Source organism: Streptomyces sp. NPDC052114, assembly GCF_040680155.1.
In the GTDB taxonomy this organism is placed as follows: domain Bacteria; phylum Actinomycetota; class Actinomycetes; order Streptomycetales; family Streptomycetaceae; genus Streptomyces.
The window spans coordinates 111067-223094 of the sequence record NZ_JBFAWC010000006.1 but is presented as its reverse complement, the minus strand read 5'-3'; the positions used below and the strand labels follow the sequence as shown (position 1 = coordinate 223094).

General features: G+C 70.8%; 99 protein-coding genes and 7 pseudogenes (2 of these 106 only partly in view). 51 read left to right on the top strand and 55 right to left on the bottom strand.

Translation table 11 applies throughout. The features are described from left to right. A pseudogene (locus AB0L89_RS15655) lies at positions 1-344 on the top strand (IS5 family transposase); it begins 531 nt to the left of the window's first position. 51 nt (positions 345-395) lie between these two features. On the opposite strand, the gene AB0L89_RS15650 reads toward AB0L89_RS15655, so the two are convergent. The 4 genes and pseudogenes from AB0L89_RS15650 to AB0L89_RS15635 form a co-directional block, all read right to left on the bottom strand. Next, positions 396-1109: an alpha/beta hydrolase gene (locus tag AB0L89_RS15650; RefSeq protein WP_365140446.1), complete on the bottom strand. Its 714-nt coding sequence runs from the start codon at positions 1107-1109 to the stop codon at positions 396-398. 101 nt (positions 1110-1210) lie between these two features. Continuing rightward, positions 1211-1495: pseudogene (locus AB0L89_RS15645) on the bottom strand (transposase); the annotation flags it as partial. A gap of 97 nt (positions 1496-1592) precedes the next feature. Continuing rightward, a pseudogene (locus tag AB0L89_RS15640) lies at positions 1593-1745 on the bottom strand (IS1380 family transposase); the annotation flags it as partial. A gap of 119 nt (positions 1746-1864) precedes the next feature. Then, a complete protein-coding gene (locus AB0L89_RS15635; RefSeq protein ID WP_365140442.1) occupies positions 1865-2422 on the bottom strand; it encodes an NIPSNAP family protein in 558 nt (185 codons plus the stop codon). 106 nt (positions 2423-2528) lie between these two features. Between AB0L89_RS15635 and AB0L89_RS15630 the strand changes: the two genes are divergently transcribed. After that, the gene (locus AB0L89_RS15630) at positions 2529-3458 is read left to right on the top strand and encodes a YafY family protein (protein WP_365140439.1); all 930 of its coding nucleotides are present in this window, start codon (positions 2529-2531) and stop codon (positions 3456-3458) included. Between the two features lie 819 nt (positions 3459-4277). Here AB0L89_RS15630 and AB0L89_RS15625 read toward each other — a convergent pair. Together AB0L89_RS15625 and AB0L89_RS15620 are read right to left on the bottom strand one after the other, a co-directional pair. Further along, positions 4278-5159 carry an alpha/beta hydrolase gene (locus tag AB0L89_RS15625; protein ID WP_365140436.1) on the bottom strand — a complete coding sequence of 294 codons (882 nt, stop codon included), beginning with the start codon at positions 5157-5159 and terminating at the stop codon, positions 4278-4280. Between the two features lie 136 nt (positions 5160-5295). Then, positions 5296-5874, bottom strand: a complete 579-nt coding sequence (locus AB0L89_RS15620) for a helix-turn-helix domain-containing protein (RefSeq protein ID WP_365140433.1) — start codon at positions 5872-5874, stop codon at positions 5296-5298. 431 nt (positions 5875-6305) lie between these two features. Here AB0L89_RS15620 and AB0L89_RS15615 point away from each other — a divergent pair, with 431 nt between their 5' ends. Next, on the top strand, positions 6306-7265 hold the full coding sequence (locus tag AB0L89_RS15615; RefSeq protein WP_365140430.1) for an ISL3 family transposase: 960 nt from the start codon (positions 6306-6308) through the stop codon (positions 7263-7265). 763 nt (positions 7266-8028) lie between these two features. Here AB0L89_RS15615 and AB0L89_RS15610 read toward each other — a convergent pair. After that, a complete protein-coding gene (locus tag AB0L89_RS15610) occupies positions 8029-8625 on the bottom strand; it encodes a TetR family transcriptional regulator (protein WP_365140427.1) in 597 nt (198 codons plus the stop codon). A 93-nt stretch (positions 8626-8718) separates the two neighbouring features. On the opposite strand from AB0L89_RS15610, the gene AB0L89_RS15605 reads away from it, so the two are divergent. Both AB0L89_RS15605 and AB0L89_RS15600 read left to right on the top strand, forming a co-directional pair. Continuing rightward, a complete protein-coding gene (locus tag AB0L89_RS15605; RefSeq protein ID WP_365140424.1) occupies positions 8719-9762 on the top strand; it encodes an NAD(P)-dependent alcohol dehydrogenase in 1044 nt (347 codons plus the stop codon). Between the two features lie 213 nt (positions 9763-9975). Beyond that, positions 9976-10342: pseudogene (locus AB0L89_RS15600) on the top strand (GNAT family N-acetyltransferase); the annotation flags it as partial. A gap of 63 nt (positions 10343-10405) precedes the next feature. Here the strand turns inward: AB0L89_RS15600 and AB0L89_RS15595 are convergent. The 4 genes from AB0L89_RS15595 to AB0L89_RS15580 form a co-directional block, all read right to left on the bottom strand. Then, entirely contained in the window at positions 10406-11269 is an 864-nt protein-coding gene (locus AB0L89_RS15595; protein ID WP_365140421.1) for a class I SAM-dependent methyltransferase, read from the bottom strand. A 140-nt stretch (positions 11270-11409) separates the two neighbouring features. After that, a complete protein-coding gene (locus tag AB0L89_RS15590; RefSeq protein ID WP_365140418.1) occupies positions 11410-11886 on the bottom strand; it encodes a hypothetical protein in 477 nt (158 codons plus the stop codon). A gap of 399 nt (positions 11887-12285) precedes the next feature. Then, a complete protein-coding gene (locus AB0L89_RS15585; protein ID WP_365140415.1) occupies positions 12286-12606 on the bottom strand; it encodes a hypothetical protein in 321 nt (106 codons plus the stop codon). Positions 12607-12678: 72 nt separating this feature from the next. Next, positions 12679-13098, bottom strand: a complete 420-nt coding sequence (locus AB0L89_RS15580; RefSeq protein WP_365140412.1) for a TOBE domain-containing protein — start codon at positions 13096-13098, stop codon at positions 12679-12681. 629 nt (positions 13099-13727) lie between these two features. Here AB0L89_RS15580 and AB0L89_RS15575 point away from each other — a divergent pair. Continuing rightward, positions 13728-14627, top strand: coding sequence for a GNAT family N-acetyltransferase (locus tag AB0L89_RS15575; RefSeq protein ID WP_365140409.1), 900 nt, complete (start codon positions 13728-13730; stop codon positions 14625-14627). A 177-nt stretch (positions 14628-14804) separates the two neighbouring features. On the opposite strand, the pseudogene AB0L89_RS15570 reads toward AB0L89_RS15575, so the two are convergent. Beyond that, positions 14805-15109: pseudogene (locus AB0L89_RS15570) on the bottom strand (hypothetical protein). A gap of 635 nt (positions 15110-15744) precedes the next feature. Here AB0L89_RS15570 and AB0L89_RS15565 point away from each other — a divergent pair. Then, positions 15745-16167, top strand: coding sequence for an HAD family hydrolase (locus AB0L89_RS15565; RefSeq protein WP_365140406.1), 423 nt, complete (start codon positions 15745-15747; stop codon positions 16165-16167). A 526-nt stretch (positions 16168-16693) separates the two neighbouring features. Here the strand turns inward: AB0L89_RS15565 and AB0L89_RS15560 are convergent. The 4 genes from AB0L89_RS15560 to AB0L89_RS15545 all read right to left on the bottom strand — a co-directional run bounded on the left by AB0L89_RS15560 (position 16694) and on the right by AB0L89_RS15545 (position 20724). Further along, positions 16694-17860: a low temperature requirement protein A gene (locus AB0L89_RS15560; RefSeq protein ID WP_365140403.1), complete on the bottom strand. Its 1167-nt coding sequence runs from the start codon at positions 17858-17860 to the stop codon at positions 16694-16696. A 126-nt stretch (positions 17861-17986) separates the two neighbouring features. Then, on the bottom strand, positions 17987-18919 hold the full coding sequence (locus AB0L89_RS15555; RefSeq protein ID WP_365140400.1) for an alpha/beta hydrolase: 933 nt from the start codon (positions 18917-18919) through the stop codon (positions 17987-17989). 63 nt (positions 18920-18982) lie between these two features. Continuing rightward, on the bottom strand, positions 18983-19915 hold the full coding sequence (locus AB0L89_RS15550) for an alpha/beta hydrolase (RefSeq protein ID WP_365140397.1): 933 nt from the start codon (positions 19913-19915) through the stop codon (positions 18983-18985). A gap of 38 nt (positions 19916-19953) precedes the next feature. Then, positions 19954-20724 carry an SDR family oxidoreductase gene (locus AB0L89_RS15545; RefSeq protein WP_365140394.1) on the bottom strand — a complete coding sequence of 257 codons (771 nt, stop codon included), beginning with the start codon at positions 20722-20724 and terminating at the stop codon, positions 19954-19956. A 246-nt stretch (positions 20725-20970) separates the two neighbouring features. On the opposite strand from AB0L89_RS15545, the gene AB0L89_RS15540 reads away from it, so the two are divergent. Both AB0L89_RS15540 and AB0L89_RS15535 read left to right on the top strand, forming a co-directional pair. Continuing rightward, on the top strand, positions 20971-21879 hold the full coding sequence (locus AB0L89_RS15540) for a helix-turn-helix transcriptional regulator (RefSeq protein WP_365140391.1): 909 nt from the start codon (positions 20971-20973) through the stop codon (positions 21877-21879). Between the two features lie 35 nt (positions 21880-21914). Next, a pseudogene (locus AB0L89_RS15535) lies at positions 21915-22806 on the top strand (helix-turn-helix domain-containing protein). A gap of 339 nt (positions 22807-23145) precedes the next feature. On the opposite strand, the gene AB0L89_RS15530 reads toward AB0L89_RS15535, so the two are convergent. The 5 genes from AB0L89_RS15530 to AB0L89_RS15510 all read right to left on the bottom strand — a co-directional run bounded on the left by AB0L89_RS15530 (position 23146) and on the right by AB0L89_RS15510 (position 26392). Further along, positions 23146-23808 (bottom strand): nitroreductase, encoded by a 663-nt coding sequence (locus AB0L89_RS15530; RefSeq protein ID WP_365140388.1) that lies wholly within the window; start codon positions 23806-23808, stop codon positions 23146-23148. Positions 23809-24012: 204 nt separating this feature from the next. Next, positions 24013-24624 (bottom strand): flavin reductase family protein, encoded by a 612-nt coding sequence (locus tag AB0L89_RS15525; RefSeq protein ID WP_365140385.1) that lies wholly within the window; start codon positions 24622-24624, stop codon positions 24013-24015. 3 nt (positions 24625-24627) lie between these two features. Next, positions 24628-24855, bottom strand: a complete 228-nt coding sequence (locus AB0L89_RS15520) for an MbtH family protein (protein ID WP_365140382.1) — start codon at positions 24853-24855, stop codon at positions 24628-24630. Positions 24856-24905: 50 nt separating this feature from the next. After that, a complete protein-coding gene (locus tag AB0L89_RS15515; protein ID WP_365140379.1) occupies positions 24906-25625 on the bottom strand; it encodes a tryptophan 2,3-dioxygenase family protein in 720 nt (239 codons plus the stop codon). A 2-nt stretch (positions 25626-25627) separates the two neighbouring features. Beyond that, positions 25628-26392 carry an alpha/beta fold hydrolase gene (locus AB0L89_RS15510; RefSeq protein WP_365140376.1) on the bottom strand — a complete coding sequence of 255 codons (765 nt, stop codon included), beginning with the start codon at positions 26390-26392 and terminating at the stop codon, positions 25628-25630. A 214-nt stretch (positions 26393-26606) separates the two neighbouring features. Between AB0L89_RS15510 and AB0L89_RS15505 the strand changes: the two genes are divergently transcribed. The 3 genes from AB0L89_RS15505 (at position 26607) to AB0L89_RS15495 (ending at position 29439) form a co-directional block, all read left to right on the top strand. Then, complete coding sequence (locus tag AB0L89_RS15505) at positions 26607-27803, top strand: cytochrome P450 (protein WP_365140373.1); 1197 nt, start codon at positions 26607-26609, stop codon at positions 27801-27803. A 61-nt stretch (positions 27804-27864) separates the two neighbouring features. Then, positions 27865-28071, top strand: coding sequence for a ferredoxin (locus tag AB0L89_RS15500; protein WP_365140370.1), 207 nt, complete (start codon positions 27865-27867; stop codon positions 28069-28071). A 63-nt stretch (positions 28072-28134) separates the two neighbouring features. After that, positions 28135-29439 (top strand): cation:proton antiporter, encoded by a 1305-nt coding sequence (locus AB0L89_RS15495; protein ID WP_365140367.1) that lies wholly within the window; start codon positions 28135-28137, stop codon positions 29437-29439. A 15-nt stretch (positions 29440-29454) separates the two neighbouring features. On the opposite strand, the gene AB0L89_RS15490 is transcribed toward AB0L89_RS15495, so the two are convergent. Then, positions 29455-30342: a sigma-70 family RNA polymerase sigma factor gene (locus AB0L89_RS15490; RefSeq protein WP_365140364.1), complete on the bottom strand. Its 888-nt coding sequence runs from the start codon at positions 30340-30342 to the stop codon at positions 29455-29457. A 129-nt stretch (positions 30343-30471) separates the two neighbouring features. Here AB0L89_RS15490 and AB0L89_RS15485 point away from each other — a divergent pair, with 129 nt between their 5' ends. Next, positions 30472-32064 (top strand): MFS transporter, encoded by a 1593-nt coding sequence (locus AB0L89_RS15485; RefSeq protein WP_365140361.1) that lies wholly within the window; start codon positions 30472-30474, stop codon positions 32062-32064. 227 nt (positions 32065-32291) lie between these two features. Then, positions 32292-32786, top strand: coding sequence for a winged helix-turn-helix domain-containing protein (locus AB0L89_RS15480; RefSeq protein WP_365140358.1), 495 nt, complete (start codon positions 32292-32294; stop codon positions 32784-32786). A gap of 111 nt (positions 32787-32897) precedes the next feature. Here AB0L89_RS15480 and AB0L89_RS15475 read toward each other — a convergent pair whose 3' ends face one another. Continuing rightward, positions 32898-33449: a YceI family protein gene (locus AB0L89_RS15475; RefSeq protein WP_365140355.1), complete on the bottom strand. Its 552-nt coding sequence runs from the start codon at positions 33447-33449 to the stop codon at positions 32898-32900. An 86-nt stretch (positions 33450-33535) separates the two neighbouring features. Here AB0L89_RS15475 and AB0L89_RS15470 point away from each other — a divergent pair, with 86 nt between their 5' ends. From AB0L89_RS15470 to AB0L89_RS15435, 8 genes are all read left to right on the top strand, one after another. After that, positions 33536-34420, top strand: coding sequence for a sigma-70 family RNA polymerase sigma factor (locus AB0L89_RS15470; protein ID WP_365140352.1), 885 nt, complete (start codon positions 33536-33538; stop codon positions 34418-34420). A gap of 147 nt (positions 34421-34567) precedes the next feature. Continuing rightward, positions 34568-36160, top strand: coding sequence for a tryptophan halogenase family protein (locus tag AB0L89_RS15465; protein WP_365140349.1), 1593 nt, complete (start codon positions 34568-34570; stop codon positions 36158-36160). Between the two features lie 25 nt (positions 36161-36185). Next, positions 36186-36791 carry a flavin reductase family protein gene (locus AB0L89_RS15460; protein ID WP_365140346.1) on the top strand — a complete coding sequence of 202 codons (606 nt, stop codon included), beginning with the start codon at positions 36186-36188 and terminating at the stop codon, positions 36789-36791. Continuing rightward, entirely contained in the window at positions 36788-37858 is a 1071-nt protein-coding gene (locus AB0L89_RS15455; protein WP_365140343.1) for an LLM class flavin-dependent oxidoreductase, read from the top strand. The genes AB0L89_RS15460 and AB0L89_RS15455 overlap by 4 nt, the downstream gene beginning before the upstream one ends. Next, positions 37855-39621 (top strand): non-ribosomal peptide synthetase, encoded by a 1767-nt coding sequence (locus AB0L89_RS15450; protein ID WP_365140340.1) that lies wholly within the window; start codon positions 37855-37857, stop codon positions 39619-39621. The genes AB0L89_RS15455 and AB0L89_RS15450 overlap by 4 nt, the downstream gene beginning before the upstream one ends. A 53-nt stretch (positions 39622-39674) precedes the next feature. Beyond that, positions 39675-40874, top strand: a complete 1200-nt coding sequence (locus tag AB0L89_RS15445; RefSeq protein WP_365140337.1) for a cytochrome P450 — start codon at positions 39675-39677, stop codon at positions 40872-40874. 39 nt (positions 40875-40913) lie between these two features. Then, the gene (locus tag AB0L89_RS15440) at positions 40914-42257 is read left to right on the top strand and encodes an NAD(P)/FAD-dependent oxidoreductase (protein ID WP_365140334.1); all 1344 of its coding nucleotides are present in this window, start codon (positions 40914-40916) and stop codon (positions 42255-42257) included. Positions 42258-42312: 55 nt separating this feature from the next. After that, positions 42313-42639, top strand: a complete 327-nt coding sequence (locus AB0L89_RS15435) for an antibiotic biosynthesis monooxygenase (protein WP_365140331.1) — start codon at positions 42313-42315, stop codon at positions 42637-42639. Positions 42640-42651: 12 nt separating this feature from the next. Here the strand turns inward: AB0L89_RS15435 and AB0L89_RS15430 are convergent, their stop codons facing one another. The 4 genes from AB0L89_RS15430 to AB0L89_RS15415 all read right to left on the bottom strand — a co-directional run bounded on the left by AB0L89_RS15430 (position 42652) and on the right by AB0L89_RS15415 (position 46551). Next, positions 42652-43677: an isocitrate/isopropylmalate dehydrogenase family protein gene (locus tag AB0L89_RS15430; protein WP_365140328.1), complete on the bottom strand. Its 1026-nt coding sequence runs from the start codon at positions 43675-43677 to the stop codon at positions 42652-42654. 119 nt (positions 43678-43796) lie between these two features. After that, positions 43797-45074, bottom strand: coding sequence for an MFS transporter (locus AB0L89_RS15425; protein ID WP_365140325.1), 1278 nt, complete (start codon positions 45072-45074; stop codon positions 43797-43799). Continuing rightward, positions 45071-45610, bottom strand: coding sequence for a helix-turn-helix domain-containing protein (locus AB0L89_RS15420; protein WP_365140322.1), 540 nt, complete (start codon positions 45608-45610; stop codon positions 45071-45073). Before AB0L89_RS15420 ends, AB0L89_RS15425 begins: the two co-directional genes overlap by 4 nt. 89 nt (positions 45611-45699) lie before the next feature. Then, positions 45700-46551 (bottom strand): YihY/virulence factor BrkB family protein, encoded by an 852-nt coding sequence (locus AB0L89_RS15415; protein WP_365140319.1) that lies wholly within the window; start codon positions 46549-46551, stop codon positions 45700-45702. A 921-nt stretch (positions 46552-47472) separates the two neighbouring features. On the opposite strand from AB0L89_RS15415, the gene AB0L89_RS15410 reads away from it, so the two are divergent. Next, positions 47473-48033: a GNAT family N-acetyltransferase gene (locus AB0L89_RS15410; protein ID WP_365140316.1), complete on the top strand. Its 561-nt coding sequence runs from the start codon at positions 47473-47475 to the stop codon at positions 48031-48033. 281 nt (positions 48034-48314) lie between these two features. After that, positions 48315-48977 (top strand): DUF4232 domain-containing protein, encoded by a 663-nt coding sequence (locus tag AB0L89_RS15405; protein WP_365140313.1) that lies wholly within the window; start codon positions 48315-48317, stop codon positions 48975-48977. Positions 48978-49010: 33 nt separating this feature from the next. On the opposite strand, the gene AB0L89_RS15400 is transcribed toward AB0L89_RS15405, so the two are convergent. The 4 genes from AB0L89_RS15400 to AB0L89_RS15385 form a co-directional block, all read right to left on the bottom strand. Continuing rightward, complete coding sequence (locus AB0L89_RS15400; RefSeq protein WP_365140310.1) at positions 49011-49400, bottom strand: signal peptidase I; 390 nt, start codon at positions 49398-49400, stop codon at positions 49011-49013. 113 nt (positions 49401-49513) lie between these two features. Beyond that, positions 49514-50788, bottom strand: coding sequence for an APC family permease (locus AB0L89_RS15395; RefSeq protein ID WP_365140307.1), 1275 nt, complete (start codon positions 50786-50788; stop codon positions 49514-49516). A gap of 168 nt (positions 50789-50956) precedes the next feature. After that, the gene (locus AB0L89_RS15390) at positions 50957-51148 is read right to left on the bottom strand and encodes a CsbD family protein (RefSeq protein WP_365140304.1); all 192 of its coding nucleotides are present in this window, start codon (positions 51146-51148) and stop codon (positions 50957-50959) included. A 90-nt stretch (positions 51149-51238) separates the two neighbouring features. Continuing rightward, entirely contained in the window at positions 51239-51466 is a 228-nt protein-coding gene (locus tag AB0L89_RS15385; RefSeq protein WP_365140301.1) for a DUF5133 domain-containing protein, read from the bottom strand. 219 nt (positions 51467-51685) lie between these two features. Here AB0L89_RS15385 and AB0L89_RS15380 point away from each other — a divergent pair, with 219 nt between their 5' ends. Continuing rightward, positions 51686-51934, top strand: a complete 249-nt coding sequence (locus tag AB0L89_RS15380) for a hypothetical protein (protein WP_365140298.1) — start codon at positions 51686-51688, stop codon at positions 51932-51934. Between the two features lie 79 nt (positions 51935-52013). Here the strand turns inward: AB0L89_RS15380 and AB0L89_RS15375 are convergent, their stop codons facing one another. Further along, a complete protein-coding gene (locus AB0L89_RS15375; RefSeq protein ID WP_365140295.1) occupies positions 52014-53039 on the bottom strand; it encodes a mechanosensitive ion channel family protein in 1026 nt (341 codons plus the stop codon). A 542-nt stretch (positions 53040-53581) separates the two neighbouring features. On the opposite strand from AB0L89_RS15375, the gene AB0L89_RS15370 reads away from it, so the two are divergent. From AB0L89_RS15370 to AB0L89_RS15360, 3 genes are all read left to right on the top strand, one after another. Next, entirely contained in the window at positions 53582-54865 is a 1284-nt protein-coding gene (locus tag AB0L89_RS15370; RefSeq protein ID WP_365140292.1) for a bifunctional folylpolyglutamate synthase/dihydrofolate synthase, read from the top strand. A 222-nt stretch (positions 54866-55087) separates the two neighbouring features. Next, a complete protein-coding gene (locus AB0L89_RS15365) occupies positions 55088-55462 on the top strand; it encodes a hypothetical protein (protein ID WP_365140289.1) in 375 nt (124 codons plus the stop codon). Between the two features lie 185 nt (positions 55463-55647). Then, positions 55648-56013 (top strand): metalloregulator ArsR/SmtB family transcription factor, encoded by a 366-nt coding sequence (locus AB0L89_RS15360; RefSeq protein WP_365141050.1) that lies wholly within the window; start codon positions 55648-55650, stop codon positions 56011-56013. A 126-nt stretch (positions 56014-56139) separates the two neighbouring features. Here AB0L89_RS15360 and AB0L89_RS15355 read toward each other — a convergent pair whose 3' ends face one another. Both AB0L89_RS15355 and AB0L89_RS15350 read right to left on the bottom strand, forming a co-directional pair. Continuing rightward, complete coding sequence (locus AB0L89_RS15355) at positions 56140-57069, bottom strand: endo-beta-N-acetylglucosaminidase H (protein ID WP_365140286.1); 930 nt, start codon at positions 57067-57069, stop codon at positions 56140-56142. Between the two features lie 115 nt (positions 57070-57184). Next, the gene (locus tag AB0L89_RS15350) at positions 57185-58705 is read right to left on the bottom strand and encodes an FAD-dependent monooxygenase (protein ID WP_365140283.1); all 1521 of its coding nucleotides are present in this window, start codon (positions 58703-58705) and stop codon (positions 57185-57187) included. 63 nt (positions 58706-58768) lie between these two features. Between AB0L89_RS15350 and AB0L89_RS15345 the strand changes: the two genes are divergently transcribed. Together AB0L89_RS15345 and AB0L89_RS15340 are read left to right on the top strand one after the other, a co-directional pair. After that, the gene (locus AB0L89_RS15345) at positions 58769-59392 is read left to right on the top strand and encodes a TetR/AcrR family transcriptional regulator C-terminal domain-containing protein (RefSeq protein ID WP_365140280.1); all 624 of its coding nucleotides are present in this window, start codon (positions 58769-58771) and stop codon (positions 59390-59392) included. Between the two features lie 284 nt (positions 59393-59676). Then, on the top strand, positions 59677-60477 hold the full coding sequence (locus AB0L89_RS15340) for an SAM-dependent methyltransferase (protein WP_365140277.1): 801 nt from the start codon (positions 59677-59679) through the stop codon (positions 60475-60477). Positions 60478-60509: 32 nt separating this feature from the next. Here AB0L89_RS15340 and AB0L89_RS15335 read toward each other — a convergent pair whose 3' ends face one another. Then, entirely contained in the window at positions 60510-61625 is a 1116-nt protein-coding gene (locus AB0L89_RS15335) for an FAD-dependent monooxygenase (protein ID WP_365140274.1), read from the bottom strand. A gap of 85 nt (positions 61626-61710) precedes the next feature. Between AB0L89_RS15335 and AB0L89_RS15330 the strand changes: the two genes are divergently transcribed. Continuing rightward, the gene (locus tag AB0L89_RS15330; RefSeq protein ID WP_365140271.1) at positions 61711-62391 is read left to right on the top strand and encodes a TetR/AcrR family transcriptional regulator C-terminal domain-containing protein; all 681 of its coding nucleotides are present in this window, start codon (positions 61711-61713) and stop codon (positions 62389-62391) included. 357 nt (positions 62392-62748) lie between these two features. Further along, the gene (locus tag AB0L89_RS15325) at positions 62749-64059 is read left to right on the top strand and encodes an aspartyl protease family protein (RefSeq protein ID WP_365140268.1); all 1311 of its coding nucleotides are present in this window, start codon (positions 62749-62751) and stop codon (positions 64057-64059) included. A 50-nt stretch (positions 64060-64109) separates the two neighbouring features. Here AB0L89_RS15325 and AB0L89_RS15320 read toward each other — a convergent pair whose 3' ends face one another. The 3 genes from AB0L89_RS15320 to AB0L89_RS15310 are packed head-to-tail and all read right to left on the bottom strand — an operon-like array spanning position 64110 to position 66002. Beyond that, positions 64110-64517 (bottom strand): arsenate reductase ArsC, encoded by a 408-nt coding sequence (locus AB0L89_RS15320; protein ID WP_365140265.1) that lies wholly within the window; start codon positions 64515-64517, stop codon positions 64110-64112. After that, a complete protein-coding gene (arsB, locus tag AB0L89_RS15315) occupies positions 64510-65619 on the bottom strand; it encodes an ACR3 family arsenite efflux transporter (RefSeq protein WP_365140262.1) in 1110 nt (369 codons plus the stop codon). Before arsB ends, AB0L89_RS15320 begins: the two co-directional genes overlap by 8 nt. After that, complete coding sequence (locus tag AB0L89_RS15310) at positions 65616-66002, bottom strand: metalloregulator ArsR/SmtB family transcription factor (RefSeq protein ID WP_365140259.1); 387 nt, start codon at positions 66000-66002, stop codon at positions 65616-65618. The genes arsB and AB0L89_RS15310 overlap by 4 nt, the downstream gene beginning before the upstream one ends. Positions 66003-66174: 172 nt before the next feature. Here AB0L89_RS15310 and arsM point away from each other — a divergent pair, with 172 nt between their 5' ends. From arsM to AB0L89_RS15290, 4 genes are all read left to right on the top strand, one after another. Then, a complete protein-coding gene (gene arsM / locus AB0L89_RS15305) occupies positions 66175-67014 on the top strand; it encodes an arsenite methyltransferase (protein WP_365140256.1) in 840 nt (279 codons plus the stop codon). Positions 67015-67352: 338 nt separating this feature from the next. Beyond that, the gene (locus AB0L89_RS15300) at positions 67353-68294 is read left to right on the top strand and encodes a hypothetical protein (protein ID WP_365140253.1); all 942 of its coding nucleotides are present in this window, start codon (positions 67353-67355) and stop codon (positions 68292-68294) included. 23 nt (positions 68295-68317) lie between these two features. Continuing rightward, positions 68318-68668 carry a hypothetical protein gene (locus AB0L89_RS15295; RefSeq protein WP_365140250.1) on the top strand — a complete coding sequence of 117 codons (351 nt, stop codon included), beginning with the start codon at positions 68318-68320 and terminating at the stop codon, positions 68666-68668. 307 nt (positions 68669-68975) lie between these two features. Continuing rightward, complete coding sequence (locus AB0L89_RS15290) at positions 68976-71198, top strand: hypothetical protein (RefSeq protein ID WP_365140247.1); 2223 nt, start codon at positions 68976-68978, stop codon at positions 71196-71198. Between the two features lie 353 nt (positions 71199-71551). Here AB0L89_RS15290 and AB0L89_RS15285 read toward each other — a convergent pair whose 3' ends face one another. After that, the gene (locus AB0L89_RS15285) at positions 71552-71695 is read right to left on the bottom strand and encodes a hypothetical protein (RefSeq protein WP_365140244.1); all 144 of its coding nucleotides are present in this window, start codon (positions 71693-71695) and stop codon (positions 71552-71554) included. Positions 71696-71880: 185 nt separating this feature from the next. Between AB0L89_RS15285 and AB0L89_RS15280 the strand changes: the two genes are divergently transcribed. From AB0L89_RS15280 to AB0L89_RS15265, 4 genes are all read left to right on the top strand, one after another. Next, entirely contained in the window at positions 71881-75111 is a 3231-nt protein-coding gene (locus AB0L89_RS15280) for a lantibiotic dehydratase (RefSeq protein ID WP_365140241.1), read from the top strand. Further along, positions 75108-76415, top strand: a complete 1308-nt coding sequence (locus tag AB0L89_RS15275) for a lanthionine synthetase C family protein (protein ID WP_365140238.1) — start codon at positions 75108-75110, stop codon at positions 76413-76415. The genes AB0L89_RS15280 and AB0L89_RS15275 overlap by 4 nt, the downstream gene beginning before the upstream one ends. An 88-nt stretch (positions 76416-76503) precedes the next feature. Then, positions 76504-76869, top strand: a complete 366-nt coding sequence (locus tag AB0L89_RS15270) for an ANTAR domain-containing protein (RefSeq protein ID WP_365140235.1) — start codon at positions 76504-76506, stop codon at positions 76867-76869. A gap of 282 nt (positions 76870-77151) precedes the next feature. After that, positions 77152-77982: a YhjD/YihY/BrkB family envelope integrity protein gene (locus AB0L89_RS15265; RefSeq protein WP_365140232.1), complete on the top strand. Its 831-nt coding sequence runs from the start codon at positions 77152-77154 to the stop codon at positions 77980-77982. 20 nt (positions 77983-78002) lie between these two features. Here AB0L89_RS15265 and AB0L89_RS15260 read toward each other — a convergent pair whose 3' ends face one another. Next, entirely contained in the window at positions 78003-79421 is a 1419-nt protein-coding gene (locus AB0L89_RS15260; protein ID WP_365140229.1) for a DUF2252 domain-containing protein, read from the bottom strand. A 146-nt stretch (positions 79422-79567) separates the two neighbouring features. On the opposite strand from AB0L89_RS15260, the gene AB0L89_RS15255 reads away from it, so the two are divergent. Continuing rightward, a complete protein-coding gene (locus AB0L89_RS15255; RefSeq protein WP_365140225.1) occupies positions 79568-80935 on the top strand; it encodes a diacylglycerol kinase family protein in 1368 nt (455 codons plus the stop codon). Here the strand turns inward: AB0L89_RS15255 and AB0L89_RS15250 are convergent. Further along, on the bottom strand, positions 80917-81378 hold the full coding sequence (locus AB0L89_RS15250) for a hypothetical protein (protein WP_365140222.1): 462 nt from the start codon (positions 81376-81378) through the stop codon (positions 80917-80919). The genes AB0L89_RS15255 and AB0L89_RS15250 overlap by 19 nt on opposite strands. 139 nt (positions 81379-81517) lie before the next feature. Between AB0L89_RS15250 and AB0L89_RS15245 the strand changes: the two genes are divergently transcribed. Then, positions 81518-81763 carry a hypothetical protein gene (locus AB0L89_RS15245; RefSeq protein WP_365140219.1) on the top strand — a complete coding sequence of 82 codons (246 nt, stop codon included), beginning with the start codon at positions 81518-81520 and terminating at the stop codon, positions 81761-81763. Positions 81764-81893: 130 nt separating this feature from the next. Further along, positions 81894-82364 (top strand): LuxR C-terminal-related transcriptional regulator, encoded by a 471-nt coding sequence (locus AB0L89_RS15240; RefSeq protein WP_365140216.1) that lies wholly within the window; start codon positions 81894-81896, stop codon positions 82362-82364. Between the two features lie 106 nt (positions 82365-82470). On the opposite strand, the gene AB0L89_RS15235 is transcribed toward AB0L89_RS15240, so the two are convergent. The 3 genes from AB0L89_RS15235 to AB0L89_RS15225 all read right to left on the bottom strand — a co-directional run bounded on the left by AB0L89_RS15235 (position 82471) and on the right by AB0L89_RS15225 (position 86057). Continuing rightward, positions 82471-84756: a LuxR C-terminal-related transcriptional regulator gene (locus AB0L89_RS15235; protein ID WP_365140213.1), complete on the bottom strand. Its 2286-nt coding sequence runs from the start codon at positions 84754-84756 to the stop codon at positions 82471-82473. A gap of 261 nt (positions 84757-85017) precedes the next feature. Then, positions 85018-85503, bottom strand: coding sequence for a DUF1269 domain-containing protein (locus tag AB0L89_RS15230; protein WP_365140210.1), 486 nt, complete (start codon positions 85501-85503; stop codon positions 85018-85020). Continuing rightward, the gene (locus AB0L89_RS15225; RefSeq protein WP_365140207.1) at positions 85503-86057 is read right to left on the bottom strand and encodes a DUF1269 domain-containing protein; all 555 of its coding nucleotides are present in this window, start codon (positions 86055-86057) and stop codon (positions 85503-85505) included. Before AB0L89_RS15225 ends, AB0L89_RS15230 begins: the two co-directional genes overlap by 1 nt. A 136-nt stretch (positions 86058-86193) precedes the next feature. On the opposite strand from AB0L89_RS15225, the gene AB0L89_RS15220 reads away from it, so the two are divergent. From AB0L89_RS15220 to AB0L89_RS15210, 3 genes are read left to right on the top strand one after another with little or no spacing between them, the layout of a single operon-like run. Beyond that, a complete protein-coding gene (locus AB0L89_RS15220) occupies positions 86194-87618 on the top strand; it encodes a hypothetical protein (protein WP_365140203.1) in 1425 nt (474 codons plus the stop codon). Between the two features lie 31 nt (positions 87619-87649). Further along, a complete protein-coding gene (locus AB0L89_RS15215; RefSeq protein ID WP_365140200.1) occupies positions 87650-90352 on the top strand; it encodes a glucosidase in 2703 nt (900 codons plus the stop codon). Further along, a complete protein-coding gene (locus tag AB0L89_RS15210; protein WP_365140197.1) occupies positions 90349-91833 on the top strand; it encodes an alpha-amylase in 1485 nt (494 codons plus the stop codon). The genes AB0L89_RS15215 and AB0L89_RS15210 overlap by 4 nt, the downstream gene beginning before the upstream one ends. Positions 91834-91885: 52 nt before the next feature. On the opposite strand, the gene sulP is transcribed toward AB0L89_RS15210, so the two are convergent. The 4 genes from sulP to AB0L89_RS15190 are packed head-to-tail and all read right to left on the bottom strand — an operon-like array spanning position 91886 to position 97783. Then, positions 91886-93613 carry a sulfate permease gene (gene sulP, locus AB0L89_RS15205; RefSeq protein WP_365140194.1) on the bottom strand — a complete coding sequence of 576 codons (1728 nt, stop codon included), beginning with the start codon at positions 93611-93613 and terminating at the stop codon, positions 91886-91888. Between the two features lie 7 nt (positions 93614-93620). Beyond that, entirely contained in the window at positions 93621-96356 is a 2736-nt protein-coding gene (locus AB0L89_RS15200; RefSeq protein WP_365140191.1) for an HAD-IC family P-type ATPase, read from the bottom strand. Beyond that, a complete protein-coding gene (locus AB0L89_RS15195; protein ID WP_365140188.1) occupies positions 96353-97351 on the bottom strand; it encodes a PPK2 family polyphosphate kinase in 999 nt (332 codons plus the stop codon). Before AB0L89_RS15195 ends, AB0L89_RS15200 begins: the two co-directional genes overlap by 4 nt. 12 nt (positions 97352-97363) lie before the next feature. Next, positions 97364-97783 (bottom strand): hypothetical protein, encoded by a 420-nt coding sequence (locus AB0L89_RS15190; protein ID WP_365140185.1) that lies wholly within the window; start codon positions 97781-97783, stop codon positions 97364-97366. 385 nt (positions 97784-98168) lie between these two features. On the opposite strand from AB0L89_RS15190, the gene AB0L89_RS15185 reads away from it, so the two are divergent. Beyond that, positions 98169-99581 (top strand): MFS transporter, encoded by a 1413-nt coding sequence (locus AB0L89_RS15185; protein WP_365140182.1) that lies wholly within the window; start codon positions 98169-98171, stop codon positions 99579-99581. 26 nt (positions 99582-99607) lie between these two features. Here the strand turns inward: AB0L89_RS15185 and AB0L89_RS15180 are convergent, their stop codons facing one another. The 6 genes from AB0L89_RS15180 to AB0L89_RS15155 all read right to left on the bottom strand — a co-directional run bounded on the left by AB0L89_RS15180 (position 99608) and on the right by AB0L89_RS15155 (position 104481). Continuing rightward, positions 99608-100078 carry an RDD family protein gene (locus AB0L89_RS15180; RefSeq protein WP_365140179.1) on the bottom strand — a complete coding sequence of 157 codons (471 nt, stop codon included), beginning with the start codon at positions 100076-100078 and terminating at the stop codon, positions 99608-99610. After that, on the bottom strand, positions 100078-100557 hold the full coding sequence (locus AB0L89_RS15175) for a hypothetical protein (RefSeq protein ID WP_365140176.1): 480 nt from the start codon (positions 100555-100557) through the stop codon (positions 100078-100080). The genes AB0L89_RS15180 and AB0L89_RS15175 overlap by 1 nt, the downstream gene beginning before the upstream one ends. Before the next feature lie 73 nt (positions 100558-100630). Then, complete coding sequence (locus AB0L89_RS15170; RefSeq protein ID WP_365141047.1) at positions 100631-101671, bottom strand: NAD(P)-dependent alcohol dehydrogenase; 1041 nt, start codon at positions 101669-101671, stop codon at positions 100631-100633. Between the two features lie 88 nt (positions 101672-101759). Beyond that, positions 101760-102581: an SDR family NAD(P)-dependent oxidoreductase gene (locus AB0L89_RS15165; RefSeq protein ID WP_365140173.1), complete on the bottom strand. Its 822-nt coding sequence runs from the start codon at positions 102579-102581 to the stop codon at positions 101760-101762. Positions 102582-102595: 14 nt separating this feature from the next. Continuing rightward, on the bottom strand, positions 102596-103273 hold the full coding sequence (locus AB0L89_RS15160) for a TetR family transcriptional regulator (protein ID WP_365140170.1): 678 nt from the start codon (positions 103271-103273) through the stop codon (positions 102596-102598). A 158-nt stretch (positions 103274-103431) separates the two neighbouring features. Then, on the bottom strand, positions 103432-104481 hold the full coding sequence (locus AB0L89_RS15155; protein WP_365140167.1) for a hypothetical protein: 1050 nt from the start codon (positions 104479-104481) through the stop codon (positions 103432-103434). A gap of 217 nt (positions 104482-104698) precedes the next feature. Here AB0L89_RS15155 and AB0L89_RS15150 point away from each other — a divergent pair, with 217 nt between their 5' ends. Beyond that, positions 104699-108316 (top strand): hypothetical protein, encoded by a 3618-nt coding sequence (locus tag AB0L89_RS15150; RefSeq protein ID WP_365140164.1) that lies wholly within the window; start codon positions 104699-104701, stop codon positions 108314-108316. Between the two features lie 21 nt (positions 108317-108337). Here the strand turns inward: AB0L89_RS15150 and AB0L89_RS15145 are convergent, their stop codons facing one another. Then, positions 108338-109045 carry a DUF1326 domain-containing protein gene (locus AB0L89_RS15145; protein ID WP_365140161.1) on the bottom strand — a complete coding sequence of 236 codons (708 nt, stop codon included), beginning with the start codon at positions 109043-109045 and terminating at the stop codon, positions 108338-108340. 219 nt (positions 109046-109264) lie between these two features. Between AB0L89_RS15145 and AB0L89_RS15140 the strand changes: the two genes are divergently transcribed. The 3 genes and pseudogenes from AB0L89_RS15140 to AB0L89_RS15130 all read left to right on the top strand — a co-directional run. Further along, entirely contained in the window at positions 109265-110248 is a 984-nt protein-coding gene (locus AB0L89_RS15140) for an AraC family transcriptional regulator (RefSeq protein WP_365140158.1), read from the top strand. A gap of 173 nt (positions 110249-110421) precedes the next feature. Beyond that, positions 110422-110988: pseudogene (locus AB0L89_RS15135) on the top strand (dioxygenase); the annotation flags it as partial. A gap of 77 nt (positions 110989-111065) precedes the next feature. Then, a protein-coding gene (locus tag AB0L89_RS15130; RefSeq protein ID WP_365140155.1) for a hypothetical protein crosses the window boundary here: on the top strand, positions 111066-112028 show its 5' portion. It continues 552 nt past the right edge of the window; the window shows 963 of its 1515 coding nt (coding positions 1-963); its start codon is at positions 111066-111068; its stop codon lies off the right edge, out of view.

Below are 112028 nucleotides of genomic sequence, written 5' to 3'. Positions count from 1 at the left end.
AGGTCCGTGTGCCTCGCATCGGGCCAGGCCGGCCGCGCGTCCGTCCTGATCGGGGGCGTGCTGATAAGGCGTACGCCTCCCGCAAGAACCGCGGTTGCCTTCGTCGCCGGGGGATCCGCTGCACCATCCCGGACAAGGTCGACCGGGCGCGCCACCGCAAGCAGCGCGGCTCGCGCGGCGACCGGCCGCCGAAGTTCGACTCAGTCGACCAACGTGAGCGCCACGCGGTCGAGTGTGGGATCAACCGCCTCAAGAGGTACCGTTCCGTCGCCACGCGATACGACAAGCTAGCGGTCCGCTACGAGGCGGCCGTCCTCATAGCGGCCGCCAGCGAATGGCCGTGACCAGCACACATCAAGTGCGTCCAAAACCAGCCCGCAGGCATGGAGGTGCTCTCACTCCGCGGCGGCATTGAGGAGAATCTGCGCCAGCTCGCGCGGCTGGGAGAACATCGGCCAATGGCCGGTGTCCATCTTGACCAGCCGCCAGCGCTTGCTGGTCAGCAGCTCGGCCACATCTTCGTCGGGCTCGGCGTCGTCGGGCTCGGCCCCCGGCATCACGCACAGGATGTATGTCGCCGGAAGTTCAGCGAGCGGCCCTGCCAGCACAGCGGGCTCGGTCAGCGTTGCACCTGGGTGAGGCGTCGAGCCGCGCACAAGGCGTGCGATCTGCTCATCGTTGAGACCTTCGCCGTCAAAGTGAGCAGCTGGCGCGAGGGGCCAAAACCCTCCGTTCTCCGCGATCGATGCCTCCACTGCCGCCCCGCCGTCCGGCCAGGCGGAGACAAACGACTCGCCGTCAGTTGGAACACTTGAGTCGACGAAGACCACGCGGGCCAGTCGGTCACCGATCCGCTCCGCGGCCTGACCGACCGGGATGCCCGAGTAGCTGTGACCCACCAGGACTACGTCACGCAGACCCTGGCGTTCTACCTCGGTAACGATGTCCTGGACGTGAGTCGCTTGCCCCGCCGGTACACCCTGCTTGTCAGCAAGACCGGACAGCGTCAACGGATAGACCCCGTGGCCGGCCGCGCGCAGATACGGCACCACCTCGCCCCACGCCCACGCCCCGAGTCGTGCACCTGCAACCAGCACGAAATTCACCATGCCCGCACCGTAGCCGGGCAGCCTGACGATCTCCTAAGGGCTGTCCCGCAATTGATCTTCGACTCGGGTTGGACGCGGGGCCCCTGGCACGGCTTGCTCGCCTATCCGGCGAGGGCGAGGCTATGCGGGCGGGCGACGCCGAGCATGGCGTGGTGGACCCCGTCGCCTTTGAGGGGGCAGTCGCGCAGGATCTTCCAGCTCTTCATCCGGGCGAAGACATGCTCGACGCGGGCCCGGACCTGTTTGTGGGACTTGTTGTGTGCCTTCTTCCAATCGGGCAACTCTTCGCCTTTGCACCGGCGATGTGGCATGACGAGTCCTGTGCCGGGATAGCCGCCGTCCGCGATCGTTGTGGTCCTGCCAACGGCGGCTTTGGCGCCGGATTCTGTCCATGCCTCAACATAGGTCAGGGGATGTGGAGTTGGATCGTTCCGGATAAGATTTGGAAGATCGCGAAGCCGTTGATTCCGCCGTGGAGAAAGTCTTCCGCCACGGCGCCAGCGCCGCCGGTATCGCCTGGTCCAGCCCGGCCTTGCGGGCGGTCTCGACCAGCGGCACGCCCCCGGCCTGGGACACCATGGCCCGGCCGCCTCCCTCAATGCGGACATGGGGGTACGACCCGATACGCTTCTTCACCTGGGAAGTGCATCCGACGGGGCGGGAACAGAGGACCTCGACAGTCCTCATTCGCGCTGGTCCGAGGAGCTTTCGCTTGCCTAACCACCCGTCGGACAGCACGTTTCACGAGTGTGCGGTCAGGAGTTCCAAGGCTTCACGGGCTCCAGCCGCAGCCGTCGGTTCGGCCAGGGCGCCGGCTCGGCCTGGCCGAACCAGATCCGGACGTCTGCCCCGGTCCGGACGGGCAAGCGGGGAAAGTCGTTTTCGGCGTGCTCGGTGCGGTGCAGCGCGTGGCCCGGGCCCAGGTGCCGGGCGGCGTACGTGTCGAAATCGGCCGCGTCAGTGGGGTAGCAGACGGTCGCGAACACCTCACTCGTGCCTGGCTCCGGTGTGAAGCCCGGGCCGCGCAGCAGCAGGACGTCGTCGCTGTCGATCATGGTGGCGTTGGCGGTGTCGCGGTGCTCCCGCCAGACCGGGCCGGTGTAGAACGCTTCCAACGCGCGTCGGCGGTGCTCCATGTCGGGGAACGCGCGCAGCCAGACGAAGCGGTCCGGGTCGTCCAGGTCGCGGAACCGGCCACCGACGGTGATGCCGACCGCCTGCTGACCAGTCACGAACTCACGCTCGAACAGCTCGATCAGCGTCTCCCGGGCGCCGGGATACAGGGTGTACTGCCGGAGTTCGACGATGCTCATGCGGTGGCCTGCCCAGTGCGCGTGAGGTCCATGGTCCAGTTGTTGTCCATGCGCCGCAGATTAGGGCCGGTCTGCTGACATCTAGCGTCAGTGGATACTGAGCGGCATGCGTGCGAGCCGGCTGGTCACCCTGCTTCTGCTGCTCCAGAACCGGGGCCGGATGACGGCCCGGCAGCTGGCCGACGAACTGGAGGTCTCCGTCCGGACGGTCTACCGGGACGTCGAGGCGCTCGGTGCGGCTGGTATCCCGCTGTACGGCGCCGCCGGCCACGCCGGCGGCTACCGGCTGGTCGACGGCTACCGGACCCGGCTCACCGGGCTGACCGCGGACGAGGCGCAGGCCGCGTTCCTCGCCGCACTCCCCGGCACCGCCGCCGAACTCGGCCTCGGCGAGGCGCTCGCCACCGCCCAGCTCAAGCTGCGAGCCGCCCTTCCGACGGAGCTGCGCGAGCACGCCGAGCGGATCCAGGAACGCTTCCTGCTCGACGCACCTGGCTGGTACGGCGGCGCCGACCGGGTGCCCCACCTGGCCGCGGTCGCCGGCGCGGTGTGGGCGCGGCGGGCGGTGGTACTGCGGTACCGGCGCTGGCGGGCGCCGGAGGAGATCGAGCGACGGGTGGAGCCGTACGGGCTTGTCCTCAAGGCCGGCCGTTGGTACCTGGTCGCTGGCGGGCCGTCCGGGATCCGCACCTACCGAGTCGACCAGATCCTCGAAATCCGTTCGCTGGAAGAAGAGTTCGTCATTCCGGACGGGTTCGACTTGGCCGGATACTGGAACGACTATCTGGCCGACTTCCGAGCGCGACTGCACACATCGGAGGCCCTGGTGCGGCTCACACCGGAGGGCGCCCGCCGCCTCGGTCTGACACCCACGGGTGACGGGTGGGCGGAGGCCCGCGTGCCCATCGAGTCGGTCGACCACGCCCACCGAGAGTTCCTGCGACTGGGCGCCGATGTCGAGGTCCTGGCACCGGCCGAACTACGCAACCGCATCGCCGAGACGGCACGAACCCTAGCCACCCGCTACGAAGGGTGACCCCTGGGCAGAAGGTTCTCCCGACCCGGGCACCGGCCACTCGCACACGCGTGTAGGACCCGACATGCCTCTTCACCTGAGCAGTGAAGCGTTCCTGACCGCGCCAAGACTCTGAACAAGTCCCATCGCGCCAGGTCAGCGGCACTCCTCACTTCGTTGACCACGCGTCGGCCAGCCAGGCTCGTGAAAGCACGAGGCTAACGATGCCGCATAGACGCCACGTTCGCCCGCGCAGCCCCGTGCGCCTCTCCGTCGTCGGCGTGGTGCGCCGTGTCGAGCGGAGAACCGTCACGTTTTGCGGAGGTGCGATCGACATCCACTGCGGTGAGGGCTGGCCGCCGGTCGCACGCCCCTCACATCTCAGCCAACATTGCACAGTTCCATGGTTGCTGTTTACAGCAACATCCCGATGAGAAGGCCACCTCCCACTCCTGGCGAGCGGGCGCCAACACAGACCTCGCCGAGAAGGGCGCCTCGCTCGCCGAACGCAACCGGGCTGGACGGTGGGCAGACGGCTCCCACACCGCCGACACCGTCTACGACCGACGCCACGGCGTCGGCACACGCGACCCGCTCGACGAGGTCCCCCAGTACGGCGGCCCGGCCCGCGCCGCCGTCGCGCACGCTCGGGTAGCAACGTCTGCCGAGGTCACGGATGCGCTTCCCGACGAGTTGATGAGGATCCCGAAAGTCCCCGGGGCTGCTCTCGGTCCCCACTCCGTTCGGCGCTAAACCAAGATGCCGCAGCCGCCGACCTTCCGAGGACCGGACCGACTCGGCCCGTCCGTGTCGGACGGCCGACATCGCGGCCTGGCCCGACTACAAGGTCCCTGCCAGGAACGGCAGGACCACGTCGGCCATCTCGTCGGGTACTTCCTCGGCGAGGTCGTGTCCGGCGTCGAAGACGTGCCCGGTGACGTCGTGGGCCATGAGCCGCATCTGGGATTCGTTGCGGTCGCCGATGAAGGCCGAACCACCGAGCGCCAGCACCGGGATGTCCAGCTTCTTCTGTGCGGCCTGCCGGTTCTGTTCGGCGTCGACGAGCATCGCCCGGTATATCGAGAGCATCGCGCGGATGCCGCCGGGCATGGAGTAGCAGCGCACGTATTCGTCGACCGCGTCGGGGGTGGCGGTGTCGGGGTGGCTGCGCTCGAACTTGATCATGTAGGTGATCAGCTCGCGCTCGTGCCCGGCGATCAGCATCTCGGGTACGTCCGGCTGGAAATAGAAGCCCAGATGCCACAGGTGCAGGCCACTGGCCACGTTCTCGGGGGTGAGGGCGGTGTGGTCCTCGAAGCCGAAGCCGGGGAACAGGGCCTCGGCGAACACGAGAGCGTTGACGTGGTCGCGGTGGCGGGCGGCGAGCTGGTAACCGATCACCGCTCCCCAGTCCTCGCCGATCACGGCGTACGTCTCGTGTCCGAGGTGGCTCATCAGCTCGGCGATGTCGTCGCTCATCGTCGCGGAGTCGTAGCCGTCCGCGGGGCGGGCGGAGTCGCCGAGGCCGCGGAGGTCGGGTACGACGACGGTGTAACGGGGCGTCAGCTTCGGGACAACGTGGCGCCAGTGGTAGCTGGTCTTGGGCACGCCGTGCAGCAGCACCACGGCGGGGCCGGACCCGGCCGTCCGGTAGTGCAGACTCGTTCCGTTGACGGCGGCACGGCCGGTGCGCAGGGGCGTTGTGGTGTGGTCGTACATCATGACGTGGGTGCTTCCTGTCCTGGGTGGGTCGATGCTGGGGGGACGTGTCGTCGTGGCGGGGGCGGGCGCCTCATTTTCTGGATCGATCGTTACGGATTCGGGGTACGGGAGGCGCCTGGCCGAGGCCGCGGACCCCTCAGTCGAGAGCGGTCAGGGCGACGTCCACGAGGGGTTCGAGTGCGGAGGCGTCCGGTGTGATCTTCGAGGAGACCAGCAGCCCGTTGAGGAAGGTGACCAGGAACGCGGCGACCGCGTGCGGGGCGTGCCGCGCCGCTATCTCGCCCCGCTCCATCGCGGCCCGCAGCACCTCGGTCAACGCCTCCCGGCTCGCGTCCTGCATGTCGCGCACGGTGCGGCGGGTCGCCGCGTCCTGGGGCAGCCGCTCGCAGACGGCGTTGACGGCCAGGCAGCCTTGGCCGCCGTGCCCGACGGCGATGCGGATCCGCTCCGTCAGCAGCGTGCGGATCGCCGTGCGGGCGTCCACCCCCTCCTCCAGGCCACGCAGGGCGGTCGCGGCGAGGGTGGTGCGGTAGTACTCCAACGCGGCCCTGTACAGGCCGTCCTTGTCGCCGAACGCCGCATACAAGGACCCCTGTCCGATCCCCAGGTGCTGGGTCAGATCGCGCACCGAGGTCGCCTCATAGCCACGCGTCCAGAACAGCTCCATCGCGCGGCTCACAGCCGCCTCGGTGTCGAACTCCCGGGTTCTTGCCATGACTCCACCGTAACTTATCTGGATCGCACGATCCAGAAAGCGTGAGAGTGACTCGTGAAAGCGACTGGCGGTGCGAGCCGATGGTCGGCCTCTTCCACAGCAGCGGCAGCCAGGTCGCGTGGCTGGTGCGGGCCCCCGCGAGCCGGGACGGTGACGCGGACGCTGTAGCGGCCCAGGCAGTTGAGGTTCGCATGCCTCCACGGGGGAGCGCCGGGCCACGTCCTCTGTTCAGCGCCCCGCAGGTGGGGAGCGCGGTGAGCAGGTCTGGGCATCCTCTGAGCAGGGGGTGGGGATTTTCAGGGCTCTGGTCGGAGTCTCGTGATGGTCACGATCGTCTGCCGGTGGCGATCTCGTGCTGGGGCGGGAATGCCCTGGTCATGCGCGACTTAGCGGTTCTCGGGAGGCTCCTGCTGCCGCAGGCAGTAGGACTGATGCTGGACGGCACCTCCGAGACGGACGTGCTGGTTGCACTTCAAGCCCACGGCGTCAGCGGAGAGTTGGCTTGTCCCGACTGCTCGACCCTTTCTCATCGCGTGCACAGCCGGTATGAACGACGGCTCGTCATGCATCCGACCGGTGGCCGCCGAACGGTCATCCGGCTGACGGTGCGACGCCTCTTCTGCGACACCGCCGGCTGCTCGCGGCGCACGTTCACCGAGCAGATCGAGGGCCTGACCACGAGATACGCCCGCGCGGGTCCTGGAGTGAAGAGGTGGTGGCGGGCACTCGCCCTGGCTGCAGGAGGCCGTCCGGGTGCCCGCCTGTCCAGCACCTTTGCTGTGCCGTCCGGCCGTGGACGACTGCTTGATCTGCTGCATGCGCCGCCGGTGTTGGACCGGGCGCCACGTGTACTCGGCGTCGATGACTTCGCCTTCCGGCGATCCCGGACCTACGGGACGGTCCTGGTCGATGTGGGGTCCTCCGCGGTGATCAACGTACTGCCGGACCGCACCAGCGAGACCCGGGCAGCCTGGCTGAAGGTGCACCCTGGTGCAGACATCGTGTGCCGGGACCGCGACAGCGGCTATAGCCGCGCGATCAAGGAGTCGGCACCGAATGCGACCGAGGTGGCTGATCGCTGGCACATGCTCCAGAACCTGTCCGCCGCGGTCGAGAAGACGTGCCACCAGCACCGGTCCTGCCTGCACAAGTACGCCCTGGACGACGTGCAACCCCCACCGCCGCCGGTCGCTCCGCCGACCGCACTACTGCCATTGACGCCGCCGATGGACAACATTCCGGCGACGCCGCTCATGCAGCGGGTGACCGAACGCTCTGCGGAGATCCACCGGTTACGGGAGGCGGCTGGACAATCAGCGCCATCGCCCGCCGGTTCGGCCTTGACCGCAAGACCGTCCGCCGCTACCTCACGGCCGATCTCGACGTTCTGATCTCCTCGGCCCGCGACCGCCGCCCACATCAGATCGACGCCTACCGCCCATACATCCAGCAGCGTTTCGCCGACGGATGCACCAATGCGACGCAGATCTACCGCGAGATCCGCGAACACGGCTTCCGGGGAAACCACCAGGCTGTGCGCATCTACGTCCGCAAGCTACGAGGCGGCACCGCGGCCACCGAGGCGCCCCGGCCAATCCCCAGCCCGCGCAAGCTCACCTCCTCGATCATGCGTCCACGCGAGAGGCCGAGCCTCGACGAGCAAGACCAGCTCGACGGAGCCCGCATCGCCTGCCCAGACCTTGCGACCGCCTGTGACCTTGCCCGCGTCTTCACCGGCTTGGTCCGGGACCGCCGCGGCCGCCTCCTGGCCGCCTGGGTCCGCGAAGCCGAGACCAACGGGCCAGCTCCGATAAAGGGCTTCGCCGGCTTTCTGCACCAGGACTGGGATGCTGTCCTCGGCAGCATGCCGCTCCCCTACAGCTCTGGCGTCGTCGAAGGCCACGTCAACCGTTTAAGACGATCAAGCGGCAGATGTACGGCCGCGGTTCGTTTCAACTCCTCCGCACCCGGGTTCTCCTGCGATCGTGACCATCACGAGATTCCGACCAGAGCCCTGGAATCGGCCGGGGCTACTCGTCGCCCCACTCGCTTCGCCCCTCAACCGAGTGGGGAGCGAAGACGAGCGCCTCGCAGGTGAAGGCCGGGCAGGACGCTCGTGGGGTGTGTGTGCCGCACCGAACCGTCGTGGTGTGCTCAGGCTCCCCGGTCCGGGGCGACGGCGCGGATTACGCAGTCCCGGAGCAGGGTGCGCCGCTGGTCGTGCACGCTCGTGGGCTCCTGGGCCGAGGCGGCGTAGACGTTGCTCACCGGAGACCAGGCCATGGACATGGCGATGACCATGGCCATCACATCGAAGGGGTCTCCCTGTCTGATGCGCCCGGCGGCCTGGGCCTCTGCGATGGCGCGGCGTTTGTGGTCGTCGTAGCGGTCGTGGTCCGCCACGAGATACCCGGTCGGGCGCCGCTCCAGGCGCGCCCAGGTCGCGAGTCGGATCAGATCGGGGCGGCTGAGGTACTCGTCGTAGAGGCGCACCGCCCAGTCGGCGAGGTCCGTGGCGTCGATGGGGACGACATTCGTGATCCGCTCCAGTGAAGCGAAGAAGATCGCGTCGAAGAGCTGCTCCTTGTTGCCGAAGTAGCCATAGAGCTGTGCCTTGTTGGTGTGCGCGGCGGCGATGATCCGCTCGATGCGTGCACCGGCGATGCCGTACCGGGCGAACTCCTGGGTGGCGGCGTCGACAATGCGCTGGTACGTCGCGGCTCCGCGGCTACTGGATGGCTGGTCAGGCATACCCGGACCTTAACAGACAGACTAGTCTGTTTGCTTCTTGGCTCACATCCCGTACGGTCAAATAGACCGAACAGTCTGTCTTGGGAGTCAGAGATGCGTTCCACAACCGGATGGCAGGCGGACAGCACGACACGGACTCTGCGCCGCGCGGCGCTGGAGCGCCGGGATCTGCGTCCGGACGACATCGCGGTACGTGTCGACTACTGCGGTGTCTGCCATACAGACCTCCGCGCGCTGCAGGCGCACGAGAGCGACGCGAACGGCGCGCTCGTACCCGGACATGAGTTCACAGGCGTGGTAACCGAGGTCGGCAGCGCGGTTCCCGACTTCTCCCCGGGCGACCCCGTGGCCGTCGGCAACATCGTCGACTCGTGCGGCACGTGCCGCATGTGCCAGGCCGGCCAGGAGAACTTCTGCCGAGAGTTCCCGACACTGACCTACGGCGGAGCCGACCGGCAGGACGGGTCGACCACTCTGGGCGGCTACTCCCGCGAGTACGTTGTGAGCAATCAGTTTGCCTACCATCTCCCCCCGAACCTCGACGCAGCCGCCACAGCTCCCCTGCTCTGCGCCGGCGTCACCGTCTGGGAACCGCTGCGGGCGCTCGGAGTGGGCCCGGGTAGTACCGTCGCCGTGGCCGGCCTGGGCGGCCTGGGACACCTCGCGGTCAAGATGGCGACCGGGCTCGGCGCCACGGCCTCCGTCATCAGCCGGACCCCCGACAAGGCGGACGAAGCGCGCAGCCTGGGGGCGCAGGGATTCGTCGTGTCCACCGACCCGAAGCAGATGAACGCGGTCCGCGATCAGTTCGATGTCGTCATCGACACCATCTCCGCGCCCCACGACCTGGCTCCGTACCTGCGTGTGGTCACCACGGACGGGACGCTCAGCCACCTCGGCCACCTCGGACCGGTCACCGTGGAAACCATGGACCTGCTCATCGGCCGCAAGAAGCTCAGCTCCGCCGGCAGCGGCGGCCGCCCGTCCACCGCCGACATGCTGCACTTCTGCGCTGAACACGGCATCACCGCCGACATCGAGCTGCTGCCGTCATCCCAAGTGAACAGCGCTCTCGACCGCCTGGAGCGCAACGACGTCCGCTACCGCTTCGTGCTCGACATGTCCGACCTGGACTGACCGACGGCGCGGCTCGTCCAACAGCGAGTCCGGCGACGGCCACGAGAACCGCCCGGACACAGGCCAGGCGTATGGGTGGGGAGACCCACCGAGCAGGTCCGGGGTCATCCCCGAGCCGGGAGTGGTCGTTTTCAACGAGCGCCATCACCGTCCGTCGTTCCCGAGGAGGTCGCGGCGGCGACCGCGGGCATCGTCGACGCGCTGGAGGCCGACCGCAGCCGCTTGCTGACGGCGTGGGCGGGCGAGGAACTCGTCGGCTGGCTCAACGTACGCAGGGACACGCACCCCTTGGTCGCGCACTGGGGCACGCTCCACCACGTCCAGACACGCCTCTCCGTGCGCGGGCGCGGCGTGGGCGTCGCGCTGATGAACCGGGTACGTGGGATCGCCCGCGACGAGATGGGCCTCGAACAGCTCCACCTCGCCGCGCGCGGCGGTGTCGGCCTCGAGGACTTCTACGGGCGTCTGGGCTGGAAGGAGATCGGGCGCCGGCCCGGCGCGCTGCGGTTCGGCAGCAGTCCGGGGGGGCTCGGGCGACGACGACCGGGACGAGGTCCTCATGCTGCTGAGCCCGCTCTGAGACAGCGCGGATCGCGGGCTGCCGCGCCCCCTCCGTGTCCCGGAAGAGGCGCGGCGCACCCGCTCAGGCGGCGTCGGTCGCCTCGGCCTTCGCCTTGCCCAGCAGGAAGTAGGCGTAGCGCTCGTCGAGTTCGTTCTTGGGGACCAGGTGGATCATCTCCGGGGTGAAGCCGCATCGGGCGGCGAGGGTCCAGAACGACGCGATGGGGTAGGTGGTCAGGTCGGCGAGTGCGGAGGGGCGGAACCTCCGGCGGGACTTGGTCAGCCACCGGCCGTCGTCGTATTTGACCTGGATGAGCGCCAGTCCGCCGGGGGCCAGCATCGAGTGCGCGATGCGCAGCACCCGCTCGCCGTACTCAGGTGTGGGGATCAGCTCGAACACGTAGAAGCACAGGAAGATGTCGCACGGGCCGTTGATCTGCCGCAGTGCGGCCTCGGGCTTCGCGACGTCGATGCGCACCGGCCGGAACGGCGTGGCGCAGACTGCCGCGACCTGTTTCGCGCACTCGTCCAGGGTCTCGGTCGAGATGTCGACCCCGACGAACTCCTCGGCGCGCGGCGCGAAGTGCACCGCGTTCGCGCCGCCTCCACAGCCCCACTCGACCACCCGGTCCCACGGGCGGCAGAAATCCACCATCCGCGCGCCCTTGTCGAACAGTTCCAGGTGCGGCTCGCCGACCCGCGACCACAGGTCGGTGCTGTCGAACCCCGGCGCGGCGCGCCAGTGCGAGTCCTTCTCCCACGCCCGGCCACCAGGCCGGGCCCAGTACTGCTGGGCATCGGACGAGATCTTCGACTCGGACTGGCTCAGCCCCAGTCCGGCGAGGGCCCTCAACGCGGTCTCCCGCGCCTGCCTCACCAGGTGCCGGCCCCGGACCGGCACACCCCTGACCTGTTGGGCGAGTCCGCCCGCATTCTTGGTTTGCATCCACGCACTTCCTTGATCGCATCAGTCGTCTGGTGTGCAAGTCGCCGCACCCCTTGCCGGTGGACGGCACGCGCGATGAAGCCCCCTGCGGACGGGAGCTCTGTGACGGGAGATCTGTGACGGGAGAAGAGGGAGGGAGATCAGAGAACGCGCGGCGGGCCGCGGCGCGGGCAGGCCCGCACCAGCAGGGCAGCCGGCCACCGCACGGCACTGACCGGCCACACGGGCACCGCGACGATCGGATCAGCGGCGGGAACCGGCGCCGACAGCAGCCACCGGATCGGCAGCACCGCGGTCAGCGCCTCACCGAGTCGAACGAGCAGTGCGTCCGCCTGCACCAGCAGCGGCGCGATCGCGACGACCGCCGCGGCCTGTCCGACGATCACCATGACTGTGGACAGGTCGACATGAGGATGACCGTGGTGGGTCAGGGTGAGCAGCACCTGCATCGCGAGCAGAGAGCAGCCGAGGACGCCGATCACCCGCAGCGGACGCAGCCCGTCACTCGACAGGGCGGCACCGGCTGTCGCGGTCAGGGCGGCGGTGGGCACGAAGACGGTGGGATGCGAGGCCATGCCGCCGCCTGTGTGGGCGAGGGAGCCGAGCAGCAGGGCCACGACCGCGAGCACCCCGCCGCGAAGCCGACGTGGCGCCCCGTCCGACCGGTTGTCCGGCCGTCCGCCCCACCCCGATGCCAGAACGCCCGCGTCCACCAACCGTTCGCCACCTCCCCCGGAGGACCCCTGTGGCCCGGCTGCCGTACCAGCCACTGGACCGGTCTGCTGCCACCCTAAGACCGCTCCCCCGCGGCGGTCAGCCGAACAGGTCGGCAAATCCGGCCGTATGTGTCCCCGCCCCGCGCGGCATATGTCCCCGCCCCGCGCGGCCGCCTCTGCGGGGGCGGACGGAGCCCAGCGGCCGGTGACCGGCCTCCCTGAACCGAGGCCGCATCGTCCGAGGACCGGTTGGGCCCCGGCCGGACTGGGGGGGTGTCCGGCCGGGGCGGCCGGGGGTCTTCAGCGGGAAGTGGCCGGGGACGGCTCCTGGGCGTTCGCGCGCGGATTGACCTCCACGGCGCGGCCGTTGGCATGCGGTGATTTCGTTGCCGGAGCGTTGATCTGGTTCGCGCGGCGGCAGTTGAAGGCGGCGGTGTTGTCGGCGGCGAGGCCGGCCTTGTTGTCGCCGTCGAACTCTTCCAGCGGCTTCACGCTGCGGATGGGGAACCGGGCGTCGAACAGCCGGGGGAAGATCCGTACGAGACTGTCGGCCGTGTCCGCGTTCACGACCAGCACGCCGCGGTGTATCTCGCCGTCGAATCCGTGAGGGCTGATCTCCACGACGGCGCACCGTCCGAGGAAAGGGGCCCGCACACGACAGTGTGCGGGCCCCTCGCGGGTTTCCTCGCGTGATCAGGCGGTGGCGAGGGAGACCTCGGTCGACTTGATCAGCGCGACGACGGAGGAGCCGGACGCGAGGTCCAGGTCGGCGACGGCGTCCTTGGTGATGGCCGCGGTGAGCGCGCCGCCCTCGACGTCGATCTTGACGGAGGCCATGGCACCGCCGGTGGCGACGTCGGTGACGGTGCCCGCGAGCTGGTTGCGGATGGAGAGGCCCTGGACCGGGCCGGTGGCGAGGGAGACCTCGGTGGACTTCACGAGGATCTTCACCTCGGAGCCCTCGGCGAGGCCGAGGTCCTTGACGGACTCACTGGTGATCGCGGCGGTGACGTCCTGGCCGCCCGCGAGGCGGACCTTGACGGTCGCCATGGCCTCGCCGGTGGTGACGGACGCGACGGTGCCGGGAATCTGGTTGCGGATGCTCAGGCTCATGGGGTGCTGCCTCACAGAGTCGATCGGGAAAGAGAGACGGGCCGCGGGGGCGCCCCGTCCTGCTCCTGAAGCTATTACGCCCGGAAACATCCCGTTGTGCGCGCACCGCATCCGCGAGGCGGATGTGATCACTGGGCTGGCAGATCCGACAGGGACCAAGGTCGCCGAAATCCGAGGCCCTCCACGCCCGCTCCCTGGGCCCTTCGGGCACTCCTTCCGCATCTGCGGCTGCTGTATGGGCGACCACCCGGCCGCATGCCTGCTGGGCGTCAGTCCGAACCCCGCCCGTCACTGGACGGACGCCGGACGGCTCCCCACCGGCGGGGAGGGCAGCGGCCACCGGACCGCTCGGTCGTGCATGGTCCGGGGAATCAGGTTCATGGCACGGCGCTCGAACTCGACCACCACGGGAACTCTTGATCACACCAATCGCGGGTCAGGGCGTGAGGAAATCCGTGGACGGGCCCGCGGTGGACCACTTAGTCTGTGGCTCCACGCCCTGAGATGCATGGAAGGAGGCGAGTGCCGTGCGGTTCACACCTTTCCAGCGCTCCCTCTTTCCGCTGTCCCGGCGTGTTCGTGAGTTCTGACCGGGAGCGCTCCAAGCAGCCTGTATCCCGGAGGAATCCATGACCGATGCGGTCATCCGCGCGCTCTCCGCGAGCGACGCTCATCTCTTCGACGCACTCCCCGACCCCCTGGGCGCCCGTGAAAGCCATCGGCGTACCCGGTTCCGCCCCGACTGGAAGCGCGTCGCCCTGCGCGACGGCGAGGTCGTCGCACGCGGAGCGTGGTGGGGCGGCCCCGACGACTCGGAGCCCATGAACATCAACTGGTTCGACGTGGCCGAGGGCGAGGAGGAGGCCGGGGCCGAGCTCCTGCGCTCCGCTCCCTGGCAGGTCGAACTCGAGATCAACCTGCCGGGCGGCTGGCGGGAGAAGACCGACTCGCGTGTCGCCGCCGAGTCGCGCTTCGCCGCCGCACGAGCCGCAGGGTACGAACTCCTGGTGGAACGCTTCCTGTACCGCTGGACCCCGGAGCGAGGTCTGCCCGAGCGACCCGGGCGCCTGCGCTTCAGCGCCGAACCCGACGACACCGTGTTCTTCGACGCGTTGCGCCGCATCCACTCCGTCACCCTGGATGCCCACGCGCTCAGGGCCATCGGGGAGGGCGGCCTCGACCAGGCCGCCCAGGAGGAACTCGACTTCTTCCACTGGTGCCCCTCCCCACGGGAGTGGTGGCAGACCGCGCACACGCCGGAGGGCGACCTGGCCGGCATCCACATCCCGGCCCACAACCCCTCCGGCCCGACCATCGGCTTCATCGGAGTCGTCCCGGAACAGCGCGGTCGCGGCTACGCCTACGACCTCCTCGCGGAGTGCACCCACCTCCTCGTCGAGCAGGGCGCGGAGTTCGTCAGCGGAGCGACGGACCGGGGCAACTTCCCCATGGCCGCGAACTTCGCCAAGGCCGGCTTCCCCGTCATCAAGGAACGCATCAACTTCCACCCGGCGGGCCAAGCGGACTAGCGAGGAGTAGCACGCACTGAGGGGTCCGGTCCGAGGCCAGGTCCGGACCCCTTGTCGGCGACATGCGGGATCCGCGCCGTGACCAGAGGTCACCATCTCGTCGTCGGTCCACGTACGTCACGGTGCTCAGCGGTGGACGGTGGCCGCGGCGGGACCAGGTGCGGTTGGTCGGCGGCGTCATCGAGGATCCGGCTTCGTCCTCGAAGAGGAGCCAGGCGTCGAGCGCCGCCACGGCCCTTCCACGCTCGGCCAGATCTCCTTCATCCATGTGCCACCGGTCCCTTGGTCAGCTCACGCTCCAGCATGGCGAACAGTTCGTCGCTGAGCGGCGGCAACGACGCAGGGCGCTTCTAAGCCAGGGCCCTCATCCCGTCCTGCGGCCAAGTCTGGTGCCAACGCTGTACCGGCCGGACACTCACCCGCAGGTCGTGAGCGATGACGGTGTTCTCGTCGCCCAGCGTGAACTGCTCGGCCCCCTCCAGCCGCAACTGCTCGCGAAAGGGCCGCCGTTCGTCGGTCGGTCCGCCGCCTTGCGCATACCGCGTGCAATCGGCGTACGCACCTGCTCGCCCGCCCGGCGCTCGGTGTACCTCCCGCCCGCACACCGAGCGCCACCAGCTGCTCCATCAACCACCCTTGCCCGCATCAGTGCAGGACTCAGCTTTGCGAACTCTCGCGCCAGCAGCCGCGATGTTCATTCTGATCTCGATGGGTTCAGAGAGTGATTTCGGCTCAGACCCCGCCTTCAGGGATACCCGCGTGCGCCTCCACTCTCTCCCTTGAGTGTCGGTGAAATGCATGAGAACAGGCACCCAGACGCTGCCCTCGTCGGAAAGCTTCACTGGATTACCGTCTGAAACGAACCCCAACTCCAGTTTGGATTCCGGGTACTCGAGGTGAGTACAGGGGGGTATGTTCAAGGACAGAACCCACACCTCGTCGGTTAAATTGCTGCCCTCACGGCGAGTAATCCTCATAGCGATACTCGCGCCGGGGATCGGGTCGGGCGATCTGTTCAGGACGTGGAGAGCATGTGCGCCGGTACCGGCTGCAGGGAGATTGCCTGTACCGCCCCATTCAAACGCCGACCCGCCGCCACCCCAGTACGCAACTTTCGATGCCTGATCTCGCTCCTGGCGAAGGCTCTCGTCTTTGGACTGGGATAACTGATCTTCTGTCGTACGGTCGCGGACGCGGGCGGATGCGAATGCGGTTGCGAACTGGGCGTCGCCGCGCGAGGGGCGAGCGGTCGCGCCGCTGTGGTTCGTTGGTCACTGGTTTCCTCTCGGTGCGCCAGGGGCCTGTGGTGGCCGGCGTCAGACCATCTACAGGCATCCACCTCGCGCGGGGAAGACGCGTACGAGCCTTCCGGCGCCCTGTCCGGCAGCCCGCGCAGGACGATCTGCTGCGGCCGGGCGCGGCCGCGGCCCTGGACGCCTTGGAGAGCCACGGGGTCCGCCAGAGCGTGGTCTCCGGGAACATCCGCGCCGTCGCCGAGCTCAAGCTCCGCTTCTTCGGCCTGGACCAGCACATCGACTGACAACTCGGCGCCTACGGCGAAGACCACGACGTGCGGGCCGACCTCGTGCGCCGCGCCCTGCGGGGCACCGGTGCCCAGACCGTGCTCACAGACCTGCGAGACACCGAGCATCTGACCCGACTCGTACGCAGGGACGACTGAAGGTATCCGCAGGCCAAAACCGCCCGAATCAGAAGCTTCGCGCAGGAGACCTTTCGCCGTCGGTTGCTGTGGATCTGACGGTGGGGTGACGCTCGTGGGGTGAGGTCGGGGCTCGTTCCCGATGGTGGGAAAGCCGACACCCCGCCCCGGCCTTCCGGTGGGCTTGATGCCTGAAAAGGGACGTTCAGGTGCGTCACACGCCAGTGGACTGTGCCCGTTCCGGATTCGCTCGCACCATCGCGGTGAACGGGTGGCCTGGACTCAGAACCCGTTCGCAGTCGTGCAGGGTACGTTCGAGCAGCGGGATCGCCCTCTCCGGATGCCCACTGTGAAGCCCCAGCGTCATTCGGATCGTGCGGTATTCCGGGATCCGCGGTCGCGTTCTTCAGTGTGTGACCGCGGTCTTCAGCGAGTTGGTCAGGCGTCGGTGGGCGCGGGTGAGGATGGCCGCTGTGGCGATGAGCATGATGTCGAGGAGGGCGAGGGAGGCGAGTGGGGGCAGCCAGATGGCGGCCACTCCGGTGACGGCGAGGGTGGCGGCGGCGAGGAGGCGTTCTTTCCAGGCGCCGCCGGCGGTGTTGCCGAAGAACCAGGCGGTGGTGGCGAGGTAGAGCGCGGGACCGCCGAAGAGGAGGAGGGCGAGGGTGGTGGAGCCGTGGCCGGTGGGGTGGGCGATGACGAGTTCGCTGCCGACGGCGAGGGCGACCAGGGCGGCCAGTACGAGGTAGGCGCTGTTGACTCCGAGTCGGACGGAGCGCACGGGGTCGGTGGAGGTGGTGACGGCGGTGGTGATGACGTCTTCGCCGCCGCCGAAGTAGGCGGCCCACAGGCACACCAGAGCGGTGAAGACGCCGGTGGTGGCGAGCACGCTGGGGACGTCGACGGGGGCTTCGGTCATCGCGCGACCGGCGGTGAGGACGGTCTCGCCGAGCAGGATGATGAAGAACAGCCGGAGGCGTTCGAGCATGTGCTCGGCGTCGAATGCGAGCTCGCGGCCGCTGAGGGTCCGGCCGGGCAGCGGGTGGGCGAGCCAGGTGCCGGTGAGGTCGATCAGCGCGGCGGCGGCCCACCACCACATGCGGGGTCCTGAGCCGACCGCGGCGCCGGCGATCCACAGGGGGGCGGAGAGCGCCATCCAGGCCAGGGTGCGGCGGAAGTGCTCGCGCAGGGCGTCGGTGCGGCCGGCCAGGGCCGTGACCGCGCCCGCGGAGAAGAGGATCGCGAGGAGCGGGATCACGAACGCCCAGGCCCGGTCGTCGAAGGCGCCGGGGATCGCGGCGTTCATGAACAGGCCGAGGCCCATGACGATGACGATCATCCACCGGGCGACGTCACGGTGGACGTCGAGGAGGGTGGCCTCGTAGCTGGTGTAGGCCCAGGTCCCGAACACGGCGACCAGCAGTACGGCGGTCTCCGCCGCGCCGCGCCAGGTGAGGTGTTCCAGGAGGTGGTGGGAGAGCTGCGAGACAGCGAAGACGAAGACCAGGTCGTAGAACAGCTCCAGCGGGGACACCTCACGCCGCAGTCTCAGCGACTCGGACACGCTGCTCATGATCGAAGCCTCCTCTGTCTGCGTTGCGGGCCGGGCGGACCGTCCGCGTCGGCCAGGGGCTGCTGGGGGCGGGCACGGTGCCGCCCTTGGGGCTGCCCCACCCGGTCGGGTGAGGCAGCCTGGGTGTCAGAGGTGCTTCTTGTAGAACGGGACCAGGTGGCTCAGGGCGATCTTGACCGGCTCGGGCTGGTCGTACAGGTCGTAGTGGGAGAAGCCTTCCGCCACGACCAGCTGCTTGTCCTTCGATGCCGCGCGGCGGTAGATCTCCAGGCCGTCCCGGTAGGCACCGAACGCGCCGGGCTTGTCCCCGACGACGACGCACAGCGGCCGCGTCAGGAGGACTTCGGCGCGGTGGAACGCGTCCCAGCCGATCGCGGAGCCCTGGTGGGAGAACAGTCCCTCGGTGCGGCCGCCGGGCTTCTCACCGCGGTCGGTGCGGTAGTAGTCGGTGGCCTCGGACAGATCGATCTCAGTGAGCCCCTGCTCCTTGGCCGCATCGGGTGAGGCCGGCAGGTACTGGGTCACCTTCCGCTCGCCTCCCCGTGCCTCGGCCGTGCGCTGCTCGGCGATGGCATCGAGGGCCCCGATGGGGTCGTAGCCGCTGAAGGACTCGTGCATCAGGCGCCCGAAGTTCACGCCCGTCACGCTGCCGACGGCCTTGATGCGGCGGTCGGTCAGAGCGGCGTTGATGGAGTAGCCGCCGCCACCGCACACGCCGATGACTCCGATGCGGTCGGCGTCGACGTAGGGCAGCGTCACCAGGTGGTCGATGACGTAGCTGATGTCCTGGGACCGGTACACCGGGTCCTCGATGGAGCGCGGCTGTCCGCCGCTTTCGCCCTGGAAGCTGGCGTCGAAGGCGATGGCGACGAACCCTTCTCCGGCCAGTGCGCTGCCGTAGACGTTTCCGGCCGTCTGCTCTTTGCACGAGCCGATGGGGTGGACGGCGACGATCGCGGGGTAGGTCGTGTTCTCGTCGAAGTCGGGCGGGAGGTGGATGTCGGCGGCCAGGTCCCAGGCGAGCGCCTTGACGGCCACGTGCTTGATGTTGTCGGTCACGGGGTTCTCCTCGGTGAAGCGGGGCGGCCGGTACGGGGACCGGCCGCCTGTCCGCGGGTGGGGTCAGCCCCGGTCGGCGGGCTCGGCCGCGAGGTGCTCGTTGAAGAACGGGGTGGCGGCGGAGACGGCCTGGTCGACGTACTTGGGGACGTCGTAGAAGTCCATGTGGGTGCCGCCCTCGACGAGCGCGAGCTTCTTGGTGGTGCGGGCCCGGCCGTGGAGTTCGGTGGACATCCACAGCGATCCGGCTTCGCTGCCGGCGACGACGAGGAGGGGCTGGGTCAGGAGGTCCTCGACCATGTGGAAGGCGTCGAAGGTGAAGATCCGCGAGACGCTCTTGGTGAAGAGGAACTTGTTCTTGGCGTTGGGGTGCTGGGCGCGCGGGGTGAGGTAGTACTCGCTCGCCTCGACCAGGTCGCGCGGGGTGTTCTCGTCCGGCTCGGCCGGGACGTACGGGAGGTAGGCGGGCTCGGCGCCCTGCGCGGCCTCGGCGGTGTGCTGCTGGGCGACGGCCTGGAGAGTGGGTACGGCGGCGGCATCGGAGTCGGTGCCGTACCAGCCGCGGCGGAAGCTGGTGCCGATGTTGACGGCGCTGACCGTGGTCAAGGCCCTGATGCGGTAGTCGGTCATCGCTGCGTTGACGGCGTAGCCGCCGCCGGCACAGATCCCGAGGGCGCCGATGCGCTCGGGGTCGACGAAGTCGAGGGTTTGCAGGTGGTCGACGGCGGCGCGGACGTCGTCGACGCGGGCATAGGGGTCCTCCAGGTGGTGCGGCTCGCCGCCGCTGTCGCCCTGGAAGGAGGCGTCGAAGGCGAGGGCCACGAAGCCCTGCTCCGCGAGCTTGCCCGCGTACAGGCCGGCGGCCTGCTCCTTCACGCCGCCGCCGGGGTGGACGACGACGACCGCGGCGTGGCGAGTGGTGCGGTCGACGTCGTCGGGCAGGTGGAGGTTGCCCGCCATGGTGATCTGGCCGTTGGGGAAGGTGATGGCGTCCATCGGGTTGCTCCTGCTGGTGTCGTCAGGTGGTGTGGTGGTCAGTGGGTGCGCAGGTGCGCGAGGTCGTCCTTGACGCGGGCCGGTTCGGCGTCCAGGGGAAGGTTGTCGGTGTCCTTGACGGCGTCGGGGGCTCCGGGCGCGTCCGGCTCGGCTTCGGCGAACAGGGCGGTGAAGTCGGTGGTGGCGGGGCCGGGGCCGGAGAAGACCTCGAAGGTCCGGCCGATCGCGGTGTCGTCGAGCAGGGCTTCGACCAAGAGGGCGCCCAGGACGTCACGGCCGATGCCGCCTTCGCCGGTGTCGCCCTGCTCGATCCGCAGGCGGGTACCGCCCTCACCGGCGTCCAGCCAGCCCGGGCGCACGATCGTGTACGGGGCTCCGCTGAGCCGGACGAGGCGCTCGGAGCGGCGCTTCCAGTCCAGGGCGTGGCCGCCGTCGTTGAAGTAGTGGTCGCGTCGGGTGACGAAGATCGTCGTCAGCAGGACGATCCGCGGGCGGCGCCCGTCGAGCGCGCCCAGGATGTGGGCGACGCCGCCGTAGTCGATGCGTTCGAAGGACTCGGGGCGTCCGTCGTCGTCCGAGCCGTGGACGAAGATGACGGCGTCGACGTCGGCGACGGCCTGGGTGAGCGTGTCCGGGTCCGTGAGGTCGCCGGTCACGATCTCGGTGCCCGGCGGCAGGAGCCGGCGGGCCCTGGAGGCGTCCCGGGCCAGTGCCACGGGGGTGAGGCCGCGAGCGGCGGCGGCCTCGACGGCGTGACGGCCGGTTCGGCCCGTCGCCCCGACGACCAGGACACGGTCGATGTCGGGCATCAGAATCCAGCTCCTTCATTGCGCACAGGCGCCGTAGAGGCTTCCGTTGGATACGGAGAAGAATGCGGCTCGGACATCCCCTGATCCAGAATTCATATCGATCTTCCGGGGGCTTTCCCTGGCCACAGGAAAGACGGTCGCACGCACCGCACTCCGCTACCAGAGGACGGTTTCATCCCCGGAGGGATCGATCCAGGGATAAAAGTCTCCCTGCCACCGAAGTTGCACCTCGGGGAAACTGGGACCATGACCACCACCGTGCCGCGCCCCGACGAGCTCGGGGCCTTCCTCAAAGCCCGCCGGGCCGAGCTGAGCCCCACCGCAGCCGGCCTTCCCGAGACCGGAGGCAGGCGCCGCGTCAGCGGCCTGCGGCGTGAGGAGGTCGCCGTGCTGGCCTCCATCAGCACCGACTACTACACCCGCATCGAACAGGGCCGCATGCAGGCATCCGCGTCCGTGCTGCACACCCTGGCCCGCGTCCTTCACCTGGACGACGACCAGCGCGCCTACATGCTCGAACTCGCGGGCCGCCCCCCGGCCCGGCCGGCGCGCCGCACCCCCCAGAAGGCACAGCCCCGCCTGCGAAGGCTGCTGGCCGACCTGGGAACCACCCCGGGAATCGTCCTGGGACGGCGCATGGACATTCTCGCCTGGAATCCGCTGGCGGCGGCCCTCGTCGCCGACTTCTCCAGCATTCCGGAAAAGAACCGGAACTATATACGCATGCTTTTCACCGATCCCAGGATGCGGGAGCTATATGCCGACTGGGACAATGTCGCCCACACCTGTGTGGCGCAGCTGCGCATGGAGGCCGCGAGGGATCCCGACAATCCCCGGCTTGCCGCTCTCGTCGGGGAGCTGTCGGTGCAGGACGCCGATTTCCGCCGGTGGTGGGCCGCCCACCACGTCGCGGTCCGCGGGGTGGGGACCAAGGTGATGCGGCACCCGGTCGTGGGTGAGCTGACCCTGGACTGGGACACCCTCGCCCCGACGGTCGACGCCGACCAGCAGCTCGTCGTCTGGACCGCCGAACCCGGTTCTCCGTCCCACGACGCGCTGCGGATCCTCGCCTCCTGGACGGACGGCACAGCGGCGGACCGCTCCCCGACCGCAGGGGCCGACAACGCCTCTGGCGACGGTGTTCCGCGGAGGTGAGTCCCCTGGCCTCGGCTCGCTGCCACACTGGAACCATGGCTACCGGCAACAGCGACCCGAAGGAACTGGGTGTCTTCCTGAAGGCACGCCGGGCCGATCTCGAACCGCTCCAGGTAGGTCTGCCCGACCCCGGAACCCGGCGCAGGGTGGCCGGCCTGCGCCGCGAAGAGGTGGCCCAGCTCGCCGCCATCAGCACCGACTACTACACCCGGATCGAGCAGGGCCGCATGCAGGCGTCCCTGCCCGTCCTGGAGGCCATCGCCCGCGCCCTGCGCCTGAACGACGACCAGCGCACCTACCTCTTCGAGCTCGCCGGCCGCACACCGGGCGGGCAGCCCGCGCCTTCGGACCGGGAGGTCACCGAGCACTGCCGACGGCTCCTCGACCAGCTCACCGAGTCCCCCGCCCTGGTCCTGTCCGACACCATGGACGTCCTGGCCTGGAACCAGGTCGCCGCCGCCCTCCTCACCGACTTCGCGCAGGTCCCCGAAGCGGACCGGAACTACGTCTGGCTGCTCTTCAACGACCCTGCCCTGCGAGAGCTCTACGGCGACTGGACCGCCGGAGCGCACGCCTGCGTGTCCTACCTCCGCATGCACACCGCACGCCGCCCGGACGCCCCCCCGGCTCAAGCGCCTCCTGGCCCGGATGACACACCACGCCGACTTCCAGCGCTGGTGGACAACACGGGAGGTCGCCGTCCAAGGCACCGGCAACAAGATCTTCCACCACCCCGTCGCCGGAACCCTCACCCTCGACTGGGACACCCTCACCAGCTCGACCGCCCCCGACCAGCACATCGTCGTCTGGACCGCCCAGCCCGGCAGCCCCTCCCAGAAGGGACTCCGGATCCTGGCCGCCACCGCTGCACCCCAAGCGGTCCCGGCGCCCGCGCTCAACAGCAGCACCCACGAGGGCCTCGCATAGGGGCGCCTGGCCCGACCCATGTGTGAAGGGCCAGACGGCAGCCACCCAGCCGGGTCCTTGTCCGCCTTGGAGCGGTTCGACGCCGCAGTGACCGCGATCAGGGTGTCGGGGCTACCCCTCGCACGGCTTGCTCATACCGCGATCAGTTTACGAACCGGTTCACCCCCGGCAGAGAACAGGTCATCAGTTGGGGCCACGAACTGTGATGTTGGGGTTCGTCCCCGGACACGTGGGGATGGTCCCGCGACGTGGGAGGCGAGGTGCCTGCCGAGCAGGTGTGCTCCCCACGCACGCGGGCGGCCGCACACGGCAGCGCCGCCTGGAGCACGGCAAGCAGCATCAAGGAAGAAAGGTGACCGTTTCCTCGAGTGGGGCGCGGTCCGTGTGGACGCGGGGTTCATCCGGATTCACATAGCCCACCGACACCCCGCAGAAGAGCATGAGTTCCTTGGCGGGCGACACCATCTCCGCGACCGTCCGGTGGTACACGGACCAGGCCATCTGGGGACAGCTGTGCAGCCCTTCGGCGCGCAGGAGCAGCATGACGGTCTGCAGGTACATTCCGACGTCGGCCCACTGGGCCGGTCCCATGTCCCGGTCGATGTAGCAGAAGAAGGCGACCGGTGCGCCGAAGCAGCTCCAGTTCGCGGTGATCGCCTCGTGCCGTGCCGTCTTGTCCTCACGGGGGATGCCGAGTGCGGTGTACCGCCGCTCCGCGGCCCCCCAGCGCCTCTCCTTGTAGGGGGACTTGAGGTCGGCCGGGTACATCTCGTACTCGGGTTCGTCCCCTGCGTCGCCGGTGGCCGCACGCGCGACGGAGCGGCGCTTCAGCTCCTCAAGTCGCTCACCAGCCAGCACATAGGTGTGCCACGGCTGGAGATTCGCTCCGGACGGCGCCCTGGATGCGGCCGAAAGGACTCGCTCGAGCACTGCCTTCGACACGTGTTCTCCGGTGAAACCCCGCACCGCCCGGCGAGTCGCCACCGCCTCGTAGACGTCCAACAGACATGCCCTCCAGCCTTGCCCGACCGTCACCTGCGCCCAGTACTGGGCGCCTCATGGTGGTGAACGGTTGGGAAGCTGTAGAGGTGACTGCCGGACACCGGGATCACGTCACGTTTCCCTGCCCGGCCTGCCCCCCTGCCCGGCCTGCCCAGCCGGGTGCCGACCTCGGGGCTCGTGCGGCTTCACCCGTCTAGGACGGCTTCACCCGTCGACGACGTAACGATCCAGAGTACGGACGTAGTCCGCGGCGCCCATACGGCCGACCGACCCCAACCGGTCGAGATCGACGTGGAAGTCCGTTGCGTCGAGCAGGCCCTCGTCCGCGGTGACATGGACCACTTCGCCGATGACGACGAAGTGGTCACCGACGGGCAGCACCACAGAGGTGCGGCATTCGAAGGCCATGGGAGAGCCATCGATGCGTGGTGGGCGGACCCTCCGTCCGGGCAGGGGCCGCAGCCCGGCCAGTTCGTACTCCGACTCGCCGTGAGGCAGGGGTTTCGCCGAGGTGGTGGCTGCCTCGGCGTGCTTTTCGACGAGGACGTTGACCGTGAATTCCCCTGTCCCTCCTTCCGCCGGCACCCGGGCGTTCCGGCACGAGTCCTTCTCGGTGCCGTCCGCTCGGCGGCCTGCGCAGAAGAGCAGAGCCATGGGCGAGTACCCCACGGCCGTGTAGTAGGAGAAGGGCGCCAAGTTGACCGCTCCGCTCGGGGAGACAGTGCTCACCATGGCGATCGGCCGGGGAACGACACTGCCGAGCAGCAGGTGCTCACGCTGTCGTACGGTCATGTCCGCGACGTCGATGTCCAGCATGAATCAACTGCTTTCGACGGCGCTTGGGCGCTGGGCATCACGACTGCGCAGGTCACGAGGGCGCAGGTCCGTCCAGACCTGGTCGACATGGGTGAGGCACTCGTCCAGGGTGCCGGTGAAGCCGACGGTCGACCAGCCGGCCGGGGGCTCCTTGTCCGCGGGCCATACCGAATGCTGTTGCTCGTGGTTGATCACGACGTGATGGAGCTGGTTCTTTTCGTCAGCTGCCATGGAAGCCGCCTTCCAGGTCGTCACGGAGGTGAGTGCTCGACTGCTGCGTCTCATGCCGGACTGGGCGCGAGTTCCTCCGAGTGCAGGGCACCGCGCAACCGCCGCAGTTCGGGGAAGGGAAGCGCGATGCGGCGAATCAGGAATTCCTCACCGGACGTTCCCGCCGTGCCTCGCTGCCCGCCGACCATCTTCGACATCAGCCCCACATGGGCCACTTTCCAGCGCCAGTAGCCATTGCCCACGTCGAGCAGGGCCTCGCAGATCCGGTGCAGACTGCCGCCGGTGACACCGAGGCGGCAGACGTCGGACACGGTGAAACCCCTGTGGGCGGCGGTCTTCACGAAAGCCCGGTACAACTCACTCTCTTCGCTGCCGTCCCCCAGGAGGCGGCCGAGAATGCGGAACTGCTCCGACTGCGCCCCGCTGGCCGTGCCGAGGTAGGGGCGAAACTGCACGAAATGGCGTAGCTGGAGGCGTTCGAGGGCGAGGACCTGTTCGTGCAGTACTCGGAGCAACTCGGCCGAGCGTTGCAGCAGTTCCACGCCGATCTCCGCCCTGTCGTCCGGACGGGAAGGAGAGGAGAGCAAGTCCTTTGCCAGGCCCAGATCCGCGACCACCTGCTTGAGCCACAGCTCACAGGACTGATGGGCCACGATGAAGAAGTGTTCGGCCAGCACCACGGCCGGGTCGGCCGTCTCGGGAATCTGCGTCTTCTGGAGCGAGAGGAGGGTATCGATCTCCAAATAGGAGGAATAGCTCAGCTCAGTCATGGTCAGCTCCGCGTCAGTGAGTCCGTGCCGAGGAAGGAGACGATGTCGGCGAGGAGGCTTTCGGTGTGCTGGAACACATGGAAGTGATGGCCCTCTCGCTCGGCCAGGGTGAACGGCCCCGTGGTGCGAGAGGCCCAGTCGCCCAGCAGGGCGCCGTCCACGAGAGGGTCTTGTATGCCGTGGTAGCAACGGATGGGGCAGGCCAAGGTGGCGGTTCGGGCCTCCGGCCGGTAGTTCTCGTGGGCCGCGATGTCCGCGCGCAGGACCGGGAGGAGGACGTCCGCCAGCTCCGCGTCGTCGGCCGCGGCCGCGTCGACGCCACCCAAGGAGCGGATCAGCGACCACAGTTCGGTGTCGGTGAGCGGCCCCGGGAGCGCTCGGACCGCCTTTCCCGGGGGCGGACAGCTCGATACCAGCAGGCCGGAGGGCGGGCTCCCCAGGGCCGTTGAGGTCAGAGCGGACTCATAGGCGACCAGCGCCCCCAGGCTGTGTCCGAACAGCACGGTGGGAAGTGTGTCCAGGCGCAGCAGTTCGGAGGAGAGTTCCGAGCTCAGCGCACGCACGTCGGTCGACAGTGGTTCACTGAAGCGGTCGCCGTGCCCCGGATACTGAACCGCGAGCATCTCGACGGTCGGTGGAAGCGCGGCGGCCCATGCGCCGTAGGCCGCGACGGAACCGCCGGAATGCGGCACGCAGACGAGTCGTGAGGTGGGAGCGGGAGCCTCGGCCAGCGTCCGCAGGCAGTGATCCCGGCGAGTACGACGCATAGTGCGCTCCTCCGCTTCGGATGTGTTCGTAAGTTCCCACGGTGCACTGGCGCGGCAGGGCAATCTTTCGGCTCTCCGTCACTCCGTGGATCGGCCGCGAAAGACTTCTGACACAACTGGACGAGGGCGCACGGGCCGTCTGTGATGATCCGAGCCGGTGCCGGGCACTGCGCGCGGCACGCGGTGCGATATCCGTCTTCAGTGGGGACTGACGATGAGCCGAACAGCGGTCGCCTCGCTCGATCTGACCGACTCACGCACATTCATGGAACACGACCCTCTTGAGTTCTTTGCCGAAGTGCGCGCGACCGAGCCGGTGTACTGGCACGCTGCTTCTGACGGCCGGCCCGGGTTCTGGGTGGTGGCCGGGTATGCCGATGTCGTCTCCTGCTACGGCGCTTCCGGCGCGCTGGCATCGGAGCGGGGCACTGTGCTCGACGTGCTGCTGCGCGGTGACGACTCCGCCGGCGGCAGGATGCTGGCCGTGACAGACCGGCCCCTGCACCGGGAGTTACGCGCTCTCTTGTGGCGCGCCTTGTCTCCGAAGGTGCTCGGCACCGTCGCCAGGAAGATCGAGCAGCGTACCGTCGAGCTCATCGAGCGATCCCTCGGCCTGGAAAGCTTCGATTTCGCCACCGAGGTCGCGGAGCACGTGCCGATGAACACGATCTGCGATCTGTTGTCGATCCCCGAGCCCGACCGGCCCGAGTTGCTCGGGTGGAGCAAGGGAGCACTGACCGGGGCGGACGAACTCGACTCCCTCGAAGCCCGCAACGAACTCGTCCTCTACTTCGTGGACTTGGCCGAACAGCGGCGCGCACACCCGGGGGACGACGTGATCAGCACGATCGCCACCGGATTGGTTCAGGGCGAACTCCTGAGCCTGGAGGAGGTCGCCCTCAATTGCTACAGCTTGATCATCGGTGGTGACGAGTCCTCCCGCGTGTCCGCGATCAGCACGGTCAAGGCCCTCGCCGAACACCCCGCGCAGTGGCGCTCCTTGCTCGACGGCCGGTGTGATCCGGCAACCGCCGTGGAGGAGGCGCTCCGCTGGGCGACCCCCTCGTTTCATTTCGCTCGCACCGCTACTCGTGACCACGTCATCGGCGGGCAGCGCGTGCGGAAAGGCGACATCGTCACGATGTGGAACATCTCGGCCAACAACGACGAGCTGGCATTCGCGAATCCGCGGCTCTTCGATGTGTTCCGGTCCCCCAACAAGCACGTCGCCCTGGGCCACGGACCCCATTACTGCCTCGGGGCCTTCCTCGGAAGGGCGGAACTCACCGCGTTGCTCGGTGCGCTCACCACGAAGGTCCGAGATCTGGAGATCACGGGACCGCCCACTCGGATTCGCTCCAACTTTCTCAACGGCTACAGCTCACTGCCGGTACGCCTGCTCCCGAGGTGACGAACGTCCGGCAGCAAGGGAGAAGGAGGCCCATCGAGTGCGAACCGAGAAGAGGAACGACATGCGTGTAACAGTCGACCGGCAGCGCTGCATCGGCTCGGGGATGTGCGTCCTTGCCGTGGACGAGGTCTTCGACCAGCGCGAGGAGGACGGGGCGGTTCAGCTGCTCCTGGACGAGGTGCCGGGCGAACTCGAGGACTCGGTTCGCCAGGCGGCCCGCGTCTGCCCCTCGCGGGCCATCACCGTCCGGCAGGAGACCGACGCCTAGCCGGGGCAGCCCCGAGCCGAGCTGTCGGCCGTCGCGGAAGAACCCCTAGCGGAGGTAGGCGTCATGCCGCCCGTCACTGCCTCGCCGTTGGGCGGGCATACGTTGTTGGTCCTGTTGGTCCAGGTGTCGCTGCTGCTCGGTGCCGCGATTCTGCTCGGGCGCATCGCCAGGCGGTGCCGACTTCCCGCTGTTTCCGGGGAGTTGACGGCCGGCATTCTGCTCGGCCCCTCCGTGCTCGGCCACCTGGCCCCCGCCGTCCACCACTGGCTCCGAACGACGCAAGCGCCCCAAGCCCATCTGCTGGACGCGGTCGGCCAGATCGGAGTGATCCTCCTCGTGGGGACGACCGCGCTGGAGATGGACCTCGTTCTGGTGAGGCGTACCGCACGAACGTCGCTCACCGTGGGGTCCTTCGGCCTGTTGATCCCCTTGGGGCTCGGCTGTGCCGCGGGCTTCGTCGCGCCCGCGGCACTGGTGCCGGCCGATCACGGCCGCGGGCTGTTCGCCTTCTTCATCGGCGTGGCCATGTGCGTCAGCGCTCTGCCGGTGATCGCCAAGATGCTGTCGGACATGCGGCTGATGCATCGGGACATTGCTCAACTGACCATCGCCGTCGGCGTGGTCGACGATGTCACCGGCTGGATGCTGCTCTCCCTGGTCTCCGCCGCGGCAGCGAGCGGGCTCACCCTCGTCACGGTCGCCGGGCCGCTGTGCCGGCTGGCGGCCCTCGTCATCTGTGCCGTTCTCGTCGGCCGTCCGGTGATCCGGTGGTTGATGACCAGGGCGCACACCGCACAAGCGGCCACGGGCACAGGCGCCGTGACGATCTTTGGATGCGCCGCACTCACGCAGGCCATGGGCATGGAAGCATCCTTCGGCGCCCTGGTCGGAGGCCTCCTGGTCGGCACCGCCGGAGCCAAGGCGAACAGGGGACTCGCGCCGCTGCGCTCCGTCACGCTCTCGGTGCTCGCGCCGCTCTACTTCGCCGAGGTGGGCCTCCGGATGGATCTCTCGGCACTGGGCACACCGACGATCGCCCTGTCGGCCCTGGGCGCGCTCGCCGTGGCGACCGCGGGCAAGTTCACCGGAGCCCTGCTCGGCGCCCGCGCCGCGGGCCTCGACCGAAGGGCCGGTCTGGTGCTCGGCGCGGGCATGAACGCACGCGGCGTCATCCAGATCATCGTGGCAGGGGTCGGCCTGCGGCTGGGTGTGCTCAATACCGCCTCCTACACGATCGTGATCCTGGTCGCGGTCGGGACCTCACTGATGGCGCCGCCGGTGCTCCGCCGTGCCGTCCGGCGCATCGAGGTCAACGACGAGGAGCGTGCTCGGCTGAAGCGGAGCGAAGGTCTGGCGGGCGCCCCCTGAAGGGGGGCGCCCGGCCTACGCCGTGAACGTTCCGAAGTCGATCGCGGCCAGGCGTTGCGGGTCCAGCAGAATCTGGATCTGCGTGATCCGGTCCTCCCTGACGGCAAAGCCCATGACGGACACGGGAACACCGGCACGGTCGACCAGCACACCAGGGCTGCCATTGACGAGAACGGGGGTCACCGTGACGCCGGGCTGGCGGAACAACGCGGCCCGCTCCGCCACGAGACGGGCACCGTGGATCTCGGCCGTCGCCGAGGAGAGTGCGAGTCCACCGTCGGCACGCAGTTCGACATCCGGGTCCAGAACGGCGACCAGGCCGTCCAGGTCACCGTTGCGCGCCGCGGCGAAGAAGGCGTCGACCAACATGCGCCGGGTCGCGAAGTCGCCACCGGAATCCACCTCATGAGCGCCTTGCACGCGGCGCCGCGCCCGGCTTGCGAGCTTGCGGGTCGCCACGGTGGTCCGCCCGACGGCAGTCGCGATCTCGTCAAAGGTCAGATGGAACATGTCATGCAGCACGAATGCCACGCGCTCGGCGGGGGCGAGGGTGTCGAGCACGATCAGCAGCGCGAGGCTGACCGAGTCGCTCAGCAGCGCCTCCTCCTCGGGCCCGTGTGCGAGATCGGGCCCGACGACGGGATCCGGCAGGTGCACGCCTGCCGGGTCCTCCGGCCGCGCGGCGCGGGACCGGAGGGCATTCAGACAGATCCGGCTGATCACTGTGGTCAGCCACGCCGCGAGGTTCTCGATCTCGTCCGTGTCGCTGCGACTGAGCCTGATCCAGGTCTCCTGCACAGCGTCCTCGGCCTCGGCGTGCGAGCTCAGCATGCGGTAGGCAACGGTCCTCAGATGTGGTCGGAAGCCCTCGAATCGCTGCGCCAGCCGATCGTGATCGTGCACGGTCACACTCCTCGGTCATGAGGGGTCATCACTAGTGGGCGGCTAGCCGGCCCACTGATCGTGGACCTGACTTGGAGCATTGATGATCACTTCATTGCATATCACACGCACCTTGCGGGAGGAGGCCGCATGAACCTCACCCTCACCGAAACGCAGCGCAGGCGACTCACCTTGTTTGCCATGTGCATGGCAACGTTCATGACCTCGCTCGATCTGACCATCGTGAACGTGGCGCTGCCGGCGATGCAGAGCGAACTGCGCATGAGCGCCGCCGACCTGGAGTGGGTGATCAGCGCGTACTCGCTCAGTCTGGCCGCGATCATCCCGGCCAGCGGAGCACTGGGTGACCGGTACGGCCGCAAGCGGGTCTTCCTCACAGGCATGGTCGTCTTCCTGATCGGCGTGATCGCCTGTGCGGTGGCATGGGACGCGGTCTCGCTCATCGCCTTCCGTGCCGTCCAGGGAGTCGGTGGCGCGGCGATGCTCGCCCTGGGGCTGTCCATCATCACGGAAACCTACCCGCAGGAGCGGCGCGCCAGCGCGATCGGGGCCTGGGCGGCCATCGGTGGCACCGGATTCGGTGCCGGACCCGTAGGCGGTGGCATCCTGCTCACCTTCTTCGGCTGGCCGTCGGTCTTCTGGGTCAATCTGCCCTTCGCCGCGCTGGGTATCGCCTGCACGGTGGTGGCGGTGCGGGAGTCGCGCAACCCTCAGGCCCGCAAGCTCGACGTGCCGGGGATGGTGCTCAGCTCACTCGGGCTCGTCTGTCTCACACTCGGGTTCGTCGAGTCGTCCAACCATCCGTGGGGCGGCGCCCTGGTGGCGGCACCCCTGACCGCCGGGGCGATCCTGCTGCTCGCCTTCTTCTGGTGGGAGCGCCGGGCCCCGCACGCCATGCTGCCGCCGGCCCTGTTGCGGGCGAGGAGCTTCGTGAGCGCCTCGGGCGTGTACATGCTCTGCTATGGAGGCATGAGCGGCGCGCTCTTCTGGGTGACGCTGTACTTCCAGAACGTCGCGGGCTGGTCGGTCCTGCGTACCGGACTCTCGTGGCTGTTCATGAACATTCCGTTCCTGACCATGGCGCAGTTCGGTGGGCGGCTGGACTCCCGCTTCAAGGCGTCGACCGTGGCCACCTGGGGCACCTTGGTGGCTGCGGTCGGCGTCTTCCTGCTCAGCCGTGCGGGAACCACTCCGTTCGCCGTCAGCGCCCTTGGATATGCGCTGTACGGCGGCGGGTTCGGCACGTTCGTTCCCGTGGTGACGCATGTGGCCATGCGCGACGTGCCCGCCGGGGTCTCCGGAGCCGCCTCCGGTGTCCTGAACGCCTCGCGGCAGATCGGTTCCTCGGTATGCCTGGCGGTGCTCGGCACCGTGGGTGTCAACGCGGCGGTCTCCGCCTGGCAGGACAAGGTGTCCGGGGCGGACGGCGCCGCGCGTGACACGGCAGCCGGACAGGCGCACGACGTGGGCGGTGGACGCGTGCAGAGCGTGGTGGATGCGCTCGGTGCCCCCTTCAGGCAGCCGGCCGTCGATTCCTTCCTGCACGGTTACCAGCTGGCTGTCGGCATCGCCGCGGCCTGCACGGTGGTGGCGGCGGCTCTTGCCTGGACGGGGTTCCGGCAGAAGACCGACCAGCGGCAGGCCGGTGCGCGACAGGAAGAGGTCGCCCACGAGCGCGAGGCAGCTGTGACAGGAGATGGTTTCCCCCGACGGGGTGAGTGACTCATAAAGCGGTGAAGAAGGGCCCCGAGGGGGAGGCGAAGACCGCGTTCCCCTCGGTGCCCGCCTTCTCGACTGCGTCGGGGAGATTGCGCCCTGGCCTGGGCAGCCGTTCCGTATGGGAACGGCTCTAAATTTGCAATTTCGTTCCGGATTGGCCCAAGGGTGCGCTTTTCATTGAACCCGTAAGGCAGAAAGCTAGATTGCCTGTTTGCTGTAGGGAGAAATTCTTGAGCAAAGGCGTCAAGTTGATACGCTGGCCCGTCGAAGCCGACACGCGAAACGACTGCAGGAAGGCGGGAATACCTCGCCTACTGGTCGTGGAAGCCGGAAACGAAGCTCCCGTCTGTGTGGATCCCACAGAGGACTGGATAAGAGCACCCGCACCACGCGGCGATGTGGAGGCGCGCATCCAGGCATTGAATCAGCGCGTGTACGGCCGCAAGGTACCCACCGTGGATTCCACCGGAATTCTCTACTTCGGCAACGAATCGGTGGCCATCTCCGATACTCAGATGGGCATCATGGAGCAGTTCGTCGCACATTACGGCGAGGTGGTCTATCGGTCCGAGCTGGAGCGGCAAGTCATCAAGGCCGCCGGGAAGATCTCCAGAAACGCCCTCGACCTGCAGATCATGAGGCTGCGCCGCCGCATCGGCACGGTCGGCCTCAGCCTCCGGACCGTCTGGGGCCGGGGCTACATCCTGGAAGCCCATACGGCGTGACTGCGGTACGGATCCCTCCTGCTCGATAGCGGCCGGCCGCGGTGCCGCGTCCCGAGCCCTCTGCCCGTACGCAACACGGGCAGAGGGCAGCCCGGATCCCGGCCCGCCGGGTCAGGCGGTGTTCAGCGAGGCCTGGATGTCCAGGGTGATCTGCACGGGATCACCCACCACGGCGGCGGGCACCTGCGGGGCGAGACCGATGTCCGTGCGGTTGATCACCGCCGACGCGCTGACACCGAGCACCGCCGCCCCGCTCATGGGATCAGTTCCGAAACCGCCGAGTTCGGCGACCAGGGTGACGTCCTTGGTCACGTCCCGCAGCGTCATCTCCCCATCGATCAGAAAACGTTCCTCCTGTCGACGAACTCGTGTGGAGCGAAAGGTCAGTACCTTGTACTGGTCGGTCGCAAGAACATTATCTCCACAGATGTAGGCGTCACGCGCCGGGAATCCGGTATCGATGCTTTCTGTCTCGATCCGTACGATCACCGAAGACTGCTCGACGGTGTCCCCTGTCTCGATCACGCCGTCGAAAATGTTGAAACGGCCATGCACTCGCGCCACGCCCAGATGGCGCACGGTGAAGGACACGGCGGAGTTCTCGCGGTCGATGGTCCACATGCCCACGCCATAGCCGGGGATCGCGGCAGCGGTTTCGGTCATGTCGTCCCTCCTCGTTGTTGCTCTGTCACATGTCCCGCGGTTCACGGGTCGTAAGTACGACGGACTGTGAACCGGAAAGGTGACCGATGGAACGGCGTCAATCACTGGCTGACTGCTTCGAGGAGAATCGGAGGGACTTGCTCGGCCTCGCGTACCGCATGCTCGGCTCTCGTGAGGAAGCAGAAGATGCCGTGCAGGAGACCTGGCTGCGACTGGCACGGGCCGACATCTCGGCGGTGCGGAATCCGCCGGGCTGGCTCCGCACGGTCACCTCCCGCATCTGCCTCGACGTGCTGCGCAGTCAGCGTGACGGGCGCGAGGGACAGGGGAACGGGGAAGCCGCGTCCGCGACGGTGACCGCCGAGGGCGGCAATCCCGAGGACGCGGCGCTCGAAGCCGAATCCGTCGGCCTCGCGCTCCTGGTCGTCCTCAACACGCTCAGCCCCGCTGAGCGTGTCGCCTTCGTGCTGCATGACATGTTCGGTGTGCCGTTCGACGAAATCGGCGGAATCCTGGACCGCAGCCAGGCGACCACGAAGAAGCTGGCGAGCCGTGCCAGGCTGAAGGTGCGTGCGCCCCGGGAACGCCATTCGGTGGAGATGGAGCAACACCGGGAGGTCGTCGCGGCCTTTCAGGTCGCGGCGTGCACCGGAGACACGGCGGTCATCGCCGCGCATCTCGCACCGGACGTGGTGCGACGTGCCGACGAGGCGGCCCTGCCCGCCGACCGAGCGCGCACGGCACACGGTGCGACCGCCATCGCACACGAGATCAGCCGATTCGGCGGCGCCGCGCGGCACGCCGAACCCGCCCTGATCGACGATCACGTCGGCCTGCTCGTGGCACCAAGGGGGCGGCTTCGACTGGCCATTTGCTTCAGCATCAGAAACGGCCTGATCACAGAGTACGAGCTGGTCGCGGCACCGTCCCGGCTGGAGCGCCTACGCATCAGCCTGCTGCCCGAGCGCTGAGCGAGGCGGGCGGACGGCACCTGTCCTCCGGAGGGGCGGAAGAGCGTCTTTCGTAAATCTTTTTCCGCCGGACGGCCCGGTCATGGCCCGTGCGAGAGTCTGCGTGCAACGTCCAAGGATCTGGCCGCACCCATGAGGACGGAAATCATGATCGAGGACATAGTCATCGTCGGTGGCGGCACAGCCGGCTGGATGACCGCCACCTATCTCAAGGCGAGTTTCGGTGACCGGCTGGCCGTCACGCTCGTGGAGTCGAAGGCCGTCTCGACGATTGGTGTCGGGGAGGCCACTTTCAGCACGGTACGGCACTTCTTCCGGCACTTGGGGCTCAGCGAACCGGAGTGGATGCCCCGCTGCCACGCCTCGTACAAGCTGGCCATCCGGTTCGAGAACTGGAAGGCGGAAGGGCACCACTTCTACCACCCGTTCGAGCGCCCGCGCGTCGTCGACGGCTTTCCGCTGGCCGACTGGTGGCTGCACGACGCCCCCAGCGACCGCTTCGACAGGGACTGCTCGGTGCTCGCTGCCCTGTGTGACGCGAAGCGCTCGCCACGCCATTTCGGCGGGGGCCTGTTCGAGGACGTCTTCGAGACCGGCGAAGCGCGGGACATGGCCCGTGCGACCCCAGAGGGACAGGGGACGCAGTTTCCGTACGCGTACCACTTCGACGCGACGCTGCTCGCGGAGTTCCTGAGCGAGTACGGGGTGGCACGCGGGGTGCGGCACATCCAGGACGACGTCCTCGACGTGCGCCTCGACGAGGACGGTGCCATCTCCGATGTGCTGACCAAGGACCACGGCGCGATCCGCGGTGACCTGTTCGTCGACTGCACCGGATTCCGGGGCCTGTTGTTGAACAAGGCGCTGGGCGTGCCGTTCGTCTCCTACCAGGAGTCTCTGCCCAACGACAGCGCGGTGGCCCTGCGGGTTCCCGTGGACGTCGCGACCCGTGGAATGCGTCCCTGCACGACAGCCTCGGCACAGGACGCCGGCTGGATCTGGACGATTCCCCTCCTCGACCGGATCGGCACCGGGTACGTCTACTCCAGCGCCTACACCACACCCGAGGAGGCGGAGCGCACGCTGCGCGCCTTCGTGGGGCCGGAGGCGGCCGACCTCTCCGCCAACCACATCAAGATGCGGATCGGCCGCAGTTCCGAGTCCTGGGTGAAGAACTGCGTGGCCATCGGCTTGTCGAGCGGCTTCGTCGAGCCGCTGGAGTCCACCGGGATCTTCTTCATCCAGAACGCCGTGGAGCAGTTGGTCAAACGCTTCCCCGGCACGCGTGACGACGAGCCTCTGCGCCGGTCCTACAACCGTCAGGTCGGGGACGTCATGGACGGCGTGCGGGAGTTCCTCTTCCTGCACTACTACGCCGCCGCACGATCGGACAACGCGTACTGGCGGGACGCGAAGACCCGCCCGATGCCGGACGGCCTGGCCGAGCGCATCGAACAGTGGCGGACGACGCTGCCGGACGAGAACTCCGTCTTCCCGCGCTTCCACGGCTTCGAACCGTATTCGTACACAGCCATGATCCTCGGCCTCGGCGGGCTGCCCGTGCGGTCGCTGCCCGCGCTCGGCCGGCTGGACGCGACCGCTGCGCGCCACGAGTTCCGGAGCGTACGCGCCCAGGCATCGGCGCTGATCGACCAGTTGCCCGGTCAGCACGAGTACCTCGTCCACCAGGCCTCCGGCTTCGAGGACGTCACGGCTCGGGGCCTCGTCCCCACGACCTGACAGCGTGCCGGGAGGTGCCTGCACCATGCCCATACCCATGGCAGGAGCCAGCGGTCGCATCGCGCCCGAGCCGGTCTCCGCAGTCGCGTTCAGAACCTTGATGACGGCCTTCCCCGCCGGAGTCGCGGTGGTGACCACGTCCGACGAGCGCGGACAGCAGTACGGCATGACCTGCACCGCGCTCTCCAGCGTGTCGGTCAGCCCGCCGACGCTGCTGGTGTGCCTGCAGCACTCCAGCCGCACGCTCGCGGCCCTCAACAGGACGGGCAATTTCGCCGTGAACCTGCTGGACGACCGGGCTCGCGCGGTCGCCGAACTGTTCGCCGGCCGAGGGGCGGACCGCTTCGAACACGTGTCGTGGACCAAGCGGCAGGGCTGTGGCGGACCGCACCTCGAACAGGACGCGCACTCCATCGCGGATTGCCAGGTCACCGGTTCGGTGAATGTGGGGGATCACGTGGTCGTGTTCGGTGAGGTCTTCCGGGTCACCACGGAGGACGGGACGCAGCCGAGCCCGCTGGTCTACGGAATGCGCGAGTACTGGTCGCTCGGCTCCCCCGGTGCCGTACCGGAGCACCGTGGCCGCCGGCCGGGCGAATCGTCGGACTTGGATACGGAGACGTCGAGATGACGAGTTATGGGATATCGCTGCTGCCGGACACGACGCCGCGTCAGCGCAGCGCCAAGGACTACTACACCAATCTGCTCACGGTGTCCGAGCTGACCGAGAACCTCGGGCTCGACTACATCAAGATGACCGAGCACTACCTCCACCCCTACGGTGGATACTGCCCCGACCCGCTGGCCTTTCTCTCCGCCGTCGCGGCGCGCACCAGCAGGGTCCGGCTGATGACTGGGGGCATCCAGGCCTCCTTCCACCACCCGATCCAGCTCGCGGCGCGCACCGCGCAACTCGACGCGCTGAGCGGCGGGCGGTTGGACGTGGGCTTCGCACGCGCCTTCCTGCCCTACGAGTTCGACTCCTTCGGCATCGACATGGACGGCAGCACGGACCGTTTCCGGGCCACCGTCGACGCCGTCGTCAGGCTGTGGACCGAGTCCGATGTCAGCGAGGACACACCGTTCTTCCGCTACGACGGCGCGAACTCCCTGCCGCTGCCGACGCAGGCCCCGCATCCTCCCGTGTGGGCCGCGGCGCTCCTCACGCGCTCCAGCTTCGAGTGGATCGGAGACTCCGGCCACAACCTCCTCATCGCCTCCGCGCCCAGCCGCGAACAGGTGGGCCAGGTGCGCGAGATGATCGAGCTGTACCGGAGCAGGTTCGCCGCGGCGCCGAAGAACGCCGGGAAGCAGCCCCAGGTCGCCATCAGCGTCGCGCTGTACCTGGCCGACTCCGACGAAGAGGCGCTGGAGCAGGGGACCGCCGCGCTGCGTGGCCACTGGGACACCTTCGGCGCGGCTGCGGACTCGTGGCGCAACCGCACCTCCACGTCGTACGCCGGCTACCGCGAGACCATGGTGGACAAGCACCGGACCGGCCCGAGCGAGGCCGCGGGCCTGGCAGTGATCGGTTCGCCCGAAAGCGCGGTCGACCAACTGCGGCAGATCGAGCGGGAACTGGCGACGGACATCGTGCTGTTCCAGCTCGACTACGGTCATCAGCCGCTGGAGACGATGGAGCGCAGCCTGAAGCTGTTCGCCTCAGAGGTCCGACCGCACTTGGGCGGCACGCGGTGACGGAGAGGCTGACCGGCCGTCTGGTGCCCGAGTTGTTCGAGGCACAGGTGAAGCGCAGCCCCGAGGCGGCTGCTGTGCTCTACAAGGACACTTCGCTCACGTACGGCGCGCTCAACGAGCAGGCCAACCGGCTGGCCCGGCTGCTGATCGACCGGGGCGTGGGCCCGGACCACCTGGTGGCGTTGGCCGTGCCACGCTCCCCCGAGCTCGTGGTGGCGCTGCTGGCGGTGCTCAAGGCGGGCGGCGCCTATCTGCCCCTGGATCCCCGCTATCCCACGGCCCGCAAGGCATTCATGGTCCAGGACGCCGTACCGCGGCTGGTGGTGCGGACGGAAGCGGACCGGGTCGATGGAACGGAACTGGCGGAAGTGGTCCTCGACTCCCCCGCATGCGTCGAGGCCTGCTCCCGGTACGGCGGCGCGGATCTGCGGCCTGCCGAGCGCAGGGAGCCGCTGTCGGACCGCCACCTCTTGTATGTGATCTACACCTCCGGCTCCACGGGCACGCCGAAGGGCGTCGCGATCACTCAGGAGGGTGTTGCCGACTTGGTGGCCACCCAGGCGGACCGGTTCCGGCCCGCGCCCGGTGACCGGGTGCTGGCCTGGGCGTCGATCAGCTTCGACGCGGGATTCTGGGACATCGCGCTCGCCCTGCTGCACGGGGCCACCCTCGTCGTGGCGGACGAGGCGGACCTTCTTCCGGGCGACGCCCTGCACGAGACTCTGGTCAAGTACGAGATCGACCACGCGGTGCTGCCGCCGGCCGCGCTCAGCGTCACGAACAGCCAGGGAGTGCTGCCCGGCGGCACGATCATGTCGACCGGTGATGCCTGCACCCCGGCGCTGGTGCGTACCTGGGCCTCGGGGCGGCGCATGTTCAATGGATACGGCCCCACCGAGGTGACCGTCGGCTGCACCATCGCCGGTCCCATCACCGAGGCGGACGGCGTCGGCATCGGTGTGCCGTGGACCGGCGCGCGGGTCCACGTGCTCGATGAGCACCTGTGCCCGGTGGCGGACGGTGAGGAAGGCGAGCTGTATCTGGCCGGTTCCGGGCTGGCTCGCGGCTACGTCAACCGTCCGGGACTCACCGCGGCGAGGTTCCTGCCCGACCCCTTCGGCCCGCCGGGCAGCCGCATGTACCGCTCGGGCGATCGTGGGCGTCGGGATGCCGACGGCCGGTTCCACTTCGCCGGACGGGCCGACGGACAGGTGAAACTGCGGGGGTTCCGCGTGGAACTGGGCGAGATCGAGGCCTTCCTCACCGGGCAGCCGGACGTGGACCTGGCCGCGGTGGTGGTGCAGGGAGAACTCGCGGAGGCGCGGCTTGCCGCCTATCTGACCACGCGTCCCGAAGCCGCCGTCGACGTGGCGGGCCTGCGGGCGCGACTGGCAGCCGCCCTGCCCGAGTTCATGGTGCCGACGCACATCGAAGTGCTGGACGCCTTGCCCGCCCTGCCCAACGGGAAGATCGACCGGAGCGCACTCGCAGGGCGGAATGCCACCACCGCGCAGGAGCGGCACGACGACCCACGACCTCAGCGACCGGGCTCGCTGGAGGACGGGTTGTACGACACGGTCGCCCGGCTGCTCGGCCTGCCGGAGGTCGATCCGGAGGCGAACTTCTTCGACCTCGGCGGGAACTCCCTGCTCGCGGGCCGCCTGATCGGCTCACTGCGCGAGGAGTTGGGCGTGCGCGTGCCCATCCGGACGGTTCTCGGCGCACGCGATCTGCGGGAGATCGCCCGGTCCCTGAACAGCTGACACACCAGGAACGGCCGCCGCAGCCCGGACCGCGGCGAGAAAGGGAGAGTTCCGTGACCGAACAGTTGACCCACTTCCCGATTCTGAAGGAACCGACCTGTCCCTTCGATCCGGCGCCCGCACTGCGCTCGCTCGGTGACCCGGTCCGCGTCAGGCTCTGGGACGGCAGCACTCCATGGCTGATCACCGGATACGAGCTCGGCCGCAAACTCCTGGTCGACCCTCGGGTCAGTGCCGACTCGACCAGGCCCGGGTATCCCCACTTCGATCTGGGCAGCCGCGAGCGGCGCAAGGACGGCCGCTCCTTCGTCGCCATAGACGATCCCGAGCACGCCCGTCAGCGACGCATGGTCTCCTCGCCGTTCGCCATCCGCAACATCGAGGCGCTCAGGGACGACGTCACCGACATCGTCAACGGCCTCATCGACGCTCTCCTCTCGGGCCCCCGACCGGCCGACCTGGTCAGCCGGTTCGCCTTCCCCACCTCGACCCAGGTCATCTGCCGGATGCTCGGAGTGCCCTACACCGACCATGAGTTCTTCCAGGAGCAGAGCACCCTCATGCTCCACCGGGACGGCTCTCCCGAAACGGTGGTGGGTGCTCAGGAGGCGCTCCGTGGCTACCTCAGGGAACTGATCGAACGGCAGATGAAGGACCCCGCGGACGGTCTGATCTCCTCCGTGATCGAGACCCAGGTACGCACGGGTTCGCTGAGCCCCGAGCAGCTGTCGTACATCTCCATGACGCTTCTGGTCGCCGGGCTCGAGACCACCGGGAACATGATCGCCCTCGGCACGCTGGCGCTGTTGCGCAATCCCGAGCAGTTGGCGCTCCTGCGCGAGACCGAGGATCAGGCGCTGATCAACGGCGCCGTCGACGAACTGCTCCGCTACCTCAACATCTCGCACTCAGGACGCAGGCGCGTGGCGCTCGAGGACATCACCATCGGGGACGTCACCGTCCGAGCCGGCGAGGGAATGATCCTCGCCAGCGAACTGGCCAACCGCGATCCGGAGAACTTCCCCCGCCCCGACCAGCTGGACATCACCCGGGATGCCCAGCACCACCTGGCCTTCGGGTTCGGTCCGCACCACTGTCTCGGCCGTCCACTGGCCACTCTCGAACTGCAGGTGGTGTACGGCACCCTCTACCGGCGCATTCCCACACTGCGCCTCGACATCGACTTCGCCGACGTCCCGTTCAAGTACGACGGAGTGGCCTACGGCGTCCACGAGCTCCCGGTGTCCTGGTAGCCGGGCCACGTGTCCGCCCCGTCCCAGGAGGAGCGAATCATGCACGACTCGGGCGCGCCCGCAGTCACGGCGCACGAGGGCATCGTGGTGGTCGGGGCCGGACTGGCCGGTCCGGTCGCCGCGATCTACCTGGCCCGTGGATACGGCCGGGTCACGGTGCTCGAACGGCACTCGGACCCACGGCACATCCCGGCGGGGCAAGGCCGGTCCCTCATGGTGATCCTCTCGGAGCGGGGATGGCGTGTGCTCCGCGAGCTGGGCCTGGAGCCGGCCGTGCGCCGCATCTGTGCCCCTCTCACGGCCCGGTGCGGCCACCTGCCGGACGGCACGACCGTGGTGACCCCCTACAGCCGGGACGGCGCACCGATCTGGGCCGTCGAACGGCACCGGCTGCACCGCCTCCTGCTGGACGCCGCCGAGGCCGAGCCGGGAGTACGGCTGCATTTCGAGCGGCCGGTTCTGTCCGTCGACCTGACAGCCTCGGCGCTGGTGGTCCGGGCGGGCACCACCGAAGAGCGGGTTCCCTACCGTCATCTTCTCGGCTGCGACGGTGTTCACTCCGTCGTTCGTGGCGCCTTGGTCGACCAGGGCGCTCAGGAGCAGGTGAGCACCCTGGAGCTCGCCTACCAGGAGATCGTCCTGGATCTGCCCTCGTGCGATCGCGGGCACATGCACTACTGGCCTGCCGGGGACGCGCTCTTCGGTGCCTTCCCGCTGGTTTCGTCACGACGCTTCGCGGGCTCGGTGTTCTTCCGGCGCACGGGGCCCGGCCCCTCCTATGCCGCAGCGACCGGTGGCCGACCCCTTGCCGAGCAGTTCACCGAGGTCTTTCCCGGGCTGGCCGCCGACATTCCGGACCTGGAGCGGCAGTTGAGCACCAAGCCGATCTCGACCGTTCGGCTCACCCGTTGTGACAGATGGGCCCTGGGAGACAGGGCGGTGCTTGTCGGTGACTCATGCCATGCCATGGCGCCTTTCATGGGGCAGGGCATGAACTGCGCCTTCGAGGACGTCCGCACGCTTGTCGACTGCCTCGACCGTGAGCGGGACTGGGAGAGGGCGTTCACGGCGTACGAGCAGATCAGAAAGAGCGACGGCGACGCGATCGCGGACATCTCCTACGAGCACTACCGGACGATGTCACGGTTGCCGGACCCTCGGCACGAGGCCGAGGAGGCCCTCACCCGCCGACTGGTCGACCTGATGCCCGATCATTTCGTCCCCCTCTACGAGCGCTGCGCCTTCAGCTACGAGAGCTACAGTTCCGCACTCGCCGAGGAACGCCGGCTGCGTGCGCTCGCCCGGCAGATCATCGTCCGTCATGGCCCCGCTGCCACGGATCTGCCCGATGCGCAGTTACGTGCGTGCGTCTCGGTCCCATGAGGCCACGTCCCCCATCAAGTGCGTCCACACAGCAAGAAGATGCCGGGAGGGCACAATGATATTGGTCGTCTTCAGGTCGCGTTTCTCCGAGCACGTCGACGACACCTACGGGACAACAGAGGATCACCTGGCCAAGAGGGTGCGGGAGATGGCCGGCGACGATCTCGTCGGCCTCAAGAACTACGAGGCCGAAGACGGTGAGCGCGTGGCTCTGGTGTGGTGGCGAAATCCCGAGACGCTGGAGAAATGGCGCAACGATCCCGAGCACCAGGACGCCCAGCGACTCGGCCGTGAGAAGTGGTACGAGTTCTATGAACTCAGCATCGCGGAAGTCGTTCGCACCAGTTCCAGCGTCGGCCCGGAAGGCTACCCGGCTCCGTGAGCCGCGTGCCGTTCACAGAGCGGCGAGGACCGCACGCGTCGCTTCCCGGGTGCTCAGCGAGCCTCCCAGGTCCGGAGTGACCCGCCCGGCCGCGATCGACAGGGCGACCGCCGAGTCGATCGCGGCCGCTTCCGCGGAATATCCCAGGTGGCTGATCAGCAAGCCGGCGGTGAGCAGGCACGCGAAGGGATTCGCTGTGCCTTTCCCCGCGATGTCCGGGGCAGAGCCGTGCACGGGTTCGAACAGCCCGAAGCCGGTCTCGGGGTTGAGGCTCGCGGACGGTGCCAGGCCGATCCCGCCGGCCAGCGCGGCCGCGAGGTCGCTGAGGATGTCGCCGTACGAGTTGCTCGCCACGATCACGTCGAAGCGGTGTGGTTCGGAGACGAGCTTCATGGCCGCGGCATCGATGTAGAGGTGCCTGATGTCCGTCTCGGGATGGCGTTCAGCGGTACGGCGCCAGCATTCCTGCCACAGGCGGCCGCCGGCCCGTACCGCGTTCGCCTTGTCCACGAGGCACACTTCGCGGCGGGCCGTGGAGAACGCGAAGTCCAGGATCCTGGAGACGCCGTGCCAGGTGTTGATGTCGGCGTCGATCGCCACTTCCTGCGCTGAGGACGTACGGAGATTCCCGCCGATGCCGCTGTAGAGCCCCTCGGTGTTCTCGCGAACGACCATGCAGTCGACCGCGCGACGCGTGGGGTCCCGCAACGGACTGAGCCGGTCGTGCCACAACCGGACCGGCCGGCAGTTGGCGTACAGGTCGAAGGTGTGGCGCAGGCGCAGCAGGACCCCGCGCACGTAGTCCGTGCCCTCCAGGCCGGGCTGTCCGATGGCGCCCAGCAGGATGGCGGAACTCGCGGACACGCGCGCCAGATCCGCTTCACTCAGCGCCAGACCATCACTGCGATATCGGTCCGCGTGGACGTGGTCGAGGACGTCGATCGACAGTCCGATGTCCAGTGCGTCCAGCACCTGAAGAGCGCTTTCGACGACCTCGGGGCCGATGCCGTCGCCAGGGATGACACTGATGGAGTCCAATGGTCGCCCTTCCGTGAGCGGAAAAGGAGCGTTCGCCGACCGCCGGAGGGCATCGGGCCAGCGCCTGGCCAGGCTAGATGCCCGCAGTGGGCCGGGATCCCGGTTCTGTCACTGTTCATTCACCCCTGAACAGGAGCCTCGGATTCCTGGTGGCTTGTGCTGTCGTCCGGTGCGGCGCCGCGCAGGGCCGCTTCGACCCGGCGGTTGCTGGTCATGGTGGCCGTGACGGCGGTCATCGCCAGGAGGAGGCCCGCGGCGGTGTAGAGCGGGGTGCGTACGTCGTACGTGGTGGCCAGCCAGCCGCCGAGGAAGGCGCCGAACGGGGCGGCGCACATGGCGAGCATGCGGGAGGTCGAGGCGACCCGGCCCATCAGGTGGGCGGGGACGATCGCCTGTCGCAGGGAGGGGCCGAGCACCATCGTGGCACCCATGCCCGCTCCGCAGACGGCCAGCGCGAGACCGGCGACGTACGGGTTCGGGGCGGCGGCAAGGCCCAGGATGGCGAGACCCTCGACCGTGGCCGTGCAGGTCAGGGCGGTGCCGGTGCCGAGTCGTCGGCCGAGGTACGACGCGATGCCCGCGCCGAGCAGGCCGCCGGTGGCCTCCGCCGTGAGGAGCAGGCCGAAGCCGTACGTGTCGATGCCGAGGCGGTCGTGCGCGAAGAGGGCGAGGACGGTCTCCACGGCGAGGAAGGCGATGTTCCCGACCGCCGGCCGCAGCGCGAGGCCGAGCAGCAACCGGTCCCGGAAGACGTACGAGGCGCCGGCCCGCGCCTGCCGCAGCAGCGACTCGCGGGCCTGCGGCACGGGCCGGGGTGCGGTGGGCAGCGATCGTACGAGCAGAGCGGAGAGCGCGAACGAGATCGCGTCGGCGAGCAGCGGAATCGCCCGCCCGAGCGCGAGCAGCGCGCTGCCCGCGGGCGGCCCGGCGAAGCCGGACGCGGTGGTCTGGGTGGCGCGCAGGCGGGCGTTGGCGCGCTCCAGGAGGGCGGGGTCGCGCCCGAGCAGGTCCGGCAGATAGGCCGTGGCCGCGGTGTCGAAGAAGAGCGAGCCGAGGCCGAGCAGGAAGGCGACGGCCGCCAGCAGCGCGATGCTCAGTACGTCGAGCGCGGCCGCGGCCGCCGGTATCGCGAGCAGCACCGCACGCGCCGCGTCCGCGACCCACATCGTGCGCCGACGGTCCCAGCGGTCCACCAGCGCACCGCCGAGCACCCCGAAGAGCAGCCACGGCAGCGTCCCGGCGGCCGTGACGACGGCGAGTGCCATCGGATCCCGCGTCAATGTCAGCGCGAGGAGCGGCAGCGCGGCATGCGTCACCCCGTCGCCGAGCGAGGAGATCGTCTGCGCGGTCCACAGCCGTCCGAACCCGGTCGGCAGTTTTCTTGCGTCTGCGGTCACTTGGCGTCCCCCTCGGCCTGCTGGCGCGACGCCGGGTGGAACAGTGCGAAGACGAGGGACGCGTCGGGCAGCGAGGGATCGGACAGCGCCCGGTACTCGTCCGCCAGCGCATCCAGCCGCGCTCCCAGCTCCGCGAACTGCTCCTCGGTGAGCCGCAGATGCGCCATCCGTACGTGCCGCTCGCCGTCGGCGGACGATGCCTCCAGGTCCGCCACCGCATGCCGCATCACCACATCCGGGCCTCCGTCGCCCGGATCCGGCAGGGTGATGGTCCGCGCGGCCATGGCGTAGTACCGCTCGGTGACGCCCCGGACCTTCCGCGTCCGCACCACCTTCACCAGGCCGGCCCGCTCCAGCAGCCGCACGTGATAGCTGGAACTCCCCTTCGCGAGGCCCACTCGCTCGGCGATCTGCGTGATCGTCGCGGGCTCGAAACGGAGCACGGCCATGATCCGGTGCCGCGTGAGGTTGGAGACGGCGCGCAGTTGCTCGTCCGTGGTGACGTGGAACGTCTCGGGAAGATCGTCGGTAGGCATGCGCTCAATGGTCAACACTTCTTGACCATTTGGCAAGGGGATTGCGCGGGCAGCCTGAACCGGCTGCCCGGCACGTGAGGTTCTGCCGATCAGGGCGTCGGGCCGTCGGCCGTCGATTGCTCCGCGCTGAGGGCCGCCGAGAACTGGGCGCCCGTCAGGATGGCCAGGTTGGAGAGCCACAGCCAGACGAGGAAGACGATGGCGCCGGCCAGCGATCCGTAGAGCCGACCGTAGGTGCCGATCACGGACGTATAGAGCGCGAACCCCCCGGTCACCGCCAGCCACAGCACTCCGGCCAGAATCCCGCCGGGGAGGCTGAACCGGAGCGCTCGGGCCTGCTCCGGCCCGGTGCGGAACACCGTGCACACCAGGAGGACGATCAGGGCGAGCAACGAGGGCCAGCGTGCGATCGACCAGATGAACGCCACCGTCGAGTCCAGGCGCAGGGCCCGCCCCATGTCCTCGGCGAGCGGTCGGCTGAGCACCAGCACCAGCGAGGTCATCACGAGGAGCGCAAGCAGAGTCAGCGCCGTGAGAATGGTGTGGTGCGCCCTGGAGAGAGGGGTCCGCCGGTCCGGGGTGCGGTGCATGCGGTGCAGGGCCCGTCGGCAGACGGCCAGGTAGCTGCACGAGGACCAGATCGCGCTCACCGTTCCGGTGACGATGACGGTCCACGCCCCGGCGTTCTCGCGCAGCATACGGGTGAGCAGCTCGTGCAGCTGGTTGCTCGCCTGCCCGGGTGCGTAGGCGGTCACATGCTCGATCAGCGACTGGGCCGCGCCCGGGCTCAGGAGGCCGAAGACGGCGACCGTCACCAGGAGGGCGGGAAGCACGGCCAGCGTGGAGTAGTAGGTGAGGGCGGCGGCATGGTCGGTGATGTCGTCGTTCCACAGGGAGACCGGCGTGCGGCGCAGCGCCCGCCGCCAGGCTCTTACGTTCACCGCTTCCGGCTCGACGGGAGTTGAAGCGACAGCTGTGTCGGGCGTCTTCGCCATCGGCTGGCGGGGTCCAGTGGACAGCTCAGCGGACAGTTCAGTGGGCAGTTCAGTGGGCACGGGTTGCTCGGTGGTGCGGTGCGCGACGGCTCCGGGAGAGCAGGTGGGGCACGAACTGGAGCCGGTGTCCGAGCGCGTGACCGATGGCTCCGAGCGCGGTGACGGGTCCGACCGCTCCGAACGCCCGAAGCGGCCGGAGAGCGCCAGCGCCATTCCCGCCATCCTTCCGTGAAACGCCCTGCCCACCGACGTGCCTCCACTTCTGTGCCCCACGGCGGGGGCTGTTGACCATGGCCGCTCGGAACGCGGCCGTTGACGTTGCCGCTCGGAACACGGCTGCCCGTCAGGGGGCCGCGTGTCTACGCGGCGCGATGCCCGACACAGGCGGGCGGGGCGTCGTCGCCCGGGACGCGCTCGCGCGCCGAAGCCGACTGGTCGGCGGCCTTCCGCAGAGGAGCCACCACCCGACGCGTCCGCGGCGTCGTCATGTTCGTATTCCCTTGCTGTCATGCCGTTCTGCCTGTTGGACCCCGCCCACGGACGGATGTTACGCACCAGTTCCGAGAACCTTGTGCAGGGCACAACCTCGTGCAGGGCACCGTGCCGCTGTGCCTCTGTTCGCTCTGCCGCACGTCGACGCCACCAGACAGGGATGCGCGGATCCCGGTCGGCAGGTCCGGCAGCCGGGAATCGCGTTGCCGTGCCGAGCAGCCCGTTGTTACGGTCACGCCAGCGCGACAGACGCGTGATCACGGGATGGGGAGGTTGATGAATATGGCTGCCGTCGGCCCTCTTCAGCATGCCCTCATCCGGTCCGCGCGATAGCCGAGCGTGGCCCGGGTCGTCTCCAACGACCAGGAGAGACACGTGTCTTCCTTTTCTTCACCCACCCACGCCGACGTGATCACCAAGCGGCTCGTCCTGCGGCCCTGGACCTCGCGCGAGGCCACCGCGGTCCTCGACGGCATCCGCTCCCCGCACTGGGCGGACGATTTTCCCGCCGAAGGCGACCGCGTGATCGCCGGCCTCCTCGACCAGCACCCGGCCTGGTTCGGCGCATACGGCCACCGTCTGGTCGTCGAGCGCGAGAGCAGCCTGGTGGTGGGCTCGATCGGCCTGTTCTGGCCGCCCAGCGAAGGCGTCCTCGACATCGGATACGGCGTGGTGGCCTCCCGTCGCGGTCATGGTTACGCCACCGAAGCCACCCGTGCGCTGACCGAGTTCGCCCTCACCGCCGCGGAAGTCCACACGGTGTCCGCCACCGTGGAACTGTCGAACCCGCCCTCGGTCCGCGTCCTGGAGAAGGCCGGCTTCCGCCGGTGGACCACCCAGGAGAACGTGGCTCTGTTCAGGCTCGGACGTACGGACCCCGGACGTACGGACCCCGGACATCCGGACCTTGGACATCCGGATCTCGGACGCCGCTGATTCCCCGGGCCCTGGAGGCGATGTCCTCCAGGGCCCCTCGCGGTGGCCGAGCCGGAGGGAGGCGCGGTCCGGGTGGTCGGGCTCGTGCCGTGCCCTGCCGGGCCAGGCCGGGCCGGGCCGGGCGGTCGTGCAGTGGCTCGTCGACGGTTCGTGAGGTCGATTTCCTCTGTGACAGAACGAAGACTTCGCGGGGAACCCCCTGTAACTCGGTGCGAGATACAAATACTTCCGACCGCACGACATCCACCGCACGACCACCGCACCACTTCTGGGGGAACACCATGAAGCACACCCGCATCGCCGCGCTCGCCGCCCTCGGCCTCGCCGCCACCCTCTCGCTCACCGCCTGCGGCGGCGACGACACCACCACCGACTCCTCCGCCAAGGACACCTCGTCCTCCTCGTCCTCCAACAGCGACGCGAAGACGGAGAACGGCTCCGGCACGGACAACTCCCAGACCGGCAACGGCACATCCGGCTCCGGCAAGGACAGCAAGGCCGGCACCGACGCCGACGACGCCGCCAAGACCAGCACCAAGACCACCTTCTGCAAGACCGAGGACCTGGCCATCGACGCCGCCGACGCCGCACCCGACGACACCACCGGCCGCATCAACATCACCATGATCAACCGAGGCGCAACCACCTGCTCCGCCACCGGATTCGCCGGCGTCGACATCAAGGACGCCGACCACACCTCCAACCCCATCGAACGCGGCCAGGCCCAGCCCCGCATCACCACCCTCAAGCCCGGCGACGCCGCCGTCTTCAACCTCGCCTACGACATCGACCCCTCCGGCAACAGCCTCGCCTCCCCCACCAACATCGAGGTCACGCCCCCCAACGAGACCCACTCCGTCACCCTGGACTGGCCCACCACCGCCGGAGACATCAAGGGCGCCTACACCGACGTCCAGGTCTACCCCACCCACACCACCAACTAGCACTCACGGCCGACCCCGGCGGCCTTCACGCGGTCAGCCCTGCGACCGCGTCTGCTCCTCCTGCTCCACCGCGTATCCGGGGACGGACGGCCAACGCACCGTCAGCACCACCGACTCTTCCTCCGCGAGCCAGGAGTGGTCGACTCCGTGTCCCCACACCACGTAATCGCCCTGCTGTTCCAGCAGAACACTGCGGCCGGGTAGCTCGACGCGGAAGCGACCGCTGATGAGGACCAGGAGAGCCGTTCGTTCCTCGCCTCTCACCCACTGCTTGCGCTCGTCGCCAGGCGGGTGGACACCCCACTTGATCTCCACGGCCTCGCTGTGACGGGGATCGTCGGTGTCCTTGAAGTGCCCGAGAAGCCACCCCCGATCCAGCGCCGCATCCTTGCCCGCGTTCCCCACGTACACGCCGTCGCTCATGCCTCCGGACGCTAGCAGTTGGTCGTGACAAGCGATCAGCGCCGTCACAGCGGGCCCCGAGGGAGAAGAAGCCGTGCCGAACGTCACGGGTCCGCCCGGCGACGCGGCAGGACTCAGCGTCGGTCCCCGTCGGCCATGACCTTCCGCAGGCCGTGGACGGCGGCGCCGAGTACGAGGACGGCGGCTCCGGAGATCACGCCGGCCACAGGCAGGGCGAAGGCGAGGGCGACGCAGCCTGCCAGGCCGATGACGGGCACGAGGCGGGGCGGCCGTCCTTCGCCAGGGGTGAGGGTCCAGGCCGCCGCGTTGGCGATGGCGTAGTAGGCCAGCACCCCGAAGGAGGAGAAGCCGATGGCGTCCCGTACATCGACGGTCGCCGCCAGGACGGCGACCACGGCACCGACGGCCAGTTCCGCGCGGTGGGGAACCCGGAAGCGGGGGTGGACGGCGGCCAGGGCGTGCGGCAGGTGGCGGTCGCGGGCCATGGCGAAGGTGGTGCGCGAGACGCCCAGGATCAGTGCGAGAAGTGACCCGAGCGCCGCGAGGGCCGCGCCGACGCGCACCACCGGAGCCAGGCCGGGGACGCCCGCGGCACGCACGGCCTCGGCGAGCGGCGCGGCACTCTGGGCGAGGCGCTCCGGCCCCAGCACGGCGAGCACGCCCACGGCGACGGCCGCGTACACGACGAGGGTGATGCCGAGGGCGAGCGGGATCGCGCGGGGAATCGTGCGGGCGGGGTCCCTGACCTCTTCGCCCAGCGTGGCGATCCTGGCGTATCCGGCGAAGGCGAAGAACAGCAGACCGGCCGCTTGAAGCGTCCCGCCGACGGTCGCGTCCGCGCCGGGGTCCAGGCGCGCGGGATCGACGGTTTCGCTGGTCAGGCAGGCGGTCACCACGGCTGCCAGGACCGCGAGAACGACCGCCACGATCGCACGGGTCAGCAGCGCGGACTTCTGTACGCCGGTGTAGTTGAGCGCGGTCAGCGCCACCACGCCGGCCACCGCGACGGCGTGGGCCTGGCCCGGCCACGCGTACAAGCCGACGGTCAGGGCCATCGCGGCGCAGGACGCGGTCTTGCCGACCACGAAGGCCCAGCCGGCGAGGTACCCCCAGAAGTCGCCCAGGCGCTCACGGCCGTAGACGTACGTCCCCCCGGACTCGGGATGGCGGGCGGCCAGCCGGGCCGATGACGTCGCGTTGCAGTACGCGACGACCGCGGCCAGTGCCAGAGCGGCCAGGAGCCCGGAACCGGCGGCACCGGCCGCGGGTCCGAACGCGACGAAGATCCCGGCCCCGATCATCGATCCCAGGCCGATCACCACCGCGTCGGACACCCCCAGGCGGCGGTTCAGCCCACCCGACGCCGTCGGCTCCCCCACCGTGCTCATCACTGGTTCCTCCACCACGCGCCGTTGGACTCGGCGCACGGTAGCGGACGAAGGTGTCCGTCCGAGGTGTCCGTCCGGGGTGCCCGCACCGCGGTCGCCGGCGGCAGCGACCCGCCCCACTCCAGCGCAAGGCCCCGCCGGTGACGGCGGGGCCTTGCGCGGGGAGCGTCAGGAGTCGTCGCGCTTCAGGGAGTCCCTGACGCCCTCCATGCGCTCCTTCGCGGAGTCCATCGCGTCCTTGACGCCGCCCTTGGCCTGGTCGGTCTTGCCCTCGGCTTCCTTGCGCTCGTCGCCGGTGACCTTGCCGAGCATCTCCTTGGCCTTGCCCTTGAGCTTGTCCATGCTGCCGTCGTCACCCATGACCACTCCCTACGATGCCGATCACGTACCCGATCAACGTAGGCCGCGGCCCCGCATGCCGCCCGGCGAGCGGCTACTCTCCGTGACGGGCTACGGGGTGAGGAGGGAGTCGTCGCCCGGACGCGCGCCCGGCAGTCGGTGCCGTGCCGCGATCAGCGCGGCGTCGATGTCCTTGGTTCCGGTGGACACGCACAGGGTGTAGGCGACATCGTCCATGCGGCCCCGCACCGATGGCGATCCGTTCTCGGCGTGCAGGGCCCGCAACGTGGAGTACTGCGCGACGAGATCGGTCAGCACGGCCGGGTGGGCCATCAACATGGTTCCTCCTGATGCTGCGTTGGATGCGACGCTCGGGGTCGTTGCGCGTGTGCCCCGTACGCCGCTGCCCTACGCATCGTGAATCCCGCCGCCCCCGGGCACGGGTCGTCGCCCGCCCGGACGGCTCCGATTGACGGAGCCGCCCTCAGGGAACCCGTGTGGCATTCCGCCTGATCGCATCCCGCCCTCACGGCGCTCCACAGGGAACGGAGCAACACCATGACCGAGCAGAACCCTCCGTCCGTCGGCCAGGACGGCGATCCCGTGCCGAGGGACCTGCCCGACCAGCAGGCCTCGGGCGATGCGGACCCCTGGGACGTGACCGAGGAGACCGCCACCACGGGCAACGCCCCTGACTCCGACAACGACGTGCCCGACACGAGCGAGGCCGGGACCGGGCGCCGCGGCACACCCGATCCCCATGAGCCGGACCAGGACTCCCCTCAGCCGGAGGAGTCCTCCGGCTGAGGGACCGCGCGGTCGTCGACGGGGCCGCCTCCATCGTCGGGCGGCTTCCGCCGACGGCTTCGACCGCTCCGCCCGGCCGTCAGCGGGTGAACGACGCCTTCTCCGCCGCCTTGGCGGGCGAGGAGGTGTCGTCCGTGCGCATCCAGACCGTGCGCTGCGGGAAGGGATGGTCGATGCCCGCGGCGTCGAGCGCTTCCTTGACCCGGCGGCGCAGTTCGCGGGTGACGCCCCACTGCTTGAGCGGCGCGGTCTTGACGACGAGGCGTACGACGATGCCGTCGGCGTCCAGGGACTGCACACCCCAGACCGAGGGGTCCTCCATCAGGACACTCTCGAACTGCGGGTCCGCGCGCAGCGCTTGGCCGGTCTCTTCGAGGACGTCGAACAGCTCTTCCAGGTTGGTGTCGTAGGCCACCGAGACGTCGAGGACCGCGCGGGCCCAGTCCTGGCTGTCGTTGCGCACCCGCAGGATCTCGCCGTTGCGGATGTGCCACAGGCCGCCGTTGATGTCACGGATCTGGGTGAGCCGCAGGCCGACGTGCTCGACCTCGCCGACGGCTTCGCCCAGGTCGACCGAGTCGCCGACGCCGTACTGGTCCTCAAGCATGATGAGCATGCCGGACAGGTAGTCGGCGACCAGGCTCTGCGCACCGAATCCGATCGCAAGGCCCACGACGCCCGCGCTGGCGAGCAGCGGGCCGAGCGCGATGCCGATCTGGTCGAGGGTCATGGCCAGGCCCATGACGGCGATGACCACGGTCACGATGCTGCTGAGCACCGAGCCGATGGTGCGGGCCCGCTGCTCACGCCGCTCGTCCGCCCGGGACGCGTCACGCTGCAGGACGGCCGGGCCGCGGGTGGTGCGGCGCGGTGTGCCCTGATCGTCGTCGGTGGGCTGCAGGATGCGCTCGACGACGCGGGTGATGGCGCGCTTGGCCAGTGCGCGGACAATCATCGCGGCCACGACGATCAGGAGGATGCGGAGCGGAATGCCTATGACGGTTCCGAGGTTGTCCTGGAGCCAGTCCGGGGCGCCGATCGTCTGGCCGGTGGCGCTTTCACCGAGAGGTGGCATTGACGACGCGGACGCATCGGTGGGTGACACGGGAGAAACGCTCCATTCGTGGTGGTGCTGGTACGTGCCGTTCATCGCGCAGAACGTAGTTGTGGTTCTCGGCGCCGGTCAAAAGATGTACAGAGCACGTGGGAGGGGCGTGAACAACATGCGCATGTCTCCCCTCAACTGCCCAGCTCCAGGACGTGAGCGGGAACACGATGGGGTTGCCGGCCACCCGCACTCGCACTGCATCCGGCAGGTATTGAGCGGTGGTTCCTGTGGGCTGCCATGCCTTTCTTCGAGAGGGCCAGGAGTTCACATGCTCACATGACTCGGATTTCACGGAATTCACGTTCGCGGCCGTGGGCTGCGGAGAGCCTTGAGGAGTGGGAGTGGTGCGGATCCGGGTGAACCGTCGGCCGACTCGGCTTTCATCGCCACGTGTCCAAAAAGGGCCGCTGCGCGGAGAGTTCATCACTCTGCGCTTCTGATCCATCTCCCCCAGTGGCATGATCCGGCGGATGGATTACGAATGGTGCACAGAAATGCTTGCGAAAGTGCACGAGAATCCCAGCGGGCTTCCTCGGCAGGTGCGACAGGCGAACGTCTCCCCGCTGCTGGAGGCACTGGGCCGTCCTGAACGGGGACTGCGCGGGACGCTGGTGGTCGGCACGAACGGCAAGGGGTCGACGTGCGCGTTCGCGGTGTCGGCGGTGGCCGCGACCGGCGCCCGGGTGGGCAGCATGCCCAGCCCTCACCTCCAGGAGCCCAGGGAGCGGATCCGGATCGACGGGGTTCCTGTCACGCGCGCCGAGTACACCGCCGCGTTCGCCGAGGTCTGGCAGGCGATCGAGCGGCACGGTCTGCCCGTCCTGTCGCAGGGAATCTTCGCGACGACGGCGGCCGTACACTTCCGCCGGGCGGGAGTCGCGCTGACGGTGGCAGAGGCGAGCATCGGCGGGAGCCGGGCGGCGGCCGCGGAACTCGGCCTGGACGTCAAGGTCGTCACCGGCATCGGGCTCGACCACACCCGGCTGCTCGGCGGTTCCCTGGCCCAGATCGCGCGCGCCAAGGTCGCGGCCGCGCAGGACGGCGACCATGTCGTTCTCGGACGTCTGGCCCCCGAAGCGGCCACCGCCGCGGAGCAGGTGCTCAAGGAGCGGACGGGACTGTCCGTGTGGCGCATGGACCAGGAGATCCACTACACCGCCCGTGCCGCCGGACAGGACGGCAACCGCGGCCCGCTGACGCTGGTCGACGTCTCCACTCCCCGCGCCGTGCACCGCGGCTTGCCCTGTCCGCTGCCCGGCGCGCACCAGCACCACAACCTCGCGGTCGCCATGGCCGCGGTGGACGCGATGGTCGAACGCGGCCACATCCGCGCGCCGGACGGCGAAGAACTGGGCAGACGACTGGCGGCCACACGCTGGCCCGGCCGCCTCGAACTCGTCCCCCACGCCCGGCTGGACGACTGGACGGGCCGCGTCCTCCTGGAAGGCGCCACCAATCCGCAAGGTGTCACGACCGTGGCCCCGGAGATCCTGCGCCATGCCCGTGCGGACGGCCACCCGGGCCCGCCCGTGCTGGTCTTCGCCGCGATGGCCGACAAGGACGTCTCCGGCATGCTCGCCCCGCTCCCCTCCCACTGGCCCCTGGTCCTCAGCCGCACGGAGTCGCACCAGGCCGCCGACCCCACCGCCTTGCGCGCCCGGCTCCTGCCCGGCCGCCGAGGACCGTGTCCGACCGCCGAGGACACCCCGTCGGCGCTGCGCCGGGCCGCCGAACTCGCCGGGCCAGGCGGCCTGATCGTCGTCTTCGGTTCACTGCGCCTCGTGGGCGAGGCCCGCACCGCTCTGGGTCTGGGGCCCGCGTGAGGGACTCCCGGCGGCGGTAGCACCGCTCTGCGCCGAGCCTGCTCGCGCCGACGTGCGGGCACCGACAGCCCGCGAAGCGCGGGCTCACAGGAAAGCGCATCCAACCGATCCGAATCAGGCAAGTGCAGTTGCTTTCGTCCTCTGCCGCACGAGGGAACGGCGCGACTCCTAGTGTCCCGCCAGGGCCGGACAACCATCCCCGTATCCCTCAGAGGAGGATCCGTGACCAGTGTGGAAGTGTCCCTCAAGACCTTGCTGACCGAGGCCGAAGGAGCGCTGGGAGCCGCGGTCGTCGACTACACCAGCGGCATGGCGCTCGGCACCCTGGGCGGCGGCAAGGACCTGGACCTGAACGTCGCGGCCGCCGGCAACACCGACCTGATCCGCGCCAAGGTGCGCACCATGGAGATGCTGGGCCTCCAGAGCAGGATCGAGGACATCCTGGTCACCCTGGCCACCCAGTACCACCTCATCCGCCCGGTGACCGGAAGGGCCGGGAACGGCCTGTTCATCTATCTCGTCATCGACAAGGCCCGGTCGAACCTCGCCATGGCGCGCCATCTCCTCAGGCGCACCGAGGAGCACCTGGAAGTGTGAGCTCCGGCTTCTTTTCTCTGCCCGTCACTTGAAGAATTCTTCAAGCCTCCATCTCTGCATCTTCCGAACTCTCGGATCGCAGGGCCCCGGCCGGGAAGGATGGGACGTCACCCCGGGCGCGGCGGCAGTCGGGGCCGCCGCGCCCCTCTTCAGGGCCTCGTCCGAGTCAGGAAGTGAGCGATCCCGTGCAGGCGCCCCTCTACCAGGTCAAAGCAGAGTTCTTCCGCATGCTCGGCCACCCCGTCCGCATCCGTGTGCTCGAACTCCTCCAGAACGGGCCGGTATCCGTACGGGACCTGCTCATCGAGATCGACATCGAGCCCTCGAACCTCTCCCAGCAGCTCGCCGTACTGCGCCGTTCCGGCATCGTCGTCTCCACTCGCGAAGGCACGACGGTCACCTACGCCCTGGCCGGTGGCGACGTCGCCGAACTCCTGCGCGCGGCGCGCCGCATCCTCACCGAACTCCTCTCCGGTCAGACCGCCCTCCTGGCCGAACTCCAGGACTGCGAGCACCCCGAACGGCCCGCCTCGCCCTCGCGCCAGCCCTGATGAGGACGGTCCGGGCGCTCCGGCCGTGGCGGACGCGTACGGCGGACGGCCGCGCCCCGACATCGTTGTCGAAGGCGCGGCCCGCGCGGATGGCGACGCTAGGGGACGGGGTACGTCCCGGACGGCCTACGGCTTGTAGACGGCGGCACTGCCGTACAACTCCTTGGTGAACGCGGAGACATCGGCGCTGCGATCACTGCCGTCGAGGTTGTACGTCAGATAGACGCCGTAGCCCTCGCTGACGGTGCGCCGGGCGAGGCTGGCGACCGTGCTCTGCGAGGTCCCGCCGATCTCGACGGCGGCGGGCGACAGCTTCGACTTGGGCAGTGCGATGCCCGGGACCTGCCAGGTGCCGTAGTACGGGTTCCAGGCGTAGTCGAACTTGGACGAGATGTCGACTCCGCCGTAGGACAGGCGCGACGCGGCCGGACCGATGTTGTAGAGGCTGATGATCTTGTTCGGCATGTTCGCGCGCAGGGCCGTCACCAGGTGCACGAACGAACTGGCGTTGGGCTGGCCGGTGCCGTTGTTGCCGTACTCGGCGTACTCGTCGTCGAAGTCGATGCCGTCGAGGCCGTACTTGGTCACGGTGTCCGACATCTGCTTGGCGAACGCGGAAGCCGCCTGCTGGGACGGGAAGTTGGCGAAGCCCGCGCCCTGGTGGTTGCCGAGCACCGAGAGGACGACCTTGATGCCCTTCTGCTGCAAGGGGCGTATCTGCGTCTCGGCGTTGTCGAGGACGCGCTGCACGTTCTCGTTGAAGTGCAGATAGGCCGCCTTCTTGCTCGTGTCGTAGTTGATGTTCGCCGCGAAGATCACGGCGACGTCGAAGGCGTTGCCGCCGCCGTTGGCGAGGGTGTACTTGCCGACGTTCAGCATGCTGTTGTTGTTCACCTCGACGTACGCCACCGAGGTCGGTCCCTGTTTCTTGGGAGCGGGCGCGGTAGCGGGGGCCGCCGCCGCGCCGGTCGTGGCGGTCGTGCCGAAGGCGAGGGCCGCGACGGCCGAGAGCGCGAGCGCGGCCGTCCGCGCTCTGCTCCGTACCAGAGTGAACATCGTTGATCGGTCTCCCATCGCATGGGTCGGCGCCCGACCTGTTTCGAAAGCGCCGAGTGAGCCCTCTGAGTTTTTCGCTCCCGTGACCGAATCCCGAGAATCTTGTGCGATTTCTTCACGACTCCTCCGCATGCCGCATCGGGCCCCCGCCCTCCTGCGCGGCCGTGCCCTGCGTGTCGGCGAGCGCCCGCCGCACGGCGGCGACCAGATCGGCGTCGCGCCGCTCGGTGCCGGCCCAGGCGACGTGCCCGTCGGGGCGAATGAGCGCGGCCCTCACCCGGGACCAGGCGGCCGGGGCGCGGTGCAGGGCTGCGACGCGCACGACGAGTCCGGGCCGCTCCAGGCGGGCCAGCTCGGCGCCCGCCGACAGGGTGAGCAGGACGTGGGCGTCGGTGCGCAGCGACGAGAACAGGCCGCACTCGGAGCCGGTGAAGGCCAGGTCGGGGGCGCGCGTGCCGGTGAGCGGGTGGCACGCGGGTCCCGTCGGCGGATAGGCGACGCCGAGCCCGGTGAGGCGTTCGGACAGGGCTCGGTTGAACTCGGGCTGCTCGGCGACCAGTTCGCCGAGCAGCCCGCGCAGGTCCAGGTTCTCGGGCGTGAAGGCGGACATCAGGGCGGTCTGGGCCCGGCTGTGCTCGACCAGCCGGGCACCGACGGGGTGGCGCTCGGCGTGGTACGTGTCGAGCAGGCCGTCGGCGGCCCGGCCGCGCAGGGTCGCGGCGAGCTTCCAGCCGAGGTTGTGCGCGTCCTGGATGCCGACGTTCATGCCGACTCCCCCGGCCGGGAAGTGCTGGTGGGCCGCGTCGCCCGCGAGCAGCACGCGCCCGCGCCGGTACTGCGCGGCCAGCCGGGTGGCGTTGCCGAAGCGGGAGAGCCATTCGGGGTCGCGCATGCCGAAGTCCTCGCCGGTGATGGCGACGGCCTTGGCCCGCAGCTCCTCCAGGGTGAGGTCGCCGGGCCATGCGGTGGTGAGGCTGTCGGGGCTGGCGCCGACCACGCGGAACCGGTCACCGGGCATCGGCGCGATCATCAGTCCGCCCCGGGGGCCGAAGGTGCTGAAGCCGGGCCGCGGCGGACGGTCGAGGACGACGTCACCGAGCCAGCCGAGCACGGTGGAGGGCGTGCCGGGGAAGTCGATGCCGGCGTGCGTGCGGACGGTGCTGCGGGTGCCGTCGCAGCCGACGACGTACGCGGCCCGGAGCTCGTACGGCTCCCCCTCACCCGCCACCCGCACGGTCACCGACTCCGCGTGTTCCGTGAATCCGGTGACGCGGTGTCCGCGGACGATCCGCGCGCCCAGCGCGAGCGCGTGGGCCTCGAGGAGTTCCTCGGTGCGGGCCTGGGGCAGGGCGAGGGTGTACGGGAACGGGGTGTCCAGGTCCCGGAAGTCGAGCCGCTGGTCGAGCATGGCGAAGTGGCCGCCCGGGATCCGCAGCCCTTCGTCGAGGAAGCGCCGGTGCACGCCGCGCGAGGCCAGCACCTCGATGGTCCGCGGATGGATGGTGAGCGCCTTGGAGCGCCGGTCGATCTCCGTGCGTTCCTCGATGACGGTGACGGTCACTCCTCCCCGCCGCAGTTCAGCGGCGAGCCAGAGACCGACCGGTCCGCCCCCGGCGATGACCACCTGCTGTTCCATGACCCCTCCTTGAACGATCCTTGGTCACTGACCAATACGTGTGCGCCGCAGTAAACTAGGTCAATGACCAAGAGGCAAGCGAGCGAGGAGCGCGGGGCCCGCCTGGACCCCGGCACGGTGATCCGTGCGGCGCTGGAGCTGATGGACGAGAAGGGCCTGGACGCCCTGTCCACCCGGGCCGTCGCCGACCGGCTCGGCGTGCGGATGAACACCGTGCTGTGGCACGTGAAGACCAAGGCCCGGATGCTGGAGCTCATGGCCGACGCCGTCGTCGGCGAGATCCCGCTCACCGGCCTGCCGGACCCCTGGGACGAGCGCGTCCGCGAGCTGGCCCGCCGCTACCGGAACGCCCTGCTCGCCCACCGCGACGGCGCCGCGCTCGTCGTCGGCACCAACGCCGCCGAACCGGGCACCTTGCGTTTCGCGGACGCCCTGGTCGGCGCGCTGCTGGACGGCGGCCTCGGGGAGCGCGAGGCCGCCTGGACCACCTGGACCATCACGTACTTGGCGCTCGGGCTCACCCAGGAGGAGCAGGCAACCGCGCGGCAGTCCCTGGAGGGCCGCCTGGCGGGCGCGGTCTCCGGGACCGCCCACCCGGCCCTCCACCGCACGCTGGCCCACCTCGGCGCGGAATCCTTCGGCGAACGCTTCGAGTTCGGCCTGTCGGCGATCCTCCCACGCCGCTGAGGTCGCGGCCCTCCGCCGGGGAGGCGACCGGAGTCCGGCTTCGCGGAGTGAGATGACGGGACGTCATATGCCTGACAGGAACGGCTGGTTGGCGAAACAACCACTCCCCCGCCCGAACCCCTGGTGACCACGCCCACGGAGCCGCCGATCAGCAGTGGTATCTGGGGCCCGTTCCCCGCCTCGAACGGGACGTTCTCCCTGCACCCCGTCGTCGAGTGACCAAGGGGCACGGCCCGTTGTAGCGTCAGAGTGATCAGTGTCAACAGCGGAGAGTGGAGTGGCCCATGCACGGCGCAGGAGATCGGATCGACACGTCGACGGCTCATTCGGCGCGGGTGTACGACTACATCCTGGGCGGCAAGGACCACTACCCCGTCGACGCCGAGGCGGGCGACAAGATGTGTGAGCACTGGCCCGCCCTTCCGGTGCACATGCTGGAGAACCGTCGGTTCATGCACCGCGCCGGGCACTATCTGGCCGAGGAACAGGGCATCCGGCAGTTCCTGGACATCGGCACCGGTCTGCCCACGGCCCCCAATCTGCACGAGGTGGCGCAGCGGGTGGCGCCCGAGTCGCGTGTGGTCTACGTCGACAACGACCCGATCGTCCTTGCCCATGCCCGCGCCCTTCTGCAGGGCACGCGCGAGGGCGAGACCGCTTACGTCGACGCCGACATGCACGACCCGGACGCCATCCTGGACAGTCCGGAGTTCCGCGCGCTGATCGACCTGAAGGAGCCGGTCGGCCTGATGGTCGTCGGCATCCTCCACTTCATCCTGCCGCCCGACGACCACCGCCTGGTGCGGCGACTGCTGGACCCGCTGCCGTCGGGCAGTTTCCTGGCGCTGACGATCGGTACGGCGGACTTCGCGCCCGGCGAGGTCGGGCGGGTGGCCGAGGAGTACGCGCAGCAGGGCATGCCCATGGCCCTGCGCGACCTGGCGACCGCCACCTCGTTCTTCGACGGGATGGACCTCGTGGACCCGGGTGTCACCCAGGTCCACAAGTGGCGTCCGGGCGCCGAGCAGGCCGGCGTCGACGACCGGGCCATCGCGATGTACGGGGCGGTGGCCCGCAAGCCCTGACGCCTCGCGTCACCGGTCAAGAGCCTTCGCCGTCAGCCGGGCCGGAAGAAGGCGAGCATCTTCCGGCCGGCGTCCGGCGCGGCCAGGACGTCCTGGATCCGCGCGGACTGGCGCCCTGCGGCGCCGGTGCGTTCGAACATCTCGCGTTCGTACTCCCTGACGGCGGCGGGGGCGTCGTCGGGGTGCGCGGCCAGCGCGATGCCGAGCAGGGCGCCGTCGAGCAGCGCCATGTTGGCGCCCTGCCCCACCGGCGGCATCAGGTGCGCGGCGTCCCCGAGCAGCGTGACGCCCGGCATCGACGGCCAGGTCAGGCCGACCGGGAGAGTGGTGATCGACCGCGGTACGACCATGTCGTCGCAGGCCGCGATCAGCGCGGTGAACCGCGGGTCCCAGCCGGCGAACAGGTCGACGAGCCGCGCCCGTGCCGCGGCCGGGTCGTCGAACGGGATGCCGCTGGCGGCGAACCAGTCCTCGGCGGTGTCGTAGAAGCTGAGGTAGATGCGGATGCGGCCGTCGCCGTTGCGCTGCGCCGCCAGGGACTGCCGGTCGCCGAGCACCCAGTAGTTGCCGCGCCCGACCATCGCCGCGAGGTCGGGGTGGGTGCGGTCGGCGTCGGGGATGCCGAGCTCGACGGCGCTCTGGCCGGTGTGCGCCGGCCGGGCGTCGGTGAGCAGCGGACGGACCCGGGAGGCCGCGCCGTCGGCGCCGACCAGCAGGTCGTACGTCGCGCTGCCGCCGTCGGCGAAGCGCAACAGGCCGTCGGCCGCGGTGTCGAGCGCGTGCCCCCAGCGCACCGTGTGGTCGGGGAGGGAGTTCAGCAGCAGGTCGCGCAGATCGGCGCGGTCGACCTCGGGCCGCTCCAGCGGGGCGTCGTCGGGTGTGTCCTCCTGCAACAGGAGGGTGCCATCCGGTTCGAGGAGGCGCATGTCCTGCCCCGCGCCACGGGCGATCGCGTGGAACCCGTCGATCAGTCCGGCCTCGCGCAACGCCCGCTGCCCGGTCCCGGAGTGCAGATCGAGCATCCCGCCCTGACCGCGCGCGCCGCGCGCCGCCTCCCGTTCGTACACGACGGAGTCGATGCCGTTGATGTGCAGCACCCGGGCCAGGGCCAGGCCGCCCAGACCGGCTCCAACGATGGCTGTCCTCATGGTCGTTGCCCCCAATTCGCCGCATCGGTCGATACACTGTATTGACCAATTCACTGTACCGATCCAAGCGGTGTACTGTCGCGGCATGTTGGTGTGGGAGAGGCCTGAACCGTCGGAACGACCGGTGCCGGCCCCGCTGAGCCGGGAACGGATCGTGCGAGCGGCGATCCGGCTGGCCGACGCGGGCGGCCTGGAGGCGGTGTCGCTGCGCAAGGTCGCCGCCGCACTGGGCGTCGGGCCGATGCGGCTGTACGGATACATCGCCACCAAAGAGGAGTTGCTCGACCTCATGGTCGACGCGGTCCACGCCGAGATCCAGCCCGCCGGAGACGGTTGGCGCGAGATGCTGCGCTCCCTCGCCGAAGCCGTCCGGGACGCCGTCCACCGGCACGAATGGCTCGCCGACCTGATCGGCGGTCGGCCCCCGCTCGGGCCGCACGCGCTGGCCAGGAGGGAGAAGGTACTGGCCGCGATGGGCGACGTCGACGTGGACGTCGTCGTGCCCGCGGTCGGCGCGGTCGACGCGTACGTGATCGGGGCGGTGCGTCGCGAGATCACCGAGCGGCGCGCCGAGCGGGCCACCGGGATGGACAAGAGGCAGTGGCAGGTCGCCTTCGGGCCCTACCTGTCACGGATCCTCGCCACCGGCCGGTTCCCCGCGCTGGCCTCGGTCGTCCACGACGGCCCCCACCTGGACGCCGACCAGACCTTCCGGACGGGCCTCGACTTCCTCCTCGACGGCATCGAGGCCCGCATCTCGGGCTGACGCGCGAACGTCATCGCCCCGCGCGCCCGGCGCCGGAATTGCCGCGGGCCACGCGTCCGCCGGGCCCGCGCGCGGGTCGGCGATCCCCATCGTCGGCTGGGAACTCCAATGGACGCGCGCGGCGAGCACCAGATCTTCCGTGAGCTGCGGGCCATGGCGCCCGACCGGATCACCGTGGTGGTCACGCACCGGCTCGACGCCCGATCGCGGGACCGCGCCGACCGCGCGGTCCCGCGGCTCGCCCCTCGCCCCTCCCTGGCCGTGGTGTATCGCGGGCGTATCAAAAAGCGCATACGCCCCCGCAACAGTCCGGCGTCTTCAGTGGGGCCACGAAGGCCAACACGAGAAGGAGCAGCTGTGGCTGACAACAACGGGACATGGGGCCGTCGTTCGCTGTTACGGGGTGCCGCCGTGCTGGCCGGAGCCGCCGCGACCGCGCCCCTGCTGAGTGGGGCGGCGACGGCGCTCACCGGCAACGGCGACGCGGACGCGCTGTTCAAGGCCGGGGAGTTCGAGAAGGCCGGTCGCGCGTACGAGGAGATCCTGAGGAAGGATCCCGAGAACCTGCACGCGGCCCGTCGGCGCGGTCACGTCGCCCTGCTGGGCAATGAGTTCCGCGACGCGGAGAAGTACCTCAAGGCCGCCGTACGGCTCGCGCCCGACGACAAAAACGCCCACTACTTCCTGGGCGACTGCTACATGCGGCAGGACAAACTCTCCCTGTCCGCACCACACTGGCAAGCGGCCGGCGAGGACGCCTACGCGAAGTGGTTCGCGGCCTTCCGCGGCGAGGCGTATCAGGTCCACGGCGACAGCGCACGGCTGGAGTTCCAGCAGATGGACCCGGCGCCGCTGGTGGAGGCCTCGCTCAACGGCGGGCCGCCGAAGCGCTTCACGTTCTACACCGGCGCCACGAACCTGAACCTGACCGCGACGGCGGCCAAGGAGGCCGGGCTGACCCCCGTCACCAGTCAGCAGATCGATTTCGAGGGCGGCCGCATATGGGCGCACTTCGGGATACTGGACTCGTTCACGCTCGGCGGCATCGAACTGCGCAACATCCCCGTGGGCTGGTCGTCGAAGGAGTCGGGCGAAGACGTCGGCACCGACAGCGACGGCATGATCGGCACGTGGGTCTTCGCCCACCTGCTGACCACCTTCGACTACGCGGGGCGGCAGCTGATCCTGCGCCGCCGCACCCCCGACACGGCCAGGAAGGCACGCGCCGCCGCCGCGCGGGCGGGCGCCGAAGCCCTGCCGCTGTGGCTGGCCGATCAGTATCTGCACACCAGGGGCAGCGTCGCGGGCGCCACCGGCTCCCGCACCGGAGTGGTGGGCGTCAACTTCGGCGGAAGCGGCGGCGAGAGCGCCGCGGTCGTCTTCGCGCGGACGGCCGAGCAGGTGGGGATCCGCAGTGACCACGACCGCCCGATCGGGACGTTCGCCCACAGCCACCCGGCCGTCACCTACCCCTGCTACCCCAAGGAGATCCGCCTCGGCGACGCCGCAGCCCAGGACATCTACTGCGAGACGCACCCCCAGGCGCCGCTCGCCCCCTACGGGTTCGACGTGCCGGCCGCCTTCTTCCACAGCTTCCACAAGCCGTACAACGTCACCGTCGATTTCACCGCCATGAACCTCTACATCGCCCGCGGCAAGGCCGCCTGATCACCGCCCGCACGGGCAGGGCGACCGGCAGGCGGGGCCGGAACCCTCCCTCAGGACAGCAGCTCGACGAGCAGCGCCTCGACCCTGGACCTGATCTCGTCACGGATGGGACGCACGGCGGGCACTCCCTGCCCGGCGGGGTCGTCGAGCTGCCAGTCGAGGTACGTCGTGCCGGGGAAGACCGGGCAGGCGTCGCCGCAGCCCATGGTGATCACGACGTCGGACGCCCGCACGGCCTCGGCGGTCAGGACCTTGGGGGTGGCGGTGGTGATGTCGACACCGACTTCCCGCATGGCTTCGACGGCGGCCGGGTTGACCTGCTCGGCGGGCAGGGAACCGGCGGAGCGGACCTCGACACGGCCGCCCGCCAGGTGGGCGAGGAATCCTGCTGCCATCTGTGAACGTCCGGCGTTGTGCACGCAGACGAACAGGACCGAGGGCCTGGCGGCTTCAGACATGGGCGGAGCCTTCCGACGCGGCGGCCGGTGAGGCCGCCGGGGCACGGGAGTCGGGGAAGTGGCGGCGGGCGGCGAGCGCCACGTACACGAGGCCGATGAGGACGGGGACCTCGATGAGCGGGCCGACGACTCCGGCGAGGGCCTGTCCGCTGGTGGCGCCGAAGGTGGCGATCGCGACGGCGATGGCGAGTTCGAAGTTGTTGCCCGCGGCCGTGAAGGCGAGCGTGGTGGCGCGGGGATGGTCGAGCCCGACCGCCTTGCCCAGGGCCATGGATCCGGCCCACATGACGGCGAAGTACACCAGCAGCGGCAGCGCGATCCGGGCGACGTCGAGCGGCCGCGAGGTGACGGCGTCGCCCTGCAGCGCGAACAGTACGACGATGGTGAACAGCAGCCCGTACAGGGCGAACGGTCCGATGCGCGGGACGAGTTCCGACTCGTACCAGGTGCGCCCCTTCGCCCTCTCGCCGAGTCTACGGGTCAGGAAGCCGGCGGCCAGGGGGATGCCGAGGAAGATCAGGACGCTGCGGGTGATCTCCCCGACGGATACGTCGAGAGCCGTCTGCTCCAGTCCGAGCAGGCCGGGCAGTACGGACAGGTAGAACCAGCCGAGGAGGCTGAAGGCAAGGACCTGGAAGACGGAGTTGAGGGCGACCAGGACGGCGGCGGCCTCGCGGTCGCCGCAGGCGAGGTCGTTCCAGATGATGACCATCGCGATGCAGCGGGCCAGGCCGACGATGATCAGGCCGGTGCGGTACTCGGGCAGGTCCGGCAGGAAGATCCAGGCGAGGGCGAACATCAGCGCCGGGCCGAGCACCCAGTTCAGGACCAGGGACGGGATCAGCAGGCGGCGGTCGCGGGTGACGGTGTCGAGCCGGTCGTAGCGGACCTTGGCAAGGACCGGGTACATCATCACCAGCAGGCCGAGCGCGATCGGCAGCGAGACCCCGGCGACGGTGAACTCGGCGAGGGCGTCGCCGAGGCCGGGCACCAGACGCCCCAGACCCAGCCCGACGGCCATCGCGGCCAGGATCCACACCGCCAAGTAGCGGTCCACGAAGGACAGTCGGCGGGCGACCGGTGCGGTGGTGCCGTCGCTCACGAGGAGGCCTCCGCGGGCGAGGGCCGTCCGGGGCGGGTGAGGATTCCGGCGAGCCTGTCGGTGGTCTCCGGAAGCAGCCAGTAGTACACCCACGTGCCGCGCCGCTCGCAGTCGATGAGTCCGGCCTGCCGCAGCAGCTTGAGGTGGTGGGAGATCGTCGGCTGGGACAGGTCGAAGGCCGGGGTGAGGTCGCAGACGCAGATCTCGCCGCCCTCGCGCGAGGCGATCATCGACAGCAGCCGCAGGCGGACCGGGTCGCCGAGGGCCTTGAACACCCTGGCCAGTTCGGCGGCCTGCTCCTCGTCCAGCGGGGTGGTCAGCAGTCCCGGACAGCACTCGTCCCCGGCCTCCCGGCCGAGCACCACAAGCTCCTGTTTCGACATTCTTCTATATTGACGAACGTCGACTCAAGGCGCAAGCTTGCATCGAGAAACATCGAAACAGGCTGATCCAGATCCCATTCGGCGCCCATGCAGTGCCCATGCAGTGCCCAGGCAGTGCCCAGGCACCCCCATGCAGTGCCCATCCCAGCCCTCACCTTTCAGGAGGCATGCCATGAGTGAAGAGACCGTCGACCTGCGCGAGACCGTCCGCGAGCGCTACGCGGCCGCCGCCGTCCAGGTCACCGAAGGCGGCACCGCCTGTTGCGGCCCGCAGGCCGTCGAGATCGACGAGAACTTCGGCGGAACCCTCTACGCCGCCGACGAGCGCGAGGCGCTGCCCGCCGAGGCCGTCGCCGCCTCCCTCGGGTGCGGCAACCCCACCGCCGTCGCCGACCTCCACGAGGGCGAGCGCGTCCTCGACCTCGGCTCCGGCGGCGGCATCGACGTCCTGCTCTCGGCCCGGCGGGTGGGTCCCACCGGCAAGGCGTACGGACTGGACATGACGGAGGAGATGCTCGCTCTCGCGCTCGCCAACCGGCAGAAGGCCGGTGCCACCAACGTCGAGTTCCTCAAGGGCACCATCGAGGCCGTCCCCCTGCCCGCGGGCACCATCGACGTCGTCATCTCCAACTGCGTGATCAACCTGTCCACCGACAAGCCCGCGGTCTTCGCCGAGATGTTCCGCGTCCTCGCGCCCGGCGGCCGGATCGGCGTCTCGGACGTCGTCGCCGAGGACCGGCTCACCCCCGAACAGCGCGCCGAGCGCGGCGACTACGTCGGCTGCATCGCGGGCGCACTCTCCTTCGCCGAATACCGCGAAGGACTGACGGCGGCCGGCTTCACGGACATCGCGCTCACGCCGACCCACGCCGTCGCCGACGGAATGCACTCGGCGATCGTGCGCGCCACGAAGCCCGGCGGCACGTCGCCCGACCTCACGTCCGCCGACCTCACGTCCGCCGCGTCCCCCGACGCGATGTCCGGCACGTGCTGCGGTGGCGACGGCCGCTGACGGCGGGCCGGGGCGACCACCGAGAGCGGCGCCGGTGGTGCTCGGTGACATTCGTGCGCCGGGCCGGTACAGAATGCGCCGATTCCGGATATCCAATCGCGATAGCGATTTTGGCGTACTGATCCGCTGCAAGTGCCGTAGGTGCTGGTCGATAAACACCAGCGGTCTTATTTGCCGTTGACGCTAGATGCGATGCGGTGTATATCCCTTGTCATTGCAACCGGCGCAGCGGACCGACCAGAAGATTCCCTGCGGCCTCGGAGCCCCGGGGACAGCCGACCGGGGGCCGGAAAGTCCCCCGGCAATCCGCTGCTGCGAAGAAAAAGGGGGATCAACATATGCTTCGCATCACGGCCGATATCTTTTCCGGCCTCCCGGATCCGGTCTCCGACATCACCGACGAGAACGAGGTAAGGGCGCTGCTCCGCGAGGTGGACAGCAACCGGAACCTGTTCCTCGGTGAAGCGCCCGCCGAGGGCGGGCTCGGAGTCCGGGGATTCTGGATCGAACCGCTCAACGACGAGTTCGGACGTGAGTTCGGCGCCGAGCCGAGGCTGTACCTTCCGGTCGGCGCACAGGCACGCGGTGGCCAGGCGGCCGACATCGGCGAGCGGCTCGTCACCCTGATGGAGCGGGGAGAACCCGCCGAGTCCGGTGAAGCGGCACCGCCGCTGGACGCCGCGCTGCGCGAGTTCCTGATCCCGCAGCTCGCGACCCCCGCCCGTCTCACCGTCACGGACCGGACCGCGACCGCGGAGGCGGAAGCGGACGCCGAAGCGGAGCAGGGGCCCGAGGAGGCCACCACGAAGGTCACCTGCACCATCGAACTCGGCGCGTTCAACCCGGGATTCTGGAACAACGACGCGACCGTGCGCCTCAACAACAACTGCTACAACTACGCCAGCAATTGGCGGACGAATACGTTCGCCCAGCCCGGCCGTGGCTGCGGCAACATGTACAAGGCCATCACCTGTGCCGAAGTCACGCGCGCTTCTCTGTGCGACGGAATGCATCACAGGTTCGACTGTTTCCCGGACTCCGAAAAGCCGCGCTACCTGGTGGCGCTGGTCATCGCTCCCGGTCCCGGCTTCATCGACTTCCACTGGTACCGCAAGCAGCAGGAGGGATTCTGGGGCCACAAGCCCGGCGGCACCGCGGCACGTAACACCGACAACAGCGGCAACGTCATCTACAACCCGGAGACCGCGAACCGTGGGCCGTACACGGCCTTCTGCGGATACTTCTACGGGTGCAATTCGCAGCGGCAGCGGATCAAGTAGCGAGCAGCAAGGACGCGGGTGGCATGGACGTCGAGATCGATCTCTACAGCGGGCGGCCGAATCCGGTGTTCGGCCTCGCGCCGGAGGCCGGGGAGGAGCTGGTGGGCCGGATCGCCGCGCTGCCGCCGGCGCCTCCCGGGGCCGCTCCGCCGGAGGGTCTCGGCTACCGCGGACTGCGGATCACCGGCGACCCGAAGGGCGACATCGTGGAGATCGTGGTGTCCGGCGGGGTCGTCGTCGTCCGTGACCGCAACGGCTCGGAGCGGGTGCTCCAGGACCCGGGCCGCTCCCTGGAGCACTCGCTCGCCGAGCTCGCCGCCACCCGCCTGGACCCGGCCGAGCTGTCGTTGCTGCGCCGGGAGTTGAGGCGCTGACCGGCTCATCGGCCACCGCGAGGGAAGGGACCACTTCTTCCTCATCGGCCACCGCGAGAGACGGCGCCACTCCCCCATCGGCCACCGCGAGGGAGCACACCGCTCCCTCGTCGGCAGCCCCTCTGTAGCGCCCCCCGCCGACGACCGCGCGACAGCGCCCCCGTCGACACCCACCTTTCAGCGCATCGCTTCCCCGGCTGCATCCGCGATGCAGCGCACTGATTCCCCGGGGCCGCGTGACGGCCGCCGCGTGCCGCCTCTCCGCCCCTCAACGCCCCTTCCCGGGCTGAACGGAGAACTTGACGCCATGTCATCTGAGAGCGGAGACCCGACCATTGGGACGGCATACCTGTCGACCTCGCCCCTGACCGACGCTCCCCCGGCCGAGGACCGGGCGAGCGGCCAGGAGCAGGAGGCGGTCGCGGAACAGGCCGTCACGGAGACCACCGGTTCCGGCCTCGCCGAAGAGCAGGCGGCGCCGGACCCACAGGAGGCGGCGCCCCAAGCGCTCCCCTACCGTCCGGTGAGCGGCCGGTACAGCGGCACCGGAGGCAGCTTCCAGCTCGAACTGCGCGTCGACGTGGACAGCACCCGGAGCGGCTCCAAGGTCCTGCGCAGGGTCAGTGGGGACTTCTTCACCACCAGCGGCGGTACGACGGCGTACTCCGGGTCGTTCGTCGTGCACAGCCCGACCGTCACCTCGACCGCGACCCAGATCGTCGTCACGGGACTCGGCGCGTTCACCTGGCAGAGCGGCGCCCCGGTCGTGCGGGTCACCGTCCCGCGACGCAGGACCAATCAGCCGCCGGGCGCCGCCACCGCCCAGTTCTTCACCACGTCCGGTCAGCCCGGCGCGAGCTACGTGTGCCCGTACGTCTCCCCGTACTTCCGCGCCGTCCAGTGGGAGCAGGACTCGGTGACCGGCAAGGTGCCGTTCCTCTCCTACAACACCGGTGCGCTGCCGCAGCCGCCGGGCAGCCCCGCCCGGGTGCTGAACGTGCCGGGCGCGTACGCCGAAGCCGGCCTTCAGTTACTGGTGTCCGGCGCCGCGAACGTCATCGCCGACAGCGCCAACGGCTGGACCGACTCCGAACTGCACGGCGCCATGCAGACCAACTTCAGCCTGTGGCGGAACGCCCCGCAGTGGAAGGTGTGGCTGCTGGTGGCCGGCGCCTACGAGGGCCTGTCGGGGGTGCGCGGCATCATGTTCGACGCCGCCGACTCCTTCCAGCGCCAGGGCTGCGCGGTCTTCTACGACCTGATCAAGGGCGCCGACCCCGAGTCCCAGCGCGCCCAGCTCCGCACGTACGTGCACGAGCTCGGGCACTCCTTCAACCTGCTGCACTCCTGGCAGAAGAACCTGGCCCGGCCGCCGGCCCCGCTCGGCCCGAGGAACGGGTTCGGCGATCTGTCCTGGATGCAGTACCCGCAGAACTACCAGTCGTCGTCCGGCACGAGCGGCACGGCCGCGTACTGGGGGGACTTCCCCTTCCAGTTCACCGACAACGAGCTGATCCATCTGCGGCACGGCTTCTACCGCAACGTGATCATGGGTGCCAACCCCTTCGCGACCGGTGCCGCCGACATCGAGCCCGAGCTCTTCGACGAACCGCTCGCCGACACGTCGGGGCTCCGTCTCGGCCTGCGGGTCGCCAAGAGCGGCTTCGCGTTCGGTGAACCGGTCGTCGTGGAACTGAAGCTGGAGACGACGGACCTGCGCGGCCGCTCCACCCACGGGCACCTCCACCCGGACGACGGGCTGGTCAACATCGCCATCCGGCAGCCCTCCGGGCGCACGGTCCTGTACCGGCCGCTGCGGCTGCGGTGCGTCGACGAGGACGACACCATTCATCTGGACACCGGCCGTCCCGCGGTCTACGCCAGCGCCTTCATCGGCTACGGCCGCGACGGGCACTACTTCCAGCAGCCGGGCACCTATCAGCTGCGCGCGTCCTACCAGGCCTCCGACGGCTCCAGGATCGTCTCGCCGGTGCTCGGCGTCACCGTGCGGCATCCCGTCAGCGCCACCGACACGCAGCTCGCCGAGCTGATGCTGGGCGAGGAGCAGGGCAAGCTGCTCGTGCTGCGCGGTTCCGACTCGCCGTCGCTGCGCTCGGGCAACGACGCGCTCCAGGAGGTCATCGAGCGGCACGCCCATCACCCCTTCGCGGTGTACGCGCGTCTCGCGAAGGGCCTCAACGCCGAGCACGAGTTCAAGAGCCTGGGTCCCGATCGCACCGGGCTGGCCGTCCGCGCTCCGGACACCAAGTCCGCGATCGAGCAGCTCGCCCCGGTCGTGAAGGCCTCCGAGCAGGGCAAGGGCGTCGACAACCTCACCCTGAACCTGGCCGCCCGGCGGCTCGCGCGCGCGTATGCCCGCCAGGGGGATGTGGAGGAGGCGGGCGCCACGCTCGACCGCCTGGTGCGGCACTTCGACACCCCGGCCTTCAAGCCGCATGTCGTGGAATCCGTGCGCGCGCAGGCGGACTCCACCAAGGCCCGCCTCATGGCCGACTTCGGCACGGGCTGAGCGACGGAGAAGGTCACGGGGCGAGGCACGGAGAGAGTCACGGACGCGGGCGTTTTCGCCCACGAATTCGGCAGGAGAATTGACGCTGCCTCAGCCGGTGATTCGGCGGGATCTCTGCCATCGGACACCGAAAAGCGTCACCGATAAAGTCCCGCCACGTCAATGGTGCTGCCGGGGATCCGAAAACCCTGCCCGGCCGCTCCGGGGTCCGCGTCCGAAAGGGCAATTCCCGTTGCCCTCGCCATCGCCCCACCCATCGAACGTACGAACGCCGAGGCGCCACCGGCGCCTCGGCAGGAGCCGGTTCCCGCGGTGTCGCACACCGCGGGAACCGGCTCTTCACATGGCCCGCGTCAGCAGAGCGAACAGGTCGTGCACGTGCGGAAGCAGGACTCCTCACCGGAAATGGCGCCTGCGGCGCTCTCGGTGGAGACGTCCTGGATGGCGGTCTCGGTGAGGTCGATGTCGAAGAGGTCCTGCGTCACGGTCTCGGACATGGGAATTCCTTCCTACGAACCTGTCGAATCATCGCCTTTTGGCGACAGGAGCGGAATCTAGGTACGGATAACGGACGGAGTCAAGGGGTTACGGGGAGGGTATGTCGGGGTTAGTGTGGCGCCATTCCCCAGGAGGGGAACCGGGAATTCCCTGGTCCGTTTCATGGTGCATCGAGTAAGGGGACATGGCGGAGATGCGGGGTGGACAGAGCGCGGGACCGGTGTTCCGCTGCGCGGACGGAGTGCTGCTGAGGGCGCCGCTCCTGGCCCGGCCGAGGGTCCGCGCGACCTGGCGGGACGTGGTGCGGGACGGGCCGGACGAGTCCGGCGCGGAGGCCGTGGAAGCCGCGGAGGCCGGTGAACTCCGTTCCCACCTGGTGGAGTTGATCGCCGACCCGCGCTTCCGCGAGGCACTGGAGGTCTCCAGCCCCTCCCTCGCCCGCACGGTCGACGCCGTCCTCGCGGACGCCCCCATGGCCGTGTCCGATCTGCGCAAGGCCCACCGGGCCGTGACCCGCTACCTGCTCAGGGCCGCCTCGCGCCCCACCCCCTTCGGGCTCCTCGCGGGCGTCCTGTGGGGCTCCTTCGGCACGACCACCAAGGGGGAACTCACCGGCGCGGGGCACAGAGCGGCCCGGCCCGACGCCGGGCGGCTGGCCCGGCTGGTCGCCGAGTGGGAGCGCGACCCGGCCGTCCACCTGGGGCTGAGCGTGGTGGTGAACGGGCTGTGCTTCGTGCGCGGCGGGCGCCTCGTCCTGCCGTTCGCCCCCGCGGGCCCGGACGCCGCCGGCTCGGACACCGCGTCGGACGAGAGCCGCCCCACGACCCGGACCCTGCGCCACACCCCCGTCGTGCGCGCCGTGGTCGAGGCCGCCGCCCGCCCCGTCCGCTGCGCCGACCTGATCCGGGAGGTCGCATCGCGCTTCCCCGGGGCCCCCGACGGCGCCGTGGCCGGACTCGTCGCCCAACTGATCCGGGCACAGGTGCTGTTGACGGAGCTGCGCCCGCCGCTCGACGCGCCCGATCCGCTGGCACACGTCGAGGCGCTGCTCCCCTCGGACACGCCCGCCGCGCGGTGGGTCGCCGCACTGCGCGCGTCGCTGGCCGACTACCGCCGCACCCCGCTCGGGGAGGGAACGGCGGCCTGGCGCACGGCACTTGAGCGCGCGGCGGCGGATCCCGGCACGGCGCAGGATCCCGGCACGGACTCGGCTCCCGACCCGGCCGCCCTCCCCCGCCCAACCGCAAGGCGCCCGGCCACCCCCGCGCACGCCGTCCAAGTGGACCTGCGCCTGGACGGCACCGTCGTGCTCGCGCGCTCGGTGGCCGAGGAGCTGGAGCGCACCGCCGCCGCGCTGTGGCGCCTCTCGCCCCCGGGGCCGGGCCGCCTGACCCCGTACCACCAGGACTTCGTCGAGCGGTACGGGCTGGGGCGCTACGTACCCGTCAAGGAGCTGCTCGACCCCGACATCGGCCTCGGTGCCCCGGCCGGGTACCGGCTGCCCCCGAGCCACCGCCCCGACCCGGGTCCGGTGCCCCTCGGAGCCGCGCGCCAGAGGCTGTTGCTGGGGCTCGCGGCCGAGGCGCAGGCGCGCGGGGCGCGCGAGACGGTCCTGGACGAGGAGTGGCTGCGCAGGTTCGAGGCGGCCGACCGCGACGAGTCCGCCGACTCCGTGCGTCCGCCGTCCCTCGAAGTCGTCGTGCAGATCGCGGCGGAGTCGGCCGCCGCCGTGGACCGGGGCGACTTCACCCTGGTCCTGGTGGGCGCGGCCACCGCGTCCGGTGGCCACATGGGCCGCTTCGCCCACCTCTTCCCGCCCGCGCAGACCGAGGCGATCCGGCAGACGGTGCGCACCGCGCGCGCGACCACCGGACGGCTGCCCGTCCAGGTCCACCACCAGGCCTCGCACCACCGGCACGCCAACGTCGCCCAGGTGCCGACCTGGCTGGACGGGCGCCTGGTCGTCGGCGCCCACCCGGGCCCCGAGGTCCCGGGCGTCACGGACCTCACGCTCGACTCCATCGCCGTCGGCGCCGACTCCGAGGGCTTCCGGATCGTGTGCACGGAACGGGGGCGCGAGCTGACCCCGTCGGCGCTGCACGTGCTCAACCGCGAGCTGACCGCGCCCAACGCGGTGCGCTTCCTGGTCGAGGCCGCCGGGTTCGGCCGCAGGCAGTGGCGGCTGTGGGACTGGGGCGCCGCGGAGGACCTGCCGTTCCTGCCCGCCGTGCGCACCGGCCGCACCGTCCTCAGCCCGGCCCGCTGGCGGCTGGAGGCGACCGGGCTGCCCCTCGACGAGTGGCGGGCCCTGTGGCGCGTGCCCGACCACGTCCAGCTCACCCTCGGCGACCACCGCATCCCCCTCAACCTCGCCGTCCCGGCCCACCGGGAGCTCCTGCGCCGCGAGAGCGAGCGCACGGGCGCGGCCGTGGTCCACGAGCTGCCGCTGGGCGCGGACACCGACGGGGGCTGGCTGCACGGGCCCGACGGCGCCCACGAGGCGGAGGCCGTGGTGACGCTGACGCCCTGCCGACCGGACACGGCCGACGCTCCCGCCCCGCGCACCGGGCGCCCGGTGGTGCGGCGCGGCACCGACGAGATCGCGCCCGGCGGCCCGTGGCTGTACGCGACGCTCTACACCTCGGCCGAGCGTCAGGACGAGCTGCTCGCGGGCCCGTTGCGCGCGTTCCTGAGCGAGCTGGGCGCACCGCCCGCCGGGCCGGACGGCGTCGACCGCTGGTTCTTCATCCGGTACGCGGATCCCGGCCCGCATCTGCGGCTGCGGCTGCACGGCGACCCGGCGCTGCTCAACGGCGTCGTCCTGCCCCGGCTCCACGACCTGGCGGGGCGGCTGGCCGCCGACGGGCTCGCCCGTGGGCTGCGCCTGGACAGCTATGCCCCCGAGACCGAACGCTACGGCGGCCCCGCGCTGCTCGGCGCGGCCGAGGAGGTGTTCCACGCGGACAGCCGCCTGGTGCTCGACCGGCTCGCGGCGCCCTCGGACGACCCGATCCTGTCCACCGCGTACGACGTGACCGGGCTGGTGCGGGCCTTCCACCGGGGGTACGGCGGCGGCTGGCGCCGCTGGCTCACCGGTACGTATCCCAAGCGGGAGCAGCACCACAAGGCGTTCGCGGCCCGCAGACGGGCGGCGCTCGCCCGGCTCGCGCCGGACGGTCCGCCGGACCCGGTGGCGGAGCAGTACCTCGCGGCGCCGGAGCGCTTCGGGCGGCTGGTGCGCGCCGAGGAGGAGCGGGGCACGCTGAGCGTCTCCCCGGACGCGGTGCTCGCCTCGCTCGTCCACATGCACTGCAACCGGCGCCTGGGCACGGACCGTACGGCCGAGGCGCAGGCCTTGGCCGTGGCCCGCGGCGCGGTCCAGGCGCACCTCGACAGGGAAAGGGCCGGAGCATGACCGAGGATCCCGTCGCGCTGCTCGCGGAGCGTCTCGCCGACCCGGCCGCGCTGGCGGCACGCGTGACCGCCGCGGAGACCGCGGAGTCGGCCGAGACCCGCTCCCTGTGGCACGGTCAGTCCCTCGCGGACGGGCACGCCGGAGTGGGGCTGCTCTTCGCGGCGCTTGCCCATGGCGAGCCCGGGTACGCCAAGGTCGCGCACGCCCATCTGTCGGCCGCGGTCACGGGAGTGACGAGGCCCGCGCGGGAGGGGCTGTACGCGGGGCTGCCCGCCGTCGCCTTCGCCGCCCGGACCGCCGTGACCCGGACCGGCGAGTACGCGGGGCTCCTCGCCCGGCTCGACGACCAGGTCGCCCGGCTGGCACGGCAGTTGGTGGCGCGGGACGCGCCCCGGGTCGCGGCCGGGACGGCGGGGGCGCGGATGGCCGGGTACGACGTGGTGGCCGGGCTCTCCGGCGTCGGCCGCCTGCTCCTCGCGGCCGGGCCCGCGCACCGGGACACCACCGAGCAGGTCCTCGGCCACCTCGTCGCGCTCACCCGTCCGGTCACCGAACCGGGCGGCAGGGCCGTGCCCGGCTGGTGGACCGCCGATCCGATCCTGCTCAGCGAGCCGGACGGGATCCCCGGCGGGCACTTCAACGCGGGCCTCGCCCACGGCATCCCCGGCCCGCTCGCCCTGCTGTCCCTCGCCCATCGCGCGGGCGTGCGCGTACCGGGCCAGGAGCAGGCCATCCGCACGATCGTCGAGTGGCTGCTCGCGCGCCGCAGCCCGGACGGCACCGGCTGGCCCAACATCGTCCCGCTGGAGGCCGAGTTGACGGCCGCGTCCGGGGGCCGCCCCGACCTGGCACGGGCCCGCGGCGGCTGGTGCTACGGCACGCCAGGTGTCGCCCGCGCGCTCCAACTGGCCGGGCTGGCGCTGAAGGAGGCCGACTGGAACCGGCAGGCGGTGGCCGCGGTCGCCGCGTCCTGCGGCCCGCCGGGCGGCGTCCGCGCCCTCGGTGATCCCACGCTGTGCCACGGTCTGGCAGGGGTGACCACGATCGTGGCCCTGATGGCCCGTGAGCCCGGGGGCGCGGAACTGGCCGCGCTGCTGCCGGCGCTGACCGATGCCCTGGCGGGCGCGGCCGACCCGGCGCACCCCTTCCTCTGGCCCGCGGCCGCGCCCGGCGGCCCCCCCGTCGTGCACCGCCCCGGTTTCCTGGACGGGGCGGCGGGCGCCGCGCTCGCCCTGCGCTGCGCGAGGGACCCGGACGCGCCGCTCGGCGACCTGCCCTGGCAGGCCGCGCTGCTGCTCTGCTGAGCGGGGTCTTTACCCTTGTCGGGCATTGCGCACCGGCACCGGCACGGCCACAGTGAGAAGCGTCCGCATCCCCGTGCTGGAGGCTCGATTGACCCACGAAAGCCCGGAACGACCGGAGCCGGATCCGCTGGACGCGGCCGACTCGGACAAGTCGGTCGGCGAACTCAAGGAAGAGGTCGCGCAGCTCCGGCAGGCCGTGCGCTCGCATGCCGTCGTCGACCAGGCGATGGGGCTGCTCGTGGGCGTCGGACAGCTCACACCGGACGAGGCGTGGAACGTGCTGCGCGAGGTGTCGATGAACACCAACACCAAGCTGCGCACGGTGGCCGAGACGCTGATCGACTGGGGGTGCAGCGGGGTGCTGCCCCGTGACATCCGCCAGGAGCTCGAACGCCGGCTGACGCATCACCGCCGCACCAGCCCGTGCGTCGACGCCGAACCCCCGTCCTCCTGAGCCGGAGCTTCGTGCCGTTGTTCCCCGATCACTGCTTCGCCCCTTGCCGCTGGGCAAGGGGCGAAGGGGCGGGCTCACTGCCGAACCTCCCGGGAGCGCTCGGCTGCCCCGCTGCCCTCACTGAGTTCCCCGGTCCTGGGGGATGAAACGGCGCTCCGCCGGGCCGTGGACGGGCGGCGCCCGGCCGACGCGGGCCCGTCACCCGCGACGGGCGACGTGGCGCGGCCCGGTGGCCCACAGGGTGAGCGGTGGGAGCGAGCCCTGCCACGAGAGGACGCCGTCATGCGGATCGCCGTTCGCGTCCCGCCGCTGGCGGGCCGGGTCGTCCAGCAGCTCGTCCACGTCAGCATCCTCGACATGGCGACGCGGCTCGCGGCGCAGGCGTTCCTCGCGGCCCTGCCGATGCTCATCGCCGTGGCCTCGTTCTCGCCGCAGGCGGTGCGGCGCGAACTGCTCCACTCGCTGCGCACCCTCGTCGGTGCGCACGGGCCCGTGGCGGCGCAGGCCGAGGACGTCACCGCGGGCGGTGACACCGTGCTGCACAGCTGGGGCGCGGCGGGGGTGCTCGTGGCGCTGTTGTCGGCCACCGCCTTCACCCGGGCCCTGCAACGCCTGTGCGAGCGCTCCTGGAACCTGTCCCGTTCGGGCGTCCGGCTCGTCGCCTGGCGCTGGGCCGTGTGGCTGCTGGTGTGGACGACGACGCTGATCGTGCAGGGCGCGCTGCACCGGGCCTTCGGCGCGGGGCCCGTCCTCGGGGTCTCGCTCCAGGTGCTGGTCACGGTCCTGATGTGGTGGTGGACCCAGCACCTGCTGCTGGCCGGGCGGGTGCCGTGGCTCTCGCTGTTGCCGGGGTCCCTGCTGGCCGGTGCGGGAGTGGTCGCGTTCCAGGCCGTGTCGGGGCTGTGGCTGCCGAGGGCGCTGCGGTTGAGCGTGGAGCGCTACGGGGCCCTGGGCTCGGTCTTCACGGTGCTGTCCTGGCTCATCGTGTACTTCACCATCATCGTGTTCGGCGTCGCCGTCGGCCGCACGCTCTGCCAGGAGGAGTCCGTGCGGCGCCGGCTCGACGCGCTGCGGCGGTCCGCCCCGCGTCCGCGCGGCGCCGCCCCACCGTGACGGCGCCGTACGGATCCGCGTCATCGTGCCGCGCCCTCGATCTCCCGCGCCGTCACGCGGCCCTCCTTCACCGCCGTCGCCAGCGCCCCGTGGTCGCGCTCGTTCTGGTCGGCGTACGCCTCGGCGAAGCGGGCGACCGCACGGTCGAAGGCGTCGGAGCGGCCGAGGTAGGCGGCCATCGCGATGCGGTCGCCGGACCGCGCGTGGGCGCGGGCCAGGGTCGCCCCGCACACCCGGCCGAACAGCCGCATGACGTCCGGGGACATGAGGTCGGCCTGCGGGATGGCCTTCCAGTCGCGCAACTGACGTACGTAGAAGTCGCGTTGCCGGCCGTCGAGCCCCTCGACCCGCTCCCAGCCGAGGAACATGTCGCTGGTGGCCTGCATCAGCCGCTGGCCGGTGACGACCCGCTCCCCCTGGTTGGCGAGGCCGCTCTCCCCCGCGAACGGGGCGAGCACCGACGCCTGCGCCTCCTTCGCCTGGAGCAGCAGGGGGTCCTCGTCGTCGCGGCCGAGCAGCAGGACGATCCAGCAGCGCGTGCCCACGCTGCCCACGCCGACGACCTTGCGGGCCATGTCGACCACCCGGTACTGGGCGAGCAGCGCCCTGCGGTCGCCGGGCAGCGTACGGGCGTACCGCTGGATCAGGTCCCGCAGCTGTCCCTCCAGCTGTGCGCGCTCGACGCCGGGCATGAGGTCGCCGAGCGGGGTGACCAGGGGCGGGTCGGGGGCGATGCGCGGCACGCCGTCGACGACCTCGGCGAGCTTCTCCAGGGCCTGGAGGTGATCGCGGGTGCGGGCCTTCTTGAGCGTGCGGGACATCCGTCGGCGCGCCTCGGCGTCGAGCCGGCCGGACATCGTGGCGAACAGCTGCTCCGCCTCGATGTGCGCGTACCAGACGTCGAGCGTCCGCATCCCGGCGAAGTCGCGCATCGCCGTGCGATACGAGCGGACCGTCCCGCGCACCACGCGGGCCCGCTCCGCCCGGCCGAAGCCGTTGCCCCGTCCGGCGATGACGAGACTGGCCGCGAGGCGCTTCACGTCCCACTCCCACGGGCCCGGCAGCGTCTCGTCGAAGTCGTTGACGTCGAACATCAGGCGCCGCTCCGGCGAGGCGAGCAGCCGGAAGTTCAGCATGTGGGCGTCGCCGCAGAGCTGGGACCGGAAGCCGCTGGAGGGGGTGCCCGCGAGATCGCCCGCCATGATCGCGGCGGCTCCCCGGTAGAAACGGAACGGCGATTCGAGCATGCGCCCGTAGCGGATCGGCACCAGGTCCGGGAGCCTGCTCGCCGACTGCCGTTCGATCACGTCGACCGGGTCGGGGCGGTCCGTGGCGGGTGCGAAGTCGCCGTGGCTGGAGCGCGGGACCTTGGCGCGTGCGTCCCTGCCGCGGGCCGCCCGCTCCCGCGGGGTGAGGTGGTGGGTCGCGGTCTCGGTCATGGCGTACTCCCTCCCGCTGCCTGCGGACGCTGAGGACTCTGGGCACGGCCGGGCGGATCGGCGTCACCCCACCGGTGTGAGGTCGCCTGCCAGGGGTGAGGCCCACGGCAGGCCGGGGCCGCAGACTCCCGGCCATGGAACCGACGATGCGTGGACCCGGACCGCACGGACCCCGTGGACCGATCGCCCGGCGGTGGCTGGCGCGCGCGTCCCTGGCCTCCGCGGCGGCCGCGGTGCTGGTCCTCGGCGTGTTCGCGGGCGTGCGGACGTTCGGGTTGCTCGGCGTGGGGCTCGCGGGGCTGGTGGTCACGGCCGCCGCGGTCTGGTGGGTCATCAGCAGGCGGGGGGTGCTGCGGTTCCTCGCGCTGATCCTGGCGCTCGCCGCGCCGATCTGGGTGCTGGTCGAGTACGCGCGCGCCCGGCTGGTGTGGGTGGCCGTGGTGGCGGGCGCGCTCTGGGCCCTCGCGGCGGCGATGGGCCGGGCCTCGCTCGTGGCCCGGTCGGCACCGGAGCAGATGCCCGAGCATCCCGCGCCGAGGCCGCGCCACCCGGTGCTGATCATGAACCCGCGCTCCGGCGGGGGCAAGGTCCGCCGCTTCGAACTGCGGGAGCAGGCCCAGGCGTTGGGCGCCCAGGTGGTGCTCCTGGAGTGGCGCGAGGAGACCGACGTGGCGGCGCTGGCCCGCAAGTGCGCGGCCGAGGGGGCCGATCTGCTCGGGGTCGCGGGCGGGGACGGGACCCAGGCGCTGGTCGCCGATGTCGCGGCCTCGCTCGACCTGCCCTTCCTGGTGATCCCCGCGGGCACCCGCAACCACTTCGCGCTGGACCTGGGGCTCGACCGCGACGACCCGTCCAAGGCCCTCGAAGCGCTGCACGACGGGGTGGAGCTGCGGGTGGACCTCGGGCGCGCGGGCGGGCGGCCCTTCGTCAACAACGTGTCCTTCGGCGCGTACGCGGAAGTGGTGCAGAGCCCGTCCTACCGGGACGGCAAGACGCGTACGACCCTCCAGTTGCTGCCGGATCTCCTGGTGGGGCACGAAGGCGCGCGGCTGACGGCGCGCGCGGGCGAGAGCGAGTTCTCCGGCCCGCAGGCCCTGCTGGTGAGCAACAACCCCTACGGCTCGCACGACATCGCCGGACTCGGGCGGCGCACCCGCATCGACGGCGGGGTGCTCGGCTGCGTCGGCGTGCGGGTCGCGAGCGCCGCGCAGGCCGCGGGGCTGCTGCGGGGCGGACGCGCCACGGGGCTGACCCGGGCCGTCGCACCCACCGTGGTCGTCGAGGCCGACCAGGAGTGGATCCCGGTCGGCCTCGACGGAGAGGCGGTGCGGCTGCGCACGCCGGTGCGCTGCGAGGTGCGGCCCGGGGCGCTGCGGGTGGTCGTGCCGCGGCGGCGGCCGGGGGCGTACCGGGAACTCCCCCCGCTCGACTGGCGCCGGATCGGCAGGCTCGGGTTCGCCCGCCGCTCCGCCGCGGGCGGCCGGCGCGAGGACGGTCACAACGGCTCTCCGTAGACCTTGTGGGCCGCGCCGCGCCCGTACACGGCGAGCGACCAGATCACCGCGATGTCCAGGAAGATGATGATCGCCGCCCAGAACGGGTAGTACGGCGTGAAGAAGAAGTTCTCCAGGGCGCTGAACGCGGCGACCACGATGCCGACCGCACGGGCCCAGGCCTTGCCGGAGAACAGGTTGATCGCGGCCGCGAGCACGATGACGCCGGTGATCATCTGCACCCAGCCCCGGACGTTGGGGTCGAAGTCGAAGGGATAGTCGTTCTGGGCCTGGTAGAAGTTGTCGTCCAGGATCCCGGCGAGACCCGCGATCGCGTTGTACGCGCCGCTGATGCCCATCACGCACACGGCGAAGACCACTCCGCCGAGGGCGACCGGGCTGACGCGGCGCTCCGGTTCCTGCGCACCGGGGCGGGAGCGCTCCGGTGAGGTCTGTCCAGCCATGTCGAACCTCCTCCTCGGTGAACCGGGAGCATCCCGCGATCTCGCGCACGGCGCCGTCACCCGCACGAGGTGATGCCGTCCGCCCCGGTGCCGCGAGAATGGCGGCCGATGGCCAGGCCGTCGCACGGGAGGTGACGCCATGGGCGGGGCGCAGGCGGACCCGGCCGGGACACCCCCCGGCCGCGCGGACTTCGAGATCCGGGTGCGGGGCAGGTTCGGCGACGCCTTCCGTTCGGCGTTCGGCGAGATGACGATCCAACTGCGCCCGGCGGAGACGGTGCTGCTGGGCTCGGGGCTCGACCAGGCCGCCCTGTACGGGATCCTCGACCGCATCCAGGCGCTGGGGCTCGAACTGCTGGAGGTGCGGCGGCTGCCGACCTCCTGAGGCGCGGCAGGACGAAGCACCCGGAAAGGTAAAGCGCCCGCCAAAACAGGGCCGACAAGCCCCTTCCCGGGCCCGTCGGCGCCTCCCCACTGTGGAGGGGTGATGCCCTGCACATGGGGAGGTGAAGGGCATGTCCCTAGCAGTGTGCACGGAGCCGGCCGACCGTACGTCGGCCGCGGGGCAGGTGGTCGTGCTGCGCAGGCACTTGCGTGCGCTGGGCCGCGAGGAGGCGGCCGCCGACACGGCCGTGACGACCTGTCTGGTCTGGATCGCCGGGGTCCTGGTGCGCGTCGCCTACGACTTCGCGGATCCGCGCAGTGCGGATGCGCTCATGAGCGAGGCGTCGGCCGTCCTGGCGTCGGTGCCCACGCCGGCCGCCGTCGCGCCGCGCCCCGTTCCGTCACTCGTGGAACCGTTGACAGACCGTCAACTCGCCGTCCTGCGGCGGCTGGACGAGGAGGTGTCGCTGCGGCAGATCGCGGACGGGATGTACGTCTCGTACAACACCGTCAAGAGTCACACCCGGGCCGTGTACCGGAAACTGGGCGCGGGTTCGCGCGCCGAGGCCGTCGTGCGGGCGCGGGAGTTGGGGCTCTTGTAGGGCCCGCGCGCCCGTGGTCCGCCGCCGCGCCCCGGTCCCCGGCGCGGGTGGCGCGCACTTCGTCCCGACGCGTCGCGACGGCTCGCACAGCCCGCCCCTGGACCGCTCACAGCAGCTGGAGTTCCCGCGCCCGCCGCACGGCCGCCGAGCGCCGCGTCACGGCCAGCTTGCGGTAGACGCTCTTGAGGTGCGTCTTCACGGTGTTCACCGAGAGGTACAGCTCCTCGGCGATCTCCTCCGTGGTCATCATCTGCGCCAGCCGGCTCAGGACATCGCGCTCGCGTGCGCTGAGCCGCTCGGCCTGCGCCACCGCGCCGTCCGTCGTCGTGGTCTCCGGTACGGCGCTCACCGCGACGCGTCCCGGCCGGGTGGGGTCGACCAGCGCGGCGCAGGCCGGCACCACCGTCCGCAGCATCGCGCGCGGCAGCCGCGCCCGTGCCACCACGTCGCCGATCGGCACGCCCGGCGCGCCGCCGCGCTCCACCGTGCCGGTCAGCCCCGCCACCAGGGCGGCGATCCCGGAGAGGAAGGCGTCCGGCAGCGCCGCGAGGACGGCCTGGCCGTGGGCGAGTTCACGGCGGGCCCGCGCGGGGTCGCCGCGGGCCAGCTCGACCCAGGCGCGGGCCAGGTGGAGGGCGGCCCGCGGCGGCTCGGGCGCGGTCCAGGCGGGCAGCGGCGGCTGGGTGGCCTGGGTGGTGAGTTCGTCGGCGGCCCGGCAGCGTCCGCGCAGCACCTCCAGGAGGGCCAGCTCGGCCAGGCAGTCCCTGCGCAGCGCGCCGTTGCCCGCGGCGCCCGCCGCCTTCAGTCCACCGGTGAGGGCGGCCTCGGCGGCCCTCAGGGCGCCGTCGCGCAGCTCGCCGCCGCCCCGGATCGCGAGGGTGAGCGCGGAGATCTCGGGCCGCTGGACCAGTGCGCCGTGCGGCAGCCGCAGCGAGGCCGACTCCGCGTCGGCGGCGGCCGCCCGCGCCTCCCGGGGCCCGCCGGCGCGCAGCCGGTCCATGCGGATGACGGCATGGGCCAGGCGGCAGCGGGCACCGCGGTCGTCCTCGTCGGCGGGCAGCTCGGCCAGGAGCCGGTCCGCGCACGCCATGTACCGCTCGTAGGCCTGGTCGTCCGCGTGCACCCGGGCGACGGCCGCGCCGAGCAGCACGAGTTCGGGCTCGTCGGCGGGCAGCTCCCCGGGCAGCTGGGCGAGCAGCTCTGCCGACAGTCTCGCCTTGGTCAGGCCGAGGACCTGGCCGATCGCCAGGCGGTGCACGATCAGCCGGCCGATCCGCGCCCAGTCGCCCGCGGCGATCAGGTGGTGCACGGCGTCGGCGAGCAGGCCGTGGTCGCCGAGCCAGTTCGCGGCGCGGCGGTGCAGCGGCGAGACGAGTCCGGGCGCCTCGTGGCGCAGGCACATGCGCAGCACGTCGGCGAACATCTGGTGGCAGCGGAACCAGCCCTGGCCGACCGGCTGGAGGAAGGAGTTGTCGCGTACGAGGGCGGCGAAGTGCCCGCCGGCCTCCTCGCCGGAGAGTTCGGCGGCGAGTTCGGCGTTCATCCGGTCGAGCACGCTCGTCGTGAGCAGCAGCCTGCGCATGCCGGGCGACTGGAGGTCGAGGACCTCCTCGACGAGGTAGCTGGTGATCGCCTCGTCGTCGCCGGCGAACTGGGCGACGAACCGCTCGGGGTCGCTCTGCTTCTCCAGGGACATCGCGGCCAGGCGCAGCCCCGCCGCCCAGCCGTCCGTGCGGTGCCGCAGCGCGCTCACCGTCGGGCGGGGGACGTCGATGCCGTGCTGGGCGAGCAGGGCCGCGGTCTCCCGGTCGTCGAACGCGAGGTCGGCGGTGCGCAGTTCGGTGAGGTCGCTGGTGAGCCGGCCGCGGTGCAGGTGCAGGGGCGGGTCGCGGCGCGCGAGCACGACCAGGCGCAGCACGCCCGAGGTGTGCCGCAGGAGGCTGGTGACGCCCTCGGCGATCGGTGAGCCGGGTGCGGGCTGGAAGTCGTCGAGGACCAGCACGACCGGCTCGCCGTAGGCCTCCAGTTCGCCGGCCAGCGCGGCCACGTGCCGGGGGCCCTCGCCGGTGGTGACGCGGTCCGACAGGTCCACGCCCGCCTCGCGCAGGGCGGCCACGACGCGCGGCCAGAACACGCACGGCTGCTCGGCACGGCCGTCGCAGGTGACCCAGGCGAGCGGGCCGGGCAGCCGCCCCGTGTGCGCCCACTCCAGGGCCAGCGCCGTCTTGCCCGCGCCCACGGGTCCGACGACCACGGTCAGCGGACCGAGGGCGCCCCGGGCGAGACGGGCCGTCAGACGGGGCCTGGGGACCAGCCAGGTCGGCAGTGCGGGGGCGGAGCCGACGGCTCCCGCGTCCGGACCGGTGTCCCGTGGGTGTGGCCACTCGGCCATGGTCGGCACCTCGCTCTCGGAGCAGTGCGGTGCGGCACAGGCAAGTGTGGTGCCGACGGCTCCGGCGGGCTGCGCGACGGGCGCCGTATCACCCGGGTGAAGTTCCGGCGTACGACGGCGTGGAAGGCGCGCGCGAAGAGGCGCGCCCCACCCGGCACAGCCGTACCCCCCTACGGCACAGGGGCACCCCCCATACGCCTCGGGGGCGCCCCTCCTCCGGCTCGGGAAGCCCCCTCGTCCGGCGTGCCGAGCGGGCCTCGGTCACTTCTCGCGCAGCGCCTCGACCAGTTCCTCCTCCCGGTCCTTGGTGAGCGAGGTGCGGATCACGGTCGGGTTGAAGGGACGTACCGCTTCGCGCACCCGGTCGGGGGTGGAGCGCCGCACCAGGGCGAAGACGGCGGCCCTGCCCGGTTCGAGAGTGGCCGCGACCTCCTTGATGAAGGGGTCGTTGATCCCGACGTCGGTGAGCTTTCCCGCGAGGGCGCCGGTGGCGGCGCCCACCGCGGCGCCGAAGACCGGCATCAGGAAGAGGAGCCCGAACAGCGAACCCCACAGCGCGCCGCCCGCGGCGCCCACGCCGACGGGGCTGTACGTCTGCTCCACGTGGATCTTGCCGTCCATGGTGCGGTAGGCCAGCGCCGCGTCCTCCAGGTCGAGCAGTTCCTGCTTGGAGAGGTCCTTGGCGAGGCGCAGCACCGCCACCGCCTTCTCCCTGTCCGAGAATCCGAGCACGACGAGATCGGCCATCAGGCCCTCCTGTGGTTGTTGCGTTTCGGCGGTTCCGACTCCGATCCGTTCGGAACCGGTTCGCCCGACCGCTGTGCCGCACTGATGAGTTCGGCGGCGATGGGCGCGAGCGCCTCTTCGGTGAGGAAGCCCTCCGCCACCGGCACTCCGCCGGCGTCGCGCACGGCCTTGCGCAGGTACTTCGCCCAGACGTGTTCCAGCAGGACGAAGGCGGCCGCGGTGCCGGGGTCGAGCGCGTCGGCCATCTCCCTGATCTGGGTGAGGGACAGGCCGAAGGCATTGCCCTCGGCCAGGCTCGGCGCGATGCCCTCCGCCGCCCGCAGCCGCTCCGCCGAGATGCCCAGCAGCGCGGCGACCGTCTCGCCCATGCCCTCTGCCTGGAAGTCGAGGGTGAACAGGTCTCCGCCGGTCTCCTTGCCGACGAAGAGGAGATCGAGGACGTGGATCTGTTCGTTCGACTCCAGGACCGCCAGTTCCTCGATGATCCGCCCCTCGAACTTGGCGTCCGGCCCGAAGCCGATCGTCAGGAGCTGAACCGGTCCGATCTCAGCCATGGTGCCTCCCTTCAGCGGAACTGCCGCCGTCACGGCCGTCATCACAGCGTCGGACCGTGCCCTGACGCGTCACCCGCCGCAGGTGAGGGAGGCGTGCGTCCGTGCGGTCACGGTGGGCCGCGGAGGTGGCACGCCGATGACGGACGACGGGACACGGAGCGGGGACGGGACACCGGACCGGGACGAGAGCGAGGTGGAGCGGCTGCGTGCCGAGGTGGCACGCCTGCGCGACCGCACCGACACCGAACGGCGGCGCCGCGACCGCACCCTGGTCGTCCGGCGCGTGCTCGCCGCGGTGCTGATCGCGCTGGTCGCCGTGCTGGCCGTCACCTCGGTCGTGGGGGTCTGGGGCTCGCGCACCACGCTGAACACGGACCGCTGGATCGCCGCGGTGGGCCCGTTGCCCGAGGACCCCGAGGTCAACGCGGCCGTCTCGACGTATCTGGCGAACGAGATCTTCGACCAGCTGGACGTCGAGCAGCGGCTTTCCGAGGCGCTGCCGCCGCGCGCGTCCTTCCTCGCGGGCCCGGTGACCGGGGCCGTCCACGACTACATGCGGGAATCGATCTCCAAGCTCATCGCCACGGACCGGTTCCAGGACCTGTGGCGCGCCACGAACCGGTTCGCGCACGCGCGGATCGTCGCGGTCCTGGAGAAGAGCAACGACAACGTACGCGTCCAGGGCGACACGGTCACCCTCAACCTGCTGCCGATGGTCAACAACCTCCTGCGCTCCCTGGAGGACCAGCTGCCCACCCTGTTCGGCAAGAAGCTCGACCTGCCCGCCGTCTCCTCGGGCGAGATCCCGCCCGGTCTGCACCAGCGGATCGAGAAGGCACTCAACGTCGACCTGCCGGAGGACTTCGCGCAGATCCGGCTCTACGACCGCCACGAACTGGGCCAGCTCCAGGAGGCCGTCCTCCTGTTCAAGCGCGCGGTGGTGGGCCTGCTGATCGCCGTGCCGGTGCTGCTGGGCCTCGCCCTGTGGGTCTCCCCCAACCGGCGGCGGACCGTGCTCCAGCTCGGCCTGTGGCTGATCGTGACGGTCACCGTCCTCTCCGGCGTCCTTCGGGCGGTGCGCGAGCAGTTACTCGGCCACGTGCCGCCCGGCGTCTACCGCGACGGCCTGCGGGCCGCGCTGTGGACGATCTTCACGACGCTGCGTGACCGCGGCGACCAGCTGCTGTGGATCGGCATCGCCATCGCCGTGATCGCGTACCTGGTGGGGCCGGGGCGACTGCCGGTGCTGCTGCGCGGGCTGGTGGCGCGGGGCACGCGGGCCACGGGCCACTTCCTCGCGCGGACCGGGGACAAGCTCACCAAAAAGGATCTGCCGGTACGGCCGTGGCTGGCCCGGTACGCCGATGTGCTGCGGGTCTCCGGTCTCGTCGTCGCGGCCCTGGTGGCCCTGCTCCTGTCGTCGTGGACCGGGCTGCTCGTGGTCGGCGTCCTGCTGGCCGCGTACGAGATCGCGATCACGCTGGCCGCCCGGGGCGGGGGCTCACCCCCAGGAGGTGAGGCGACCCCCGAGGCGCCCGCCAAGACTGGCGCACCCGGCTGAGTACCGCGGGAGCCACACAGGGAGGCTGCGCATGAAGAGGCAGACGCAGGCCGGCCGCTCCCGGCCGGTCGGTGACGCGAGCGGACGGTCCCGGCTGTGGGGCCCCTACCTCAGCGAACGCCAGTGGGGCACGGTCCGCGAGGACTACAGCCCCGGTGGCGACGCCTGGTCCTACTTCCCGCACGACCACGCGCGTTCGCGCGCCTACCGCTGGGGCGAGGACGGCCTCGGCGGCATCTGCGACGAGAAGCAGCGCCTGTGTCTGGCCCTCGCCCTGTGGAACGGCCGCGACCCCATCCTCAAGGAGCGGGCCTTCGGCCTCACCAACGGCGAGGGCAACCACGGCGAGGACGTCAAGGAGTACTACTTCTACCTCGACAGCACCCCCAGCCACTCCTACCTGCGCTACCTGTACAAGTACCCGCAGGCCGCGTTCCCCTACAACGACCTCGTCGAGGTCAACCGGGCCCGTACGCGGCAGGAGTTCGAGTACGAGCTCCTGGACACCGGGGTCTTCGACGACGACCGGTACTTCGACGTGACGGTGGAGTACGCCAAGGCCGACCACGACGACGTCCTCATGCGGATCACCGTCGACAACCGCGGCCCCGACGAGGCGACGCTGCACGTGCTGCCGACGCTGTGGTTCCGCAACACCTGGTCGTGGGGCGAGCGTCCCGGCGAGGAGCACATGCCGCGGCTGCGGGCGGTCGAGGGACCGCGCGGCACGGCGACCGTCCGCGCCGACCATCCGGAGCTCGGCAGCTACGACCTGCGCTGCGACGGCGCGGCGGAGCTGCTGTTCACGGAGAACGAGACCAACAACCGGCGCCTGTTCGGCACGGCCGACGCCTCCCCCCATGTGAAGGACGGCATCGGCCGCTACGTGGTCCAAGGTGAGCGGGGCGCCGTCAACCCGGCGCGGCACGGCACGAAGGCGGCCGTGCACCACACGCTCACCGTCCCGGCCGGCGGGTCCGAGACGTTGCGGCTGCGTCTCGGCCCCGCCGGCGCCCAGCTCGCGCTGGCCCCGCGCGGCTTCGACACGGTCTTCAAGAACCGGATCGCCGAGGCGGACGCCTTCTACCGCGAACTCACCCCCGACCGGGCGACCGAGGACGAGGCGCGCGTGCTGCGCCAGGCCCTCGCCGGGATGCTGTGGTCCAAGCAGTACTACGCGTTCGACCTGGAGACCTGGCTCGCCGAGCACGACCTCACCCCGTGGAGCCCGCCGCGCTCCGGCATCCGCAACCGCGAGTGGTTCCACATGGTCTGCGACGACGTCGTGTCGATGCCGGACAAGTGGGAGTACCCCTGGTTCGCCGCCTGGGACCTGGCGTTCCACGCGGTGGCCTTCTCGGTCGTGGACGTCGGCTTCGCCAAGGACCAGCTCGAACTCCTGCTGCGCGACTCCTTCCTGCACCCCAACGGCCAGATCCCCGCCTACGAGTGGAACTTCGGCGACGTGAACCCGCCGGTGCACGCCTGGGCCGCGTACTTCGTGTACTCGGTGGAGAAGGCCACGACCGGCCACGCCGACCACGCGTTCCTGGAGCGCACCTTCCAGAAGCTGCTCACGAACTTCACGTGGTGGGTCAACCGCAAGGACCCCAGCGGGCGCAACGTCTTCCAGGGCGGCTTCCTGGGCCTGGACAACATCGGGGTCTTCGACCGCAGCGCGCCGCTGCCCACCGGGGGGACCCTGGAGCAGGCGGACGGCACCGCGTGGATGGCGCTGTACTGCCAGTCGATGCTCCAGATCGCGGTGGAGCTCGTCGAGCAGAACGAGGCGTACGAAGAGCTGGTCCTGAAGTTCGTCGAGCACTATCTGTGGATCGCCGCCTCGATGGACCGGCTCGGCGACCTCGGCGACGAACTGTGGGACGAGGAGGACGGGTTCTTCTACGACGTGCTGCGGCTGCCCGACGGGCAGGCCGTCCGGCTGAAGGTCCGCTCCATGGTGGGGCTGCTGCCGCTGTGCGCGTCGACGGTCTTCCAGCCCCGGCAGCTGGAGCGGCTCTCCGGCCTGACCGAGCGCCTCCAGCGGTTCGCCGCGCGCCACCCCTCGCTGTCGGTGGCGCTGACGTCGGCGGGGGCCGGCACGGCGGGCGGGCCGCGGCTGCTGTCCGTCGTGGACGAGAAGAAGCTGACGCGGGTGCTCGGTCATCTCCTGTCGGAGGACGAGTTCCTGAGCCCCTACGGCATCAGGGCGCTGTCCCGGTATCACGCGGAGCACCCGTACACGTTCTCGGTGCACGGCGAGGAGTTCCGGGTCTCCTATCTGCCCGCCGAGTCGGACACCGGGATGTTCGGCGGGAACTCCAACTGGCGCGGCCCGGTGTGGCTGCCGATGAACACGCTCGTCATCCGGGCGCTGTTGAACCTGTACGGCTTCTACGGCGACGACCTCACCGTCGAGTGCCCGACCGGCTCGGGGGTGCACAAGAACCTCTACGAGGTCGCCGAGGAGCTCTCCGCGCGGCTCGGCCGGATCTTCCTGCGCGACCAGGAGGGCCACCGGCCGGTGTACGGCGGGCAGCCGAAGTTCCACGACGACCCGCACTGGCGGGACCTCGTCTCCTTCTTCGAGTACTTCCACGGCGACAACGGCGCCGGCATCGGGGCCTCCCACCAGACGGGCTGGACCGGTCTGGTGGCCGCCCTGATGAAGATCTTCGGGACGCTCGGCCCCGAGGACTTCAGGCCCGGGGCCACGAGGAGGCGCGGCCGATGACCGAACTGCCCGCACAACCCGTCGTCCACGAGGTCAACACCCGTGTGTGGCTGCGGGAGACCGGACTGCGCACCGGCCGTGCGACCGGTCTCGCGGAGGTGCCCAAGGACGTCTGGGACGAGATCACGCCGTCGGGCGTCGACGTCGTCTGGCTGATGGGCGTCTGGGAACGCAGCCCGCTGGGGCGCAGCATCGCGCTGGACAACCCGTCGCTGCGCGCCGCGTTCGACGCGGCCGTCCCGGGCATCGGCGAGGACGACATCGCCGGATCGCCGTACTGCATCCGGCGCTACGAGGCCGACGCGGCGCTCGGCGGCCCCGAGGGGCTCGCCGCCGCACGGGCCGAGCTGGACCGCCGGGGCGTCGGGCTGCTGCTCGACTACGTCCCCAACCATGTGGCGCCCGACAGCCCTTGGGTGGCCGATCACCCCGAGTACTTCGTGCGGGGCGACGCGGCGGACCTGCGGCGCGATCCCGCCGCCTTCCTCGACACCGGGCGGGCCGTGCTCGCCCGGGGCCGCGATCCGTTCTTCGCGCCCTGGCCGGACGTGGTGCAGCTGAACGCCTTCGCCCCGGAGCTGCGGGAGGCGACCGCGACAGTGCTCGACGGCATCGGCCGGGTGTGCGACGGAGTGCGTTGCGACATGGCGATGCTGCTGATCAACGACGTGTTCGCGCGGACCTGGGGAGAGCGGGTGGGGGCCCCGCCCGAGGGCGAGTTCTGGTCGGAGGTCGTGACGGCCGTGCGCCGGGGGCACCCCGGGATGCTCTTCGCCGCCGAGGCCTACTGGGACCTCGAATGGGCGCTCCAGCAGCAGGGGTTCGACTTCTGCTACGACAAGCGCCTCTACGACCGGGTGCTGAACGAGAGCGCCGAGTCCGTGCGCGGCCATCTGCTGGCCGACGAGTCCTACCAGCGGCGGCTCGTCCGCTTCCTGGAGAACCACGACGAGCCGCGCGCCGCGCACACGCTGCACCCGGCGAAGGAGCGGGCGGCGGCCGTGCTGATCGCCACGCTGCCCGGTGCCACGCTGTGGCACGAGGGCCAGTTCACCGGGCGCCGGGTGCACCTGCCGGTCTTCCTGGACCGGCGCCCCGACGAACCGGCGGATCCGGCGCTGCGGGCCTTCCACGAGCGGCTGCTCTCGCGCGTCCACGGCAGCGGCATGCGCACGGGCGAGTGGCGTCTCCTGGACTGCGCGGGCTGGCCCGACAACGACTCCGCGCGGCAGCTGATCGCCTCGTGCTGGACCGGTCCCGCGGGCCGGTTCGTGACCGTCGTGAACCTCTCCCCGTATCAGGCGCAGGCACGCGTCCGGCTCCCCTGGAACGAACTGGGCGAGGAGACCTGGGAGTTGACCGACCTGCTCCACGACGACCGGTACGGCCGCTCGGGTGCGGAGATGCTGAGCGGCGGACTGTACGTCGACCTGCCGCCGTGGGGCACGCACGTGCTGTCGGCCGCGGCGAACGCGGGCTAGTTCCTGGTCCCGGCCCGGGACGGGCCCTAGTCGTCCCGGCCCGGGACAGGCCCTAGTCCCGGTCAGCCGTCGGCCGCCGGCGGCTGACCGCGGTCCACCGTGCGCCGCTGCGCTCCCTGAAGTCCTCGACGGCGCTCTCCACCGTCGGGAAGAACTGGCCCGGGTCGAAGGTCCGGGTCAGTCCGTAGCGCTCCAGCTTGCCGCGCACCGGGTCCTTCAGCTCGGCGAAGACCAGCTCGATCCCCCGCTTGTGCAGGGCCTCGTCCAGCTCCTCCAGGAAGTCGGCCGCGGTCGTGTCGACGTCGGTCACCGGCTCGGCGGCGATGAGCACGCGGCGCGGCGGCGGCGCGGCGCGCGCGCACCGCAGGACCTCGTCGCGGAACGACTTGGCGTTGGCGAAGAACAGCGGCGCGTCGAAGCGGAGGATGACCAGGCCGGGCAGTTCCTCGGCGCTCGGGTGGGAGCGCACGTCGTGGTAGCCCGCGAGGCCGGGCACGCGCCCGAGCACCGTGCTGTAGGGCCACCACGCGCGCCGGAAGACATTCAGGATGGACAGGCCCACCGCGACCGCGATGCCGGGCAGCACGCCCAGCAGCGCCACCCCGAGGAAGGCCGCGATGCACAGCAGGAACTCCGTCTTGCGCTGCCGCCACAGCCGCGCCGTGCCCTTGGCGTCGGCCAGCGAGAGGGAGGCCGTGACGACCACCGCGGCGAGCGTGGGCTGCGGCAGGTCGCGGAAGAGCCCCGGCAGCAGGACGAGCATGAGGAGGATCAGGGCGGCGCCGACCACCCCGGTGAGCTGGGTCCTGGCGCCCGCCCGCTCGGCGACGGCCGTCCGCGAGCCGCTGGTGCTCACGGGGAAGCCCTGGAAGAGGCCGGCGGCCACGTTCGCCGTGCCGATGGCGATCATCTCGTCGTTGCCGCGGATCTCCTGACCGCTGCGGGCCGCGAACGCCGACGCGTTGGAGATCGTGTCGGCCAGGGAGACCAGGGCGATGCCCAGCGCGCCGACGAACAGCGGGCCGAGGTCGTCCCACCGGATGTCCGGGACGGTGAAGGGCGGCAGCCCCTCGGGCAGCCTGCCGACCATCCGTACGCCGTGGCCCTCCAGGTCGAGCAGGACGGAGGCGGCGATGGCGAGCACCACCATGACGAGGACGGCGGGGACCTTCGGCAGCAGGCGTTGCAGGAGCAGGATGACGGCGATGCAGCCCGCGCCCACCGCGACGGCGGCCGGTACCGCCTTTCCGTCGCCCAACGCCCGTACGAAGGCGTCGACTTCCTCGACCAGACCGTCGGCGTCCGTGGAGAACCCGAACAGCTTGGGCAGCTGGCCGATGAGGATGGTCAGGGCCAGTCCGTTCATGTAGCCGATCATGGTCGGCTTGGAGATCAGGTCGGCGACGAAGCCGAGGCGCGCCACGCCCGCGAGGAGCGTGATCGCCCCGACCATCAGCGCCAGGGCGGAGGCGAGGGCGACCGCGCGGGCGCTGTCGCCGCCGGAGGCGATCAGCGGCAGGACCGTGGCGGCGATCATCGGGCCGAGCGAGGAGTCGGGGCCGAGCACGAGGATGCGGGAGGGTCCGGCGACGGCGTACGCGAGCAGGCAGAGCACGGACGTGTACAGGCCGGTGATCGCCGGGAGGCCGGCCAGTTCCGCGTACGCCATGCCCTGCGGCACGAGCAGCGTGCTCAGGACGAGACCGGCGACGAGGTCCTTGGCCAGCCACTCCCGGCGGTAGGTCCGCAGTGTCCTCAGGCCGGGCGGTACCCCGGGCACCGGCGGCTCACCGCCGTCCGGCGGCGGGGCGCCGTGCGCGGCGGCGGGCCGCGAGCTTGCCCAGCTCCCAGAGCGTCAGCAGGGCCAGTGGCGGCAGGAAGGCCCAGGCGAACTGGCCCGCCTCCAGGGGCGTGGTGTCGAGCAGCCGGTTGAAGACGTCCGTCTGGGTCACCAGGACGGCGAGGACGAACTCCCCGAGCATCGTCCAGTTCAGCTGCTTGCTGTCGAAGGTGTCGGCCGTGAGCACCGTGCCGGTCTGGCTGCGGCACTCCAGGGCGGCCACGATCAGGCAGAGCGCGAACGAGGCGAAGGCGATGGAGTTGCCGACGCGGACGCTGTCGTAGCGCGAGGCGCCCAGCTGGATCAGGCCGAGCAGCCCGGCGGCGACGGCCGTCCCGGCGAGGCCGACCGTGAGCATCAGTCCGGGCGTCATCACGGGCTGGCCCCGGGGGCGCGGGCGGCGGGCCATGAGGTCCTGCCTGACCCGGTCGAAGCCGAGGGAGAAGCCGAAGGCCGCGTTGACGACGAAGTGGATCCACAGCACCTGGGCGGGCGTGAACGGCTCACCGTCCGCGATGTCGAACAGCGAGGCGCCCAGGAAGCTCAGCACGAACACGACCAGCAGGAGGAGCACGAAGCGGATGTACTTGGTGAGGTTGTCGTAGATCTTCCGGCCCTGCTCCACGGCGTGGACGATCGTGGCGAAGTTGTCGTCGGACAGGATCATCCGCGCCGCGTTCTTGGCGACCTCCGTGCCCGACCCCATGGCGATGCCGATGTCGGCGGCCTTGATGGCCGGGGCGTCGTTGACGCCGTCGCCGGTCATGGCGACCACGTCGCCCTTCTTCTTCAGCGTCTCGGCGAGCAGGACCTTGTGCTCGGGGGCCACCCGGCCGACCACGCCGATGCCGTCGACGCGGGCGAGCCGTTCCTGTTCGGACAGGGCCGCGAAGTCGGCGCCGAGGATCGCCTCGCCGTCGATGCCGATCTGCTCGGCGACGGCGGCACCGGTGATGACGTCGTCGCCGGTCACCATCCGGACGCGGATGTGCGCGGCCTGCGCGGCGAGGACGGCGTCCCGGGACTCCTCGCGCGGCGGGTCGACCATGCCGACGAGGCCGGCCACCCGCAACTCGGCGACCTGCGCGAGGAGATCGCCGCCCGGCACGAACGCCGCGGGGGCGAGGTCGCGGGTGGCGGCGGCCATCACCCGGCGGCCCGCGCGTTCCATCCGCTCGATCTCGCGCTCGGCGCGCTCCCGCAGCGCGGTGTCGAAGGGGATGCCCGCGCCGTCGGACAGCGCGGTGGTGGCGCGCGCGAGGACGGCCGGTGCCGCGCCCTTGACGAAGCAGCGCACGACGGGATGGCCCTTGTCGTCCGTGGCCTCGTGGAAGGTGGCCATCAGTTTGTACGCCGGGTCGAAGGGCAGGGTCGCGAGCCGGGGCAGCCGGGCCCGGGTGGCGTCGACGTCCAGGCCCGCCTTGTGGCCGAGGACGAGCAGGGCGCCCTCGGTGGGGTCGCCCACCACGCGTCCGTCCACGAGCGAGGCGTCGCTGGCGACCAGGTAGGGCAGGATCGCGTCGTCGATGCTCGGGGTGGTGCCGGCGGCATGGTGGATCCTGCCGTCGAGGGAGTATCCGCCGCCCGAGACCGTGTACCGGTCGAAGGGGTCGACGACCTCGACGACGGTCACCTGGTTCATCGTCAGCGTGCCGGTCTTGTCGGAGTTGACGGCGGAGGTGAAGCCGAGGGTCTCCACCGAGGGCAGGTCCTTGACGATCGCGTGGCGCCGGGCGAGGTCGAGGCCGCCCAGCGAGAGGATCGTCTGGGTGACGGTGGGCAGCGCCTCGGGGACGGCGGCGATGGCCAGCGACACGGCGCTCACGAACAGCGCGTCCCACGGCTCGCCCCGCCCGCGCCCGAGCGCGAACATCACGACCATGGTCACCCCGGCGGCCCCCACGATCCACAGCGTGAGCCGGTTCAGCTCCTTGGTGAGGGGAGACATCTCACGCCGAGTGGTCGACAGCATCCCGGAGATCCTGCCCAGTTCGGTGGAGGACCCGGTGGCCGTGACGAGGAGGACCGCGCTGCCGTGCGTGACGGGGGTGTTCATGAACGCCATGTCGGTCTGGTCCGCCGGACCGAGGTCCGTGCCCCGCACCGGCGCGGCGTCCTTGGCGACCGGGACGCTCTCACCGGTGAGCGCGGACTCGTCGATCTGCAGGGCACTCGCGCTCAACAGCCGTCCGTCGGCGGGCACTTCGTCACCGGCGGCGAGCAGCGCGATGTCGCCGACGACGACGTCCACCGCGTCGATCTCGGTCACCCTCCCCTCGCGCCGCACCCGGGCGCTGGCCTTCGTCATCGCCTTCAGGGCGTTCATGGCGCTCTCGGCCTTGCCCTCCTGACGTATCCCGATGACCGCGTTCAGCAGGGTCAGGGCCAGCAGCACCAGCGCGGTGCCCCACTCCTGGATGACGAGGGAGACCAGGGCGGAGGCGACGAGGATCATCTGCATGTACGTGGTGAACTGGCCGAGGAAGCGGACCCAGCCCGGTGTCGGCCGCTCCTCCGCGAGGGCGTTGGGCCCGTACTCGGCGAGCCGCGTGGCCACCTGGGCCGCACTCAGGCCCAGGGCCGGGTCGACGCCCAGCTCCTCGGCCACCGACGCGGCCGGGCGCGCGTACCAGGCGTGGTCCGCCGCCGCGGGGGCGTCGCGTCCGGATGCCGCCGCGGTCATCGCGCCCGCCTTCCCGCGCCGTGCCGGCCGCGGCCGGCCGCGGCGGCCCAGGGGTCCGCCGCCGCGCCGGCCGGTGCCTCACCCTCCAACTGGCGCTTCTCCAGTTCGAGTTCGTGACGCGCCTTGTCGCCGATGTCCGGATAGCGCGGGCCGATGTCGAGCAGCGCGTGCGCGAGGACGGCGGCCGCGCAGATCCGGGCGTACCACTTATGGTCGGCGGGCACCACGTACCAGGGCGCCCACGGGGTGCTCGTGGCGGACAGCATCTCGGAGAACGCCGACTGGTAGGCGTCCCAGGAGACGCGTTCGCGTGCGTCCGCCGCCGAGAACTTCCAGTTCCGCTCCGGCACGTCGATCCGTTTGAGGAAGCGGATGCGCTGTTCTTCCTTGGACAGGTTCAGGAACAGTTTGACGACGCTGAAGCCGTTGTCCGTCAGATACCGCTCCCAGTCGTTGATCTCCCGGTACCGCCGGCGCCAGAACGACTTCTTGTCCCTGGCCCCGCCCGGCAGCCGCTGGCGGGCGAGGAGTTCGGGGTGCACGCGGACCACCAGGACCTCCTCGTAGTGCGACCGGTTGAAGATGCCGATCTCCCCGCGGCGCGGCAACCGGGAGGCGTAGCGCCAGAGATAGTCGTGTCCGAGCTCCTCGGACGAGGGCGCCTTGAAGTTGGCCACGTGCACGCCCTGCGGGTTCACCCCGCTCATGACGTGGCGGATCGTGCCGTCCTTGCCTCCGGCGTCCAGCGCCTGGAGGCACAGCAGGACGCCGTGGCTGCCCTCGGCGGCGAGCCTGCGCTGGTAGTCGGCCAGCAGGAGGACGCCGACGCGGAGCAGATCCTGTCCTTCGCGCTTGTCCTTGACGCCCGTCCTGTGGGCGGGGTCGAAGTCCTTGGACAGGTTCACCTTCGCATCGGGCTCGACCCGCAGAGGGGCGATGAACTTCGCGATCCGCCGCGCCCTTTCGTCCCTCGTGCGCACCCGTCCGTCCTTCATCGGTCGCCTCTGCTAGCTCAGGGTGTCCTGATCCACGACGCACAGGCCCCAGATGATGAAGCCGTCCATCGCGATCAGCGTGAGGGACCAGAAGGGGTGGTACGGGATCGACAGGAAGTTGGCGATGATCATCAGGCCGGCGATGACGATGCCGACGACCCGGGCCCACTTCATGCCGGCGAGCAGGCCGAGGCTGACGCCCACCGCGACGACGCCGAGGACGAGGTGGATCCAGCCCCAGCTCGTCAGGTCGAACTCGAAGACGTACTGGGGCGTGGTGAGGAACACCTTGTCCTCAAGGACCGCCATGAGGCCACGGCAGAAGTCCAGAGAACCGGAGATGAACAGCAGCACCGCGGCGAAGATCGTCAGCCCGCCCGCGGCCGCCCTCGTGGTGCCCGAGCGGTGGTGCGAAGTGGTCGTGGTGGTCATGACAGGACCCCCATGGTTGAGCAGGGTGCCGATTGCACCGCTGAGTGGGGGCGAGTCTCGCTCGCGCGGCGGTGCCGGGTCGTCACCCCCCGAGGGTGACGCCCGGGAGCGGGGCGCCCGGGAGGCTGTCGGTCGTCCGACGCACGCGAGGCTTCCGGCGCCCCAGAGGCTGCCGGGAAGGGCTTCGGCGCACGCGGGGAAGGCCACAGGCCCGAGGGGGGAGCTCCGGGCCTGGAGGGGAGCTCCGGGTCCGGAGGGCCGCTCCGGGCCCGGGGCGCGGCTCTGCGCGAGGGAAAGCCCCGACCCGGGACGGAACCCGCGCCCCGGGAGGCAAGCCCCGGCCCGGGAGGCAAGCCCCGGCGCGGGAGCGAGAGGGAGGCGAGGGATGACCGTGCCGTCCACCCCTGAGGGGGCAAGCACCCCCAGGAACGGCCGCCCGTGGCCGCGTCGCATCCTCGCGCCGCTCGCGCTGGCGCAGTTCATCTGCAGCTTCGCCGGCTCCAACATGACCGTGATGATCAAGGACATCAGCGAGGACCTGGACACCTCCGTGCAGGGCGTCCAGCTCGCGATCACCGCGTTCCTGCTGGTGATGGCGGCGCTGATGATCCCTGGCGGCATCCTCACCGAACGCTACGGCCGCAAGCGGTGCCTCGTGGTCGGGCTCGCCGTGTACGGGGTCGGCGCCCTGCTCAGCGCGTTCGCGCCCGGCCTCGGCGTCCTCATCCTCGGCAACTCGATCCTGGAGGGTGTCGGCACGGCACTGCTCATCCCGCCCGTGTACATCCTCACCACGCTCCTGTTCACCGAAGTCGCCGACCGGGCGCGCGCGTTCGGGGCGATCATGGGCATGGGCGGCATCGGCGCCGCCGCGGGACCGCTGCTCGGCGGGCTCATCACCTCGGCGATCAGCTGGCGGGCCGCGTTCGTGTTCCAGGCCGCGGTGGTCGCGCTGATCATCCTGCTGACCCGGCGCCTCGACGACCCGCTGCCCGCGAACCCCGGCCGCTCCTTCGACACCGGCGGCGCGGTCCTGTCGGCCACCGGTCTGGTGCTGGTCGTCATGGGCATCCTCGCGGCGGACGACAACGTCTGGCTGATGGCCGCGCTGCTGCTGGTCGGCGCCCTCGTCCTGGTGGCCTTCTTCCGCTGGGTGCGCGCCAAGGAGCGCGCGGGCGCCGAACCGCTGCTGCCGACCGCGCTGTTCCACAACCGCACGTCCAACCTCGGCCTGATCACCCAGCACATCCAGTGGCTGCTGCTCATGGGCGTGTCGTTCGTCGTGGCCACCTATCTCCAGGTCGTCCGCGGCTACGACGCGATCGGCACCGGCGTGATCTTCACCGCGTCGACGCTGGGCCTGCTCGCCAGCTCGCTGGGCGCCGCGCGCTTCGCCCGGCGCCGCGAGCAACGGACGCTGGTCATGGCCGGGTTCGTGGTGACGGTGTGCGGGATCGGCGTCCTGATCGCCCTCGCCCACGGCTCGCCGAAGGCCTGGGTGTTCACTCCCGGGCTGCTCCTGATCGGCCTGGGGCTCGGGGTGATGCTGACACCGTCGGTGAACGTGGTGCAGTCGAGCTTCTCGGAGGACCTCCAGGGCGAGATCTCCGGCCTGTCGCGCAGTGTGTCCAACCTCGGTTCCTCGGTGGGCACCGCGCTCGCCGGGACCATCCTCGTCGCCGACCCGGCCGTGGGACCGTACGCCGCGGCCCTGGTGGTGCTCGCCGTCATCGGGCTCGGCGGACTCGGCGCCGCCGCGAAACTGCCCCGGACACCGGCGCCCGACCGGCACGGGTGAGGCCAGGCGGGGCGCCGGCCGCCGCCTCAACTCGGGTCGTGGCACACCTCGGTGGCCACGACCAGGTCCTGGAGCGACGCGTGCCGGGCACTGAACGGGATCCAGCACATCCCCAGCGGGAACGTCACGCACAGCACCGCACGCGCCAGGGACCGCACCACCCCCAACGGACGGCCGCCACGGCCGCTGACGCGCAGCCCCATCAGGCGGCACCCCGCGGTGTACCCGATCGAGGCCCAGGCCCCGCCGAGGTAGAGCACCGCGAAGACCCACGCGACCGATCCGGTGAGCCAGGCGGGCAGATCGGGGAACCGGAACGGCGGCCCGGTGACGAGCAGCCGCGCACACCCCGCTCCGACCTGGACCGCGAACCCGGTCACGGCGAGGACCAGCGCGTCGAGCACGGCGGCGACACCACGCGAGACGATGCCGGCGGGCTCGGGAGCGGGCGCCGCACGACCGTCCGGGGCGGCGCCTTCTGCGTCCCACGGCGCCATCACGGGGCTCGTGGCGGTGCAGGCGCGTCGGTGTCCGGGGGCGTGTCCGTGCGGCGCAGGATCCGGTCCGCCAGGCGGTTCACACTGCGGTCGCCCCGCTGGCCGAGGAGGCGGATCGCGTCGACGGTGTCGGTGGTGAGGCCGCCCCCGGTGTCCCGGACGATCCTGCCGAGGTCGATCTCGCCGAGCACGTCACGGGTGATGCCCACCAGGTCGATCCGGTCGATCACCGCGTCCACGTCGACCCGGTCGGCGATGTGGTTCACGTCCACCCGCTCGGCGATCCGCTCCAGGTCGATCCGGTCCGCGATCCGGTCCACGTCGACGCGCGCCACGAGGGCGTCCAGGTCGACGCGGTCGAGGACCGCGCCGATCACCGCACGGGTCACGGCGTCCGCCGCCCCTCCCACCGTGTCCAGCGCGCACCGGGCCCGCCGGACGACACAGGCCACCAGGCCGCCCGCCCTTGCTGAGGTCATTCGCAGACCGCAGCAGTGACCGGACGGCCTGACATCCTCCGCCGGGGGTGAGTCGCCCGGCAGGGGCGGCCGGTCAGGCGCCCGGCAGGATGACCGCCCGGCCCTTCACCCGGCCCTCGTGCAGGTGCTCGTACGCCGTGGGGGCGTCGTCCAGCGTGTACGTCTCCACATGGACGTCGACCGCGCCGGACCGGGCGAGCTCCAGGACCTCGATCAGCTCGGACCTGCTGCCCCAGTACGGGGAGCGGACCGCGACGTCGTGGGCGGTCGTGCCGAAGCCGACGGACGCGGCGCCGCCGCCGATGCCGACGATGGACACGTCGCCCTCGACCGCCGCGCAGGCGGTCGCCGTGGCGGCGGTGGGCGGGGCGCCGACGAAGTCGAACACGGCCTGGGCACCGAGCCCGCCGGTCAGCTCACGGACCCGGTCCGCCGCGGCCGGGTCCGACAGGACGGTCTCGTGGGCGCCGACCTCGCGGGCGAGCCGCAGCTTGTCCTCGGTGACGTCCAGGGCGATCACCCGTGCCGGGGTCAGCGCCCGCAGCAGCTGGATGGCGACGTGGCCGAGGCCGCCGGTGCCGATGACCACGGCGGTGCTGCCGGGCGTCAGCCTGGGCAGCGAGGTCTTGATCGCGTGGTACGGGGTGAGGCCCGCGTCGGTGAGCGGCACGGCGGTCACCGGGTCGAGGCCGCCGAGCGGGACCAGGTGGCGCGGGTCGTCCACGAGCAGATACTCGGCGATGGCGCCGGGCGCCCCGAGTCCGGGCGGACGGATGCCGAGCTCCGCGGCGCGCGTGCAGTAGTTCTCCTTGCCCTGCGCGCACATCGGACAGGTGCCGCAGCCCCACGGTCCGTACACGGCCACGGAGTCGCCGAGCGCGAGACCGGTGACGCCCTCGCCGAGCGCGGCGACGGTCCCGGCGCCCTCGTGGCCGAGGGTCAGCGGCAGCGGGAAGGACAGCGCCTCGGCGGGCATGCTCATCACCGCGATGTCCGAGTGGCAGACGCCGGCGGCGGTGACCTTCAGGAGCACCTGCCCCGGGCCCGGCCGGGGGCACGGGACGGTGACGACCTCGGGGTCGGCGCCGACGCTGCGGTACTGCACGGCCTTCATCCGGTCGGGCAGGCCGGGGAGTTCTTGACCTGACATGGTGGGATGCCTCTCTTCCTGTCTTCCTGTCTTCCTGCGGGTGGGGCGCCGGTCAGCGGGCCGCGTATCCGCCGTCGACCAGGTGGTAGCTGCCGTTGACGAACGAGGCGCGGTCGGAGAGCAGGAACAGGGTGAGCTCGGCGACCTCCTCGGCGGTGCCGAGGCGGCCCTGCGGGTGGAGCGCGACCAGCTGGGCGCGCTGCGCCTCGTCGCCCTTGAGCAGCGGGGTGTCGATGAACCCGGGGGCGACGGCGTTCACGCGGACGCCCTGGGAGGCGTACTCCACGGCGGCGGTCTTGGTCAGGCCGACGACGGCGTGCTTGGCGGCGGAGTAGGCGGGCGACCCGGCGAAGCCGTTCGTACCGAGGATCGAGGACATGTTGACGACGGCGCCGCCGCCGGAGGCGAGGAGGTGCGGCAGCTCGTACCGCAGGGAGTAGAAGACGCCGTTGAGGTTGGTGTCGATCACGCGCCGCCAGTCCTCGACCCCGTACTCGCCGGTCGGGGCGGAGGCCCCTGCGATGCCGGCGTTGTTCACGGCCAGGTGGAGTGCGCCGTACGTCTCGACCGCGAACTCGACGGCCAGGCGCACCGATTCGGGATCGGTGACGTCGACGCGTACGGCCGCGGCGCGGCCGCCGGCCTCGGTGAGGTTGCGGGCGACGTCGCGCGCGCCCTGTTCGTTGAAGTCGGCGACGACGACGGCCGCGCCCGCGGCGGCGAGGCGGCGGGCGACCTCCAGGCCGATGCCGGATGCCGCGCCGGTGACGAGGGCGGTCTTCCCGGCGAACTCCGCCGGGGCGCCGGCGGGCGCACCGGTCGCGGTGTCCGTGGCGGTGTTCGAAGGGGTGTCGGTGCTGCTGGTCGTGCTCATGGTGGTGCCTGGTTTCACTTGGTGGTGGTACGGGATTCACTCGATGCCGGGGCCGGGACGGACGCCGGGGCGGGCGCCGCGGCCGGGGCGGGCGCGGGCTCGTCGGCCAGGGCCGTGAACGCCGCGTCGATCAGCCGGGGCAGCGGCGCGCTCGCGCCGGGCGCGATCCAGAACCGCACGGCGGTGCCGAATGCCCCGACGGCGAGCGACACCGCGAGCGCGGGCCGCAGATCGCGCTCCGCGTCGAGCCCGAGCCGGCGCGCGACGATCGCCACCGACTCGGTCTCGGCCTCGTCCTGCACCCGCAGATAGGCGGGCAGCAGCGAGGCTTCGGTGTGGAGCAGCCGCAGCAGGTCGCGCGAGCGGGGCAGGCGGTGCCAGGCCGTCGGCTCGGCGCCCAGCCAGCTCCGCAGGGCGCGGTGGTAGGCCGTGAGCGGGCTCTCCTCGGCGGGGCGGGCGGCCAGCGCCGCGTTGATCCGCGCGAAGTCGGCGCGCAGGGCGTCGACCACCGCGTCCTCCTTGCCGGCGAAGTACCGGGAGAAGGTGCGGCGCGAGACGTCGGCCCGTTCGCTGATCGTCTCGACGGTGACCTGGTCGAGGCCGTGGGCGAGGACCAGGTCCACGGCGGCGTTCGCCATGGTCTCCCGGCTCTCCCGGACCTTGCGGGTCCGACGGCCCTGATTGCTGCTCATGTCTTCGACTGTACTCCTCGAAGTGTCCCAGTGGGACACATGGCCCACTGGGACACAACGACTGCTGGGACACAGGGGCAACCGAGACACACCGACCGCTGGGGCACAGGGGCAACCGGGACACAGGGGCCGCCGGGACACCTCACGGCCGCAGCTCGTCAGCCGACCGTCACCTTCACGACGCGCCCCGAGGCCTCGGCCACGAAGAGCTCGCGCCGGGGGTCGTGCTCACCGAAGCCGCGCGGCACCCGGACGCTGCTGGGCATGCGCAGCCCCGACACCAGGACGCAGGAGCGCCCGGTGGCCGGGTCGACCCTGATCAGTTCGCCGTCGCGGAAGCTCGCGACGACCAGGTCGCCGCCGAAGGACGTCAGGTCGTCCAGGATCTTGGCGCCGAGGGGGTTCGGACTGAGCTCGGCGACCGTGGTGCGGCGCGCCGGGTCGTTCAGGGGGATGCGGACGACCGGCGACGACGCGTCGGTGATGACGCTGCTGTAGAGCTGGTCGCCGACGATCTCCAGGCCGTTCGTGCCGAAGACGTCCGCCGCCCGCGTCCACGCCTCGTCCCGCGTGCCGTCGGGGCGGATCTTGACGACGCCGGTGGCGAGTTCGCGGCTGAGGTAGAAGTTCCCGTCGGCGTCGATCGCCAGGCCGTTGATCCCGTCGACGCCGTCGACGAACCTCTCGGCCCGGGGCCGTTCCGCCGCCGGGTCGAAACGCATGATGCCGCCCCCGCCCGAGAGGCCCCAGCTCAGCGGATTCACGCCGTAGTTGACGTACATCATGCCGTCCGGGCCGCGCCGGATCCCGCCCGGACCGATGACCGGGACACTGGCCTTGAGCGTCCCGTCGGGGGCGTACCCCTCGACCCGGTGCCGCATGACGTGTGCGACCCAGAGCATGCCCCGCCCGTCGAACTCCAGGTTCTCCCGCCAGTCCAGGAGCGGCACGCCCCCTTCCCTGAACACCTCCACGCGCGCCGGCTCGGCGCAGCGCTCCAGGGCGGTCGCGGAGGCCGGGGCGCGGCCCACGGCCGCCTGCGCGGAGGGCTGCGCGCCGCTCACGAGAAGCGCCGACAGGAGGCCAGTGGCGGTCGCCGCGCGGACGGCGCGGGAGGTGCGGACGGCGCGGGAGGTCCATGCGGTGCGGAACGTCCGCTCGGCGCGGCGGCACGGGCGTCCGGCCGGCCGGGGATTCGGCTGGGTCACAAGTGGTCCCTTCACTGCTGACGACGGGGGCGTGGGGCTCGGTGCGGAGGCGGTCCTACCCCGGGCGTCGCGCAACGGACCTTTGTTACTGGAGAGTTGGCCGAACTCGACCGCAGCCCGGCGCGGGGTTCACGCCCCGCTCACCGACGCCGGTCACGGATAATCGACGGTCTCGGCCGTCGGCCGTCCCCGAGGGGAACCCGTTGAGGAGGTTGCGTTGAGCGAACGCCGACTGGGCGTGGTGCTGGTGCACGGAATCCGGTCCAGCTCCGCCATGTGGGATCCGCTGCGCGGCCTCATCGCGGCGGACGACGGTCTCGGTTCCGTGGAGACGCTCCCCTACGAGTACGCGACCGGCGTCTTCCGCCTCAATCCCACGCGGACGTTCCCGAGCTTCGACACGGCCGCCGACGGCCTGAAGGAGTTCCTCGACACGCAGGGCGCGGACTTCCCCCGCCTGATGGTGATCGCCCACAGTCAGGGCGGCCTGATCGTGCAGCGCTGCCTGGCCCGGATGCTCGCCGAGGGCCGGGGCCGCGATCTCGCCCGGATCGGCCGCGTCGTGCTGCTGGCCTGCCCGAACAACGGCTCGGAGTTCCTGCTCTCGCTGCGCCGCCGCTTCTTCGGCCGGAGCCATCCGCAGGAGACCCAACTCCGGCCCTACGACGAGCAGATCACCGACACCCAGGCCACGGTGCTGCACGACATCGTCCTGGCCCGCGAGGTCACCGACCGCACCTGCCCCATCCCCTTCAAGGCGTATGTGGCCGAGAGCGACAACATCGTCAAGGCGGCCTCCGCCAGGAGCGTGTTCCGCGACGTCGGGACCCTGCGCGGCGGCCACTCCACCGTCGCCAGGCCCGACTCCACGGGGCATCCGACGTACCGCACCCTGCGGCGCCTGATCCTGGAGACCGCCGACACCGACCCGCCCGACCGGCCGGGCCCGCTGCCCGCCGTGCCGATCCGTGACGCGGCCCTCGACGCCACGGCTCTCGGCGTCCACCGTGTCATCGACACCGCCGCCCCGACGGCCGATCTCACCCCCCAACCGCCTTATCTCCTGCGGGAACACGACACCGCGCTGCGGCACGCCGTCTCCGGGGCGGCCGACGGACGCAGCCGCCTCGCGGTCCTCGTCGGCGGTTCGTCGACGGGCAAGACCCGCGCCTGTTTCGAGGCGCTGGCCCTGCTGGGCCCCGAGTGGCGGCTGTGGCGCCCGCCGAGCGCCGACGACCTGGCGGCCGGTCTCGCCGGGCGGCCCCGGCTCCCCCGCACGGTGGTGTGGCTGGACGAGACCCAGCGCTGTCTGACCTCCTCGGCCGAGGACCCGGCGGCCCGCGCCCTGCAGTCCCTGCTCGACGATCCCGCCCGAGGTCCCGTGCTGGTCCTCGGCACCCTGTGGCCCGAGCACCACAAGGAACTCACGGGTCACGGCGCCCACCCCGCGGCCCGCCTCCTCAAGGACCGCCAGATCCACCTCACCGACACCGGTTTCCGCACCGCGTCCGAGGCCGACGTCATGGCGGCCGTCGCCGACGACCCACGGCTCGCCGAGGCCTTCACCGCGGGACGGGACCAGGCGACCCAGTACCTGGCGGGCGGCCGGGAACTCGTCGCCCGCTATGAAAGCACCCCGGAGACACGGGCGTTGGTCGACGCGGCGGTGGACGCCGCACGCCTCGGCCGGGTGCGGGACGTCACGGAGGCCTTCCTGGCCCCGGCGGCCTGGGCGCTGCTGCCGGAGCCGTATGTGCGGACCCGGCCGCCCGACTGGCCGGAAGGGTGGTTCCGGCGCGCGCTCACCGACGCCGGGGAGCCCTGCCGGGGCGTCCCCGGCCCCCTGACCACGCTCGGCACAGCCCCTGACGAACCGTCACCCGACGTACGCACCTACCAGCTCGCGGACTATCTGGCCCAGCGCGTCGCCGCAGAGCGCCGGCTGCTCTGCCCGCCGGACGCGTGGTGGGAGGCGGCGGGTCGGCACGTGTCCGCGCCGCGGCACCTGCTGGCCCTGGCGGAGGCGGCCCGCGCGCGGGGCCGGTACCGCGTGAGTGCTCTGCTGGCGCAGCGGGCCCTGGACGCCGATCCGTCCGTGCGTGCGCACGATCTGTTGGTCGTCCTGCACCACGGCGCCGGGCACCCGGCCCGAGCGGCCCGTGTCGCGGAGCAGGCTCTGGCGCAGGGCGACGAACACCCCGCGCTCGTGCTGGCCGAACTCCTGCGCGCGCAGGGTGACGTGGACCAGGCCGTCGTGTGGCAGAGGCGGGCGGCGGCCGGGGCCGCGGACAAGGAGGCGGCGTGGGACGCGCTGGCGGCGACGCTCCTTGCCTCGGGGGACGTCGAAGGGGCGATGCGGGCCGGAGAACACCTGCCCCGCTGGCGTCTGGGGGCCTTCACCCATGACCTGGGCGCGGCGGGCCACGGCGCGCGGGCCCTCGCGTTCGCCCGGCGGCTCGCGGCGGAGGGAAGAACCGAGGCCCTCGTCGCCGTGGCGAAGGGCCACGAGGCCGAGGGGCGGCTCCAGGATGCCATCGACCTGCTCGACGAGCCGGACCGCCTCGACTCGGCACGCGCCTACGAGTACCTCACGGACCTGCGCGAGGAGGCGGGCGACCCGCGCGGCGCCGAGGACGCGGGCCGACGCGCGGCGGGCGAACACCGTTACGGCAAGGCACTCAAGCGCCTGGCGTGGCGCCGCGCGGAAGCGGGAGATCCCCGCGGGGCGGGGCACGCGATGCTGGCGCTGGCGTCCTGTCCCGACTGGGGCTGGTGGGCGCTGGTCGCATCCACGTACTTCTTCGAGGCGAAGGCCCCCGAGGCGGCCGCCGCCGCGGCAGAGCGGGCCGTCGCCGGCGGATGGCCCGAGGGATGGGTACAGCTGGCCCACCTGGCCGCGCATCGGGGCGACCTGTCCGGGGTGGAGCGGGCCCTCGCGCAGGCCACGGCCACCGAGGACGGCGACGTGTGGGAGGCGCTGGGCGACTTCCACCAGGACCAGGGCCGTGTGGAAGAGGCCGATGCCGCCTACCGGCGCGCCATCGGGCTCGGCCGGCACTCCGCGTACGACGATCTGGCGGCGCTGTGGCACGACGCCGGGGACCTCACCCGCAGGGACGACGTGATCAGCGAGGCACTGGCGGCCGGCCGGGTGGGCTCCCTCCGCCCTCTGCCCGAATTCTTCGCCGACGCCGACGACCACGCGACCGCCCGCGCACAGGCACTGCGCGCCGTCGAGCACGGCGACGAGGGAGCGGGCCTCTTCCTCACCCGCCGCTGGCTCCAGGTGGATCGCACGGCCGACGCACTCGCCCTCGCCAAGGATCTGACGCTGCTGGGGCACGACCAGGCCCTGAACGAGCTCGTCCAAGTGCGTTGGGAGGCCTCGGACTTCACCACGGTGATCGACGCCGTCGAGTTCGTCCGGGGCGCCGGAGGCACCGAAGAGCGGCTGATCGTCGGCTACTTGGCGGCAGCCCACGCGGCGACCGGCGCCGCCGAGGCCTTCGAACGGACCCTCAAGGCCCTGCGCTCCTCGGCACCCCTGCTGCACGCGGGCGAGCTGTGCGAACAGCGCGGGCTGCGCGCCGAGGCCCTGGCCGCGTACGAGGGAGCCCGTGCGCACGGCGACGGGCGGGCCCTGCCCGCTCTGGCCCGCCTGCACGCCGACGACCCCCCTCGGGCACGCGCCCTGCTGCACCGGGCCGTCGACGCCGGCGCGCCGAACGCCCTCGAACTCCTCGTGGCCCACCACGAGAGCGCCCGGGACCCCGCGGCGGCCCGCCGGGTCCGCCGCTACGGCGTCACGGCGGACGGCCCCGCCCCGGCCTGGTGAGACCGCCCGGCCGCGACGCCCTCAGGGCCGCCAGTCGAACGGGAAGTGCTTGCTGGAGCCACCGCGGTACGCGTGCGAGAAGTCGAACCCCTCCGCGTGGTCGCTCTCGACGACGCCCCACGTGGCGATCTGGCCGGGGCCGACCTCCGCTCCGGGGGCGTTGACCAGCTGGACGCGGCGGGATGGGTCGGCGGTGGGGCCGGTGAGGGCGGTGGCGCCGACCGTGACCTTGTCCGCGACGCCGGCCCGCCAGTACGAGAGGTCCTCGGCGGCGTCGAAGCGGACGGGCGCGTACCGCACCTCGCGCAACTCACTGATGAGCGAGCCGAACTGGCCGGGCCAGCCGCCGACGTGACCGGCGAAGATCTGCTCCAGGGCGTCGCGCTGGTCCTGGTCGCCCTTGGCGTCGATGTAGAACATGACCTTCATCGTGGCGTCCGGGTCGCCGACCCACATGTTCCCGGCGAACTCGCCGAGCGCGACGACGCCGAGGCCGTCCAGGCGCACGTCGCCGAAGTGCCCTTCGTGGACCTGCCAGACGAGCGTGAAGAGGCAGTCGCCGTGGGTCGGGGCCTGCGCGAAGGTGCAGGGGCAGGGCAGTGCGCAGCTGCAGACGTCGAACCACTCCCCGCGCAAGTGCCAGTCGGGCAGGGCGCCGTCGCCGGTGCCGGCGCGGAGGACGGCGGGGGCGAGAGGAGCGGGCTGCGGTCCGCTGGACGTCGTGCACATGGTGGAGCCTCCTGACTCTCGGAACCAGACCACTCAATACCCCCTGGGGGTATTGAGTGGTGACAGGAAAGGACACTACGGACCGCCGCACATGAACGTCAAGTACCCCCAGGGGGTATATCCACTTCGGCGCATTCGCGGTCCTGCCCCACCCCCGCCGACCGTGCCATGGTGAAGGCGCTCTGGTCCGGACCATCTCCGCCGATGAGGAGTCGACACATGCGCGGCACAACGGTCTTGCCCGGCGAGGGCAACAACGGAGAACCGGGCGAGGACGGCATGCCGACCCACCGGCTGCAGGTGCCGATGCCCAACGCCCTGCCCTTCGCCATCGGCACGTTCGACACCATCGGCCCCATGTCGCGTGCCACGTTCCCGCACCGGCACACCTTCCACGAGATCGTCCACGTCACCGGCGGCACCGGCGGGCACGTCGTCGACCTGAACCGGTTCGCGCTCCGGCCGCCCAACCTGTGCTTCATCTCCCCCGGCCAGGTCCACCACTGGGAGGACGTCACCGGCCTGGAGGGACACGTCATCCTCTTCACCGACGACTTCCTCCTCGACCACCCCGCCGACCGGTACGTCCTGCGCACCCTCGGCCGGCGCTCCTGGCTGGAGCTCTCCGAGGAGGCCGCGGACCGGACGGCGCGCCTCGTCGCCGAACTGGACGCCGAGTACCGGTCGGGGGCCGACGGATTCCACAGCGTCCTGCGCGCCCTGCTGCACATCCTGGTGGTGCGCTCGGCGCGGCTGCCCGCGCACCAGCCGCCGACATGGACGGCGCAGCCGCCCGCGCCCGCCCACCCGGCCGCGCCGCACTCCCGGCCGGGCTCGATGGCCACGGAGTTCACGGCACTGATCGGCACACCGGAGGGCGCCCTCCAGTCGGTGCGGTCGAGCGCCGAGCACCTGGGCGTCTCGGTGAGCTATCTCAGCGAGGCGGTGAAGGCGGCCACCGGCCGCACGCCCGGCGAACTGATCCGGCAGTCCCGCGTGCACGAGGCCAAACGCCTGCTGCTGCGCACGGATCTGTCGGTCCGTCAGATAGCGGGACGCGTCGGGTTCGGGGACCCGGCGTACTTCTGCCGCTTCTTCCGCCGCGAGACCGGGGCGAGCCCGGGGGACTTCCGGCGCGGCGGTGGAGATATTCACCACGACCACCGGCTTGAGTCCATCGCCCGGACCCCTTCCTCCGCATAACTTCATGGACGGTCCGGACCCCACCCACCCCCGCAGGCTCAGGAGGAGCGATGGACAACGAGATCGGCACCCCCGGCGGAGACGGCGTCGACGAGGCGGCCACCGGCGGCGTGCACGGGACGGGCCGCGGCCCCAGCCGCAAGACCGTGCTGCGCGCGGCCGCCGCGGCGGGCATGGCGGTGCCCATGGCCCTCATGGGGGTTCCGGCGCTGGCCAGGACCGCCGGGGCGCGCGGCGAGACGCTGGAGGCGACGCCGACCTGTGACGACGGCGACGACCCGACGATCCCGCAGATGGAGGGCCCGTACTTCAAGCCCAACTCCCCCGAGCGCGCCTCGCTCGTCCAGCCCGGCACCCCGGGCGTGCGGCTCACCGTCACCGGGTACGTCTTCGGGCTGGCCTGCAAGCCGGTGTCGCGGGTGCTGCTGGACTTCTGGCAGGCCGACACCTACGGCACGTACGACAACACGGGCTTCCGCTTCCGCGGCCACCAGTTCACCGACGCCAACGGCGCGTTCAAGCTCACCACGATCGTGCCCGGCCTCTACCCCGGGCGCACCCGGCACCTGCACGTCAAGGTGCAGGCCCCCGGGCGGCCGATCCTGACGACGCAGCTCTACTTCCCCGGTGAGCCGCGCAACAACACCGACCCCATCTTCGACGCGCGGCTGCTCATGAACGTCCGCAGCGTCGGCAACGCGAAGGAGGCGGACTTCGACTTCGTCCTGAACCTGCCGCAGAGGTAGCGGTACAACCTTCGGCGGCCCTGGTACGTCAACCGATGGACCAAGAACACCGAGGGAACAAGGGAAGCCGTATGTCGCTCGCCGGCCGCAGAGTCCGTCGCACCATGCCCCTGATAGCCGCCTCCTTGCTGGTCGGCAGCGGCCTCACGGCCTGGACGCTGGGCCAGGGCACCGCCCATGCGGCCCCGGCGTCCGAGCGGGGCGCCGGGGCCGCCGGCGCCCGGATGACGGACGACTTCAACGGCGACGGGTACGGCGACCTGGTCGTCGGCGCCCCGGGCGGCACGGTCTCCGGCAAGGAGAAGGCCGGGTACGTCGTCGTGACGTACGGCTCGAAGGACGGTCTGGACCCGGCTCACACGAAGGTCGTGAGCCGGTCCACGGCGGGGGTGCCCGGGGCGGCCACCGCCCAGCAGGGCTTCGGCGGCACGGTCACCAAGGGCGACCTGGACCACGACGGGTACGCGGACCTGGTGATCGGCACCGGAGGGCCGGGGTCCGGCGCGGGCGTGGTGATTCTGTGGGGGTCCGCGTCGGGCCTCACCGGCGGCACGGGGATCGACGCCTTCGGCTTCGCGCCGCAGGCGGGCGACTTCGACGGCGACGGCACCACCGACCTGGCCCTGTTCGCCGGTGCGGGCTCGCACGGCGACGACCCGGTCGGCCAGGACGCCCGCCTGTGGAAGGGGCCCCTCACCCGCGCCGGGAAGCCCGCGGCGACGCTCGACTTCATGGACGCGTCGCAGTGGTGGAGCTACGAGAACGACCAGCGTCCCGACCCCTCCTGCCGTGAGAGGCCCGAGGTCTGCGTCGACGGGCCGCTCTCCGTGAAGGGCCCGGTGGTGCCGAAGGCGGTCGGCGACATCAACGGCGACGGCCGTGACGACATCGCCATGAACGACTACTACGGCGACGGCGAGTGGAGCAACAGCGTCCTGTACGGCGGCGCCACGGGCTTCAAGCGGGGCGGGGCGCCGGGCTCGCGCGGCGCCCTGGCCGTCGGCGACATCAACGGCGACCGCCACGACGACCTG

Excerpts from the sequence above, each read along its gene's own strand:
- AB0L89_RS15230 (WP_365140210.1), bottom strand. The coding sequence starts at position 85,503 with ATGGCCGATCTCGTCGTGCTCGGATTCTCGGACAGGGAGAAGGCGGTG.
- AB0L89_RS15575 (WP_365140409.1), top strand. The coding sequence starts at position 13,728 with ATGACCGATGCGGTCATCCGCGCGCTCTCCGCGAGCGACGCTCATCTC.
- AB0L89_RS15510 (WP_365140376.1), bottom strand. The coding sequence starts at position 26,392 with ATGCGTCGTACTCGCCGGGATCACTGCCTGCGGACGCTGGCCGAGGCT.
- AB0L89_RS15215 (WP_365140200.1), top strand. The coding sequence starts at position 87,650 with ATGAAGAGGCAGACGCAGGCCGGCCGCTCCCGGCCGGTCGGTGACGCG.
- AB0L89_RS15495 (WP_365140367.1), top strand. The coding sequence starts at position 28,135 with ATGCCGCCCGTCACTGCCTCGCCGTTGGGCGGGCATACGTTGTTGGTC.
- AB0L89_RS15625 (WP_365140436.1), bottom strand. The coding sequence starts at position 5,159 with ATGATGTACGACCACACCACAACGCCCCTGCGCACCGGCCGTGCCGCC.
- AB0L89_RS15385 (WP_365140301.1), bottom strand. The coding sequence starts at position 51,466 with ATGTTGATGGCCCACCCGGCCGTGCTGACCGATCTCGTCGCGCAGTAC.
- AB0L89_RS15200 (WP_365140191.1), bottom strand. The coding sequence starts at position 96,356 with ATGACCGCGGCGGCATCCGGACGCGACGCCCCCGCGGCGGCGGACCAC.
- AB0L89_RS15175 (WP_365140176.1), bottom strand. The coding sequence starts at position 100,557 with ATGACCTCAGCAAGGGCGGGCGGCCTGGTGGCCTGTGTCGTCCGGCGG.
- AB0L89_RS15220 (WP_365140203.1), top strand. The coding sequence starts at position 86,194 with ATGACGGACGACGGGACACGGAGCGGGGACGGGACACCGGACCGGGAC.
- AB0L89_RS15545 (WP_365140394.1), bottom strand. The coding sequence starts at position 20,724 with ATGCCCGACATCGACCGTGTCCTGGTCGTCGGGGCGACGGGCCGAACC.
- AB0L89_RS15485 (WP_365140361.1), top strand. The coding sequence starts at position 30,472 with ATGAACCTCACCCTCACCGAAACGCAGCGCAGGCGACTCACCTTGTTT.
- AB0L89_RS15610 (WP_365140427.1), bottom strand. The coding sequence starts at position 8,625 with ATGCCTGACCAGCCATCCAGTAGCCGCGGAGCCGCGACGTACCAGCGC.
- AB0L89_RS15465 (WP_365140349.1), top strand. The coding sequence starts at position 34,568 with ATGATCGAGGACATAGTCATCGTCGGTGGCGGCACAGCCGGCTGGATG.
- AB0L89_RS15560 (WP_365140403.1), bottom strand. The coding sequence starts at position 17,860 with ATGAGCAGCGTGTCCGAGTCGCTGAGACTGCGGCGTGAGGTGTCCCCG.
- AB0L89_RS15540 (WP_365140391.1), top strand. The coding sequence starts at position 20,971 with ATGACCACCACCGTGCCGCGCCCCGACGAGCTCGGGGCCTTCCTCAAA.
- AB0L89_RS15455 (WP_365140343.1), top strand. The coding sequence starts at position 36,788 with ATGACGAGTTATGGGATATCGCTGCTGCCGGACACGACGCCGCGTCAG.
- AB0L89_RS15650 (WP_365140446.1), bottom strand. The coding sequence starts at position 1,109 with ATGGTGAATTTCGTGCTGGTTGCAGGTGCACGACTCGGGGCGTGGGCG.
- AB0L89_RS15565 (WP_365140406.1), top strand. The coding sequence starts at position 15,745 with ATGCCTGATCTCGCTCCTGGCGAAGGCTCTCGTCTTTGGACTGGGATA.
- AB0L89_RS15250 (WP_365140222.1), bottom strand. The coding sequence starts at position 81,378 with ATGGCTGGACAGACCTCACCGGAGCGCTCCCGCCCCGGTGCGCAGGAA.
- AB0L89_RS15395 (WP_365140307.1), bottom strand. The coding sequence starts at position 50,788 with ATGAGCACGGTGGGGGAGCCGACGGCGTCGGGTGGGCTGAACCGCCGC.
- AB0L89_RS15515 (WP_365140379.1), bottom strand. The coding sequence starts at position 25,625 with ATGACTGAGCTGAGCTATTCCTCCTATTTGGAGATCGATACCCTCCTC.
- AB0L89_RS15475 (WP_365140355.1), bottom strand. The coding sequence starts at position 33,449 with ATGACCGAAACCGCTGCCGCGATCCCCGGCTATGGCGTGGGCATGTGG.
- AB0L89_RS15165 (WP_365140173.1), bottom strand. The coding sequence starts at position 102,581 with ATGAGCACGACCAGCAGCACCGACACCCCTTCGAACACCGCCACGGAC.
- AB0L89_RS15400 (WP_365140310.1), bottom strand. The coding sequence starts at position 49,400 with ATGAGCGACGGCGTGTACGTGGGGAACGCGGGCAAGGATGCGGCGCTG.
- AB0L89_RS15185 (WP_365140182.1), top strand. The coding sequence starts at position 98,169 with ATGACCGTGCCGTCCACCCCTGAGGGGGCAAGCACCCCCAGGAACGGC.
- AB0L89_RS15630 (WP_365140439.1), top strand. The coding sequence starts at position 2,529 with ATGCGTGCGAGCCGGCTGGTCACCCTGCTTCTGCTGCTCCAGAACCGG.
- AB0L89_RS15240 (WP_365140216.1), top strand. The coding sequence starts at position 81,894 with ATGTCCCTAGCAGTGTGCACGGAGCCGGCCGACCGTACGTCGGCCGCG.
- AB0L89_RS15210 (WP_365140197.1), top strand. The coding sequence starts at position 90,349 with ATGACCGAACTGCCCGCACAACCCGTCGTCCACGAGGTCAACACCCGT.
- AB0L89_RS15225 (WP_365140207.1), bottom strand. The coding sequence starts at position 86,057 with ATGGCTGAGATCGGACCGGTTCAGCTCCTGACGATCGGCTTCGGGCCG.
- AB0L89_RS15470 (WP_365140352.1), top strand. The coding sequence starts at position 33,536 with ATGGAACGGCGTCAATCACTGGCTGACTGCTTCGAGGAGAATCGGAGG.
- AB0L89_RS15190 (WP_365140185.1), bottom strand. The coding sequence starts at position 97,783 with ATGACCACCACGACCACTTCGCACCACCGCTCGGGCACCACGAGGGCG.
- AB0L89_RS15285 (WP_365140244.1), bottom strand. The coding sequence starts at position 71,695 with ATGTCCGAGACCGTGACGCAGGACCTCTTCGACATCGACCTCACCGAG.
- AB0L89_RS15620 (WP_365140433.1), bottom strand. The coding sequence starts at position 5,874 with ATGGCAAGAACCCGGGAGTTCGACACCGAGGCGGCTGTGAGCCGCGCG.
- arsM (WP_365140256.1), top strand. The coding sequence starts at position 66,175 with ATGAGTGAAGAGACCGTCGACCTGCGCGAGACCGTCCGCGAGCGCTAC.
- AB0L89_RS15145 (WP_365140161.1), bottom strand. The coding sequence starts at position 109,045 with ATGTGCACGACGTCCAGCGGACCGCAGCCCGCTCCTCTCGCCCCCGCC.
- AB0L89_RS15440 (WP_365140334.1), top strand. The coding sequence starts at position 40,914 with ATGCACGACTCGGGCGCGCCCGCAGTCACGGCGCACGAGGGCATCGTG.
- AB0L89_RS15390 (WP_365140304.1), bottom strand. The coding sequence starts at position 51,148 with ATGGGTGACGACGGCAGCATGGACAAGCTCAAGGGCAAGGCCAAGGAG.
- AB0L89_RS15345 (WP_365140280.1), top strand. The coding sequence starts at position 58,769 with ATGACCAAGAGGCAAGCGAGCGAGGAGCGCGGGGCCCGCCTGGACCCC.
- AB0L89_RS15335 (WP_365140274.1), bottom strand. The coding sequence starts at position 61,625 with ATGAGGACAGCCATCGTTGGAGCCGGTCTGGGCGGCCTGGCCCTGGCC.
- AB0L89_RS15500 (WP_365140370.1), top strand. The coding sequence starts at position 27,865 with ATGCGTGTAACAGTCGACCGGCAGCGCTGCATCGGCTCGGGGATGTGC.
- AB0L89_RS15340 (WP_365140277.1), top strand. The coding sequence starts at position 59,677 with ATGCACGGCGCAGGAGATCGGATCGACACGTCGACGGCTCATTCGGCG.
- AB0L89_RS15140 (WP_365140158.1), top strand. The coding sequence starts at position 109,265 with ATGCGCGGCACAACGGTCTTGCCCGGCGAGGGCAACAACGGAGAACCG.
- AB0L89_RS15520 (WP_365140382.1), bottom strand. The coding sequence starts at position 24,855 with ATGGCAGCTGACGAAAAGAACCAGCTCCATCACGTCGTGATCAACCAC.
- AB0L89_RS15460 (WP_365140346.1), top strand. The coding sequence starts at position 36,186 with ATGCCCATACCCATGGCAGGAGCCAGCGGTCGCATCGCGCCCGAGCCG.
- AB0L89_RS15295 (WP_365140250.1), top strand. The coding sequence starts at position 68,318 with ATGGACGTCGAGATCGATCTCTACAGCGGGCGGCCGAATCCGGTGTTC.
- AB0L89_RS15170 (WP_365141047.1), bottom strand. The coding sequence starts at position 101,671 with ATGAAGGCCGTGCAGTACCGCAGCGTCGGCGCCGACCCCGAGGTCGTC.
- AB0L89_RS15635 (WP_365140442.1), bottom strand. The coding sequence starts at position 2,422 with ATGAGCATCGTCGAACTCCGGCAGTACACCCTGTATCCCGGCGCCCGG.
- AB0L89_RS15290 (WP_365140247.1), top strand. The coding sequence starts at position 68,976 with ATGTCATCTGAGAGCGGAGACCCGACCATTGGGACGGCATACCTGTCG.
- AB0L89_RS15320 (WP_365140265.1), bottom strand. The coding sequence starts at position 64,517 with ATGTCTGAAGCCGCCAGGCCCTCGGTCCTGTTCGTCTGCGTGCACAAC.
- AB0L89_RS15180 (WP_365140179.1), bottom strand. The coding sequence starts at position 100,078 with ATGGCGCCGTGGGACGCAGAAGGCGCCGCCCCGGACGGTCGTGCGGCG.
- AB0L89_RS15435 (WP_365140331.1), top strand. The coding sequence starts at position 42,313 with ATGATATTGGTCGTCTTCAGGTCGCGTTTCTCCGAGCACGTCGACGAC.
- AB0L89_RS15260 (WP_365140229.1), bottom strand. The coding sequence starts at position 79,421 with ATGACCGAGACCGCGACCCACCACCTCACCCCGCGGGAGCGGGCGGCC.
- AB0L89_RS15235 (WP_365140213.1), bottom strand. The coding sequence starts at position 84,756 with ATGGCCGAGTGGCCACACCCACGGGACACCGGTCCGGACGCGGGAGCC.
- AB0L89_RS15420 (WP_365140322.1), bottom strand. The coding sequence starts at position 45,610 with ATGCCTACCGACGATCTTCCCGAGACGTTCCACGTCACCACGGACGAG.
- AB0L89_RS15550 (WP_365140397.1), bottom strand. The coding sequence starts at position 19,915 with ATGGACGCCATCACCTTCCCCAACGGCCAGATCACCATGGCGGGCAAC.
- AB0L89_RS15330 (WP_365140271.1), top strand. The coding sequence starts at position 61,711 with ATGTTGGTGTGGGAGAGGCCTGAACCGTCGGAACGACCGGTGCCGGCC.
- AB0L89_RS15265 (WP_365140232.1), top strand. The coding sequence starts at position 77,152 with ATGCGGATCGCCGTTCGCGTCCCGCCGCTGGCGGGCCGGGTCGTCCAG.
- AB0L89_RS15350 (WP_365140283.1), bottom strand. The coding sequence starts at position 58,705 with ATGGAACAGCAGGTGGTCATCGCCGGGGGCGGACCGGTCGGTCTCTGG.
- AB0L89_RS15300 (WP_365140253.1), top strand. The coding sequence starts at position 67,353 with ATGCTTCGCATCACGGCCGATATCTTTTCCGGCCTCCCGGATCCGGTC.
- AB0L89_RS15615 (WP_365140430.1), top strand. The coding sequence starts at position 6,306 with ATGCTGGACGGCACCTCCGAGACGGACGTGCTGGTTGCACTTCAAGCC.
- AB0L89_RS15380 (WP_365140298.1), top strand. The coding sequence starts at position 51,686 with ATGACCGAGCAGAACCCTCCGTCCGTCGGCCAGGACGGCGATCCCGTG.
- AB0L89_RS15580 (WP_365140412.1), bottom strand. The coding sequence starts at position 13,098 with ATGAGCCTGAGCATCCGCAACCAGATTCCCGGCACCGTCGCGTCCGTC.
- AB0L89_RS15505 (WP_365140373.1), top strand. The coding sequence starts at position 26,607 with ATGAGCCGAACAGCGGTCGCCTCGCTCGATCTGACCGACTCACGCACA.
- AB0L89_RS15605 (WP_365140424.1), top strand. The coding sequence starts at position 8,719 with ATGCGTTCCACAACCGGATGGCAGGCGGACAGCACGACACGGACTCTG.
- AB0L89_RS15525 (WP_365140385.1), bottom strand. The coding sequence starts at position 24,624 with ATGCTGGACATCGACGTCGCGGACATGACCGTACGACAGCGTGAGCAC.
- AB0L89_RS15280 (WP_365140241.1), top strand. The coding sequence starts at position 71,881 with ATGGCGGAGATGCGGGGTGGACAGAGCGCGGGACCGGTGTTCCGCTGC.
- AB0L89_RS15595 (WP_365140421.1), bottom strand. The coding sequence starts at position 11,269 with ATGCAAACCAAGAATGCGGGCGGACTCGCCCAACAGGTCAGGGGTGTG.
- AB0L89_RS15310 (WP_365140259.1), bottom strand. The coding sequence starts at position 66,002 with ATGTCGAAACAGGAGCTTGTGGTGCTCGGCCGGGAGGCCGGGGACGAG.
- AB0L89_RS15245 (WP_365140219.1), top strand. The coding sequence starts at position 81,518 with ATGGGCGGGGCGCAGGCGGACCCGGCCGGGACACCCCCCGGCCGCGCG.
- AB0L89_RS15195 (WP_365140188.1), bottom strand. The coding sequence starts at position 97,351 with ATGAAGGACGGACGGGTGCGCACGAGGGACGAAAGGGCGCGGCGGATC.
- AB0L89_RS15160 (WP_365140170.1), bottom strand. The coding sequence starts at position 103,273 with ATGAGCAGCAATCAGGGCCGTCGGACCCGCAAGGTCCGGGAGAGCCGG.
- AB0L89_RS15275 (WP_365140238.1), top strand. The coding sequence starts at position 75,108 with ATGACCGAGGATCCCGTCGCGCTGCTCGCGGAGCGTCTCGCCGACCCG.
- AB0L89_RS15355 (WP_365140286.1), bottom strand. The coding sequence starts at position 57,069 with ATGTTCACTCTGGTACGGAGCAGAGCGCGGACGGCCGCGCTCGCGCTC.
- AB0L89_RS15405 (WP_365140313.1), top strand. The coding sequence starts at position 48,315 with ATGAAGCACACCCGCATCGCCGCGCTCGCCGCCCTCGGCCTCGCCGCC.
- AB0L89_RS15255 (WP_365140225.1), top strand. The coding sequence starts at position 79,568 with ATGCGTGGACCCGGACCGCACGGACCCCGTGGACCGATCGCCCGGCGG.